Genomic DNA, 115343 nt, shown 5'->3' on the forward strand with positions numbered 1-115343 from the left:
TGATATCATTTGTCTAATACTTTGAAAATTTATATCTTGGCAAGCGTTAGTTTTTTAGTGGGAACTTCCCAATATATTGTTTCAGGAATTTTAGATACGATTGCAAATTCACTTGATATAACTTTGGCAACAGCAGGGCAATTAATGACAATTTTCTCACTGGTATATGCAATATTTACACCCATTCTTATAGGAATAACATCTAGTATTGACAGACGTAAATTAATGATTTTTTCCTTAAGTTTATTTGTAATAGGGAATATCTTGGCATTCATCCTACCTGGCTATCAATTATTTGTAGTAGCTCGAGTTGTTATGGCACTCGGGGCAGGGATGATTGTTGTTACAGCATTAACTATCGCTACAAAGATCGCACCGGAAGGTAAGCAGGGTAGCTCTATTGCTATAGTGATGATGGGACTTTCGTCTTCGTTAATCATAGGAGTCCCTATCGGAAGAATCATTTCTAGTTTATTAGGTTGGAGGGTTATTTTTGGTGTAATTGCATTACTGGGAATTCTTGCAATGATCCTCATTAGAGCGTCTATTCCACTTATTCAGGGTGATAAGCCTGTACCACTAGTGCAACAGTTAGCTCTTCTTAAAAAATGGAGGATTACGATTGGATTAGCAATTACTTTTTTCTGGCTTGGAGGGTATTCCATTGCTTACACTTACCTTTCACCTTACTTATTAAATGTATCAGGAATAGAAGAAAAGCATTTAAATGGAGTCTTGCTGATCTTTGGTATCGCAAGTTTATTGGGTTCTAAATTTGGTGGATTTAGTACGGATCGTTGGGGAGTTCAAAAAACACTGTTAGGAGGAATGGCATTACACATCGTGATGCTAATATTATTGTCTCTTGTCACAAATTCTTATATTCGTGTTTCAATCATATTAATACTATGGTCATTTGCTGCATGGTCATCGGGACCAACCCAACAATATAACTTGGCTACAATCGAGCCAGAGTCATCAGGTATATTATTAGGCTTAAATCAGTCAGTAATGCAATTGGCAATGGCGGCTGGTGCAGGAATTGGCGGTGTTTTTGTTGAGAAAGTATCACTCTCTTCAGTTACTTGGATAGGCGCACTGGGAGTTACAATAGCTATTGGAGTCGCTTTGACACTTTCTAGAGCACGATTAAGTAAGATGCCAGAAGAGTAAAAAATATCACTCCTTTTAGTTATTGGAAAAGCAGGTTTGAAACAATAAATTAGAATAGAAAGTAAAAAATTATTTATGAACTGGAATAATGTAGCGTCGTTGATTCGTAAAATAGAGACAAGTCCATCATCTTGTGCAAAATACACTTATCACTCTAGTTCTGTCAAACCATGTCATCGTTCGAATCTTCAATTGAACGTTTTTAATGACAAAAGCATACCATTGACTGAGAATTTATGGACAAACTGAATTCTAGCAGGTATTAAGTATATATTTCTTTTCCTGGTCATCTCGTTCCTATTTTTTGCTTTTATATCCGTGAACATGCAAACTTGAAACGATACTCTTTTTGGATTGAACATTCAATCCAAAAAGAGTATTTATTTAAAAATAGAAATCATCCCACATGTTTTTTATTCTAAACAAAGAAAGGAAGATTTTTACGTTAAAAGTTTTGTTTCTAACTGCCAGTTCCAGTGAAATGCACACTGATTGAACTGGGTCTTCCATGACTATCTTCCCTGTAAGTGAGCCTTACGAGCAAACTGTCGGTGCATTTGTAAAAGCAATTCACGATCATCGCGAACAGCAACCCGGAGATCTTCTAATAATTGCAAAGCTCATTACCGATTTAACCGATATGGATGAACCCCCGCTTCGTCTTCTTATGGGAAGTGACGCGGTCGCTTATGCCGAAGCTGCAAGCAAAGCTCTTTCAGATTCAGACACAAAATGGAAGCATTTAAGTGAATCCATTAATTTTGACTAAATTGGAGAAACCATTTCACTCGCAAGGAATAAATATAGCTAAGAGGAGGGAGAAAAGAGTCAGTTTATTTTCTTGTTATCGGTTGATAATTAACAGATTAAAAAGTACTGCCAAACTTTTCTGAAGTTAGTATGAATTAAATACGTTCTTTTAAAGGCCTTCAATGGCGGTATGAGATTGGATGTCTTTCTGGGTGTATCCCTGATTTTGTGTAAACTCCAAATAGCATAAAAAAGAGCAATATTTTTTAAGGGAGCAAAACAGTCAGATAGGCTGCTTGCCCCTTGGTTAGTATTATACGAAAACCAACCTGGCTGTCAAGCTAGTCCAGTCGGTCGGCAAAGAATATTTCTAATTGGGAATGGATTTGTCCCCAGTCTTTGCGTCGTCCCGTCCACTTCTTAGTAATATCAATCATGGCTAGGTACAGCATCTTTAACAAGCTGTCATCAGTGGGAAATACGGATTTTGCCTTAGTAACTTTGCGCAGCTGACGATTGAAATTCTCAATCGCGTTCGTTGTATAAATGAGCGTTCTCACTTCTTGCGGATACTTAAAATAAGTGGACAAATTGGCCCAATTAACCCGCCAGGAAAGAGCAATCTTCGGATATTTCCCGCTCCACTTTTCATCAAATGCATCCAGATGATCCAAGGCCGTTTGTTCATCAATCGCGGCATATACCAGTTTCAGATCGGCCATTAAGACTTTAATATCCTTGTAAGAAACATATTTCGTTGAGTTACGAATTTGGTGAATTATGCACTGCTGGATTTGCGTCTTAGGAAAAGCAGCTTCAATGGCATTGGTGAACCCGGTAAGGCCATCTACGCAAGCAATTAAGATATCTTCTATGCCACGATTTCTTAGGCCATTTAAAATTCCCAGCCAGAACTTAGCACTTTCATTTTCTCCCACCCACATGCCTAAAACATCCCGGACTCCATCCATTTGAACACCAATCGCGATGTAAACAGCCTTTTTAATAATTTGACCTTCGCTGCGGACATGAAAGTGGATGGCATCCATGAATACAACCGCATAGATGTTCTCCAAGGGCCGCACCTGCCATTCCTTCACAACAGGAAGGATTTTATCGGTAACACGGCTAATTGTGCTGTCGGATACCTCAATTCCGTAAATATCGCGGATATGACCTTCGATATCACTTGTGGTCATGCCCTTTGCATACATGGATAAGATCTTTTCTTCGATATCGCCGCTTAGGGTTGTCTGGTTTTTCTTTACGATCCGTGGCTGAAAATTACCTTTGCGGTCTCTTGGGACGGCAATTTCTATATCGCCCAGGCTAGTCTTTAGTGTTTTTTCGCTGTAGCCGTTACGGCTATTATCGGTTTCCTTATTACGATAGTCGTACTTGCTATAGCCTAATTCGTCGTCTAATTCACCTTCCAGGCCATTTTCTAAAACGGTACTTACCATTTCCTTGAACAATTCCTGGACTCCGGCAACATCGTTAATTCCGGCTCCTTGTAGCATTTCTAATAATTTCTTTCTTTGTTCTCGACGTTCCGGGGTGATTTTTCTCTTTACCATAATTAAAACCTCCAAGCTCGGTGCTTCTATTTTACACCATCTTGGAGGTTTACACAGTTTTCGGGATAGTCTCGTCTTTCTAAGATTATAATTAAGTGTTTTCGAAGTTAATAACCACCAAAGGGTGTTAGCTCTTAATTGACTGTTAATATTTTACATCTCTTCTTCAATCTCAATCCCAGATTTGAATTCAATAACGAGTTTATCTTCAAGCACCGCAACCTTTTCAATTAGCCGCCTTACTAATTGCTCATCATACTCCTCTAACTCGCAGGATTGCTCATTCAAGAAATCAGTCATTTCTGCAATTCGTTGCCTTTTTCCTTCTCGCTCTGCATTCTCTACTAGTGCATTTTGCTTTAATTCCCGAAGTCGATAAATTTCATCAGCCACATCTTCATAATCATTTTTTGATTTTGCTTGTATAAGGAGCTGTTGTTGTAACTCTTCCAATTTTCTATCAATATCATCGGTGGTATTATCATTTTCTTCATTAAGGACGGTAGCTATGTTTTTCTGTAACGTTGAGAGGAAGGGTTCTTTGTTAGCCAAAAGTTCGTTAATAGCCTTGACCACTGCTGTCTGTAATGTTTCCTTGTTTATGGTAGGTGCCGTACATTCAGAGCCTTTTTCCTCTAAACGACTAACACATCTCCAAACAATAGACTTGTAACCTCGGTTATTCCAATGTACTCGTCGGTAAATATCACCGCATTGCCCACAGTAAACAATACTTGATAAAGCATACTTACTACTATAGACTCTCTTTTTACCGCCTTTACCTCCTCGGAGATTCACTCTTCGAACCATCTCTTCTTGAACCTGCATAAAAAGCTCGCGTGGAATAATAGGCTCATGGCTGTTTTCTACATAATACTGGGGAACGATTCCGTTATTTTTAACTCGCTTTTTAGAAAGGAAATCAATTGTATATGTTTTTTGTAGAAGGGCATCTCCGATGTACTTTTCATTTTGCAATATTTTTTTCAGTGTTTCTGGTCTCCATTTTGATTTCCCTGCCGCTGTTAGAATTCCGTCCGCTTCTAGTCCTCTTGCTATCTGTAATAGGCTGGCTCCCTCAAGGTATTCTCTGAAAATCCGTTTAACAACCTCCGCACCCTCTGGGTCAATCACTAGTTGCTTGTTTTCATCCTTGGTGTAACCAAGGAAACGCTTGTGGTTGACCTGAACTTCACCTTGCTGGTATCGATACTGAATACCCAGCTTAACGTTCTGGCTTAAGGATTGGCTTTCTTGTTGGGCAAGGGATGCCATGATAGTTAGCAATACTTCACCCTTGGAATCCATGGTGTTGATATTCTCTTTTTCAAAGAATACAGCGATGTTTTTATCCTTTAATTGACGAATGTATTTAAGGCAGTCCAACGTGTTTCTCGCAAATCGGCTGATGGATTTTGTAATGATCATGTCAATATTTCCTGCCATGCACTCTTCGATCATGCGGTTGAATTCATCACGCTTTTTGGTATTTGTACCTGTGATGCCGTCATCCGCAAAAATACCTGCCAATTCCCATTCCTTGTTCTTCTTAATATAGTTTGTATAATGCTCTATCTGAATTTCATAACTTGAAGCCTGCTCCTCACTATCCGTTGAAACACGGCAGTAAGCAGCCACTCGTATTTTGGGTTTGCTTTCACTATTTTTATTATTTCCGACTCGCTTAATTGCCGGAATGACTGTTACATTCCTACTCACTGCCACTTGTTACACCTCGCTTTCTATCAAATTGTAGGCATATTCCGCCTGCTTGTATGGATCTTCATATTTTTGCACCAGAGGTTTTGCTTTGAACTTTACAGGGTAATCCCTTTCCGGTTCATCTTTAGGCTCCCATATCCTTCCGAGCTTTTCTGCTCGTTTTCGTTTTTCCACCCCAGCCTTTTTAAATGTCTCCTCATCAATAATTGGAGGGTAGAATTCATCGCCAAGGTATTGCTTGTTCTGCAACATCTTTCCTGCAGTGGCATGATAGCAGTCTATCCCAGCTTTTTTAGCAGCACCCTTCAAAGAAAGTCCTGCCAAGTATCCTGAAAATAATTCTTTTACTTGTTCTGCTGCTATATCATCTACAACAGCCTTTCCATCTTCAATTCTATATCCATAGGGTGTGTGACCCATCTAATTCACCAACCTTTCCCTCAATGTGATTCCACATTTTAATTCAAAACCGACTTCCTCCCGTGAAAAGACAATAATCCTCTCTACGTAATCTTCAAACAACTCATCCTCATAAGCTGTGAGCATTTTGGACTTAGTGGCAAACTTAAGCAGACGGTCAACCTCATCTACCTTTGCAATATTGCCATTGACGGAACGAGTAAGTTGATCCTTTTCGGCAAGAAACCTTTCTCTTTCTGCCTCCAGTGCATTCTTTTCTTTATTGAACAGAGCAGGTTCCAGATACCCTTTGGCCATTAAACCTGTCAGTACCTGGCTCTGCTCCATGTTGTTTACAATTTTAGTTTCCAACTCTTCAATTCTACGAAAACTCGCTGCATTGTTCTGGTTACGTAACCCCTGCAAAAGTGGTCTTAATATGAACTTCTGACCAAATATGAGTTTATTCATCATCGTAACAAATGCAGTTTTTATATCTTCATCTCGAATGAACTGCATAGAACATTCCGTTATATTGCTTATATGCTTACTGCAGCACCAAGCAATGTATTTTCTTGGACCGGATGAATGAATCCGTCTTTTAAAGGTACTGCCACATTCCGAGCAGATAATTTTGCCAGAGAAAGAATATCGGTTTAGATATTTACTGTTGCGCTTTTCGATGCCTTTTTCCTTTGCCCTTTGATTGAGAATGGCATCTACAGCTTCAAAATCTTCATGGCTGATAATTGCTTCATGGTGGTTTTCTACTAGATACATATTTTCCTCACCATAATTGGTGTGCCTGTTAAAATGGCTGTCAGTATAAGTCTTTTGCAAAATAGCATCCCCAGTATATTTCTCATTTTTTAATATCCCTCGAATTGTAGTAGCAGTCCAACGAGCACCTCTTTTAGGGGGGATGCCCTTTTGATTAAGATCATCTGCAATTTTCTGTGTACCTTTGCCCGATAATACTTCTGCGAAAATATACTTCACGATTTCTGCCTGCTCAGGGTTTACCACCATTTGACCATCAATGTTGTCATAACCATATGGTGGGTATGAAATCTTAAAAGTACCGTTTTGAAATCTCCTTTGTATTGCCCATTTGTTGTTTTCCGAAATGGAAATGGACTCGCTTTCTGCAAGTCCACTTAATATAGAAAGCATCAACTCACTTTCCACTGACTGGGTATTGATATTCTCTTTCTCGAAATAGATGTAAATACCCAGATCCAACAGCTTACGAACCATCTCTAAACAATCCGTTGTGTTTCTTGCAAACCTACTAATGGACTTTGTAATAATTAAGTCAATCTTCTTGTTTTCGCAATCTGATAGCATTCTAAGAAGTTCTGACCGGTTTTCTTTTTTGGTCCCACTGATCCCCTCATCATAATACAAGCCAACATATTCCCATTCTGGGTTTGCCTTTATGTAAGTCTCATAATGGGATTTTTGTGCTTCTAGGCTCACTAACTGTTCATCACTGTCCGTAGAAACACGACAATAAGCAGCTACTCGTAATTTTGGCTTGATAATTGATGTACCCTTATTCCCGTCTATTTTTGTTATCTTTTTCATCGACTCACCTCCTTTTTGGTAGGTCACATATTACCTCTGAACGCCCAGTATATCAAGGAATATCGGGCATTATCTGTGCTAACATAGGTGAGAAAGTTTCACGGTTTAATAGCATAATTTTGTTGAACTCTTCCTTTGAAATAAAACCCTTATCAAGCATTTGATGTAGCAACTTTTCTGCCCTATAATAATCAAATTCTCTTTGAAGAGCCTCAGCACTTAGATATTTCCTTTTTGGATTTAATAGTAGATCTTGTTTATCTGTAATTTTAGTAATCTGCATATAGGTAACCTCCATTTCTACAGGGAGACCCCTGCACCTATATGCAAAAATCCCTAATGATTCGAACCCCTAAAGAGCAAAAAAAATGACCCGAAGAGCTATTACACTCCTCAGGTCATAGGTAAAAGTGTTAATCATACTTTATAAACGCATCCGTAAAGCCAGCCTTTTTCGCTTTGGCAAGCTGGGCCTCTGCATTGGCTTTTACGGAATAAGCACCGATTTGAACGCGGTAGTATTTCTTTTTCTCTGTTTCTCCAGATTTAGCTCCTTCACTTAAGAGGCTTTTTACATCTGCACGAAATGTATCCATGCTCTTTCCATGCTTAGGAAACCAGTTTTTCGGATCACCATGATTACTTGCGATTCCTCTTTGATAGCCTTCATAATGGCCAATAATATCTTTTTCAGTTAGATTGTATAAATTGCAAAGATAAACACAAAGCTCTACCGCTTCTTTATAAACCGCATTAAAATACGAGGCATCGGTCAATCCATCCTCGCATATTTCAAAACCAATATGTGTATCATTTGCACTTCCTCCAGCATGCCAACCTCGATGGTCCCATGGTAGAGTTTGATAAGTAGCAATTGAACCATCCATAAGCTTTCCAATGAAAGCATGGACACAAACCTGTTTTCCATCGGGCCTATCCTGATTCCAGTGATTATTGTACTGATTTACACCTAATAAGCCATCATCCGGCCCAACATATCTACGAAGATAAGGATTGTTGGCACCGGTGCTATGAACCATGATACCTTTCGGTGTAATCTTTTTACCTGCCTTATAACAAGCATTTTCAGTCAGAATAAGTTTTCTTAGATTCATTATTCCTTACCTCCTTTATTATGCAACTGAACAAGGATATCTTTTAATTTTTCTGGTATTGGTAGTCCTAATCGACCAGCATTTTCTAGCATAGATACACCTTCATTGGAGCAATAGAAAAAGATGATAGCAGTCCGAAGCACGCTCCCATCTCCGATCAGATTTGTATCAATCAAATGTCCAACTCCAACTAGAATAAAAATAAGTACTTTTTTGAATATGCCTTTAAACCCTATTTCACTTGATAGTTTCTTTTCAACAATGGCACACATGACACCGGTGATATAATCAGCCACCATTAAAGCTACTAATGCATATAAAAATCCATCAAAACCTCCTAAAAACCATCCTAAGAGTCCACCAAGTACAGTAAATGCAGTTTGAATCCAACTCCAAATTTCCTTCATCATTTTTACCTCCTTCATGATTGGTGCATATATAAAAAGAGTGCCTGCATTAACGCAAACACTCTTGGTTCAGTGTATTAATTTATATTTGTTTAGGTAAGGCTTCCCATAACCTCATATCCTCCTGTCCTAGAGACCATATTGCAATCCCCCTAAGCTTCCATCGATACGCTGCCTCATTTGCCCAATAGACTAGGCTATCTACGTCTTGGTAGTAAAGAATTGAGAATCCATCTGCATCCCCGAGAAATAATCGTGAAATCCATACATTAATGTCCTTCGGCACAATCTTTACTGAATAGTCATTTCCACAAATCAATGATAAAAGCCTAGAGTGAAAGAAATCATAGTCCATGGAAATATCCTGACTTCGTGTTGAAGCTTCCTCTACATCACTGTTGACTGTAAAAACCTGAAACTCACTATCCCATGTAACACCAGTTCTATCTAGTCTCCCATACTCCGTTCTACTCCCATCTGGGTAGATTACATCAAATCTTTCATAAGGTTCATAAGTCCAGGCATCTCCTAATCTTATTAACTCGCATAGAATACGTCCATCAGATTGAACTCCGGCATAACCACCTGAATAACCATCAAGAGACGCTGTGAATCGCAAAACACTACTTGCTCCAGAATAAACCCTTACAGAATTATTACGTATCCTCATTTCAATGGTGTACATTCTTGGATTTGAGCGAAGATCTGATGATGGAGTTTTAGAAATTTCGGTTGCATAGCTTCCGATTAGAGTAGAACCATTATATAGTTCAATACGCTGTGAATTAATATTTAAACAGCAAAAGATTTCTCCACAAAAAATGCCAGCTTGACCACTTCCATCTGAAGGAAAAGCTAATCTCGCTCTTAAATGAACATCTGAGAAACCATTATATTTCCACGCCAACCTCCCATGTCCATCAAGCTGTGAATAAGGGCGAGTAGCTGGATCATTCTTGTTCTGCCATACCTCCCACTCTCCGCTTAATGTTGTCCAATAGCTAGATGGTAGTGGATTTTCATCTCGAAAGTCCTCATACCAAATTAGTGCTGAATCAGGCTTTCTACGAAGTACTTCCGTTGTCAATTTAAATCCTCGATCGGGCTGAACCATTAAACCGTTCACATCTTTAAACTGGCGAGGGGATAACATGAAGTCAGCATCTCCAGCAGAAGGTTCTTCACTAAAGCTTGAACATACCCGAAATCCATAGAACTGTACTCCTGTTACTGAGGAACTAACTGTGACAGTATGAGTTCCAGCTGAAAGATATACACTCGAAGCCAAAGAGCTCCAGCAAGTTGTTCTCCAGTATGGCCACCATAACCTACTCTCACTAAATACCTTATTTATTCCGTCAAGCGAAACATGGATAGTATTCTTATCCCAAAAAGGAAAAGAAAAGCGAATAGCTACATCATAAAAACCAGCAGATTCTATTTCAAATTCGTAGGTGGCTTCACCTTCATCTCCAAGTGTAATAAATTGAGATGAAACTGATACATTACCAAAATAATTATCAGGTGTTCCACCACTACGGTCTATAAAGATTGTGCCAAATTCAGTTTTTTGTTGCTTACTATAGGCGGTCAAATATCTGCGACGATTATAGGATTCCTCAAGTAATGGGTATGTTCTTGAAACAGCATCCCAGCCTTCCATGTAGTCATACACATGGGGTAACGCCCAAGGAACCTTGTCATAATCATCCCAATACGCAATGATTGGAATCATTGGTTGAGGTGGCCCGTCATCAGTAAAGTTATATCCTCCAGTCATCCAAAGCTTTGCTGCATAATAAGTGTTTGAAATACCACGATATGTTATTCCAAGGTTCTCTGGTGTATCATGTATCCTCCAGTTCCAACCATAGGCGGGCAATCCCAAAAATATTTTTTCAGGATTCATAACCCGAACAGCATAATCATAAATACCTTCCAACCAATCCCTCGGAGAAACCGGTCCCGGAGCAGAACCAGCCCATGCCATGCCATAACTCATAATTGCTGCCGTATCGCAGTACGGATTTAAGTCTTCATAGACACACCAATTTTCGCCACCAACCGATCCTTGTACTCCCGTCATTCCTGGTAAACAAAAATTAACGAGTTTAGAAGAATCATAAGCTTTGACAGTATTATATATGTCACGAAATAGGGCATTTGCAGCGTCTTTGTTCTCGTAGCCACCTCCGCGTTCCAAGTCTATATCAACACCAGAACACCACGGATACTTTTTCATAATCCGAATGATCTCAGTAAGAAATTTATCCTTCGCACCATTGGTGTTATTTCTAAGAGCAGTAAAAATGGAAGCTGTACCATGATTCATAATAGTCAGTAGCCATTTGATATGAGGCCAACGATTAATATAGGTAAGCATACTGGATATGCTTGTTCCTGTTTCTGATATTGTCCCGGTAATATCCACTTCAAAAGTAAAAATGCCCACCGTATCAATTCGATCCCCATAGTCTCGTAATGCTTGATACATGCGGTTATTTCCCATGAAACTCCAGACCATACATCGCTTACCTTTTAAATAGTCAATCAAAGGCGCTCACTTCCTTCCTGCATTTCTTGAAACTCAAATAATACCCGGGCCGATTTTCTGTCTTCTAGCTTTATCACATGTTTACTATCACCGGATGCTGTATATTGAAAAAATCCTTCCTTTTCAGTTGGGCTTCCGTTCTTTAAACACTGTCTAGTTGATGCTAATAGCGAAAAGGTATCACCTGGGCTAACTGCCTCTTTAAATTTCACCTTGTGTGCCCCTGCTCCTTGAGACAATTGGATACTACCTGCAGCCATATTCTGATTAGGATAAATATAACAGTCAAGACCAGTGGAAGTTGATCCTAGGTTAAATAGAATAATCGTCGCTCCGCTTCGAACTACTCCATTATAAAAGCGAACAGGAACAATTGTCTCATTCTCTCGATATTTTTGCAGCATGCTCTCTGTGTTAGTTGTATAGCCAGTAAGGTGATTCCCTTCTTGTGCTTGAATATCAGTAAAATATACCGTTCCTGTGCAATCATCAAGAAGTAGATTCACTGTTACGCTTACTACTCGTTTATCCTCTTTACAATGTATCGTCTCAGTAAATCTGGTAAATGTAACTGACATTTGCACCACCTACCCATCCAGCGTCCATTGTATTTCTGATACATGGCCAACCCAGCCCGTAGCAACAGAGCCCCCTTGTAAAAGCATATCCGTAAAGAATACCTCACCAGTACAATCAGTAATGAAAAGACGGATGGTAAGCGACTTTATCTTTCCAATACCTCTCGGTGTAATAGCATGAGCTATTTGTGAAAAATAAGCCATAGCGTTACCTCCTTCCTAATAGAGATCAATAAACCTAGTTTCTGTCGAACCGTCCTCATATTCAATGACAACTTCAATTCCAACTCTTCCGTTTGGCCCTTTCTGTAGATTTTCTGATGCAATCTGCGCTGAAAATGTGTAGCTCTTTCTACTAGCAGGATACACAGTCTGTGATAAACTTTTTGTCATTCCTAAAACTCCCTCAGCTTTAAAAGAAGCTGATCCTGATACGCCATTATTAGGGTCCACTGTAAAACCTGAACTTAACCAATAGGTTAACCCGTCATCAGCTCGTGAATTTCTTAGATGATTAAAAGGAACTAAGTCTTTTACTTCCTGACGGTCAAGAACATCAGCTGAAGATAAAATATCAGCAGCTTTATCCCAAACAGCAGATGAATCTCCCAGTTCTCTTAATGTTGTTGATAGCTCCAGTACTGTTTTCCACGGTTCTTGGAGATTATATTGTCTGCGTACCACACGAGTTTTAACAGATAAATTCAAATCTCTATCATCCACAGTTACTATATCACCTAGTTTCCATGCCTCATGCTCATATCCTGTCAACACTGATAAGTCCATTGCAGAGAGAACATATGAGATTCGTGGCTTTGCATACTGAGCTAAGCGCATATTAGCAAACTCAAGCAGCTGATAAGGGTTGCTAATTGATGAAGCATCCAGCGTTCCTACTCTAACTTCTGATGAATAGCTATAATCCTCAACATACTCTTTATTATCATTGATAGAAGCAAATGTAATACCATCTTTTCCATAAGCATAAAGGCGAGTGATTAGACTTCTAGTATCCACTACGCGCTGTATACTTTTCATGTTCTTTCTATAGCAAAATAATGCTCCACTATCAGTACCTCCAAATGTCAAGAGATGTACCAAACGATTGGCACTATCGAAAATCAAGTCACCACCATGAATATTCTGTATTGTTCGTAGGATAGCTAATGCATTCTTTTCTGTTGATTGCCATGTACGTTTAGTATTTACAGTTACATTTCCTAATGACCAGCCAGTATTAAGTAAGGCATAGCGCATAGGGACTTCTGGTGTCTCTGCAACAAATTCCATGGGTTCTTTTTCAGCACTAAAAGAAAGATCATAAAATGCAGCTTCCGCATATACCTGAGTTACAACTCTTCCATCGGAGCTTTTCTCATCTGTTATAGTTCGAATACGATAAACATCATTGACAATCTGCACCTGTTTTTCATTGTCTAATGTCACTCGCTTGGAATCATGAAATGGCAGTTTAAACTCCAGAATATCAGCGCCATTCACTTCACTTGTTACTACAATATCAAAGGCATTTTCTAACACTGCTTCCCAAGCCCCGTTAGTATCCAACACAACTGGTCTTGCAAATCCAAGTCTCTCATAAGGAGGTTTTGGTATATCATGTAGTTGTATTTCAAGAAGTTTAGGAGTTCTACTGGTGTCTTGAGTAGATAATGTAATTCGATAACGAATATATTCTCTGTTTGGAGATTGTAATTCACCACTTGTTCCAATAGCCTGCCATTCAGTCCAACTAGACAAATCATCTGATGTAGAAGTTTCTACTAAGCTTATCGATGTTATACCTGCAGTGTATTCACTAGTAACTGATACTCTACCCGTTCCAGAAAGCCCACATGCAGCTGCTATCGAATAGAGCTGTCCACTTTGTGCATAGACCCCGCTTGTTTCTTTTAGTATGACAGAACCAGGGTCCACAAGAGCATCAACATCAGCAGTACTGTCTCCGCCGTTTGCTAAAATTGAAGATTTAAAATAGAAAATTAGATCCTCCATGGTAAGCGAAGAATCTTTTTCATAGAACCAGTCATCAAATCCTCCTGCGTAGTAATAGGTATTTGCATGCATTCCCATCACTATATCCGCAACACAGGATTGATTTAAGTCTCCCGTAAATGTTCGAACTGGAGATTGCCAGACAGCCCCATCACTTCGATCGCAAAGCAAGTTCTGTACCCTTTTGCTGTTTACTTCAATGATTGATGCAATAAAATACCACCCATTGTTCTTTAGCGTAATAGTAGGTGTTTCTGTCTGGTCATATATCAGAGAACCAGAAGAATTATACAGCATTAATCGTAATCTTCCCTGAAATAAAGAAATATAGAAAATAGGTTGGCCTGGGCCTTGTCTAGTATTAAAAATTGGGATATACGTCTGTCCTACAGAATAAGTAGTCGGGTTTATCCATCCACCAACAACAATCTTTTCACCTAAATCACTAAAAAAGCTACCATCATTGGTAGCCACTAAATGCGTTTTTTCACTTGTTGGATTAACGATATTCTGCCTAAAATATCTTCCCAATCTACCTGATAATAAGTTGGCTGATGTGCCTGACCATCCGGATACAAAGAAATTTCTATTATGGCCGGAATCATCTGCAAGCATATTATTGCTATCAGGTGAAGCTTCATTAAATCGCCAGAGAGCAACTGTCTTCTCGCTTACAGGAAACTCACCTGTAAAATCTGTCTGCGATGTTAAGATTGATTTAATTGCCAAAAACTCACCTCCATCTGCTTCTTGCCATAATCTTCAGCTCGGAAAATGTTGCTCCCACCACTGATACTGTTATTTCATTTTCACCTTTGTGCAGTATAGGAAAGTTAAGTTCATCCAAACCTGCAAGTCCATTTCTAAGTGTATTTCCGTTTACATCGGTAATTTTTGCAGTTACTAATCCACTATCAATGACAAGCACTTCATCTGCTGCCAAAGCTCCAAATACTCGTAGTTCTTCGCCATTTGTCGTAATAGAGATGTAGGTGGATGATGAGCTGCTGATTATCCCCTTAAGTTGATAAATCGGTTCTGAATCCGCATTCCCAGTTAACCTTTTAATTTCATGAGCACCAACACTGGATATCGTAAAATGTTCATCTATCAGTGCATAGGCGTGTGGATCTGGACAAATAAATTTTAATTCAAAGGCTCCAGCAGTTCTAAGTAGCCTCTCACAATCTACTTGTTCAGTAAGCCGAGCATAAAAGTAACGATCGGGAATATCCTCTAATACAAGCTGCTTGAGACCATTCATTGGATTAAGCCATTCTGCAATAGAATCTAAAACGCTCACTAAATCTGCAAAACTCTTTTGAGGATATACATTACAGCTGATTGTAATGATCCGCTCTGAACTATCGCAACCAAAATCTGCAACTCCCGCCTTTCCTGGAACAACCTCATACGAATTTCGTAGAGCGGGCGATGCCTGCCACCTTGTAAGTTTTGCTTTTATCTTCATATTTTTTGAATTGATACCATTATAAATGAAGCCCATACATCGCCCTCCTTTATGCAGTTATAAATCTTCCTTGCGCTCGTGATCCTGTTTGCATTAAATTATATAGCTCCTGTGAAATCTTCCGAATATCGTCCTCACTTCGAACAATCATCTGCTGTATTGTAATTAATGAGCCTTTAAAAGTTCCATAGCTACTACTAATACCTGCTCCATTCATATTAAGATTAGGGTTGATGTCAAAATCAGTTGGGATAGCATTTTGCATATCTTCACTAACACTATTCATTGCTTTTTCAAAACCAACACCAATACCCTCTCCAAGGTTTTCGCCTATACCAGCAAATAATGTTGATGGAGAATGAATGCCAAAGAAATTTTTAATTTTATTAACAACACCACCAAAAAAGCCTGAGATTTTATCCCAAAGCCAAGCTCCAGCATCTGAGATTCCTTGCCATAATCCTTTTATCAGATTGGTTCCAACCTGGGCCATTTGCCAAATTGAACCTGTAAACCCTTTAACCAGCGCTGTAATAATTTGTGGCACAGCTTTTACAACCTCTACAATAATCGTTGGAAGGTTCTTAATCAGTGAAACTAACAACATAATCCCCGCCTGAATAATCTGAGGAATGTTACCAATAATAGCATTCACAAGAGAGGACACAATCTTTGGTATAGCAGTAATAACGGTCGAAATGATCTGTGGCAGATTTTGAATCAGTGCCACTAACAATTGCACTCCGGCATCAATTAACTGCGGTATTGAACCTAAAATCGCTGTTATTAACCCGTCTACAATTTGCGGAATCGCTTCTACAATTACTGTGATGATTTCTGGTAAAGCTGAAATTAAAGATGTTAGAAGTTGAATACCAGCTTCGATTATTTGAGGTATTGCACCAATAATGAAATCTACTATCCCAGTAATAATGACTGGCAATGCTGCAATTAACACTGGAAGAGCATCCAAAATTCCCTGAGTTAGTCCAAGCACAAGCTGAAATGCTGCCTCTAAGATCATTGGTAGGTTATCCAAAAGTGCCTGCACAATTTGTATCACTGCTGATACCGCAGCCGGAATTAACTGCGGTAGTGCTTCTGCAATTCCACTTACAATAGTTCCAATCATTTGTACTCCTGCCGCAATAAGTGCAGGTAAAGTTTCAATGATTCCATTGACTAGTGTCATCAGTAGCATGACAGCCGCCTCTGTTATTTTCGGTAATGCAGAGGTAAGTCCTTGAACTAAAGAGATAATTATTTGAGAAGCAATATCCACTACAATTGGCAATTGCTCAGAAATAAATTGAACAGCTTCTTCTAAGATTCCACCAAAAACGTCAATTAAGCCTTGGACACCGTCTTTCTCAAAAGCTTGAGATAATTCATCAATCCAACCATTAACCATCGGAAGAACAGTACCAGAAAGCATGGTTGTTAACCCTTCAGCAAGCTGACCCTTTAACGATGCAACCCCATCCTCAAGAGTTGCCATTTGCCCAGAAAAAGTTTTAGATTGTGCTTCCATTGAACCGTAGAAACGCCCACCTTCAGATGTTGCTGATGCAAATGCCTCCGCAACCATGTCTGCTGAAATTGCCCCTTTTGACATTTCCTCCTTAAGTTCACCGATGGATTTTCCCGTCTTGCGCGAAATTTCCTCTAATGGGTTAAAACCTGCATTAATCATTTGCATCAGGTCTTGCCCTGTTAACTTACCGGTTGAGGACATCTGTGCAAATGCTAAAGTTAAACTTTTGAATTTTTCAGCATCTCCTTGAGAAATATCACCCAACTGTTTCATCCTTATTTGAGCTTCTTCTGCAGACATTCCAAAGCTCATGAGAGTTTGGGCTGATTGAGCGAGATCTTGCATTCCAAATGGAGTAGCTGCTGCTTCTTTTTTCAAATCATTAACTAACTTTTGTGCTTTTGCCTCATCGCCTAGCATGGTAGTAAAAGATGCAGTATAACTTTCCATTTGAGCGTTGTATTCAACGCCATCCTTCATCGCCCCCACAAATGCTTTTCCTATTCCTACGATAGCCGAGCCTAATGCCTTTACTCCACCAATTATGGCATCTGATAGCAGATTTGCTTTGAGTACATCACCAAAAACAGAGGTTTTTTTAGTGGCATCATCCATTTCATCGCCAACATCATCAACATTATCAGCAAGTTCGTCAGCTGCATCAGCAGCATCTTCCATGTTGTCAGCACTTTCATCTGTAGCATCGGAATGTTCACGTAAACTCTTATTGTTATTTTCAAGTTCTCGTTCCATGCCATTGAGCTCAGCCAAAGCCTTATTTAATTGAATCTGCCAGTTTTGAGTTCTACGGTCATTTTCTCCGAAAGAAGTAGAGGCATTATCTAGTGCAGATCGCAATGTCTCTATCTTTTCTTTTTGTGCATCGATCGTTTTTTCTAATACTTCATTACGCGCTGTTAAAGCTTGGATGGATTTATCATTTTTATCAAACTGAGAGCTAATTAAAGCCATCTCACTACCTAAGACTTTAAATGCTTGGTTAATATCTCGAAGTGCATTTTTAAATTCCTTTTCGCCTTCCACTCCGATTTTTAAACCAAAATTATCTGCCAAGATTACCGCCTCCTTTCGTTGAAAAATCAAATCCCATAAGGAATAATGTCATCGATATAAAGTTCCCGCTTCGGTTTTGACATTCCTAGAAACTGTTTATGACACTCCCATAAGTCCATAAGCAAACCAATAGGTGTAAGCCACGTCTCCTCTTCTGTGCGATTTAAGTGAACAGTTCCGTAATATAAAAGCCGGGTAAAGAGTTCATCCTCGTTTACCCGGTTTGCACGTTTTTTGAGTCATCATCAGACTCAACATTCCTTTTTGTCCCTTTAAACATAGCTTCTGTTAGAGCACTCTTATATGTTGCTAGTTCCAAAGGAGAAGTAAGAAGTTCAACTTCTTCTTGAGTAAGAAGTGGCTTTTTGCTATCTGGATTTCGCAAGTTATGAATGAGCAGGCTTTGATTAGCCATTAAAGTTATTAACCAGACTATTTCATCCAGTGCCATTTCGAAGTTCTCAGACTTCATTAATTTTTCACCTAAATTTTCAAGGCCTCTATATCTGCTCGCGATTTCTTTCGTGGCTTTAGTAGTTAGAATAAGTTCATACTCCTGCCCGCCAATATTAATCTTTGCACTTCGTTCTTTATCCATTTCATTTCCTCCTTACTCCTCAGTTCCACTAGGAGCTGCGAATGTTGGTTCATATACTTCGTTGAACCAGCTATTAATAACCGTTGAAGTTACCCCTTCATCTCCCTCGTTAACTTCCGCTTTCCATGGATGCTTACCTTGACCATCCAGCTTATTTCTTCGAAGTACTGTCCCTTCAATAGTCGGAGTTGAAAAAGTGATACTATCGCCTTTTGTCGCTAAGTTTGTTGCAGGAATTCCAAACTTCACACGATACAGCCAAAAGTATCGGTATTTACCGTTTGCTTTTTGTGCTCTAAAGCCAATGGCAACTGGAGCTCCTCCATCCTCACTGGTTGAAATAAGCACATGATTGTCATCAATGGTAGCTCCTGTTAAATCTCCTGCAGCTGCTACCCCTATATCGTCAATGCCAAGTGTAAGGGTACCGCTTTTGAATTCTTTTACAATCTCAGCAGCACCATCATCTGCATAAAGAGTTGCCTCAGCAAGCTCAACAGAAAGTTCTGCACTGATTGCTTTCGCCAGCGGTTTAGGTGTTTCATAGGTTTCATCACCGTTTGTGTCTTCGGTGATTTTTGCATAATAAAGCCTATCAAGACCTATCGTAGCCATTTCTTATTCCTCCATTTCCAATTGAAATTCATATGATTTAGCCACATCTATGGCATAATGGTGATAATCGGTATCATCCTCATGTCCAATGTACCGACGGTCCGTTATAGTAAAATCCGCACCCAAAAGAGTGCGGACTAAGGTGTTTTTTATAGTTGTATAACTTCCTTTTACAAATAAGGAAAGTCTAGCTTCCTGTACTTCATATCCTGGTAAATTATCAGCATGAACTTCGAACAAATCAATAAGTGGTGTAATTACCATATAAGTGTCAGGAGGAACACCAGAAAACCGTCCTGTCTCTACAGGGATATCGCACATATCTGCTATGAGATTGAGTTCATTTAATATACTCATAAGTTTTCTACCTCCTGCTCAAACCGTTTCTTCATAGCCTCTATACATGCTTTTCTTGACGCACTTCTTGCAGGTTTTAAAAATGGTTTTGGTGGCTGACCTGATTTTCCATATTCAATAATATTGGCTATCTTGGCATTACTTTCGCCATTTCTTCGTGGCTCCTTGAAACCCACCTTCACGTTAAAGTTCCCATTCCTATCTACTTTCGCCGGAGACAACCCTAGGGAATCGACAAGCTCACCAGTAGACCGACTTTTCTCTTTTGTTCCAGTACCAACTACAGCTTTCAAATTGGATCTTACCTTTTCTAAAACAATTTCTCCGCCTGACTCAAGTACCTTTGGAATAATTTCATCCGTCTTTTCTCCCAGTCTTGATAGTTTTAGAAGGAACTCCTCAGGCATTTTAACTTGTACTTTAGCCACTTGACCCCACCACCTTTTTTGCCAAAACTTCAATATACATGCCTCTGCCTTTTACATCTTCAACATTAGTAATCTCATATCGACCATCACTACACACAATCACCATATTTGTAGACACCTCAATATCAGGTATCCTACGAAAACAAAATAGAGCAGTTGCTTCTGAAAAAACTGCTCGATTGGCCCACTTTTCATTTCCATGACGATCTTCTTTATAAGCACGAACAGAAGCGAGGATGATATCCTTATATTTACCAAAGCCTTCATTGTCTTTCGTTTTTTCAACGGATATGATATCAATAAAGGTGTTCATCTTCCCAAAACTCATATTTTACACCTTCCAATCTCGGTCAAGTCTAAGCAGTAAATTTACAGTGTTCCAAACTTGCTGACCTGCCTGAACGTTATCAGAAAAAAAGCCGCCAGTACTGCCATCTCGACTTTCATAGAAGTGAGATGATAACATGATGACGGCTTGCTCTGTAGTTGGTGGCATTTCATTTTCAGAATAATGTCCTTCTGGTAAATGCTGATAGCTCTCGGCATAAGCGATTGCGGTATTGATATACATTTGAAGAAGCTCATCATCGTGTTCATGCTCGAGAATTAAGTTAGCTTTTACTTTTTCAAATAGAGTCATAACCGTCATCATCCTTTCTTTATGGTGTATTCGCAGTCATGATACCTGCAGCTTTCAGCTTATTAAGTAAGGCATTAAAGTCCGTCACCAAATCTTCTACTGACGTTGCTGTGCTATCTGTTTGGTTTTCGACCACAGGAAATTCAGGCACTATCGGATATGTTGGTACATATAATTTTTCATCACTTCCAATTTTCACTGGTACTGTATATGTCTCAGTCGTTGCTTCTGCTTTAATACCACCAAGAGTAGTCTCAGTAGCTACCACAAGAGTGGAAGCAGGAAGGCCAGTAACTTTGGCCCCCTCCTTGATTTCTAACTCTCCACCTATAACTGTTTTTTCTCCACCTTGCTCAGTGTAATTCTTTGCGTTATAGCTCATCATTTACACCTCCCATTAAGCCTTCTGCTGAAGAACCTTGATAGCTTCAGGTAAGATAAGTTTTCCATCTACACGTTGGCTCGCAAGGAAACCAACCTGCCCTGTGGTTGCAAAAAGTTCATTTAAACGTTTGAAAGAACGTCCCTGTCTATCGGCAATCCAATAATATCCGAAATCACCGAAGGCAATAGTTTTAGCTCCAGCTTCAATAGTAGGAGCATAAGCTGAAGTATAAACCGGACGATTTAACAAAGTATCTGGAGCACCAGCTGTTAAAGAAGGCTGCCACAGATATTGACCTTGACCATCTTTCAGCTTACGGATCGCCTTTACTGTTGCATCATTCATCAGGAATACCGCGTTCTTTCTATATGGCGCTTTTAATGAGTAAACAAGATCGATAATCTCATCTGCAGTAATAGCGGTTGCAGACCCTGCTGTCACTCCAAGCTGTGCTCCACCTGTTACATTGAAAATACCAGTAGGTTTCCCATCTCCGTCTCCAACTAAAAATGCTTCTTCTTCCTTAGCACCGATTCTACGGGCAAATTCTGTGGAGATATAATTCTCTAAATCAAATACACTGTCATTGAGAAGTTCATCAGAAACTTTAATCATTGTACCCAGCTTATAAGCACCAATGGATGTCTGACCGAATACAGAATCACTCTCATCAAACTCCTCACCTTCGTCAAGCCAAGCAGCTGTGCCTTTGGTCACCACAACCGGGATTTTACGATCACCACTTGAAGTTTGAATTATCTTTGCAAGTTTACGGAATACATTCTCTTCCTCAAGAGTTTGAACCAAGGTGCGTTCAAATTCATCAGGAACAAGATATCCTCCCTCGGAATCAGTGCCAACAGACAGAGCATTTAGAACATCATGACTAGGATTTTTGCTACGCATAACATTCCAGAATGCTTTCCTATACTCATCACTTGCTCTTCCGATTTTTGTATTCATCCCCGGCACAGCTGGCTTTCCAGTAAGAGGCATATTCACAGGCTTATTAAGCTCTGCTTCAAGAGCCTCTTGGCGTTCCAATCTTGCAATTTCCTTACCGAGATTAATAATGTCTTCTTCCATTTTGTCATAGGTTGCAGCATCTTCTGCAGATACTAACCCATCACTTCCACGTTTTGAATCAAGAAATGCTTTTGCTGCTTCCCATGCTTTTGCACGTTTTTCACGCAGTTCAAGAATTTTGCTCATTTTTATTCCTCCTAATATTTCAATAAATTAAGCCGCTCATAAAGCGGCTCTACTGACTGTTTTACAACTGGTTTTTGAAGTTTGTTCATTAGTGAATTAGTCACTGCTCTTCTGCTAAATACAAAGCTGTCTTGTAATGCACTCTCCCCAGGTTTGAACATTATGTCATCTGCAAAACCAAGCTCAACTGCCTTATTAGCATTGAGCCAAGTTTCAGCATCCATCAGGTGAGACAACCTTGTTCTAGATAAGCCGGTTTTAAGCTCATATGCATTGATGATGCTCTCTTTCACTTCATCAAGCATCTGAATTGCTTTTTGCATCTCCTCACTATCGCCAATAGCTATCGTGAAAGGATTATGGATCATCATCAGTGATGTAGGAGACATTAAAACTTCTGTCCCTGCCATGGCGATGACCGAGGCAGCTGATGCAGCAATACCGTCAATCTTTACAGTGACATTCCCTTTATAATCCATTAACATGTTGTATATCTGAGATGCTGCAATACAATCACCACCAGGAGAGTTAATCCAAACTACTATGTCGCCTTCACCACTCATTAGCTCTTCTCTAAAAGCAGCTGGGGTAACATCATCCTCAAACCAACTCTCCTCGGCAATTGCACCATTTAAATAGAGGGTTCGTGTTTGTGAATCTGTGTCACGAACCCAATTCCAAAATTTCTTCATTCAGATTTTCCCTCCAATCCTTCTTTGTTTGCGAAAATACCCGCATCTTCAAGTTTGGTCATATTGCCATTGATTAGATATAAATCTCCTCCAAGCTCTGGTGGAATTCGATCAAGGTTCTCAAGTTCCCTAATATCATTAGCACTCATCCAGCCATTCTGTCTTGCAATTGCATAACCATTCATCCGAGAAACGTAATCACCTCGAAGCAATCCATCTACATTGAACTTAGCAAAATAGAGTTTCTTTTCATCTGGCCTTAAAAGTGCTCGGCTAATGGTCTGCTCCCAACGAATCACCCAAGGATCTAAAGTGTATTTCACAAACTCCAGTGACTGTTGCTCAATATTAGAAAAGCTCGATTTTTCCAAGTCTCCAACCATATGTGGAGGTACGCGGAAAATTCGAGCGATTTCATTAATCTGAAATTTTCTTGTTTCTAAGAACTGGGCTTGTTCTGGAGAGATACCAATAGGCTGATACTTCATTCCTTCTTCAAGCACCGCTACACGATGAGAATTACTGCTTCCCTGATAGGCTGCATTCCAACTATCCCGTACTTTTTGAGGGTCTTTAATGGTACCTGGATGCTCAAGCACCCCTCCTGGAGCAGCTCCGTTAGCAAAGAATTTAGCTCCATATTCCTCACAAGCAATTGCCATACCTATAGCATTCTTAGCCATTGCAATCGGCGAATAGCCCACTAGTCCATCAAAGCCTAAGCCAGGTATATGAAATACATCACTTGGTCTAAGTGTGACCGTCATACCTTTCGTCGTAGGTGCTTCATCGGAATATCTAGTATAAGTGTAATAAAGAGAACCACTGGAGTCGCGATCCACCGACATTCGATTAGGCATTAACGGATATAGTGCTATGACTTCGCCTTTACCATTTCGAATAATTTGTGCATAGGCATTACCCCATAATAAAAGATGAGTCATTAACGTTTCTCGGAAAACGAAAGAACTCATCTCTGGATTAGGCTCATCATGTAATAAAAAATACAGTGGATGAGAAAGTGCTTTCTCCTTACCACCGCTATCAGTGTATTTATATAAGTGAAGTGGAAGTCCTGCCACAGCCTCTGCCAGTATTCTTACACAAGAATAAACCGCTGTCATTTGCATTGCTGTATGCTCATTTACTGGTTTACCGCTTGTCGTCCCACCAAAAAAGAAGCTGTAATTGCTTCCTATGGTCCGGTTCTGAGGTTTATCACGTGCTTTGAAAATATTCGAAAATAATCCCATCTGCATCACTCTCCTTTGTTACAAAATAAGAAGCCCTCGACCGTCATAAACAGAATTTCCTGATCCACCTTTGCGGATTGCTCGGTCAAGAGCCATAATGGTAGCAACAGCTCCATCGATTCTTTCAGTTGATTTTTCTTTATCCGGCTTGATATTTCCAGCAGGATCAGTACGTATAAAGATGTTATCCATCATCCATCGCAAAACTGGATGTCCACCATGGGCCAGTTTCTCCTCTAAAGTAAGCTTCATTAATTCCTTTGTTGGTGGACTCATATCTTTAAAGCCCTGGCCAAAAGGAACTACCGTAAATCCTAAGTTTTCCAAGTTTTGAGTCATTTGCACAGCACCCCAACGGTCAAAGGCAATTTCTCGAATGTTATATTTCATCCCAAGTTCCTCAATAAAACTTTCAATGAAACCATAATGCACTACATTACCTTCTGTAGTGTGTAAAAAGCCTTGCTTCTCCCATACGTCATAAGGCACATGATCACGCTTTACCCTTTGGTCCAGATTATCTTCTGGAATCCAGAAAAAAGGGAGGATGATATATTTATCGCCCTCATACTCAGGAGGGAAGACAAGAACAAATGCTGTTATATCGGTTGTAGAAGATAAGTCCAAACCACCATAGCACACACGCCCTGCAAGACTTTCTGGGTTTACAGCAAATGCACATTTATCCCACTTTTCCATAGGCATCCAACGTACCGACTGTTTAACCCATTGATTTAAACGGAGTTGTCTAAACAAGTTCTCTTCTGCTGGATTTTGCTTTGCACTTTCACAAGCAATATGAATTTTTTCTATGTCAACGGTAATGCCCATTGAGGGGTTGGCTTTCGCCCACACCTTTGGATCGGTCCAGTCATCATTTTCATCTGCACCATAAATAACTGGATAAAATGTAGGGTCAACCTTTCGCCCTTCTAGGATGTCTTTAGCCTTTTGATGCACCTCGTAACAGATAGAATTCGTATCATTACCAGCAGTTGTAATTAAAAAATACAGCGGCTGCTTTCTTGCGTCACCAGAACCATGGGTCATAACATCGAAAAGTTGTCTATTGGGCTGAGCATGAAGTTCATCAAACACCACACCATGCACATTTAGCCCATGCTTGGTATATGCTTCTGCAGATAAAACTTGATAGAAACTTCCTAGAGGCTTATAAACAAGTCGTTTTTGCGACAGTACCGGTTTAATTCTTGCTTTAAGAGCCGGACATTGTTCCACCATATCCACTGCTACATCAAAAACAATGGAAGCTTGCTGTCTATCAGATGCACATCCGTATACTTCACCACCATGCTCAAAATCTCCACAAGTAAGTAGTAAAGCAACCGCTGCCGCAAGTTCAGATTTCCCTTGCTTTTTAGCGATTTCGATATATGCAGTATTAAATTGACGGCAGCCATTAGGCTTTATAATACCAAACACATCTCGAATAATTTGTTCCTGCCAATCTATCAGTTCAAATGGCTGTCCATACCACTCTCCCTTAGTATGCTTTAAGCAATTAATAAAAGACACCGCAGTGTCTGCAGCGTCCTTATCATATACCGAACCATCCGCCTTAAAGATGGTCGGCTTATATTTTTTTAGTTTACGTATAGCCGCCACCTCCTTATGGATTCGAAAAAGGAACCCATTAAGAGTCCCTTAATTTTCTATAAAGTTGATTAGGTTATCTTTTTATCTTTCCCTGTCAGAATAAAATGCCCATATGCCTCTTTATTCCTTTTTAGGTATTCTACTAGCTCAATATAGCCTTCTCTTAAAGCAATGCTAGTCACAATTGGGATATCAAACATATTTGATTCACCTGAATCTCGAATGGCAAGTATTTGTTGCATAATTATCTCATTCATTGGCTACCTCCTCCGATTCCACTGAATCGGTTGTCGCTTTGCGCAGGATTTCCACATCGAAGCCCGCACTCTTATAGCCTTCTAAAATTGTACTGTAATAATAACAACTCGGATGTCCAAGCGGCCTCCCATCATTCATGATGTAGACCATCGCCTTAACGGTTTTACCTCCCAACTTCACTTTTATTGTTTCCTTGCGATAAAGGAACGGCCATCCCTCGTAACGGTCAAGTGCCGCTTCATCGGCCGGTGTGATTTCCCACACTAAAACGGGTACGTTGCCACCCTTAAAAGGCTCGATAGTCGCCACAGCGCCCGCGTGTGCCCCTCTAAATAATAAGCGGTGGTCATTGATTTGACTTGCTCCTGCCACCTTCGCTGTGGGGCATCTGTTGGCCATTTGTTTCAGATTAAGGTTGGAGCCATAGGCAAGATATAATTTATTATTCATTGTAATCCTCCTTCTTAGCTTTGTGGGTTAGGTGCAGTTCAGGCCGCCCGAAACCGCCAAGCTGCAGAACCTGAAAGCGCTGCTGTTAAATGTTCTCTGCAGTTTTTGAACTCTTCTCCTATAAACCCAATACGGTTTAGATAGGTTCTCATGGCAAACTTTTCATTTTCTACTTGAGGCTTCTTTGCAGAGGCAAATTTTTGTGTCAAAGCTTGGTTGTTTAAAGCCAAGGCAAGAACAATGTAGCTTCTTATCTTGCCTGCGTGCAGCTCACTGTTAAAGCCTCTTAGCTCAACCGTATGATTTCCGGTAAAAAAGCTATGTAGATTAAGGAAATGGTATCTACTATTATGGTAATGTATACCTCTGCTTTCGCTATAGCCTTCGTACCAAATGTCCTCAATCTGTCTCATGGTCGTTGGCCTTTTGTGGTTCATCTTATCAACTAAAATGCTATCCATCTTCTTGCAGTAGCGCATTCGCTCTGGTGCAATCTGTAGTGCTTTATAAAAAAGATCGTTTTTACTTGCAATAATATTTACAAAGTTTCGGATGCTTCTTGGTGTATGGTTGGAGCCATCTAAATGAATATGAATTCCACACGCGGAATTTGTAAAGGCTCCAGCTTTGCGAAGTTTTCTTACTAGCTCCTGCAAAGTTTCAATGTCCTCCCGGTAGGTTAGAATTGGGCTAACCATTTCTACGCTATAATCTTTACCTGCAGCTACTTTTCTTCTGCCTTCTTTTCTTTGACACTTGATGCTCCCATCATACATAAACTTCCACACGCGCCCATCTAGCGCTTTTACCTTTTTGGTGTCGTAGTAAGTCCCACCATCACTGTAATTGCCTTGCAAAAACTCTGCAGCAACTCTGGCCGCTTTTTCTCTTGTAATTCCTGTAAACTCAATTTCGATTCCGAATTTTGCACTTAACATCGTACCTCACTCCTTTTAAAGTGTGTTTATCCTTTCGGCATGTACATATATCACTCTAAAAGGGTTAAATAGCAATACAATTATTCGATATAAGGAGCATAATTTACACAGTTTTTTTTTACTTTTTCAGGATAAAACGTGTGCTTTATTCTTCAATCCTTCTGCAGGAATCCTCGCCATATACAATACCTAATGAGCTTCCAGAGTCCCAATTCACATGGATGGTTCCAATATCATCTACACTAATGACAGTTCCTCTTGTCCCAGGTTCCAGTTTGGTATAGGGATCATTCATCTTTACTAAAACCACTCGTGTTCCAGGCCTATAGATACTTCTGAGTTGTTCTAAGACATTAGGGTTAATGGTTTTCAAATTCCATCTACCTCCTCCTGCTTAGCAACTACACTTTTAAATGCAGAACTTCCGTTCAGTTTGGAAAGGAGTATCTTTCTTGCGGCCTTGTATTCTTCACCGATAAATCCTAACCTTAACAGAAAACAACGAAAGGCATACTTTTCATTATCCACTTCCTTAGCTGTGGCAGTGATTCTCTTCTGTTTTTTTGCCATATCACAAAGGGCTGTAATGAAATGCGTGTAAGCTTTAACTTTCTCAGCATCTTCATCAAAGGAAAACCAAGGGAATCGTAGAGTTTCCTCTGTTTGCTCAATAGGTAATTCCTCTACTCCAAGGGCTTTTTTAATGAGATCTCCTTTGCTTTCCAGAATCTTTTCCAAGTTACCTAAGGCAATGTCGGTGAAGTTTTCCTTAGGTATTTCAATTACCAACAAATCTGTATTATCTGTAAGCCCCTGTCCCAGGCCTTCTGGTTTCACATAAGTAAATCCTCGACTATTAAGTTCATCAAGCAGTTTGACCGCTTTTTCGCCCACAACACCCTCATCAAAAATAAGAGCACCTTCCTTATCCACTTCAAATCTGCCTATTTGATAAATAAATGTTGGTGCGCCTTTGTATTCAGGCTTTTCACCTAGTACTTCTCCAATCGCAGTAACGAGGGCCTTTCTCTCACCACCAGTACGATTAAATTCAATTTTCATCCTACATACCACCTTTCTTATTTGGTAGTACCATATATCACTCTAACGCTACACAATAGCAAGTTATTTCTGTGCAAAAATGAATTTAAAACTTGCTCTATCAATCTAATTCATTAGAAGATGTGGCTGCCACGTTAAATGGAATCTTCTCTTTTTCACGAATAACATAGACATCTTTATCTGTTCCAACCTGCTCAATGTAACGCTTCACAATAACATCACAGTACTTTTCATCCAGCTCGATGGTATAGCAAATTCTATCGGTCTGCTCACAGGCAATCAGCGTAGAGCCAGAACCTCCAAAAGGATCAAGCACGATGCTATTGGTAAGGCTGGAGTTCATAATGGGGTAAGCAATTAGAGCAATGGGCTTCATAGTCGGATGATCTGCATTCTTTTTCGGCTTATCAAATTCCCAAATGGTTGATTGCTTACGGTCTGAATACCAGAGATGCTTTCCCTTCTTTTTCCAACCGAATAGCACCGGTTCATGCTGCCACTGATAAGGGGATCTTCCAAGAACCAATGACTGTTTCTTCCAAATACAAGTACCGGAAAGATAAAAGCCTGCGTCAACAAAGGCTTTTCTAAAATTAAGTCCTTCTGTATCAGCATGGAAAACATATATACTTCCATCTGATGCCAATACCGATTCGATATTCTTAAAGGCATCTAATAAAAATTGATAAAATGCGTCATTGGCCATATTATCATTTTTGATTTTCCCAGCGGTTCCTTCATAGTTGACATTGTATGGGGGATCAGTTACCACCAGATTGGCGACCTTTCCTTCCATTAAAATGTTATATGTTTCTTTTTTTGTGCTGTCTCCACATACCAGTCTGTGCTTACCAAGTATCCATACATCTCCTAAACGCGAAACAGCGGGCTTATTCAGCTCGCTGTCCACATCAAAATCATCTTCTTTTATTTTTTCTTTCATCGTATCCTTGAAAAGATCATCTAGTTCTTCGGGGTCAAAGCCTGTCAGCGATACATCAAAGTCTGCAGCATTTAAGTCTGTAATGAGAAGTGCTAGTTTCTCCCTATCCCAATCTCCATTTATTTTGTTCAATGCAATATTGAGGGCTTTTTCCTTTTCCTCATTCATCTCAACAACTACGCAATCCACTTCTTCCATCCCCATGTTCAGTAGGATTTTCAACCGCTGATGGCCACCAACTACTCTGCCTGTGGTTCTATTCCAAATAACTGGTTCAACATAGCCAAACTCCTCAAGTGAGCATTTTAACTTTTCGTACTCTGGATCACCCGGTTTTAAATCCTTTCTAGGATTATAATCAGCAGGGATCAGCAGTTTCGTTTTAATTTTCTCAATCTGCATATTTTTCCACCGCCTCTTTTAGTTCGCTATATTTATTAACATTCTCCCAAGGGAAGAGGCAACTGTTAAAGTGACCATAGACTGCTGTGTCAGAGTAATGAATGTTTCTAAGTCGCAACTTTTCTATAATTGCTGCAGGCCTCAAATTAAATACTTCTTGAGCAGCAATGGTTAGAACTTCATCAGAAACTTTTCCTGTTCCAAAAGTATTTATAGAAAAAGCTACAGGATTTGCCTTGCCAATGGCATAGGAAATAGCCACTTCACATTTCTCTGCCAAATCACACCACGCAATATGTTTAGCAATATACCTAGCCATGTAAGCTCCGCTTCGGTCAACTTTGGTCGGATCTTTCCCACAAAGTGCTCCGCCACCATGTGATGCAAGTCCACCATAAGTGTCCACCATAATCTTTCTTCCAGTTAAACCTGTATCTGCAGCAGGCCCCCCTAATACAAACTGTCCAGATGGATTAATAAGAATTTCTGTTTCATCATCAAAAGGGAAATCCTCAAAACACTGCCATAACACATTATTTAGAATATCTGATTTTAACTCTTCCTGAGTTTTATTCTTTTCATGCTGAACTGACACTACAATGGTCTTAACTCTCACTGGAACATCATCATTATACTCAATGGTCACCTGTGCTTTTCCATCGGGAAGGATACCTTTAATAAGTTTACCTATCCTTGCCTCATCTAGTCTCTTTACAATTCGATGAGATAAGACAAGGGGAAGGGGAAGCATTTCTCTGGTTTCTTTTGTGGCATAACCATACATAGTACCTTGATCACCAGCGCCGATGGAACCATATTGTTCGTTTATACCATTTCGTGCTTCTAGTGCAGTATTCACACCAGCTGCAATATCAGAACTCTGATTGTGTACATATACATAAATTAAAAATTTCAAAGGGTTATAACCTAGTTCTTTTAGCACATTCTTAACAATGCTTCTGATATCAATTTTCTCGCTGCAGGAGATCTCGCCCGCCACGATAATTTTCCCTTTAGTAGCCATAACCTCACACGCTACGCGTGACGCTTTATCTCTTCTAAGGCATTCATCCAAAATATTATCAGCAATAATATCGCACAGTTTATCAGGATGTCCTGCACATACACTTTCTGCTGTTAAATATCTCTTACTCATCTCACATCTCCTTATTATTTACCTCTACGGGCAGTCAACAGTCGTTCCATCACATCATCCTGTGGATTTGTACCGGAATACTCTGTCGCACAGTTTTCACGAACAATCTGATATATTTCCATCCAGAGTCTGTTGGTTTGACTCATAAAATTATGGCTCATGGAAACGTATGGACTTTGGATAGCGTTGCCAGTAGTTGGATGCTTAGCAAGAAAACCAAACTCACTTATTGCTTCCTCACACTGTATCCACCTAGCAGCACTCATGGCATATCTTTCTAATAGCTGTGGTAGAACTAGATGTGCACACCCTCGCTCCTCAAGCCATTTCCACGTAAGCTCATAAATTTCGCTAGCTACTAAGTTTTTACCATCCTTTTGTACTGATGAAAGCATAGCCCTTGGCTGTGGCATCTCCTGCCCTTGAAGTTCTGCGGTATTTTTAAATTCAATAACTTCCAATTTTCTTTTTCCGGGATTTCCCTCAGCAATTTTATCTATAAGTGCTTTCTTTTTCTGACCAGATCCAATACGGGCACCACCTCGATTTGTACCATCTTTGGCCATTAACTCACCTCATTTCTTATTAAGGGGGTATTACCCCGTTTGAAACTGCGACTTTTTGCACGAAGCCCCACGCCCGTTGACCGTTTAAAAAGCTGTAGAGATTTAAATCCCCCTACCGGGTTCCCCAACGGTCTCCATCTCTTGCTGTGATAGCAGAGTGACAAGGAGTACAAAGAGCCATTAGGTTGCTTTCATCGTGTGTCCCACCTCGTGCCAAGGGGAGGATATGATGCACTTCAGTTGCTGGTGTCAGCTTTCCTTGTCTTTTACACTCTTCACATAGTGGATGGACTGCAATGTAACGGTCACGTATTCTTTTCCATGCACGACCGTAACGCTTCCTCGTTTCAGGATCTCTCTGATATTTTTCATAACGAGAAGCTTCCTTTTTGGCATGCTCCGGACAAAAACGTCCATCTGTCAGTTCCGGACAACCAGGAGAAGAACATGGTCGTTTTGGTTTCTTTGGCATTTCGTACCTCCTTTGGACATGCAAAAAGCCCCCGCGGTATTTCCACGAAGGCTCTCTACAATTTTTCACAATACCATTGTATTATGGATTTCTAATAAAATCGTCCATGATATTACTCATTACTTTCCATAGAGTAGTAGCGCAAGATGCTGAAGCGCTCGATTCTTTTTGTTGTATGCAGAAGAACGTTCAATATTGAAGTGATCACAAATGTTATACACTGCATCAATCTGCTTTTGTTCATCATCCAAATAAAACTCCTTTAACACATACTGCTCATCTTCTGTTAAAGCATCCCATGCCGGTTGAAACCAGTCCATGTATTCCAGTGCTTGACGATAACGTTCTTTCAATACATCAATTTCATTGATGCAGGCAATGAGCCTTTTCTCTCCAGCTTTTGGATCATGGGTCGATGGCATGCCATTGATAACTGGAGAAGCTGGGGAACTCATTTCTTCGTTGAGGGTTGCAATGTCCTCATCGGTATGTTCTATGATGTACTTCATACTGCTGTAATCTTTTAGGGCGTTAATTGCCGCTGCTCTTTTATCTAAATATTGCCAGACAATGTTCATTTTATCAGACCTCCTTTAGTGTGGCTTTAACCGCATCTATCAGTGCGGATTGAGTATTGTTTTTATCATTTAGGGCTTTCATTACACGTTCATCAATGGTGCCTTTGGAAATCAAGTGATGAATCACTACCGTTTCTTTTTGTCCTTGCCGCCAAAGACGGGCGTTGGTTTGCTGATAAAGCTCTAGGCTCCAAGTTAGACCAAACCATACAAGAGTTGAACCTCCAGCTTGCAAGTTCAGTCCATGTCCTGCTGATGCTGGATGGATGGCTGCAATAGAGATTTCTCCATCATTCCACCTCTTAATAGAATCGCTAGTGGATAACACCTCAACCTCAAAGCGCTTTTGTATTCGTGACAAATCATGCTTAAACCAATAAGCAATTAGAACTGGCTTGCCATTAGCAGCTTCGATTAAGTCTTCCAGTGCATCCAGCTTACGGTCATGTATATGAAGTACTGTACCTTGATCATCATAGACTGCTCCGTTGGCAATTTGCAGTAGTTTTCCCGAAAGAGCTGCTGCATTGGCTGCAGTAATTTCCTCACCTTTAACCGTTGTAATTAAATCACGCTTCATAATGTCTAGGATTTTCATTTCTTTTTCAGAAAGCTTTACATCTACTTCGTTTATAACCAGCTCAGGCAGCTTCAGGTAATCTGCCCCTTTCATGCTAATAGTGATATCAGATATTAGCCTATAAATTGCTTCTTCCGCTCCCGGTTTTGGCTTGTAGGAAAAGATCACTTGTTGATTACGCTTATCTGGTACAAAATAATCCTCTCGATATCTGCCAATAAACCTACCTAATCGCTGTCCCATATCTAATAAGCGATACTGTGCCCACAAATCCATCAATCCATTGGAGGATGGGGTTCCAGTAAGTCCCACTATCCTATTAACCTTTGGCCTAACTTTCATTAAACTTTTAAATCTCTTGGCTTGATGCGATTTGAAAGAGGACAGCTCATCAATTACCACCATATCAAAATCAAATGGAATTCCACTTCTTGCAATTAACCATTCCACATTTTCTCGATTGATAATGTAAACTTGAGCTCTTTTCATAAGGGCTGTTTTTCTCTGAGCCTCCGACCCCACTGCTACGGTGTATTTAAGACCCTTTAAGTGATCCCACTTTTCAATCTCTGCAGGCCATGTATCTCTGGCAACTCGAAGTGGTGCAATAACCAGAACCTTACGAACAAGAAAACTATCTAATGTTAAATCAAATATAGCGGTTAATGTTATGACACTCTTACCTAATCCCATATCTAAGAGCACTGCTGCTATAGGATGATTGAGGATATACTCAGTGGCATAAACCTGATATTCATGAGGCTTGTATTTCACGAAGTATCCCTCCAATCTGTTCTAAGTTATCAAGGCAGAATACCAAAAACCCAAGTGCTTCTAACTGTCTTTTTCGCTTTTCCTGTAGAGGCCGTAAAGTTTTACCTGGTGCTTTTACCTCTACAAAAGCTATCTTTCTATTAGGTAACAGAATCAATCTGTCTGGTATTCCATCAAAACCTGGTGATACAATTTTTAGTGCAATGCCGCCTATATCTTTTACTGCTTTTATCAGTTTTTGTTCTATCAATTTCTCTCTCATAGTTCCTCCATGTTCCCTAAATCCAAAAAGTCTCTATACGCGCGTATATACGCGTCTGCAGGTAATTTCTTCTTTTTGTCTTTAGGATTATTTTTAATAATAATTATTGGAACAATGGAACGGAGGTTATAGAGTAGCCTACTTTACAAGGGGCTGCCGCCTGTTCCGATGGGATGTCCCAAAAGACTGTTTTTGTTTCACCGGAACAGGTGAAATCTGTTCCCGAGAAAAAATTGTTCCATGTGTTCCAAACTAAATTATTCTTTGGGAACATAAACCCATTGTGGTCCATAAAGCGGGATTCGTTCTTTTTTCACGAGACCTGTCCATCCTCCAATACTTGCCATAATCGCCGATATTTCATTACCATCCACCCTTCGCAGGTTGGCTCGATCCTTCCCAAAGCACTCACACCAAATTTCCATATTAGAAACCGATTTTCGTTTCCAAACACCAACTCTCTTGCTTTCACCAAACTCAGTTCCATTGATATATGCCCTACGTTCATATAAATCCATGGTGTCCCAATCTTCAGGTAATAGCATGTCAAGGTACTCTCGTACCAGACCTTCACGCTCATCGGATTCCATAGCTTCCCGCTGTTCTTCTTTTGCAAGCTTCTCAAGACTGGCATCAAGGTACAATTTTTCTCCGTCTTTCACATAAGTAAGAACTTCAGCCCATATCTGCAAAATTTCATCTTGCTCTAACTGCCATGACTTTTTTGTACCATTTCCCGGGGTTTTTACCGGCCAAAAACGACGGTTTCCTGTGGTATCCCGTAAATAGCCTTTTTCAGCATTAGTGGTGCCAAAAAAGACACATTGTCTTAAGTGAGGAGTAGCTCTCTTGCCAAAGCTAGCTCGATAAATATCATTCTGGCGAGATAAGAAGCTTCTAAGTGTTTCTACTTCTGCTTTTTTTAGTCCAGCCAGCTCTCCAATTTCTAAAATCCAGTAACCTTGTAACTTTTCTGCGGCGGTCTTATCCTTGGTATCTGACAAGCTCAAACTATCAGAAAACCAGTCTCCACCTAACTTGGCTATAAGAGTACTTTTTCCAACTCCCTGCGGGCCATTTAAAACCAGCATGGAATCAAACTTGATGCCTGGAGTCAGTACACGAGAAATCGCTGCACATAAAGTTTTTCTTGTCACAGCTCGAATATATGGATTATCTGATGCACCTAGATAATCGATTAGCAAGGTATCTACTCTAGCTACCTTATCCCACTCAGGAAGAGCCTCAATAAATTCCCGAATCGGATGATAAGATCTATCGTCAGCGACCTTCGCTACCGCTACATCATAGTTTCTTGCAGAAAAGGTTCCGTAGTGGGTGTCAATGTAGCTGATTAGCTGTGCATCATCTGCATCTCTCCAGAATTTCGATGGATGCGGCCAAGGAACATCACCTTTAATTTCGAGACTATCAGATAGCTGATTAAACACTATGCTTTTTAGGTTGGGATCATTTTCAAGTATCAAAATCAAATTTCTAAGAGTATTTTTAACCGTTCCTGTCTTATCAATCTCCAGCTGCTTTTCCCAATCTTCATCAATAAACTCTTTTTCAGCCTGAGCCTTTCGTTCTTCAGCAAACTGCTCTTTTACCCGTTCATCCTCTAATGCCAAATCTGTCATGGCTCTAAATGAAGGTAGTTTACTTGGCGGTGTATTTTCTGTCACCTTTTCATCTAGTTCCCGAAACTTATGCACTCGGACCAAATCAAATGCGTTTAGCAACATTCCACATGCTGGATCGGTAGCATGATGGCTATAAGCAAATTTACCATCATAGATTACCAAGCCTGCTGAAGAATCTGCTGGAATATAATCAAATCGTCCATTCATGGTACTAGGTTCATATACATCAGGTAGAAATTCTTCGATGGCTTCTTCAATGGTATAGGCTCTGCAAAATGCTCCTATAACCCCTACTTTAATTAATGGATCTGCTTGTTTAGTTATTTTCCTTTGTACAACCTCAGATTGTCGACTTGAGACTGGCCACATGGAAGTATCCCTCCAGTCTACATATTTTGATAGATAGATATCTGGGTCCAATAGTTCATCGTCTTTCTCTTTAAATACAAACTCTCCATCTGACGGTGTAGAAGGCCAATACATGAGTCTTGAAGGTTCATAAGTGGTGTCATCGAATAAATCAATCCCAATCTCCTTTGCAACCATCCGACCAAGGGCTGGGTATTCATCCTCTGTTACTTCTCTTTTAAGTGGAATAATAAGTCTTAATCGCGGTGCATCTGATGTATGTTTATGTGTAGAATAGATGCAGCATTTGAAATCATGTAACGCTTCAATTTGCTCCCAAACCCCTGGTTTGGCATAATCCATATCTAAAGTCAGAAGGGAACGGGAGAGGACATAACCATTTCTGCGTTTTCCTTCACGAAGGCCTCCTCCCACAAATCCTCCTACATCTTTTATTGAGTCCTGTTGAGCGCGACTCATTTTTCGGAACTCAGATACAGTTTCTGTTGTTCGTATGGTAGATTTAACTCGTGAGATAAAGTCCTCCCATGTGATATCTTTGTTCTTCCACTTTTTATCCATACGGCTGTTACCAACCGCTATCTTCATAGCTTCTGCACCTCCTCGCAGTTTTTAGAAAAATACCGGATAGGTATACGATGCTTCGATGCTTTATTTATCTCTGCTTGCATCCCTTTTGAGATATAGCGACCAAATACCCACAGCTCATCACACTTTCTAAGCCATACCATGCCAAAGTATAGTCCTAGTTTTCTTTGTTCAGGATCGCCATCATCTAGCACTTGAGGGTATAGCAGATGAGGAGCAAAAGGAATGGTTCCTTGCTTCACTGCAAACTTCAGGTATTCTCTAGCTTTATTCAGATTTTTTTCTATGTCTCCAGCAAAAGGAGAACAAATAAAAACGCAAGGTTTATAGTTTTTTGCTTTTTCTTCACGCATGATATTTTCCAAGGCTTCTGCTGCAGTTGGATCTGGATAGCCTTCAGCGTTATATCTATCCATAAGTTACATCTCCTCGAATTCGGACTCTTGTTCAATCAATGGTAAAATGCCATGATCCTTAAGAAGCTCATAAATGAACAAGCGTCCTTTCTGAGTCCAGTAAGTATGAACCTTTGAATGCATCGTCCCATCATTTTCAAGGTAAGTATGGGTTTTTGTCGTCGTATATCCATGTTGAGCGTACTTTTGATATAGAAGCCAAATCTTCCCTTGACGGAACTGAACGCCAAGATCATGTAGATATTCATTGAACCAGCGACCAGACTTTCCATAATCCTTGGCGATTGTTGTGATAGACACCGCATCCTTACAGTTAAGTACCACATCGTAATAACTTGCTTTAGGTTTCATTTCTGCAATTTGCTGTTCTTGAATGCTAATGGTAGTAGTTAACTCAGCATTTTTAGCTCTTTCCGCTTTAAGCTCCTGTAGTGCCTGAATCAAAAAGTCTGGATTAGCAAGTAACTCATCTGTAGCATAAAGGCCATGCCTTCTGATTGAAGGAAGCACCTCATGGGTTACCCAGCGCTTAAACTTTTTAGCTTCTGGCTTTCGAGAAACCAATATCACGCTATAAAGACCACTTTCATTGATAATAGATACTTCCTGTTTTCCTCCAGGGGTGTCGATAATATCGACTCCCTTTTCATCACTGTCCAAACGAGCCATAACATCACGACTGTTTCCAATGTCTAGTACCGAACACACATCTTTTAGAACCCACCAAGGATTTCCATCCTTCATTACTGTTCTTACTGTGTTGCCTTCATAGTTGAATAAAGTTATTTTGTTCATATTGAACCTCCTGCTTATTGTAGTAGAGCAATAAGACATGCCCTCAGCTATAAGCAAAAAAAGAGGAGGTTTCGAACCCCCTCAAATTAATCTTTTTTATAAAAATTGCATTCGTATCCATCTGCGCGAAGTAAAAGTCCTTGAGCCCAAGTTGGCGTCTGATTCATTAGAGTACATATATCAGTAACGGTTACTTCTAAAGGGACTTCTAAAACTACCTCATCATGGACATGCATTACAATATCAAAACCTTTTTCATCAAGCTTTCTCATGGCACAGCAAAGAATATCTCTTGAAATAGCTTGCACAATATTCTCGACAAACTTAGGACCATAACTTTCAATGCGCTCCCATTTCTTTGTGGCACCAACTCCTTCATAAGTCACTGCTTCACTGCCAAAGCTGTTAATACCTATTCTTGGTTTAACATAAGTAAGTTGTCTGCCAGAAGGAAGCCATATTAATAGCATCCCGCTACGATACTCAAAACGGGTGCGATGAGTTTCGGTTCTGCACCTTTCTGTTACAGCTTCTTTGACAGCACGATCAACATCCCACCAAAGTCGTACAATATTAGGATTTGCATTTCGCCATGCATAGACCAAAGGTTTTAACTCTTCTTCGGTAAGACCCATGTCAAGTGCACCCATTGCTTTTAATGCACCTACAGAACCACCATAACCTAAGGCCAGCTCCGCAATTTTTCCTTTTTGTCTGAGAGGACTACCTTTTGTGACTTCTTCTAAGGAGACTTTAAACATCTGGGAAGCAGATGCTTCATAAATCTTGCCATGAGTAGCAAACACTTCATTTCTCCATGTCTCGCCTGCAATCCAAGCAATAACTCTAGCCTCTATTGCACTAAAGTCAGCAACGATAAACTTATATCCTTTCTTTGGCACAAAAGCGGTTCGAATTAATTCAGACAAAACTCCCGGAATAGAGTCATACAATATTTCCAAGGCATCAAAATGCCCACCTCTAACCAAGCGACGTGCCTGTTCCAGATCCGACAAATGGTTCTGAGGGAGATTTTGAACTTGTATAAGCCTTCCTGCAAATCTACCGGTTCGATTAGCACCGTAGAATTGTAGTAGTCCCCGAGCTCTTCCGTCAGTGCATACAGCATTTTCCATAGCGGTGTATTTCTTTACACTGGACTTTGCTAGCAGTTGCCTTAGTTCCAGCACTTCACTCAGGTGATCTGGAGCTTCCTTTAATAGTGCCTTAACCGCCGCCTTATCAAGACTATCCGTTTCCAGACCATTTTCTGATAGCCAGGATTTCATTTGAACAACTGAATTAGGATTATCAAGATCAGTTAGGTCTTTTAGTCTGCTTGTTAGCTCTTCTCTCACTTTTTCATCACATTGAATCGCTTTTTTTACCAATTCCAAATCCAACTGAATACCTCGATCATTGATTTGCTGATCTAGAATATAGTTATTCCATTCCTCATCAGGCATAGGAAATTTCTGAAGCTTTTCCTGTATAGAAAGTTCAACTTCAACGTCTCGTAGATTATATGCTTTGAAACTCTCCCACTTTTCTAAAGCATGCTCCGGTAGATTGCGAGTTCGGCCTCCATTAGACTGAGTCGCTTTGCAGGGAACTGAGAAATATCTTATGAGTTCCTTACCCTCAGTCAGCTTTTTCTTATCAGCTCCTGTTACAAGAGCCGCTCCTTCTAGCGATAGAGGAAGTCCTAGGTAGGCAGACCACACCATCGTACAACGCCATGAAGCAGGCTCAAGCCAGACACCAAAATGACGAGACAAGCAGATTCGTTCAAATTGAGCATTAAATGCCCACTTTATAATCTGGCTATCTAGAACTGCATTCTGGATTTCTTGTGGGATCTTTTCGCCACATGCCAAATCAACTACCTGTACAGGACCACCATCCACACTGTAGCCCAAAAGTAGGATTTGAAAATCCGGTGCTTCAGCGTAACGATAGACCCCGCTTTTGGCGATGTCTACGCTACTATATGTTTCTATATCTATGCTGAGGGTTCTCATGATAAAAAGTCGTCATCCACGTCAGTGGCAAAGTCATCAGCTGCATTGGTTCTACCGCCTAAAGGCTCACCATCGCGGATTTTTTGAATGTTTCCAAGGCCACACGCTATACCCTTATTTCCATTGGAGTTAAAGGCGTAGAAGTTGATACTCACTCTTGCATAGACACCGGAGTACACTTCTGAACGATCAAGGATTGGATTGACGTTTCTGTCTACAATTTGTGGAGCAGTATTGCTGTTGGCATTGATAAAATAGCTGTTGGCATAAGCCTCATCATCCGGACGATCAATGTCGCCATCACGCAGAGGGAGCTTGAGAACTGCTTTATTGGGAATCTTCCCACCGAATTTACCTTTACCTTCCTCTATGGCGGCATTCACTGCTTCGTTGATAGCGCTTAAGGTTTTAGTATCACTCTTAGGGATAATCAGGCTCACACTGTATTTTTCAGTACCGCCATTGATAGATTTAGGTTCCCAGACATTGGCATAAGAGAGTCGTACAACTCCTGTGATTACTTTCGTTGGGTTCGTTCTTTTTACTGTTTTTGACATAGTATTATACCTCCATAAAATCATTTTTTGCTGATGATGTGTTCATTTCAGGACGCTTGTCTGAAACTGGTACTAGCGTCGGTTTGCCTGGTGGCTTCATAATTAGTCCACCAAGGACTTCATTAAATTTTGTCTTGCCCATCAATTTCTCCATTTCAGTAATAGTGATGAGACTTTGCTTGTATATGTCGCGATAACCTGCATTCTTTGCCGCTTCTGCGACCGCTTCTTCATCTTTGTATTTACGGTTGGAACGGCCTTCGACTACTTTAAAGCCGGGCCACTTCTTTCCATGATTAACTGCTGCATCTGTCGCATAGGCTATAATCTCATTTGTCCATCTGGTGAGATCACCGATAGAAGATAGAATCTCAGCAATTTCTTCATCTGATAAAAGTGGCGGTAGCGCAAACTCAAATGTAGCCAGTTTCATTTTCGCTTCTGCTCTTGCTCGACATTTCACTGCAGCCCGACAAAATTGACACCACTCTCCGGGGCAATAGTTTCCGTCACCAGCGAAGGCCAGTTCAGCTTTAGGTTTCAAAACTTCTTCAGCCCATCGATACAAGCTTTCTTTTGAGACTGTGGACGTGCTGATATTTTCACGACGAGGTTGATAAATTGTCATTGAAACCATCTCGATGTCATAAATACCATCAAAGAGACCTAGTGCACCAAGGGCATATAGTTTCATTTGAGGATTGTCCTCTGCGCTGACTAAGACACCCTGACCATACTTAAAATCAATAATGTGAAGAGTTCCGTCAGCGATAATTACACAATCCCCGGTCCCAAAGCCATCAGGAACATACTTTGAAAAATCAAGCCGCTGTTCTATCAAGATTAAGGGGTCACTACATGTCTGCTTGGCTTGCTCAATCACTTCAAGCACATACTCTACATATCCATCGGTGTAATTATCCATCTCATCTGAGTCATATGGAGAAACCGGCTTTTTTGATCTCATCTTAAGCGCCTTGCGGAGTTTATGTTCACTTAACGCATGGGCAGCTGTGCCTTCAGCTGCAGCTTCACCGCTGTTGTCATCAAACTCCAGCTCCAACCTTGCCGATGGTGTACAGTTCATCCAGCGATGAGCTCCAGATGCAGAGAGAATTGCATGTTTACTCATTTCAATCCCTCCGCATCTGCAAGCAGTGCAGCATACTTACTTGGATCAATCTGGCTGAGTTTTGATGCACCATACTTTTCTAGAAGTGCTCTTACTTCAGCTGTAAATCCGTCATGGCTTTTTTCCGCAAGTACTGCCCTTACTTCTTCTAAAGTGATCTGCTTTTCTTCAGGCTGTTTTTCAGGCTTTGGTTGCTCTGGCTTTGTACCCTCATTAGGACCATTACTTGCTATTGCATCAGCTACAGCCTGAACACTATCTGCCAACGATCTAAGATCTGACACCACATCGAGAAGAAGCTTAACCTTACTCATGGCCTACACCTCCTTCCTTGATTTCCTTAATTTCTACCGTCTCAACTGAGTCGCCGGGAGTAATTACTAGCAGACTAACTTTCTTTCCAAATAGGAAATCAAGCATTCTCGTTCGGATTGTCTTCCGACTGCTTTGAATTACTGAACTTCTTTCGCCACCGGGCCTTGCCACATTGATAGTAACTTTGTGTTTAAGGCTCATATTCCATCTCCTTTCCGGGGGCGATTCATCTGCCCCTCACCGATAAGCGAAAAAGAGAGTTCTTTCGAACCCCCTTTTGAGAAAAGATTTTTTATAACGGGTCCTTGCGAACCCTATTAGGATAGAATTTTTCTAAGTCGTTCTTGAAGCTTCTTAAGGCGACCGCGAATAGCCGCTTCTGTGACACCTTCTTCTGCTGCTATATCAGTGTTGGATCTTTTCTCAAGGTACACTTTTTTGAAGAGTTCTTTTTGCTGAGGTAAAAGACACTCCATTGCCTTGGTTAACTTGTCCAACATATTTTGATGCTGAGCTTCATCTTCTGCTTGGGTAATTAGATGTTCAGGATTCGTAGTATCATCTGCAAGATACTTATTGCGGTCATTTGCCGCTTCCTCTTCACCATCATGATAAGCATCCAGATGTGTTGTCACTCGATAATCGTACCGGCGCTGCTCGTCCACTTCGTCATCATCCATAGTATGTAAAAGCTCGATATCAGCTTCGGTGACTCCATCTTCACCTGGGGTAATCACAATCTTTGTTCCTTCAGCAGTGTAATAAATGTAGTTAGTTCTCTTCTTTTTACTTGTTTTGTACGCTCTTTTCATAATTTGACTCCTTTGGTTTTCAAAATTTGGCTTTGAAAAATCCGCAGGAGCCGGTTTTCTTTTATCCGCAGAGCAGAAAAAAAGACGGGCAGGAAGCACTTTCAAAGTGTTCATCCTGTCCGTCCAGCGGCTCTGCGGATTATTTCGGGTTAACTTAAGCTATCTTTATGACTTCATTATTTTTGACTTCATAGGTTCCATCATCTAGGAAGCGAATGACAGTACGTATACCTTTATGTACTATTTCAACAATTTTCTGACTTGAATCAATGCGGCAAACAAGCTTCCCAGAACTATTTTTTATACTCTGCATAATGTTGAACCTCCCTCCTTATCTACTGTTTGGAATTACTTAAAACAAACAAATGCTCCCATTTTTCATTGGGAAAAGCTTTCAAAAAACCACCAATTGCCTTTTTGCCTCCTTTTCGTGCACCTCTAAGCAGTCTGTTAGCTTCTGTTACAGAAACACCCATGTGCCTTGCTAAATCACTTCCAGACCAACCTAGTGACTGCATTATTCTTTTAATATACGGAATATTAGGAACAATACTATCAAAAGCATATGGGTACGAACTTTTTAGTTCGGTTTCAGGTAAAATAAAAAGCTGCCTTTTATCAGCCTCGGGAAAAGCTTTTGTTATACCAGATATTACTTTTCTACCGCCTTTACGTTCTCCATTTAAAACACGATTTGCCTCAGAAACTGAAACATTCATTCTTCTTCCTAATTCAGCTCCAGTAAGTCCCTCTTTCCTTGCTAATTCTCTTATATAGTCAGTGTTAATTTTCATTTTTACCTCCTTCTTGAACTTTTAGGTTCGGTTTAGGTTAAATAAAAAACCACTTCTATAAAATGGTTTTCTTTTATTTTAGATTATCAAGCATTGAACCTTTTGTCAATAAACTTATTGGTTCAAAAAATAAGTATTGCGTTTTGGTTCGGTTTGTGATATTCTTCTTCTAGGAGGTGAGTATTGTGGCTGAAACAGCAATTGGAAAATACCTTAAGGCAGCACGTGAAGCAGCTGGTATTAAAAAGTGGGCACTGGCTGAAAAATCAGGAATTAGTCATACAGAAATTCATAGAATTGAAAACGGTGATAGAGCTAACCCATCAATCAAGAATATTAAGGCCATATGTAAAGCATTAAATATTCCCGTGGAGGAAGCTTTAAAAGCAGGTGGATATATTAGTGCTGCCACTGATATGGATTCTTATCTTGAAGAACTATTTAATGAATCTAATCCTAAAACCATTGCAGAAAAAATAAGATCTTTAAGAAAATCCAAAGGACTCAGTATTTCAGAATTAGCAAATTTATCCAACCTATCACCTCATAAAATTGAATCCATGGAGTCTGGCGATAAACTTTGTGATTATAATGATTTTGCTTCCATTACTAGAGTTTTTGGCATCCCCGCTCTACGGGTATTAGCAGAAACAGAGTCTGCGGAAGATCTAGTAAATTCTACTAAGAGTAGTGGAGATGAATTGCTTGAAGGCTTATCTAAGTCTGAAGAATTAGTAAAAACACTATTTAGAGCAAAAGATGCTCCAAAAGAAACAATGGATAAAATGGCCGAATTCATTAATATCGTTTTAAAGCAAAGCGGAATATCTGATGACAACAAATAACAAAAGGAGGTGAACGTGTTGGCAGCTAAAAGCATTCCAAATAAGCCCAGATATGATTACGTAAAACGCACAGCACGTAAAATTTTATTGTCAAACAATATAAATTCACTTCCGACTGATATTGATTTGATTTTTAAAGCTAACAATATCATTTTATTTTCTGAATCTGAAGCTGAACAAATTGCTATGAGCGATTTGCCCTATGAATTTAAGAACAACAAAGATATTCAAGCTATTACACAAAAGAGAATTATTCAAGGAAAATCAATATATATATCTATTGTAAAAGATCGTAATAGGGTTCCGGGTAATGTTCGTTTTTCCAAAGCACATGAATTAGGACATATATTCTTGAAACACTTTGAGGAGTTCGATCTTCCGTCCTCGCTAAACATTAGTAATTCTCACGAATATTGGGTTCTAGAGCGTGAAGCTGAAATGTTTGCTGCAGAATTACTTGCCCCTACAGCAATTCTCCGCGCATGCAATTGCTTTGACAAAGAAAGTATAAAATCACTTTGTAATTTATCTGAAGAAGCATCAGAATATGTAATAAGTGACATTAGACGCGATTATCATCTCATGGAGCGTGAAAAAGCTGCACTTGAATGCCAATTTGATGACTTCATTAGAAATAAAAAATACTTACTTCTCACATCACCTGCATTTTGCGGCAATTGTGGAGCACCATTAAAACCTGCAGATCGATACTGCATAATGTGTGGATTTAAAACGACCAATAACGTAAACATAGATAAGGTATTTTTATACCCATCAACTATTCAGTTAAAAAGCACTGGACGTGTCTACTATTGCTTGAGATGTGGAGAAATTGACTTACCCTTATCTTCAAAAATATGTAATGTCTGTTCGGCTCCATTATACAATCTTTGTACAAGCTGTAACAGTAAACTATCTGGAAATGATAGATTCTGCGGTTCTTGTGGAGGGGTATCATCTTTTTTCCAAAGCCGCTTACTGGAGAGTTGGGCTGAAGTACAAAATAGTTTGAATAGCGTACACAAGAATCAAATACTCAACTATAGAAAAATTAATTTTTGGGATTATATCATAGAAAAACTATTAGACAAAAATAAACTTGATGTCCATAGGGCTTTATTTGGGTCATGTGGTTATGATGATTGTGGTAAATTGATTATTGCATTTGAATCAGAAAGTAATAATTTGATTGATAAGGATGTTATTCTTGCTGAAATTAATGCTATTTGTTTGCCATATTTTGATACTACATATGACGATATAGATATTATACATACTTAAACAACTCAATAATTAAAATTTCTGATAGAACAAGGTAGCTCCTTGTCTCTATCTCGTAGGAGGAGGGTTCTTATGATTTTTAATAGTATATTTTCTAAAAAGTATACTTCGTGGGTGGAGTTAGAGGCTGCAATTGAATCAATTGAAATTCCTAAAGAGAAAGGTACTGCTTTTGAACAGTTTGTCTTTGCCTATTTCACATATTTTAAGGATTTGTATCTTATCTCAGAGCTATATATGGAAAACTCAATCCCAATAGAATTGAGAAAAAAAGTAAAACTAGAGAACCGAGATAGTGGTGTAGACGGCTTAATAGTTAAAGAAGATGGAAAAACTGTAGCCTACCAGGCCAAATTCAGAAGCGGTCAATTATCCCCTTCTTATGATGAACTAACTTCATTTTGGGCTGAGTCTGAGCATGCTGATGAGCGATGCATTTTTGCAAACTGCTATGAGCTACCTCAACAAGCTTACAAAAAGAAAGATCAATTTTTTGTATTAAGAAATGAATTAAGTAGCCTAGAACCAGAATTCTTCGAGTGGTTGTACTCTTATGCGACAACGGGTGAAAGCGAAACACGTGTTCAAAGGTATACACCTAGGCCTCACCAAGTTAAAATGATATCCGATGTTCTTGAGGGATTTGCAACAGAAGAAAGAGGAAAAATGCTTGCCGCTTGTGGCACTGGTAAGACCCTTACTGCATTATGGATAAAGGAAGGTCTATCGGCAAAAAATGTACTATTTGTTGCTCCCAACCTTGCTCTTATAAAGCAAACTCTTGAAGCTTGGATGCCACAGGCAAAAGCTCCATTCACCTATCTTTGTGTATGTAGTGATGCGACAGTAGCCGAGAATGCAAAACATCTAGAAAATGATGATTTCCAGGCAGATGCTTCATATATCGGTGTTCCGGTTACTACCGATCCAGAGAAAATTCTTAATTTTATAAAATTCGAATCACCGAAAGACAAGGTTATATTCTCAACATACCAATCGTTAGATGCCATAGTTGGAGCATTAGAAAAAATTGATGGATTTACTTTTGATATTGCTTTCTTCGATGAGGCTCATAGGACCGCCGGTAATAAAGATACTCAAATGTTCATTATGGGTATGAATGATGCTTTTATCCCTTCCGAAAAACGGTTATTCATGACAGCTACAGAAAGATTTGTTAATCCTCGTATAGTCGGGAGAGCACGTGAATATAATTATGAAGTCTTTTCTATGGATAACTATGAACAGTATGGCCCGACATTTACCTCACTTCCTTTCAGATCTGCTATTGAACAAGGAATAATCAGCGATTACAAAATAGTTCTTTGTTGCATGAAAGAAGGGGAACTAAAAAGTATAATTGATAATAATCTTGTTCTAAATATTGGGGATAGGGAAGTGGATTCGCAGAATCTATTCAAACAAGTTCTTCTCGCAAAAACCATGAATGATATTGGGATTAATAAAGCAATCTCCTATCATCGCGATATTGAATCTGCAAAACGCTTTATTTCATCTGCAAATGGTACTAACTTAAACGAAGTAATATCTGGTATTTCTAGAGATACAGTCGTTTCAGATGTATATTGTGACCATATAAATGGAAGTATGTCTGCTGGAGCTAGAAAAGCAATTTTTGACGAATTTATAGCATCTCCATTTGGTGTAATTTCTAATGCTAGATGTCTCACAGAAGGTGTTGATGTACCGATAATTGATGCTGTATATTTTGCTGATCCCAAAAACTCAGTTATCGATATTATCCAAGCTGTGGGGCGATCATTACGAAAAGTAAAAGATAACCCTGACAAAATTTCGTATATAATAATTCCGGTTATTATCGCTGATGAGGTTTCTAGTTTTGAAGATATTGATCCCGAGAATTTCAGCACACTGCATACTGTTGTACAAGCCTTAAGAGACCAAGATCGAATTCTTGCAGACTATATTGACAAACTAAATCTAAAGCTAGCAACAGGCGAGAGGCCTAGGGGTGAAGACGATGGCGACTCCCCAATAATCATAGAGGCAACAGAGCAGCTAGGAATTGATGATATAGCTGGGAAAATTCTTTTACGAGTTGCTGAAGTAAATAGAGACCCAGCAAATATATCCCGGGAATTTATTTTTGAACCAAAGTCTCGTACATCAGGAGTAGAAAGAGGAGATTTTACTACTATCGGAGACTATAATCTTGAATCATATTGGAAATCTTGTGTAATAGCTACTTTGCAAAAATATGAATCTTTTGATGTAGGGCTTCCACGTACTGCTATAGCGATTGATCATAACAATGTTTCACATGCTGTTAAGATCGGTGCTATAATCGAAAAAGAACGTAAATTCTATGTAACTGATATTGGCCGTAAGTTATTTGCATGTTCTTCTTTTGAAGAAGCTGCACCAATATTTGAAGAACAATTATTAAAGTTTAACAAGTTAGCGGCAATTACTAGGTTTCCACATTTTCCGTACCGTTATGCTTTAAGGGTATTAGCACAAGTAGGTAAAATATCGAAATTTGAATTTGCCTATGCATTATTTATAGCTAAAGATATAGGAGAGCGCGGTGTTAGTGAAGCCTGTGAAAGGATATCATACCTTAGAGATACTTATCCTTGTATTGAAAGTTTAAGTGAAGCTAACAAAGAAATAGTTTTGGCTGCTCTTAACGAAAAGTTCGATACAACACTTAAGCTCATTGACATTTGGTCTTCTAGAACAACCCTTTACAACCAGTTTAATTACCTTAAGAAGCACCTTACAATATGGCAGGGAGTAACTGTCTCAGGAACTCCAGAAATAACGCTTGCCCCTAATGGAACGGATAGAATTAAAGAGCTTCTTGAAAAAACAAACGAGATAGAAACATGTCCTATGGATAAGCTTATAACGAATTTTATTACTTTCAAAAGTTGGCTTTGAAACAAATTGCCGCAGGTGAGAAAATCATCTGCGGCAGTTTGTTATTCTTTCACCAATTCTACTATACTCTCCCTTAATACATTTTTTAAATATGGAAAACGCTGCAACTGTTGAGCCGATGTTCGGCACTTTCTGCATTCTATGATACTTTCCACTCTAAATCCAACTTGCTCAGATAAATAAGCTAACAACAAATCCGTTGGAACTATAACGCCAACATAAGCAGATTGATCAATAACTATATATGTTTTTTTGCCTTTTTCAAGACAAAGACCGCACTGCTTAATTATTTCTTGCATGTCAGAAAAATACCCCTTAATCATATTAGGAACCTTTCTGGTTCTCGAGTCCCTTTTTCCAGTCTCTGCTTCTTTTTTAGGAATCGCCTTTTCAATTTCTTCTGCAATAATATTTATATATTTATCTGACTCTTTTTGCTCTTTTACACCAATGAATGACCTTACCGCTTGCTTTCTAAAATCGTTAATTTCTTGAATATTAGTAGCAAAATCGCCAAAAACAAGTTCTAATTTATATGATTCAAAATAATCAAATGAATTCGGGTATGGTGGTGAAAAAATAATTGTCCCGGCCTTTAAATTCTTTGATTCGTAATTCTGTTTATATATTTGATATAAGTTTTTAGCACTATCTGCAATACATTCTCCTTTGCCTTTTATATTACTTGATGTAGATTCTAAATCGTTCAGAATTTCAGTTGCTTTATTAATAAAAACATCTCTTACATCTGAGACCTTTGTGTTAACTGTTTTTAAACCATTACCATCTCTCCGACGGTTAGAAGAGCTCTCAATAATACAAAGGAATGCAGTTTTCAAAATCAATTGCACTCTCGTGTCATCTATATTGTCTATATAATCTTTCAAACTGCAAAGCGTCTCAAAATTTCTTTGAGTGAAATACTTTTTTATGTCATCATATTTATTTGTGCTAGATATTTTAAATTCCGGTAAATCTCTCACTAAACTTTTAATTAATTGCAACTCTTTTTGCGTGTATTGCTGCATTTTAACATTAGCTATAAACGCTGATAATGGATTTACGTCTATGCCAAATCCATAGTATCCATTAAGAACAGCAACCACAGGAGTTGTTCCAGATCCACTGAATGGATCTATTATTACTTCATCCTTAGCAGCACCAGAATCTCTAATTAATTCCTTTATTAAATTACCTGAAAACCCTTCTCGATAGCGAAACCATTGATGAAATGGTACGTCAGCGTTCTCGGAAAAGTTTACAGAATTACTATATTTATATGATAAGTCTTTAATTTCATATCGACACTCTAATTGTAAAATAAACTGCTGTAATTCCTTACTTTCATATATCTGCCTTTCATTAAGAAGTTCTTTCATAGCATTACTGCTCCTTTTTGACCCATTTTTCATTAATGTAATTAAGCTTTTTCTTCAACAAATTATCTACATAGTCATCGGAATATGTTTCAACTTTAAGCATTTCTTCCTCGTTGTCAATATGTTCTACAATATATGCCATAAGCACGCAGACAAGCTTAGAGAATATTTTTTGATACAGCTCAGTGGTAGAATACCTTTTGCGTTTCTTATATAGATGTTCAATCTGCATATCAATATTTTTCTCAATTACCTGCTGCAACGTGTATCCATTAAGAACTGAAATTGCAGGGTTCTTTCCTTTAACAAACGAATATATGAAATCACCATGGATATTTCCTGCGTATCTTAAATGCGCAGTATTTTTATAAGATTTAATAAAATCTTGGAAGATTACTCCATCATCCGGAAGATAAAAGCCAGCCCTTGCTACAGCCTTCATCATTGCAATCCATACCTTAATATTCTTATTGTTGAATGTAAAGACCATATAACCGCCGTCTTTCAAAACTCTATTACACTCTGCGTAGATTTTATATAGTAACTCCTCATAATCCGTTTCGGTTTTGGCCCCTGATACTTTTACCTTTCTATTGACAACTGCTTCTTCATCCTTAAAAATATAATCATTTAATCCACTAAAGGATTCGTACCATGCATTCCAAACAGCTGATAATTCAGCATATTGTACGTTACTCCCATAAGGCGGGTCTGTTATTACTACATCGATAGATTTATCGGGTATTGGAAGATCACTTGAACTTCTGTTTAATACTAGATAACCACCTTTTTTTCGTAATTCATCGAAAGAATGCGCCTCTTTGCACCCTTCAGGTAAATTCTGCTTTGAATATTTAACTCCGGCAAGTATACTTTTTGCTCTTTTGAAAATGATATCTACAACGTTGGTTTCTACATATTGGTTCGGAAGCCAAAATGCGTGTTTGTCCATTGAAGTAGGGTTGCCATTTTCCCAATTATCTGTAACCCTTGTCATGTTATTTGTATACCTCAATGCCGAGCTAAATAGAAAATATAGCATCTCATATATATCCTGTGGTAATTCTGATTTTTTAGAAATAATATCGTTAAAAATAGAACAGTTTATAGCATAATTTCTATCTGTAAAAAGATCCTTATATTCAGTAACACCTCGTTCTTTTAGTTTATCTTCATGTTGTCTATCCCAATCCATGGGTATCTCAAAATTAGGACTATATTTTAGTCTATTTGCTGTATCTAATAACTCGTCATAATTGCAAATTTGCGTTTTAGAATCTATTTCCCTTGTTTTGATTTCATTGGTTGCATTCGATCTATAGCGCACACGTATCGGAAGACTACCATTTGGTATACCTTCAATCCTTCTAACTCCACTGTGACCCTCGCAAGATTTATTCGAACACTGATAAATGCCATTCTTAATTTTATTATCTTCTGTTAGAACTATTTCTTGACCACAATGAGGACAAAGAACAATATACACCCATTCAGTCCATTCACAAATGCCATTATCATTACCAAAGTCAACAAAATACCATCTTTCATATTTCTCCCGAATCTGGCTACAGAAATCTTCGTAAACTTTCTTTAATAGATCAATATCCCCATTGAACATCTGCATCCTTGAAATAAAAGTTGCTAATGGATTTATATCTACACCTATTACTTTTCTCTCTAAAGAAGCCCCTTCAAAAACTGTTACTCCGCCACCACAAAAGCAATCCAATATAATATCATTCTTATTTGAATAATGTCTAATTAAATTATTAAAAACATTATAAGGTCTTCTGGCAAAGTATTTATGCATTCTATATTGAGGAGTATGTCCTTTAGCTTCAATTGATTTCTTTATTGGTTTTACCTTTTTCATGATGTTCTTCCTTTCCCTCGTCCATTTTCTTTGCCCGAATTTCTTCTAATAAATCTTCTCTTTCCAGTAAGTAATCATATATGTCGACTGGAATTTCCCTCCGCTCACTAGCAGCTAAGTCAAAAAACTCAACCTTTTCTTCTTCACTTAACTGCAGTGCTTCTGCCAACGCATATTGAGTTTTCTTATCTGGAGGATTCTTTTTCTTTTTTATAATTTCACCAAGATAAACAGCCGAAATATTAGCTAAAGAAGCAAGCTTACTGTTAGTAAGATTTATAGCATCTCGTTTACTTACTAAAAATGAACTGAATGATTTATATTTCACAAATTAACCCCCATTCTATAAGCATTGTGCTTTATGCTCTATGCTATTAGCTAATTGCTAATAGCATAGCATTTTTTCTGCAAAAACGCAATGAATTTCTTCGACTCCTGATATCTATCCTGTCTCCTCAACCCCTACAAAAATAAGCGTTATCTAATCTGTCAACTCAACCCTATCACTTTCATGGTAGTTGATATGTTTCCTCAAAGAATAAAAATAAGGGTTTTCTGACATTAATCTCTCGACAAAGTTGCCGAGAAAAAAATGCAATGTCAGGAAACCCTTTATTTATCAGTGTTTTAAATAGTCCTATTTATCCACCCTTGACATCAATACCACCGTCTCCACATGCCCTATATGCGGAAACATATCAATTGTAATTCTGCCAAAAAGTGCACACCCCTTAATTAAAAATCCATAGAGGTGTGCATGTCCAACATAAAAATCTATATATCTGAGTTTAAATCTTAAAATTTCTCACTCACTTTTTCTCAAAAAACAGCAAAAGCCCTTGAAATCAAGAGCTTTCTATATGTATCAAAATTATATTTCTTATTTGGTGGAGACGAGCCTCGTTGAACCCCTATCTGAAGAATATATTCTTTATCTCAACTACCCATTATTAGCCTACCCAGTATATGGATATTGGGGGGTTCGTTTTGTTTCCTATACATATTTTAACAAAATAACCAACTTTAAATTTATTTTATTATAGTTCATCTCTTAACATAAATCCTACTGTTGACCCCTGTTCAACCATAAAATTCAAAATGCACATGATTTTTTCTTTAGTAGCTTTTTCTCTCTTAATTTTACTTTGCCACCTATCAGTAATATCAACCATATATCTTTCAAGATAAAACATTGTATTTATCATAAGACTTTGCTTTTCTAACCATGGGTTATCTTTTACAATGCAAGAGATCCAATCAACTCCATAATCAAAAAAGCACGTTCCAATAGAATTTAGCAAATGAACAATTCCATGTAAGGTAGCCTTATGAAATCCTAAATCAGAACTAACTTTTTTATAAAAATTAGTTTGAGCACAGCTTAAAGAATGCCATTCCTTCGCTTTTTTTTCCCATATATAAGAGGCCAACATATACTCTGTCAAAATAGATTCACATTCACGCTCTCCACTATATGCATACCTACTATCCATTGCCTCTTGCGTTTGGTGCTCCTTCTCGGAATCAACTATTGTCACTATTTTATTGTATAGCTCATCCCAAATTTTCCAAAAAACATCTACGTTTTTATACGAATCTTCTTTAATAATGAGAAAATATAAAAACCGTTGAGTCCATTCATTCTTTTCTAAAATCGCACTAATTATGCTCATATAAAGAGGTATTTCATCACAAGTACGCTGTAAAAGAAACTCAGCAATCTTCTCCCAAATATTCCAGATAGCCTCAAAAGTATGTGCTTTTTCTTCTTGCCCTATTTGAATTTTTGCTTGAAACACACTAATTAGTTTCTCTATTATGTCAATCAATGAACCATCCTGTGTGTCGGATGGTATCATATTTAATGTGTTTGAAATCGTTTCAATAGTGCAATTACTAATAATAGCTTCTTCAATAAAGTATTCACTGCTAAATAAGGCATTAATTAATGATTCATTTTCTTCCCAAAAACTTCTATTTAGTTCATCAAAGTTCATTCCATATTTTCGCATTACTTTATTATTATACATATCAGCGAGGCAAAGATTTATTTTGATGAAGTACAGTATATTTTTAGATTTTAATTTTGAAATTATCTCTATAATCTTTTTTTGAAAATCCTTGCCTTTTACAATTAATAGATATGTAATGATAAACCGAATTTCATCACATTTTTCGTCCTCTAGCTGCAATATAACCATTAATCCTTCAAGTATTGCTTCAAATCCTAATCCATTCATAAAGACTTGGTTTGGATATTTGCATAATTCATATGCTGCATTTAGTAAGTTTACCTTACAAAAATCAATTTCTTGAGGCAACAGTTCAGACTGAAAATCTCGCAGCATAACACATGATATGCTATATATTAAACCTTCTACAAGAATAGCTTTATCACGGTGCTCTTGAATAAACTGTGGTATACCTACCATTTCATTATATGCTTTCTTTGGATTGGTTTCATAATCTATGTACTTCTCATAATTACTTTCATTTCTATCGAGTCTGAATTCAGACCAAAGTTTTAATTGCATCAGTCTGGTAATTGGTTCAATTTCTTCATCGTTTTTCTTTATCATTTTTTGAACAGATTCGCTTAACTCAGGTTCCATTGCCACATAAGACTGTTCATCTATGTCAACTTGTTTGGCCTGCATTCTTCTTAAATCCATCTGTGATAAATATAATTCCCATAGATTGTCAGAATCTTCTCTATTACTCTGTGCTTTGATGACTTGCAATTTCTCATCTATTTTTTCATATATATTTGCGATAAATTCTTTTCTATGTTTTTCATCAAGATGTTCTATTGGAGCTACTTGATAGTTTAGAATTATAAAATCTAAAGTTTTGTTTCGAAACTTCTCTTTTAGAGTTTCCTTTCTCTCATTGACATAGATTACATTCTCCCCTCTTGCACCCAAAGCACTAATTCTAATCAGCTGAGTTAATGATTTTTCTTTACTGAATCTTATTCTATCCTGTGTAAATATTTCTTTAGTATCCATAAGCATTAATGCTATATGGTATGCTTTATTGGGATTAGCTATAATCGCACTAACAACTACTGCCGTAACGGAAGCTGATTTAGATTGTGTTATCAAATACTTTAATAACTGCTCATATTCTTCAACAGTTTCTTTTTCAGCTTCTTCAATTAACCATTTTTCTAATGTAGCCATCAAACACTGTATAAGACCAGGTCCTGGTTGAGTAGCTCTATACATTTGCCATATTCTCGTACTACAATGCTGTAACACAAAATTATTATCGACTCTAATTTGAATTTTTGTATAATCATTTTCATATTGATGAAACATATTTGAAGTAACAAATTTTTCAATTGTGAAATTAACCATTTTCAAAATGAAATCCAATGATTCTTGTTTTTCTACTTTTAAAAGCCAATATATTGGTGTTTGATACGCACTATGATGATTATAGTCAAAACAATGTCTTGAATTTATTCCAAAACTTGTTTCCCAAGAATCTCTGTAATAGTACCTATCTTTTTTCGTATCCAGCCAGAAATACTTTGCAATATTCATGGTAAGTTTTGCATTACTTTGTGCAAGATACATTCCGTCAAGGCTAGTCAACGCATTCTCAAATAGTTTACTATACTTATCGCTACCATTAACAACTTTCTCAAAAAATGCTTCTATTTTATCGCCTACCTCTGCCGCTCCTTTTAAAATTATACTAATTAGTCTATCTTCAATAGAATAAAGTCTAGTTCTTGTCTCATATATCGAACATGCAATTTTAGCAGCCAGTTTTGTGATATCACCTGCATTATAATTTCTCACCCAATCAAGTAAAAACTCCAAAACTATATCCATTTGTTTTTCATCTATAGCGACATTTTCCAAGTTTTCACTAAGGAAAAGAATTGTTGCCTCCCAACCATAACCTTTGGGAATAGTGAACATTAAATTGCCATAACTCTTTTTTACTGCAGTTCTAAGTAGAAACACCATCCTGTAAAATAAAATGCTTTCACTTTCAATACACTTAGCTTGATACTCTTTGTAAAATTCATAACAATATTTAGACTCCAAGATAGCAATATAAGTTTCATCAAGCCAAACCCTATCAATTCCTCCATTTTCGATTATCTGATTCAAAAGACTCTTAACGTCTTGCCTATTGTCCTCAATATTCATAATAATCCATTGTCTATAAGCCCGCCTCATTGAAATTGAAGGAATCAGATTATTAAAAAACATTAAAAATTTATTACTATATTCATTAAAGCATTCTTCAACCATCTGTTCTAAAGACCACTCCTCATAAATATCATGAGTAAAGAAATATCCTTGCTTTTCATCATAATCCAAAATATCATCGCTAATTAATGCTGATAATGCTTCATAATCTTCTTGAGTTATTTTATCCTCTCTAATGTAAAAGGTTTGACTCTCAGACTTAAGCCTTGCCAATTGAAAAATCATTTTTTTCCTTCTTGTATGAATTCTATTCTTAACATTTGGATAACCAAGTATTTTTAATCTCCAGAGTTCTTCTTTAAATTCCTTAACTGTACTTCGTATTGCATTATTTTGATCAGCAACTTCTAAATACTGGTTGAGATAAAACGGTACTCCAATTAACTCCATAATTCTTTTGTTCTGCGGAACAGCCACCCCACAATCAACCAACAATTTCTTAATTTGTTCCTGCACTACAACTGAAATACATAGTTCCTTCATCTGAGCTTGTGAATGTATACGTCTTAATAAATATTTTAAATTTTCAGTAAAGGACGTTCTTACTGTAAAAATAAATTTCCATCCCTTGCGAATAGCTTCATAATAAAATTCCTCAAATGCATTATTTTGCTCTAACTCAAACAACGCTTCAGCTGAATCAATCAGAATATGTTTCTCCAGTTCATCATCGAAATAATCAAAGAAGTCATAGCATGTATAGTTGCCATATTCCATAAATATATTCTTGAGCTTATTAACTCCAAACTCAACTGCCTTCCAAGAAAACAAAATTGGATTCTCATCATTTACCCAGTGCTTAATAAATGATGTTTTGCCAACTCCGCCTTCACCCGAAATGATTACAACTTCTCCACCAAATAAATTATTTAATTTTACTTGTTTCTGATATAATTCATCATTAAAGTGCAAAGTATTTCCTTTATAATATATATTTTCTTCTATCCTCCGAAGCAAAGCTTCTGTACGATTCTTCATATTATTTATAAAAGAGCTAATGCCATTCATATTGTTAAAAATTGGCGTTGGTTCTTTAGAAAGTGAAATATCACATCCATATAGCTCCTTGATTTTATCTAGATACCATTCTATATGCCATATATAAAATATGTAATAAAATGCCTCTCCATCTTCATTTACTGGGATTTTTTTTGTAACACCAAGAAGATATATTTTATTACCAATTTCACAATATAGTGGACCACCTGACATGCCAGCAACTTCTTCTTCAAAATATCTTCTTGTTCCAAATTGATATTTTAACGTTAGCATAATACGTGGGCATTCATAGTTTTCAACCATAACATGAATAGGCAAATAAGGTAAGTCAATCCCCTCCTCATCTATTAATGATGGAAATCCTGCCAATTTCACATCATAATTCATTTCTAAAGAAAAGTTTTTTGGCAAAATCATATTATCTTTTTTAGAAAACCATTTTAGTTTTTCTATATAAATAACTGCAACATCTAAATCTTTATCATCACTTTTATCATACAGAACTTCAATTATCTTAAATTCTTCTTCATAAGCTTCTTTAAATTGACTCTCTATCTTAATATGTTCTATATTACCATCAAATTCATCAATCACATGATATACAGTTAAAATTGCATCTCTTTCTGTATCAGGCAAAGACACAATAATCCCAGTTCCCTGCTTAACTTTACGACCATTGTCATCAATTAATGTTATTTTTAAAATAGCTTTCTTTATATCATTGTTCATTTGTTCCTCCTACAATCTGTTACGTTCCACAACTTGATTTGAAAATAATAATTATAATATTAAATCTACCAAAGCTTATATATCTACATTATAGTACATATTTTGTTTTTCTACCCTTATTTTACCTATATAAATAATTCAAATAGATACTATTTACTCTTAATTACTCCATGAGAAAAAAAGATAATAACACTTTCTTGTAGAGTTGTTACTATCTTTTAAAGTTATTGTAAATGTGCTTTTTACTAACAATTGTTGTCAATATATTTATTTTGTATATTCCTATATAATCGTTCTTAGGTTAACTCCATACATATATTTCTAGAATTAAACTTTAAAAATTCTAAGACTTTTTACTAAACCTAAAAATATCACGCCTATCCAAACAGTGTTTCAGCTCACTTACCTCAACTATTCCACAGAAAGCAGCTTAAAATTATAATCCCCCTATTCTTATTGCAATGGTTTAATAAACTCATGAAATTTATCTCTTAGATAAATCCCCAGAGAGTAACTCTTTTTGTATTTTTATCGCAATATCATTTCCTGTTTCCGCCATATTATTGATAATAAAAATAAATTTTGTGCATAACTCAGATTTACTAAGAATTACTCCTTTATTTACAAGCCAAATATCTAAAAACATTTTAGATAAGTGGTGGACTTTGACACTGTCTTCAAATAATGATCTTTTATCCGATAAACTATTTATACATATATAAATGCATTCAATTTTATTCTCAAATGAAATATTTCTACCTAATTTGATTAGAAATAAAACCAAACCTAAAAAACATTCCTTTAAGCTACCAACCTTTTTACACCATAATAGAATAAATCTTATAAAATGATCCCCTCCTATCCAATTTCCTATCTCTATTTCTATTTCGTAATCGGAGTTATTAAATAATAATATATTTAATATTTCTAACATAATATTTCTCTTATTTGAATCTTGAAATGAATCTATATCAATGCTAAGTATAAATTCACCAATATAAATCCAGTTATTCAAAAATATATATTTAAATAATCCCTCATCTATAGTATTTATTGTTCTAAGAGTCATTTCTAAAATATTTTTTATCAACTGAACATGCAGATTAAAATTTTCTACTATACAATTAAACAACTGAGAATTTTTTAAATCTACGCATCCAATAAAGTAATTTCCAATAGCCAAATATAAATTTTTTTCCCAGTTGTTGCACTCAACCTCTTGTCTTGAAGAAATATGCAATGAATTACTTTTAGAATATACATTAAACGTATACAACAGCATTTGACATAAAAAATGTTCATACCAATCCTTATCCTTAATTAACTTTACATACTCAAATATTGGCAAACAAAAAACAACAGGGTATAAGTATTCAGGATTTAGTGGGTAAGTTGAAAATTTCATTTTATATACTTGTTGGGCTCTCTTTTTAGAAAATAAAATTTTATTTACTTTTTTTACAATACAATTGTGATCTTTAAAATTAATTATAGAGAATTTAATTGCTTGATTAATGCATTTCCATATTATTTCTTGATTGATTATCCAGAATATCTTTAAGTTAGAAAACAAAGCCTGTCTTATTTGAATTCTATAATGTCCAACCAAATTTAATAATTCATCTAACAACTCATTATCAGTTGGACACTTTGCTACTAGAATTGGTAATGAAAAAGTTACAACATACTCATATCCCGATTCCATTTCTAACTCGATGCTACCGTTTGTATCTGAAGTTATTATATCTTTATGCTTCTCTAGTCTGCCAGGTCTTTTTGCAGCATTCAGAATTTGCTGTCTACACCAATTTTGTAAACCATTATTCGTAACCCAGGTCCATCTCCAACTGATTAAGGCAGATGCAAATGTAGCTAATACATCTGCAACTAGAACAGGTCTACTCTCATCATCTGACCCTTTGGGTACATAATTAAGGTTATCTTCTTTCTCAAGTTGCTTTGAATATTGTATTGCAGAATCTAATGAATATTCTTCACTGATTTTATTTTTAAATAGAAATATATTTGACCAATGCCAAAATTTCTCTAACATAATCATTTCTGCTGTTTTACGGGGATATAGATCTTTATAATCACGTTTAATTGCATTTTTTATAAGTGAACATTCTAAAACTGTCTCCCTATAATTGTATATAAAATGCCTATCATCCTCAAAAAATATAGGTATATCACTATCGATTTTATTTACAAATTCTAGTAAATAATTATTACTCTTTTCAAATATAAACCATGATAAAAATTTGATAATCCCCCACATTGGGAAAGTATTATTAGTTAACTCCAACAAAATATTAAAATCTTCATCATCAGAAAGATCTTTAAAATAAAGTCCTTTGTCAAGTTCCACTATAAATTCATTCATTTCATTTATTCCAAAAATTTTTTTCACTCTTTTATAATCTAAGTATATAAATGCTACATTAGTTATAATAGGTAATATTGCCTCAGCAGCAATCTCATAATTTGTACATGCTGCTGAAACACAAACACTTATTACTGCCACTGATGTGTTTCTATCTAAAACCAAATGAAATAATCCCTTTGGATCTTGTCCACTTTGAAGTTGCTCATTCATCCATTTTTCTAATGCCATCAATGAACAAGTTAAAATCTTTGGAACTCCAAATTGGTACCTATGCCAACAATATACTTCTTCATCACCCCACACCTTTTTTTCCACATTATTTAGGTAAAAAATTTGTGGCAATGGGTTACCCTGATTAGTTCTTTTTACATGTTGTTTCATCCATATATTAGTTGCATGATTCACAATATTATTTATCAGGCTCACGCCATCTATTGGACTATTTCTTAATAACTCTATAAATAGCCCCTGTTGAAAGCTTGCTATCTTTATATTAAACTGTTTAATGCCATAATTGTTAATATCAAAATCGTTATCTTCAGTATTAGAAATAATAACTTTATTTAAAATACTTGATGCCTCTTTAGGTATATATTTTATTATTGGAACCCATGCACTATCAATAATTGTTTTTTCAATATAATCTTGTAATTGATTGCTCATTTTGCATTTAAATAGACTATCGATTCTTTCGGGAAATATATCTGCTGACCACAAAATGATTTCAAAGATATTTTCATATAGCTTATTAGATTCACTATCATTGAATTTATAATTAAACCTAAGAAAATAATCAAAGAAAAATTCTGATAAGTTATACCTAATTCCATCTTGACCAAGAGTATAAATAATCCACTCTTTTGCAAGAAATGAAAATTCATAAATATTTTCATCTGTTAATTTAAGTCTATTGTTTAAAATAGACTCTATTACCGGTATCCATTGATTATCAACAGGTCTTGTTATAACAGTTTTGTGGCTTTTATCCATTACATTATTAATTTGAGTTTCAGCACAAAATTTCCTTAAAGTTTTAATTAATAGGGTGATTAGATTGTTTTCTTGTAATTTAAATAAATCATTAAAAAATCTATTAATATCCGCAGAATTAAATAGTGATACTAATATTCCCTGTTTCCAAATAGGTAAAAGATTCGGTGTATTTTCGATTGCTTTTAAAATTAATAACCATTGATTAATATCTTTATGAATATCTAAAGCTTTACAACATAATAAACTTAAAGGCCTGACTAGAAATAATCTTTGATTACTATCATTAATTATTTCTGACAATAATTTTGGGTTTTTTTCAAAAAAAGTTACAATCGTCCATTCCTCATATACATCATGTGCAAATTTAAGCTCATTACCTTCTTTTATTAGTATTCTATCTGAAAGCAACCCTTTCATAGCTTCATTTTCTGAATCCATTTCCATTATAGATTCAATTCTTGCATCTTTCCGTATTATCTTAAATAATAATTGCTCTCTTTTGTCAGGTTTTCCCTTACCTTCATAAGTTTCTTCCGACAATCGAATTATTTTATCTCCAAACCATTGAATTAGCCCAATTTCATTGGAATAATCAGGATTATCATCTTCAATTCTAATATCTTTATAAGGTAATGTCATTATATCTAGTATAGCTGGTCTCCAAATTATTTTTTCTAAGTTCTTATGTATAGACAAATTATTTAGTATTGGAAACTTGCTAATAACTTCATTAATATCTTTTTTATCTAATGCATTAATTGATATACTGTCATACTTAACTTTGCATCTATTAAGCTCATCCTTAACATTAGAAAGAATATTATTGGATTGATATGTTCTGCAAGAAAAAATAAGCTTCCACTTTTGATTTTTTGATTCACTAGCAGCCCCATTTCCCTGATTTACTCTAATTACTATGGAAATTAGGTCATAGATAATCCTTACGCGATTTTCATCAATAGCATTTTCTAATCCATCTACAATAATGTAATTATCTGATTTTGTCTTTGAAAATGCCAAAATATCTTCAAATCTATTTTTAACATTTTTATTATGCAAAAATTCATCAATATCCTTACCATTAAATCTCTTAGCAGAAAACATAAATAATAGATTATCGGCTTTTAGTTTGTTAGCTAACAATTTTGTAACTACTGATTTACCAACCATAGGTTCGCCAAGAATAAAAAGCACATCATTGTAACGTAACTTTTTTTCTGAATCGTTTATTAAACCATCTCTAGGCAATTGGAGCTCTCCGCCTATTTTATCTTTAATTATGTCTGAAATAAATTTTGAATATCCATTAAGTTTATCAACGTCCTCCTTTAATTGGAGTACTGGTTCTTTAGATAAAGATATATCGCATTCATATAGTTCCTTAATTTTATCTAGATACCATTTTATATGCCATACATAAAAAATATAGTAAAATGCCTCTCCGTCTTTATTTACTGGAATTTTTTTTGTAAGGCCAAGAAGATATATTTTATCATTAATTTCACAATATAGTGGGCCACCTGACATACCAGCTACTTCTTCTTCAAAATATCCTCTTGTCGCGAATGGCTGTTTTAATGTTAGCATAATACGAGGACATTTATAGTTTTCAACTATAACATTAATAGGCAAGTAAGATAAATCAAGCCCTTCCTTATCTATTAATGATGGAAACCCTGCCAATTTCACATCATAATTCATGCTAGAAGAAAAGTCTTTCGGTAATATCATATTATCTTCTTTAGAAAACCATTTTAATTTTTCTATATAAATAACAGCAACATCTAAATCTTCAACATCACTTTTATCATACAGAACTTCAGTTATCGTGAAGTTTTTTTCACAAGCTTCTTTATATTCAGTATCAATCTTAATATGTTCTTTATTACCATCAAATTCATCAATCACATGGTATACAGTTAAGATTGCATCCCTTTCTGCATCAGGCAAAGATACAATAATACCAGTTCCCTGTACCGCTCTGTTGCTTTTCTTATCATTATATGTTATTTTAACAATTGCTTTCGTAATATCATTACTCATTTCTTTCTCCAATAAATTTATATTTTTCACATTTTAAACGATAAGAATCTTCCAGAGCATTTATAAAAATCTTATTAATAAGTTGTTCATAGTTAAAATAAAATTTTGCATTCTCATTATTGTCCCATATTCTAGCCAACGTCTTTTTATTTGGATGACTGTAACTTTTCCCATCTGTAGATATAAGATAGTTGTTGCAATCAATCAACTCAAGAAAGCTATTTTTTAATGTACCAATACTTCCATGATGTGATAATTTCACATGCTCAAGTTTTAATTTATTATTTTCTGTGTAACCTAAATCTCTTAATTCTTTTTCTACTATATCATAATCACAATCACCAAGCATTAAGACTCTTTCTTGAGTTGATTCCTCCTCTAATAAAAAAGCAATACTTGCACGATTATATGATGTTAGAGCTTCACAATCTGTCTTTTTTTTCAGCTCTTCAATCGTATCTTTATAATCATCCATGATTTTGCATTTACTAATATTCCCTTTTGCTTTATCTACTTTATTTTTTTCTGCTTTTCTAATATCAATTTCATATTGTTTATAATAGGCTTCTAACGTTTCTTTACTTGGAGATAAAAACTTTATATTAATTCCATGTTCACTTATATTCATTCTACTTTTGATTTCTTTATCATCCACAATAATTACTTCATCTGTTAACTTGTCCATATTGCAGAGTAATTGTTCCACGCTTTGTGCTGATGTAGCACTTATATTTCCATTACTTATTTTATATTCTATCTTTTGTGGTTTTACATACGCTTTTTTTAAATATAATGCTGTAGCATAGGGAGAATTGTATATAACCTTCATAATATTTAGTCTTAATTCTTTATACTTATTTTTTAGTAAATCCTTAAATAATCGTTGAACTCCTTTTATATGATCATCATCTATATGTGTCAAAACTATCAAGTTGATTTTATGTTCTCTTAAATATGACAAAATAAAATCCTTATTTTTTTCTATTCCATCATAACTATCACCAGTTCCCCCATCTACCAAGATGTTATATGGAAGTCCATCATTATTTTTTGTTTCAATCAAAAAACAGTCGCCATATCCAGCTTTCATCATCGTAATTTTCATAATTTACCTCTTTATATCATTATTGAATTTAAAATATCTTTGCATAATAGATATTAATTGTATAATCAAGATAAAAAATAGTATTATATTTTCTTTTCAAAGATAATAATTGTACTCTAAATTGACAATATTATCATATATATTTTTATTATACTACAAGTTTTGTCACCATATCTTGTTTTTTTTATAATATTTTTACTGTTTTTTACTATTTAAACTAAAATAGTTCAATATCAATTACTAGAATAACAAAAGATAGCAAAACCTTATATAAAAGTTTTACTATCTTTTTATAATTATCGCACCTCTGTTTTCTTACAAGTAGCTAACAGCACTCCATGTGCTCTGACTGACTGCAGTATCTTAACATATTAGAATTAATATATTTCATAGCTTGTTTATATTTGTACACCAATCCAATTAGTTACTTTGCTTAGTTAGAAAATAGCACGCCATGTGCATTTTCATCCATGGTTGCGGCGTGCGCGCTATAGGTGGTAAATTAAATAATGATTTTTTTAGTGCTGAGCTTTATACTCCTAATCTCAGTTGGTCCATCTTCGTAATGCTCAATGCTATCTGTTGTTTTATCTAAAAAACACTATTCAATCATCGATATCTGATCCCCAACCAATTTCTTATAACTCAATTTATCTAAATCAACTTCAGATTTTAATTTCTTAATAACCACAGTTTGAGTACCTGAGGCATTAACCTCAGTGTCTAAATAATACTTAACGTCAAATAGTGGTAATAAGTTGCTCGGCATACCGTATCCAAGGCAAAGAACTTGAAAATTATTTTCATCAAGAAGCTTTATTATAGGCTCCCATATATAAGAAGCGGCCATACCTGAAAAAGGAGCATCAAGCATAACAAATTTTCTACTTTCATCCCCTATATGAGGATTGTAAAGCTTTTTAATAAAAGAAATCAAACATATAAATATATTGTATGCCATACCGTTAGATTGACCAGTTGAACCTATTACTTCCGCCCAAGAAATAGACTTACTATTACTTTCAATAGCATCAACCTTATAAATCTTAACATCACAATTATTTATATTATCAACAAATTGAGAAAACAAATCTTTTAGTTTCAGATTATTAGCTAAATAGCTAAGCCTCTCTGATTCTTCTATATTTTGAAGTCCATTAACTAAATGGTTTATATATGATTTCATTCTAGCCTTTCTAATCACCTCATCAGCAGGTTTCACTATAACTTCAATCATTGAGGTCGCTTTACCATTTATATTTATTTTAGAAAGATGTGTAAGATTTAATAGCTCGCCATAAACTTGCTCACACTTTTGAAGAAGTTGATTAATGAAAACTTCCTCGTCTTCTTTAAGCTCATTAATAATAGTACTTATTCTCTTCTTTTCTTCATCTAAACTTTTTATATACCCATGCTCACCTTGAAGCCTATCTATAATAAGTGTACATTCATCTTTACTAACTGGTGTGCTTTGTCTTAAGTTTTCCAAGTCTTCCTTAAAATGAACCAACTCAGAATCCATAAGATTTTTTATAATCCTATCCAACGTGCTTTCATAATTTAGCTTAGTGTTCTCTAAAGAAGAAAGTGCTCTATTAACTTCACCTTCAATTGTTTTTATCCCGCTTAAACTTTGGTTATAATCTTCTACTTCAACACTGTGAAATTGAATACCATTTCTATCAGCTACTCTATTAAGTGTATTATCATATTCCATTAAGAATTTGTCCTTTTTTTCTAACGCATCTTTTGTATCATAAAATTCTTTTATAGATCCTTGTACTTTAGAAATTTCAACTTCTATTGAATTTAAAGCTATATCAATTTTATCTAATCTTTCCTTGATATTAGTTTCTGATAGATTCATTTTTTCATAGGTTAAGCCCGTATATTTACTTTTAAAATTATTACACATGGTATTTATAGTACCTTCTAAATTATCAATTTCTGTTTTAAATTTTCTTTCAATTTTGTTTAAATCTCTAAGTTCTATTTTGCTATCATTTATAGATTTTTCTAATTCCTCTAAATAACTGTTATAGTCTCCAGTAAATAGTTCAGCATTGTTAAAATAATTTATGTTATATTTAATACCAATCTTATTCTTATTTTTTCTTTCTATTTCCTTATCTTCCGTATCTATAGATTTGTTAAGCTCTTCAATAGCTTCTTGAAGCATTTGTAATCCACTAATACTGCCCTCTACATTTTTTTTGTATAGTTCAAATTTGCTCTTAATTTCAGATAAAGGTAAATCTTCTTCAAAAATAGTAATTTCAATTGTAGGTGAAAAAGAAAGCTCTTCCAATTCCTTGCCTGCTTCAATAGAATCTTTATTCAAACCATCTACTCTAATTGATATTTCAGGCATTTCTCTATCAATCTCTTCCTCCTCAATTTTCTTTTGCAAAAGTTCTATGTTACATTTCTCTAAACTATCCTTATTTATTGATACAGCAGCCTCTAGCTTTATCCTTTCTTTAGATAACTTCTCCAAAGTCTCATAATCCGAAAGTTCCTCTTCTAAACCTTTTATAATATGAGATAACTTAGACATAAACTGCTCTAGCTCTACTAATTTAGCTTCAGTTGTTTCTATTTCCTTTTCAAGTGTTTTGATATTCTCTTTAGCTTTAGCAACAGTATCAACAATATTATTTGTTTCCATTTCTAATTTCTTAGTTAATTGTTCTTTTTGCTTAACTTCTACTTCGCTGTACTTAATTTCAAAGTTAATGCAAATATTATAATCATTTTCTATACTGTTCAATTCATTATTAAGCCTTAATTGTTCTATATTAAGAGTTTCTACTTCCTTTTTTAGCTTAAGCAATTGCCGTTCACTAAACTCTGGATCAACAAAGCATTCCTTATCCCTAACAGTAAAAGCTAAATTTTCTAAATTTACTTCTCCTATCCCGTGAAGTACTTCAGAATTAATAATAGGAACTACTTCATCATTAAACTTACGTCTTAAAGATATATCACTTATTATTTTATTAAAATCATACTTATCAACTATTATGCCATAAGGAATCAATTCTGTAATTTCAAATAAAGCCTTTCTTTCTTCTAAAGTTTTGTTTTCTAAAAAGCTGCTTCCCAAAACAGCTGATTTGTAACTAGCTGAAATAATATCAAATTGATATCTTGCACAATCTGAGAGGGAAACTACAGTTTTATTTTCTAAATCTCTAATAGTAGTATTTAATCCACTAATTTTTTCACCAATTTTTCTTGTTTCCTCTTTGATAGTATTGCTTATACCCTTTAGATATTTAGAAATAGTTTGATCTTGGTAAGTATATTTTCCTCTAATTAAATTATAATTAAAGTATTCGCCATTGTACTTATCAATTTCGTTAAGAAGTTCCTTTAACCTTATATTCTTATTTTCTATATCTTGTTCCTGTATTTTAATTTCATTTTCATGATTTATAATTGCATCATTATTTTTTTCTAAATTCAATTTTAAATTTGTTAACTCTTCTTGTTTTTTATTTAGCAACTCATTATTACTATTTAATTCTTTTGTAATATCCTCTTTCAGCAAGTGAACTATTCCTTTTTTAATATCCCTGATTTCCTTATCTAACTTTAGGAGGTTTTCCGAATTATCTTTATCTAAAGTTTCAAGATGTCGTATATCTGCCTCTAATGTTGATATCTCTCTACCTACTTTGAATTTACTGTCATTTAATTTTTCAAGTTTACCTTTTTCAATATTGTATAGTCCACTTTTTCTATTAACTTCTTCGTTTAAAGCCTTTTTATAGTAACATCCCCAATAGTTATAGTCACTTATTATTAACTCTTTATCCTTAGTTAAAGCACTTATTGCTTCTTCCTTTACCTTCACCTTTTCTTTTAGGTCTAAATAAGTTCTATAGATTTTTTCACATTCATACCTAAGTCGTTTATCTTCAATTTCCTTTATGTTCTTTTCTTTATTTTTATAAGCATTTAGTGCTACAAGATGTTCTTTCTCAAAAATTTGAAATTTAAGTTTAACTTTCTTAATTTCGTAGGCATCTTTTTCTTTATTAAGTTCATCAACTTCATTATTCTTATTTGACAATAATTTTGTAGCATTTGTTATGTCTTTAGAAACTTTACTTGTATTTTCTTCATTTAAGGTTTTGTTATATGAAACAATCTTCTTATATTTACTTAAAGTATATATCACTTTATCTTTCTCACTATATGAATGAAACAGTCCTTCAATTTTAGGCACAATATTTACAAGTTCATTTTGAACATATTCATACTTACCCCTTAAAGCTTCCTTCTTTTGGAGTTCCCCTAAAGTTTTTCTTAAAGTAATCAAAGTGTTAGCTCTTGATTCACTACTTTCAAAATCATCTGAATTTCTTAGTTGATAGCTTTTTTCAATAATAGGTATTAAAGTTATTAATATGAAATCCTTCCCTTTTAGGAATGGTTTTAAGTAATTTGCAGAGTTTCCTTCATATTTATTTATTTCTATCATTTCTTCAAATTCGCTTTTATTAATATTAAGTTTCGCTAGTTCTTCGTGGTGCCTCCAATTCGTATTGTTAATAATTACTGCATAATCAATGGAACCTTTATTTTGTAGATCTCTTAAATTTCTTTCCAATGCATTTTTTGAAATGAATTTTTTATTACCATTTTCATCTACCCTAGATAGAGGAAAATTTTCTATATCAAATTCATTAGGCATATTATAAAGGCATATGTATCTAAACATGTCAAAGTTTTTATTTGATTTATTAGCCCCTTCTTCAAAAGGTTTGTTTTCATTTTCTTTAGCATAAGTACATATACCTACCATAGCATATTTATAAGCACTCCCTTGGTCTAGCTGAAACTCCATTATGCTATGAAATACTCTATTTTTATTTTGTTTGTTAAACAAAACATTAATACTTTTCTTTTCATCAAATTTTGAATTTGGTAATATAGGTTGATTAATACACTGCATATAGAAGGTCTTACCTACACCATTGATTAAATCAATATATGTATTTTTACCACCTAATTTTATTAAAAAATCATCGTAATAATTATTTCCATCATTATATTTAATATTACATATTCTTACCCTATTTAGGTCAGGCATAATTTTTCTCCTTTACATCTCACCTTTTGCAAACTCTACAAGAACGTTTTTAACATCCTTTCTATCAAAGAAATCTGCTATTAAAGCTCTAAATTTATCAGTAGGTGCAAAGCTTCTCTCTTGTTTATTTTGAATTAAAATATTCTCCCCCACAAGAAAAGCTAATGTTCTATTTACAAATGAGTATTTATAATTACTTTTTCGTGAACTATCCAAGTTATTCTCTGAAGAATTAACCGGAGTTTCATCCATATCAAGCCATCTCTCTCGTATTGCTTGCAGAGAACTTTCTTCATAGGTTACCTCCTCTGAATTCTTAACTGTAATGGCTCTAACCATCGTATTTACCCTTTCTACCACTTCTGTATTAGTTATATAATCTTTGTAAGTAGCATAAGCTGTCTCTTTGTAAAACATAGTAATAATCGTATATATAATGAAATAGCACAAATAAATCTCATTATTACTATCTACTTTAAGCAAGACCTTGAGTTCATCATTTTTATAGCCAAAATACGGGTTATTTACCCCTGGTGTAATAAACAGACCTCTATTATATTCAATCAAGTTTAGGCCATAAGACGATATTATTTTTTGCACAAGACTTTGCACAACAGTATCTATAATATAGTTACTGTATAAATACATTTCTTTATCCTCTAATAATTCATTATGTCTTAAAAGATAGCCAACTATCTCCTGGGCTTTATCAAAATCCGAATCTTGTATCATTATTAATTTCCCTTCTAAATTAACATATAATTAAAATTTGTTATTTCTATCCCATTAAAGCTTGCATATTCACCCTGTAAGGATTTGCATACCAACTTCCTGTTTATAAATATCTCTAGTTCACTATATTTATAAACTAAAGTTTTAAATATAGCCTCGTTATCTAAAACATCCCAAGAACCTTTTTCAATATCTTTAAGACTATATTCTTTATACCCTACTCCTGCACCTTTAACTCTGCTTAAGGTTAGTACAAAGGAAGTGAAGTCTCCATTATATAATATTTCTTCACCATACTTATAGAATAAAGCCTCCATAAAAAAATTTAAGTCTATGCTTTTATACTCAGTAACTAAGAATAAAAGCTCCTTTAAAAAAACAGATGTATTATTTAATATCCTATCTTCAATAATTTCATCTAGTTTAACATATCCAACTACCTCTCCTTTCTCTGATTCCACTTCTTCCTCAGCTTCTTTCGTAGGTTTACGCCACAGGAAGAGATCATTTATTTTTCTCAAGGGAAATGTCTTGTTTATTTTAGGATTGAATAAAACACTACAAGCCATAGATAGATTAATCACTGTATCTTCTTTTATTGATTTATCTAAGAGATTCATAAAATTTAAATTTTCTCTTAGAATATTTTGTCTCCTTTGAGCAAGTATTTCATCTGCCTTATTTCTTAAGTCCACTACAGAACCTAATAATTTTGAATGAAGATCTACTGACTTGTTTAATTCAATTTTCATATTAGTAACAAATTCTTTAAGTTTCATCTCCTTTTCAGAAATTTGTTCCTTGTCTATTTTTTGGAGATATTCTTTTTCCATACGATTTAAAGAACTAATTGTATCCTTAAAAAGTTGTTTCTCTTCTTCTAATCTGACTCTAACATTTTTTGTATATTGATCATATCCCTCAAATGAATAATAGGACAATTCCTCCAGTATCTCTGCTTTTCTTTTAATTTGTTTTCTTATTTCTATGTTTAGATTAGATAACGCATTTATGGCAGAATCAAAATCCCCGTTATCTACAAGCTTCCTAAGAATTAATAATGTAATAGTTATCTTGCTTTCTTCCCCAAATTCTTTTGTTTGAAGAAAGAAATCTACCCCCTCACTACTTATCTTATAGAGATTTTTTTCTATTAGCTTATTATAAGTTCTTCCAATGTACCTTATCTTCTTCTCAACCTCTTGACCTCTTACTACATCATAGTAATTATAAGGAAACGGACCACCACCGTTTTGTAGTTTATTTAACATATATCTAGTTAGTTCTTCTTGTTCATCTTCCTTAAGAATATCCCCATAATAGTCTTCTACCATATTATTTATAAAGTTTTGTATTTCAGAAAAAGTTAAGCCTTTATCCTTTAATAATCCTTCATAAAGAAGATATGATAGTATTCCCATGGTCAATACCCCCACATCATAGCTATTGTTGTACTTTTTCAACTTGCAGATTTCAAAGAACGGAAGATATTTAGCAATATTATTCAATCTAACTGGTAAATCTTCTTTTATGTTATGAAACATTTTTACATTATCCATAGTTGTTTGTTTCCTCTCAATACTTCTATATTAAGAGCTTCTTGAGGAATAAACAATTTTTCTTTAAGCACCTTATTAAAGATATTTTTCTTTTCATCATTAAGCTCTTGAATATCCGTCTGCAATACCCTATAATCCACAGTATTTTGATTTGGCATCTTTCTAAAGCCTTGCTTTATTCCAATGTCTATTAAAAATTCATAACATGGTAGGCAGAGATTAATATTTAATTGATTAAACTTTTCCTTGAAATTTAAATATATAAGCAGACCCTCTGAATCTAAATCTCCGAAATACAAAATTATGTCCTCTGCATTTATACCATAAAAGGAAAAGTCATAATCTTTATTAGTTATACCATAGCCTCCACCAAATATAATCATATCAATAGCAGGTATTAAACCTTCCGACATAATTACCTTATGGAAAGTCCAATATGTATCTAGATTTTCAATTATGAGTATTTTTCTTTCTTTTTTACTATAAAAACTAGGTGCTGGAAAACAAAGTAGCGGTGACGGATTTTGCATACACCTTAAATCTTCATAACTAAGCTTAGTTCTTCTCATAATTCCAGAGTCTTGAAGTAATTTCTCATCGTTAAAAACACTCTGACTTCTTTCCTTCACACTAAGCCATTCCTTAAAATCCTTTTCTCTCAGGAATTTGTCCAGTTTAATTAACATTTCCCTATCTTTTCTTAAAGCATCTACATTTCGCTGATATGAGTATTTGTATATACTACTATGGAGATTATGAACAAAAAGTTTCTCTTCTTCTGTTAGCTGCTCCTTATCATCTACTATTCTCTCATAACTCAAAGATAAGGGTTTAAAAGGATTTGTATTAACCTTCTTGTCCCTTGGAACCAATATTTTCTCCTTTTCTAAATATTTTACAATATCGTAAAAATCATCATAATTAACAGTTTTAAACTTTTTCATCTGAGCTGTATCCCCATTAGAAATAGCCTCATACAAGTCATCTAAGCTTAACCTTTTCTTTTTTAAGCTGTTTATTCTATTTTCATATTTTTTCATATTCCACCTTCTTTTAAAATAATTGCACCCATACTATATTACACTATTAGTCACTATTAATCGTGGAACTATTTAAGTCACATTTTCTTGTTTGTAACTTTATTATAAATAACATTCTCTAATTTAACAAGCAATATTTAAAAATTATATAAAAAATACACAGGATATTTCACCTGTGACACTCGTCTAAAACCTCTAAATAGTTTTCATCATTTTTTTTAGTTCTTCTTTTATTTCTTTTTTTAAATCTTCAGGTTCTAAAACAGTGACCGAAGTCCTCATAGATAAAATCCATCTTATGATATCTGTCTTTCCACTCATTTGCCCTTCAAAAATGATAGTTTCCTTATCAATCCATTGAATTTCTTGATTTTCTGCATATAATCCTTCACTTACTGATTGAGAGAAGGGCTTTTTGATTAATAGTTTTAAATTGTAATTTTCATCATGGAATAATCCTAAATGATTTTTCATAAATTCCTTAATACTAAAAGAAGTAGGTAAATTAAATTTCTCATTCAATACTTCTACTTGAGTTATTCTCATAAGCTTAAAAGTTAATTCCTTTTTTCTATTTTCACAGTAAGCAACAAGATATTTCAAATTGTTCCTTGTTATAAGCCCATAAGGATGAATAATTCTTTCCGTTTCACCAGAGGAAACTGAATTATATTTGATTATCAATTTTTTCTTGGAAATACTTGCTGATTGTATCACTAATTCAAATTTACTTTCTTTATCCAAATTTACCGATTTAGGTTTTATAACAATATTATCTGAATAATCTTCCAATTGATTACATCTTTCATTTATAATTTTTATTTTATCATTCAAACTTTTAAGCTGATATTTCAAATCAAAGTTGCTAGATTCCTTAAGATATGTAGTTGCTATTTGTAAAGAAATAGCTTCTTCAGAACTTAAATCAAGATTCAATAAATAATCATATCCTATTAATTCATATCCTCCAGTTGGACCTGGAATAGATTCTACATTTACGTTAGCTTCAGCTAAATCATCCATGTATTTTCTAATCATTCTTTCACTAACACCCAAATTGTCAGCAAGTTCTTTTGTTTTCATTCGCTTTTTACTTTTTAATAAGATAAGTAATCTAAGCAAATTTGAAAACTTACTCATTTGTTGTTCCTCCTCTTCATCCATAATAACACACTTTAAGTATAGCCCTTATATTAACAAAACAAATTGCGGCCATAATTTATCAACACTCCCTAAGAGATTTTTCTGAAGTGTTTAGAGTTGAGACTATAAACTTTATAACCTGTCAAATAACTTCCCATTATAGACAATATTAGCATACTCAAAGCAACAAAACATTAATTTTTTATTTTCTCTTAAAATAAAATTTGTAATCTTTATCCTTTTTCTAAACTTGTTTACCTCTATAGGGTTCCAACCTCATAAGTTATCCTACACTAGGAATTTACTAGCATAGGATAACGAATAAATTCTACCTTGATTAGAATTTAGTTCACTAAATATATCTGAAATATCAGATATGAGTTCATCAATACTTTTTCTAGCCGCAGGCTTGTATAGATTAGACTTTAGCCAGTTCCATATATTCTCTTGAGGATTCATATACGGGGAATACCTAGGGAGATATATTACGGAGATTTCTTCATCTTTAAATTGCAGAAACTCTCTAACGGCTTTACTAGTATGAAATTTAGCATTATCCCAAATAACATAGACCATTTTATCAGGATTTATGCTTATTAAATATTTTAGAAAGTATATTGTTTCAACAGAAGTTATAGTTTTTTCAGAATTATAAACATCAACAACGGCATGAGATCCTTTTAGAATTTCAGTAGCTCCAATAATATTTACACCATCGTGAGATGCATTTTTCTGTAACACATGGGGATGCCCTAACGGGCTCCAAGATAAACGATTATTGGATTCTACTGAAACAGAGGTTTCATCTAAAGCATAGACAACAACATCATCTGTGGACTCTAAAGTAGGGAGTGTTTCGGACATTTTTTTTAAAGCGTTCTTGTTCTTTTTCATCAACCTTGGTCGGCTTTTGCTGAGAACGCTTGTAGCTTATTTGATTCTTATGAAGAATACGTCTTATCCATTCGTTAGAATATTTAACTCCATAGTTTTGATAAATATATTCAACTAAGAGATCACAGGTCCAATTAAATGATACGAATCCACAGTCATGGGGAGTCTTATTGGTTACAGTATTTATAAGATCATCTTGCATTTCGGCAGTAAAAGTACCCTCAGAACCACCACGATGATCTTCTAAAGCTTTTAGTCCTTTTTTATTCCACATTTTAATATGCTTTGATACCGTAACTTTAGAAGTACCTACTGTCCTCATTATTTCAGGCGTAGAATGTTTGTTGTATCTCATTATTACTATAGTTAGAATTAGTGAAGCGTACTTGTTTTTAAAATTATTGCTTAAATTTATAACTTCATCGATAGTAAGACCATGTAATGTTGAAACCTCAATCATTTTTCTGCACATATATATTCTCCTTTCACCCGTACATTTAGTATTTGGTGAAAGAATTAGATATATGTGCCTAAGATAAAACTCGAGGTTGGAACCCTATATAGGGTTTCTAGTCCAAAAGTTAACTTATACGCCGGTATATGTTAACTTTCTAGTTAGTTTCCCTATATTACCCTACAAGTTTTATCATTATTTTACTACCTATTATATTTCGTTTACTTTTTTCTTGGATTTAAACTAGAACCCATCACTCTCAATTTTTGCCCTAACAAAAAGATAGTAAAACCTTATTAAAAAATTTTTACTATCTCTTTTAATTATCACATTTCTATGTTTTTCTTGTTAGTAGCTAACAACACTCCATATGTATGATATGCGGGATCATAATTTATTATAATTTTTTTCTTTCTTTTTTGGTTGTCCATGTATACAGCTCACTGTAGTTAATCCTGTATAAAATTAGAATATAATATGGTGTTACAGTTATCTACACTTACGACACTTTCTAAATGATGCCCATTAATCAACTACTCATTAGTCGAGTAAACCCAGGGAATTTCACCCTGAGCTTCTCACAGAACCGAACGTGAAAGTCTCCTTTCATTCGACTCTTGTTATCCAACCGACGGGCGTAGCCCCATCTGCCAGTGATAAAATAAATTTGGTTGCTCCTTACAAATGCGACCAAGCAATTTATGAGACTTCAAATGCTTTCTTCCTATCGATTTGTATTTGTGCCTGATACACTGGATTAGCGTGAGATTTACATAGTTGAGAACATTTCTTGCCTCACCTGCACTGTACTTGCAAAAGTAATTCATCCAACCTCTAAGAACAGGATTCATCCGCTCAGCCAACTCCTCGAGTGAAGCAATTTTGTGCTTTCTTCGTATCTCTCTGATACTGTCTCTCAGATGCTGGCTTGCGCCTTTGCTGACCGCCGGTGTAAAGCCATTGAAAAGGTTTCCATCTCTGCGCTTCACAATGCGCCTACGAAAAGTGTATCCAAGAAAATCAAAGGATTCGTGTTCATGGTGCTCTGGATATACATCACTTTTACAATATACAATTTTCGTTTTACCTGGATGTACTTCCAATTTACATTCTGTCATACGTTCATTAAGCTTAACCAACAAAGCTTTTGCTTCTTCCTCAGTCCGGCAATGAATTACAGCATCATCTGCATATCTTTCCCAAGGATTCTGAGGATGCTTTCGTTTCATCCACCAATCGAATGCATAAACAGATTTGCTAGTACTAGACTGATATTACCCCTCCTTGTGGCGTACCGGCATTCCGCTCTTGAATGGTTCCGACTGGCATAATAATTGGCGCTTTCAGAAACCTTTCAATATACAGAATTACCCATCTGATGTCAGTATGTTTGCGTACTGCTTTCATCATCAGTTCATGATCGATGTTGTCAAATAGTCCTTTGATGTCAAAATCAATGACCCACGGCATTTTCCAGCACCGCTCACGAGCTGCACCCACTGCATCCAATGCAGAGCGATTCGGCCTGTATCCATACGAATCATCGCAGAATATTGGCTCCACTTGTGGTTCAAAGTTCATTCTCACCACCATCTGAGCAACTCTGTCGCTAATGGTTGGAATTCCGAGTAATCTTTTCTTGCCATCCTTTTTCGGGATCTCCACTCCTCTGACTGCTGCTGGAAAATAGTATCCTGATGACATTCTCTTCAAAATTTTGTATAGGTTGTTTTTCAAATCTTTTTCAAACTTAGTAAAGTTTACTTCATCAGTGCCGGCTGCGCCATGATTCGCTTTTACGCATTTATACGCTTCCATTACTTGATATTTTGAAATCTCAAACGGCTTTCCTTCTTTCATCAAATCCTCCCATTTCTGGTTGTTTATTTTCCGAAGTATAGATAACAGAATCCCTTCGCTCCACTGCCATTACAGCAGTTTCATTACTACTACAAATTCTTCCGCAACTAAACCTTGCATCGCTACTTTCATCCTTGTCGTGTCAGCGCTTGGATTTTTCGCTTGTCATCAAGGTTTAGCTTTCTCCTGTTCCTCATAAGAGCCTATATCGTGCTCCTGCAGCCTTTACGCCGACAGCCATCCGGTCAATAAACAGGCACCCACCGGATCTGTCCCAGTTGTGGCTAAATCATCTGGTTTCGACTGCAATAAACCCATTAACGACGCTTCATAGGCTATTCACTTTCGTTCAGCTTCACGATGCACACCTGACTGCTACTGCAGCCTTTTCCATACGCGCTCAGCACCACAACTTTTGGTTGCATCACCTAATGGCGGTTTGAAACCTGCACCTGCATGCCGGCTCTGGAGGGCCCACCTCCATCTCTTATAAAGCACATCCGACTGTGACGCTATTCTTTCCTTTGCACAGTCATTCTTTCAGGACACACTTAGCCTAATAGGTATATTAATTAATAAGAAGCTCAATTCTATTTAAAATCCTCCATTATCTATGATACGATTTATAACGGCAAGCATGAATAATTTCACTTAATTCTTTGTATTATCCAAATATATATATCAACTTCTACTTCAAATGCTTTACCTGCATTTATTACACAACCCCTTATATCATAACCTTCTTCCATTTTAAATTTACTTTTTATTTCTTCATCTATTTTATCTTTTAACAGTTTTTGTGCATCTCCATATTTTTTTATACCTCTATAATACTTTACAGCTTCTTTATATTTCTCTTCTGGCAACTTTTGGGGATGAGTTGCTATTATTATGGCATATTGATTTATACTTTCTCCTGTCAGCTTATCATTCTTTTTAAAGTCATTATTTACGAGTTAATATATCCATCTAATCCTTTTTTGGTTTCAACATCATATGTATATATTGATTTTAGCTCAATTATATCTTTTATTGAATTATTTTCTAATATAACTATATCTATCCGCTTATACTCTCTAGCAATTATATATTTGGATTTATCTAATTCTAAATTTAACCTATACGCTATTTTGTCTCTTATTATTGATTCATTTTTACTTGTTAATGAAAGATATGCTAGTTCGTTCTCACAAAATAAACCACCAATATTACCTACTATTTTTATTAATCTATCTATATCCACATTCTCCACCCCACTTAGTTCATTATACTTTTTATTTTAACATGAAAATCTCGTGGAATATTAATTCAATACTTATTTCTTTAATAAAAATAGCTTCAATAGTTCTAAAATTACTAACACATTGTTATGTTAAATAGAAGCTAAGGGTAAAAAAGAAAGAAATACTGAACGCAACATTAAAGCTACAAGGTTTGAAGGGATAAAGACTTTAGATGGATTTGACTTTACTTTTCCAGATAAAATTAATAAGGATAAAATACGAGATTTAGAAACACTCTCTTCTATAAATAATAAGGAAAATGTAATTCTTCTAGGCCAGGCAGGGGTTGGAAAAAGCCATATAGCTATCACATTAGGTGTATTGGCATGCCAAAGTGGTTTTAAAGTTTTATTTACCACAACTCAAGAACTTATGGACACACTATATAATAGTTATCTACAAGGAACTCTGGAAAGCAAATTTAAAGCTTTTAATAAAATTAACTTATTGATCATTGATGAACTTGGCATTTTCAAATGGATAAAGAAAAAGAGAGTATCTTCTTTCAAATCATACGCCAACGATATGAAAAGCACTCTCTAATAATAACTACTAATATACAGTTAGGTAATTGGGATAAGGTATTTACAAGTAAATTAGCTGCAACAGCCATACTTGATAGACTAATGCATCACTGTCGCTTAATTAGTATAACAGGCTATAGCTATAGAGTAAAGGGAAAAAATAAGGGGAAATCTTAACAATGAACTCTGAACATAAAGATTTGGACTTTAATAAATTTATACGTATTTTTAATACTGAGGGTAAAAAAGCAGCAAAGGAATTTGTATCTACTATTGCAGATATCAATTATGACTATTTTGGTAGGCTATTAAAGAAATATACAGGGTATGTATACAATAGAAGTTTTAAAAGATATGAGATTCCCTCTAATGATGAGCATACATTTATTAGTATGAATGATTTATTGAATAAAGATAAGGGCGATGCTACAAAAGTTGTAGCATCTATCCCTGAAAAAATCTACTATAAAGATCCTGTTGATACACTAAATATAGATATTCTTCAGGATAGGCTTATAGAGTTATCAAAATATATTAAAATAAGTCAAAGTACTAAAAATATTGAAATTAATTTAGCTCGCTTACGCGAAAATGATTATAATGTTGACGTCATAAATTAATCATTTGATGGATCAGTTTTGCTCGTTAATGTGAGTCAAAAGTAGTTGACAATCTACACCTAATACGAAAAATCTTGTTTTCATACTAAACGAATCAATTTATACTATATTTTACCCCTCTTTTCTTTATATATCTATAAAAATAGTAGGAAAAAAGAAGGAAGATTATCACCAATAGGCAATCCTCCTTTCTCCATGTATATATTATATCTTTATTCACCTGTCTCTTTATTATATCTATCTTTCTAATCTCCCCTGATCTTATATCACTTACTTAACAGGTGTAGGAGTTACTTCCTCTGTTCTTTAGTAAGAGATACTTGTAATAACCTAATTAAACTTTAACTCTACTAAATTATTAACAATACACAAATATTTCTACTACCCATTATGTTTTAGTATCTTTAATACTTTTGTTTTCTTCATCTCAACTGCCGATTATTAGCCTAATGGTTCGAGTAAAACATCATGTTTGCTATGTATATCTAATATTAGCTTGTCACATTAGTAAGAGTCTGTAAAACCATTAGTTTTATAACCCATTCGATCATTAGTATTTTTCAGCTAATATTATCAGATGTACATTTACAGGCCTCATAAATTCTCTATTAAAATCTTTATTGTATTTCCATGAAATGTTTTATTAAGTTCCCTCATTTGAAAACATCCTCCTAACAATCTCCTGGCTTTTTTCTCTCAAGAATTCATTTAAAGGCTTTAATTTAAATGGTTCTCTAACTAGCTCATAAACAAATGCTATAGGAATTTCGGATTTTTGAACTATCCTAACAAATTCCTCATGGATTTCTCGATAATATGGAGTAGAAACATCATCTAATAGATTCTTATATATACTCTTCAATTTATCAAAATATAAATTTCTTATTTCTTCATCTTGAATTGATAGTATCCATACAAAGCATTCATATATTAATGATGCATTTATAGGGTATAAATATTTGCATTTTACAAGATTTAATGTCAGGTCAATTAATTCTTCAAAAGTTAGTAATCCTTCTGAAATTAACACTCCGATTATATTTGTTGTACCTTCTATTCCAGTAACTCCATGATGTAGCCTTCTAATAAATAAATCGTCACATACCAGAACTCTATTAGATTTCTTACTAACTTCAATAGATGAAATATCCTCATCTAGAAGAATTTTAGCTAGTTTGTCGTAGATATCATTTTCATCAATATCAACTTTAATGCACTTTATTTTAGAAATAGTTTGTAATATTTTAGTCCAATATATCTTTCTTTTCTTCTTGTCATCTTCAGTGTAAGAGTAATAGCTCAACTGTCCATCTTCATTGACCATTGCAACGCCTGAAGATATTTTAGCATGTTTCTGTGATTCCTTTATTCCTTCTATAATGCTATTTTCAACTTCTTTAGTTATCACACACTTATCTGAAATATGTTCTAATTTATCTAACATATTAAATGTAGCTAAAATAATAATTGAGCTCAGGGAAATAACATATTCTGCGCCCTCATAAACTGAAACCTCTCCAACATATAAATGTTGGTTCTTATGATTGAGAAGCGAGATAATCATTTCTGAATAATTGTTAGTATTTTTTCCTGATAAATATGAGATTGGCAAACCATATTCTACTCCAAAATTATACATGTCAAGTTGTATATGTTTATCTTCGTTAGTCGACTCCATTGTTTTCTTCATTTCTTCAATAACTCCTTCTGAAGATGGAGATGAATATGTAATAAAAAAATTATGTTTAGGATAATCTGTTTCTAATTTAGATAAACAGTATCTGTTATAGTATGTAAATAAATCAACAATATCTAATATTTCATATTCTTCATTGTCAAGTACTACAATTTCGCCCTTTCTACCTAATGTTGTTAATATCAGGCTCGTACGGTCATCAGAATGATAATTCTCACAGCCAAATTTCACCTCACCAGGCTCAGTAATAATGTTTTTTTCACTATGAATAGCAATATTTCTTAATTTATCTTTCGACTTTATTGTGACAACAGAGTTATTAACTACTTCTTCTAATTCTTTTTTATTTTGCTCTTTATCAATATTTGAGAAGCACATTGAGATATAATTAAACAAAATTTCTTTTCCTAAATTATCATACGAATAATATAGAGCACTTAATGCGATTCTTTGGGCTTCATCCCAAGCTCCTTGCTTGGCTTTTAATACTGCTACAATTTGATGAAAAGATGCATTATTTGTGCTTAACAAGAACTCAACTTCTTTATCAAGTCCGTCATACTCATTTTTATTCATTTTAGAGGCTATATAATAATATGCATAATAATCATCAATTCCATAGATATCTCTATATTCCTCAAGCGTTTGTATAGATTTTCGTGGTATTTCTAAAATCAACTCAACATTAGCTTTAAATCTTAATAACGATTTATACCTACAACCGTTATTATAGAGGATCTTAACTTTTTCGTACGCAATTTTCAAAGTGTCAGATGCCTCATCAAGTCTACCAAATGTCTTAATATAAACATTTAGTAACACCTCGCTATTTTCAATCCTTGATTCTACTAAATTTCTAGAATCTTCGAATTTAGAAAATTCATTTAAAGTACGCCCTATAAGATTTAATTCAGCATCATTCATTGTATCTTTTTTCGAATTCAAGATAGCTAGTATTAATGTAAAAGTCTCTTCATCTTTATTCTCTAACACAATATTAATTACACCATTAATAAACATTATCTCAGAAGAATGTATTTCTAATAATCTTCTAATATCATTACGAATACTTTCATAACCTTCAATTTCACACCTTGCTTTATTATATATTGTCAAGATTATAGGATTTTCCGTAAATACAGTTTCTAATAGTTGTTGATATTTAGATAATATTGCGTTCCAATTGCCTTCTTTGGCATAAATAAAAAAAAGATTATTAGTATATAAAGGATCATATTTCCAAATATCTTCGAAAAGTCTTTTCGCTTCATTGTCCATAGAATTCATAAAGTAGACTTCTGCTTTAATACCTTTTATTAACTTACATCCCTCTAAGCTTTTATCAATCTCATCAATTTCATCTAAAGCTCTTTTAGGATCAACTATTAATTCAAGTCCTATTAAGTACCTCCAGTAATAAGAAACTTCTTCATCTGACAAACACTCTACTATATATTTAATCTCCCTGAATTCAATTATTATATTTCTTACCTCATCTAAATATTCTTTTGAACTAGCACTTCTTCTTTCAATATCGTTATATAAAATGAAAAACCTTGAAATTAATGAGTTATATTTATAAATAATATTATTGCCAAGTTGAAAAGCCTTATTGAATTCAATATATGCCTGCTTGAAGTCACTTGATCTTATTAAGGAAATGCCATAATAGAAGTGTACTTCTGCATGTTCTTGTAGTTCCTCATTTATCTTAGATTTTGATGCAATTAATTCTAACACCTTATCTATATTATCTAACGATAATTCGAAATTAGCTCTTTTTAATACGATCTGCTCTAGAGAGTATTTGTGGTTTTCAAATTTTTTAATAGTCTCTCCAAACAGTTTTCTATCTTGTTTATGACAAGCGATATAATAATTAATTTCAGTAATATATTTAGAATCTGGATTAATCCTTCTTATTTTCTCTAAAATATTATCGAGTTCACTATATAATCTAGTATTTATAAGTATCCTTGCTCTTTGGTAGTAAACTAGCTCCCTTTGAGAATTACTTAATAATTGCTGTGATTCAAGTACCTCAGAGATTTGTTTTATAGCCTCAGAAAATCTATAAAGATTGACCAATTCTTTAATCTTGTTAATTTTATCTTCAGCAAATATATTATCCTCTTTCATCTGAGCAAACTGAGTCTTTATTTCTGATTTAATATCTTGCTTGGCCATATCTATTTGTTCTGCTAAAATCGATGTCTGAACTGAAGATCCAAATGCTAACAGATCGTTCCTAATATTAATCAAAGAATCAATTAAATCAAAAAAATATTCATAAAAAACATCTTCATTCTTTATATGTCTCGAATATTGCTCATAATATTTATTTACTTCATCAACTGCATATTTTCCCATGTGTATCTTAAAATCAATTATTGGCTCTATGTCAACTTTATAAGATTTAAAGATTCTAGTATAAATTTCATCTACAATATCAGAGGATCTTAGAAATTTTTCGAAAGCATTTGTATCCACCTCGGTATTATCGTATTTTCTGTTGAATTCGCCAATATGTAATCGTATTTGCTCAATAGCCTTCTTATTATCACGCTGGATTATTTTATCCCATGCTAAGCTTGATGCTAAATTAATGCTTAAACCTGATACTATTTCTCCAAGAATTGCTGACAAAAAATCACCCTTTCCCCTTATACCTAAAGATATACCGCACACTTCCCATTATATGAATAATAGGAAGTTAAGCAATTGAAATTTAAAAATCTTAATAGCATCATGGATGCCATATGAATTCAATAATACTATTTTCATAAGTTCAACCTACACTTTAAAATTTTCTAAAAGAGTTTATGCATTAAAAAATTCATGCAAATCAACTTTGGATTCAATAATAAATTATATCATTCTAAGATATTTTCAAAGAATTTCATACACTTATACTAAATAACGATGAAATTAATCTGGTTTTATGTATTTAGACATTTCTATTTTATAAGATTCAATTTTACTATTTACTGTATTTTTTAGTTTTTCATATTCCCTATCAAAATCAAATTTATGTTTAGGACCAAACTCTATTTCTACTTTTACTCTTTCCCACTCTGTTTTAAGATATATTTGGGTCAATAAAATTAATGTACCAATAGTAGCTTCCCTAATATCATCATTGTCATCTCCTGACAATTTTCCGATCCAACATTGTTCCACATTTTTAATTGCAGCAATTAATTCATTATCAGCCTTTCCCTTGAAATTCAGATGTAACTCTATTCGGCAAGATAATGTAGTTAATTTATTAATATAGTCCCCCTCAACATTAGGAGGGCATTCATCAATTAAATATCGCACTAAGGATACATATTCGGAAATATAAGCCTTTAAACTCTGCATCCATTCTATTCGATTTTTTGATATAAATTCACCAACACGGTTATTGCTTGTATTTTTATTAGAATAATAAACAGTAATAATGCCTAACAACAATGTCATTATTGAAATAATGTATTCTGGTTTAATAATTTTTAAAAATTCTCGCAATATTTTCATCTCCTGTATATAATTTTAAACTATGCATTATTAGCCCCATAAGTATGTGGCTAATGAAACGTTAATTAAAGATTGCTATTTAATGTTTTCTAAATACGCTTTTAAAGATAAGTTGGTTCTAGATAAATAAGAACAATTTATTCCAATGCCTGTGCTAGATTGCATAACACCAATATATGGACAACCATTATTGTATGGTATTTGGTGAGAATTCGTTATTACATTGAATTGAGAACGCTTTACATATTGTTCACCTGCATCAGTAAGTTGAATTAAGGCAATACCATGTTTTGAAGCGTATTCGATTGCACCAGATTGAAAATTTGAAGATGAAATCAATATACCTTTATTTGTACCACAAGCACGAATTTTATCATAAAGGATCTGAACTTTCTCTCTTGGAATACTTGACTTATAGTGTTTGCATTCTACAATGGTTTTGTATGTTACACCCATAAGTTTAAACTCAATATATCCATCAATTTGGTAATTGCCGTCATCAACTTCTATTATTTTATTATGTTGAACTTTGCAGTCACTCAAATGTTTTACTTGCTGTAATAATATTTGCAAAGAATACTTTTCAAAGTCTGTAGGACTCATATCAAGTACAGATTCATGTGTTGGTATAAACATAATTTCCCCCCTCCCCATAAACAAAATAATAAATTTTATATTATCTTTTTACAATTATAGTCACTGCTGATTATTAGCCTAATGGATAACTTTTTAATACAAAACATGTTTATGCCATTGCAATTTTTTCAATAATTTTTAGTGAGGTATTAATTATGCAACCAAATAAAACTTGTCCATTAGTTGCTGTTTATTATTTGCCATCATATACTTCCCAATAAGTTATCATTCTCTTATAACTAAGTCGTCATCAACAATCATCCATCCATATGAGTGCTCATAAGCATATCCTATTTTTTCAAATGGATCATTTCGGTTTATAAAGTCACAATATAAATGTGGATACATATAATACTCATCACCATCATAATCATAATCAATAATGTTATCAAATGGTAAATAGCCTATTTCTAATACCCTAATTATTCCAACTTCAAATTTATCATTATCTACTTCATCATATTGCCTTACTTTTATATCTTTAACTCCGATAATTACCTGTAGTCCATTATGATAAAAATTATAAACTTCCGCTTTAAAATACCCAGTAAAATCTTTTTCAAGTAAAGTATTATCTGGATAATCAGAATCATCAATAGACCGAATTAATACTTCCGATTTATTAAATTTTTTCATTGGACTATGCAATCTTTCATCTAATTCAATTCTATCTTTACATCCAGCTGATTTTAGAAAGTCATTGTGCATTCTCTTTTTAAAAACTATATTTCTCCTCATACTGTTAATTTTTCTATTTCTCTTCTCTGTTAAATTAACTCCAAAATATGCAAAAAGTAAATCTTGATATTCTGCATACAACTTACATTCAATTATAGAATTTGTCCATATACTAATAGTTGTAAATCCATTATTTTTTGCATAGTTTTCAAAGTCATCAATTTGCTTTTTAGACAAAGGGCATGATATAACCAGAGTATACACATCTGGTATCTCTGTATTTTTGTCTAAAAAATCATCCACAATTTTATGTAATTGTGCTTTAGTGATTTTACAATACCTTTTGCACTGGAAATAGTAGGTTTTATTTTTACCATTTTCTAGCTCTTCCACAGCTCGTATATCAATCCCATCATCAGAACCCTTTTTACCAAGATGATCTAATTGCAACCATCTCCTCATACGATAAACCATTGATAATATCAACTCTTCAAATCGAATAGGATCTAAATCTTCAAAATGTAGTTGATTAATAGTTCTTGTAACCATAAATCCCCCTTATCATAACTCAATACTAATTTATACATTTGATTTTAGCCTACAATTTTTTTGCATAAACTATATATTGCAGTTATATCTATATTTCTTTCTGTATATGGCAATACATCTTTTTCTTATAAACGCTAAACTTTCAATAGATTAGACACAGTTCACTATGTTATCAATCTACTGACAATTATTAGTCTAACAAGTATCTTTTTATGTAACATATATATATTCTAAAATATATCACTAATCCTTTATCTCATTGCTATACATGCATTCAGGCAATTCATCCCAAAAGCTGGTTAAAATATCACAGAAATTATAAAAATCTTCTTCCTTTATATTTAAGACTTCTTCTAAAAGTGTAGTATTGTACATGGATAACAAATCGTATTCTTCAAGCCCTTCTCTAGTAAAAAAGTCAGGTCTTATTTTTTTCAATTCTTGTGCCGAACCTCCATCTCCATGTTTTAAAGTATTACAAATTAGTCTTAATTCCTTAATACTATGCCAGCACTGAAGTTTTTCAATGTTAGTATTATGATAATTAAACTCCTCTTTAATATCATTTATTCCAGAAGAACAAAATCTTTTAAAATCAATACTAAAATAGTTACGTTCCTCATCATACAAAAATTTCCTTACCTGCTGTTCCCAAAATTGATATAACATCGAAATCCACATTGCTAATGTGTTATATCTCATTAATGAATATTTTTCGTAATAATCAATACCTATTTCGGTAGCATGCTCTGCAATATCATAAGGATCAATGATATCATATTCACTACAAGTTCTATTCATGAAATCATTATATATATCATTACTAAGCTTTTCTGCTTCTTGCTCAACATTCTTAAAAACTGGAAAAACCCTTTCCTTAAATGTATTTTTAAATAGTAGAATCTCTTCTTTTTTTAATTGCCTTAATTTATCCCATAAATACAACTGACTCTTCATAATTCTCCCCCATACAAAATACTAGTATTTTATATAACTACTAAATCTTCAAATCTTTACTCAATTTATTCCTAAGTGGAAATTTATATTTAACTGATCCCTATCATTTGCTTATTGTCCTATTTATATCTAATGTAAACACCTCATCTTCGTAGATTCTAGAGTATTTTATCATTATAGGTTTGCATGCTTTTTTACCTTCATAATCAATCGCATATTCACACTCAGTACATTTTTTCTTCTGAACAAATATACCAATATGGTCTTTATTCAATACAAGGTCTTCAACATTTATTATCTCAAGCTCTTGTTCTTCACTACAATTTAAAATTGCGATAGCTTTAACTATCATAATTTTATCTACTAGTAATTTCTCTATATGCTTATTTTCAACCCCTATTTTCTTAACAAGTTCTTTTAGATCATCAACTACTCTTACAAGATTTTCATACGGATGTCTTGGAATGATATTTTCTATATTAGGAAAAGGCAATCCATCCTCACTAAAATCATGGAATATATTCATAGATGTTGGATCTACACTATGGGTAAACGTGTTTCTTAAATAGTTTCTAACAAACTGATGTTTATCAGAGTTTAAATAATCTCCCAGTTCATTAATCTTATCTTCTTCCCAAATATGTTTATTTTTAAGTTCATTCTTCAATTTAAAGATACTGTAGTTTTCATCTCTGCTAAATCTTACATCATAAAATTCATTAACAAGTTGTTTGTACATATCCCAAAGTACCATCAATCTATAAACTGAATCTTCAAGATAATAAGTATACATATCTTTTATTTCATTCTCATCCATTGGGCTTTCTAGTTCAATGGCAAACTTTAGACTCTTCAAAATACTATAATTTATGTATTTCAGTATCTTATTTATTCTTATTATCCACTCCACTGAATTCCTGATTTTAAATACATTTTCAGAAAGCTGAATTTGTTCTTCCCTGTAGAGCCTGTTTTCAGGAAAATAACCTATATTCCTTGTTTCATTCTTAATATAATTAATAATTTGTGTATCAAATTCAAATCTATCCAAATTATATCCTCCTACCTATTTATAAAAATTGCTGATCACATATTATATTGACTTACAAATTTAAAAAAATATTCAATTTTCAACTTCCCATTATAGACACAATTAGCATATATAATAAATAATTTGAATTAAAATAAAATTTATATAACTGTTCTGCTTTCCAAGCCTCTGCATAAGTTAAGTGACTAATTTGAGTGAATCAATATCATAACCGGAAAGCTTTTGTTATCTACAAATTATAATTTTGTTACTTCATTTACAAAATTCTTCTATTCTATAAATGCATTTTTAAATAAGTTTGAGAGACTCTCTGCTATCTTGTACTTTCCCATCATAAGAATATCTTCAGTATCCTCTCCATAATTATGATCCATTCTATAAACCGGAGGGTTGTACCCTTCATCAATTGAAATAAAAAATGGATCTCCAGAGCTATGTGAACAACTTGCAATACAAATATATCCCTTATCAAATACTGCACATCCTGGGACTGCATCAATGCATTCTTCTTTTATAGTATCTGGTTCTGCCCATGTTAGATAAGATATTCCATCAAACCCTTCCTCTGGCTCAAATTCCTGAAATCCAAATTCTAAATTAATTAATGGAATAGTAGAAATTAGCTCAATATACCAAGCTGGAACCCGATTATCTAAATCTTTCTGCAAGCTTTTTATTTCATCTAGTGTAGCAACTCTCCCTATATTTTTTGTATCTAACATACTTACTCTCATTATAAGATTTTGAGCTTGTTCTAATACTTCTTTATTCATGTTTCCTCCTATCAAGTATTTATAAATAATACTTACACACCAAATAAAACTAATTGTCGATAACATTCAATTCCCAAATTTCGTTTTTTATTACATTTCACAGTTGTTTTCAAAGGTTATTTCGGTAATATCTAAATTTATAGCAATTTGAAATATACCCGAATAGTCTATCAAAAGTTTCTTTCCTTCAGTTCTGAGTTTTCTATTATAGACGTTATCCAGCTTAATCAGTAAACTTATTAATATGAAAAACCTTACTTTTCCATATCTAATCATAACATAATATTACATTTTAATCCATATAAGTACCTAAAATGATAAAATTCCAATGTTTACTTAAAATTAAGGAACACATTACTCCGCTACACTCCGTAATGCGGGCTTTCACACTAAGTTCAGGCTTCTCTGTCGCTCATCTTCATTAAGTGTTCAATGCCCAAATCCTCTGTATCTCCGGTAACCACCTAAACCTCACCGTTCCTAATTCTCCATTCCTGTTCTTCGCCACAATACATTCAATAATCCCCTTCTCCTCACAATCCTTGTCATAATAATCATCCCTATATAAAAGCATAACTACGTCCGCGTCCTGCTCTATACTCCCCGACTCTCTTAAATCAGAAAGCCTAGGCCTGTGGTCCTCACTCCTAGCCTCTGGTGCTCTGGAAAGCTGTGAAAGCAAAAGCACAGTTACATCAAGTTCCTTTGCCATAAGCTTCAGTTCTCTTGTGATCTTGGAAACCTCAACATTTCTATTTTCCGCACCTTTTACACCTTCAATAAGCTGGAGATGGTCTATCACAACTATATCCAGTCCTTCTTTTATCTTAAGCTTTCTGCACTCACTTTTTATAAGGTTTATCTTATAAATCCTATTATAGATTTTCATATTAGAGCCCGCAAAAATTGCTGCAGACTTGGTTACTGCACACCACTGCTTATCCGTTAAATCTGCCTTTTTTATTTTATCCATAGGAATTGCCGTATGTATTGACAGCACTCTATCTATGATTTGTATTGGACCCATCTCTAAATTAAAGAATGCTACTTTTGCTTTTTCTTTAAAAACAGAATTTAAAATTATATTAAGTGCCGTAGAAGTCTTTCCCATAGAAGGTCTAGCTGCTAGTATTACTAAGTCTTCTTTTTGCAGTCCTCCAAGCGTTTTATCTAGAGATTTATATCCTGTTTTTACTCCCTGAACAGCTTCACCCTTTTCATATCTAGCCTGCAAGGTGTCCATATACTTATCCATAATAGGCAGCATTTCTCCAGTATCCTTTACTTCCGAAGAGTCTAGTTTCATAAGGGAATTTTGAGCGTAATCTATTACCTCATCCGTTGAATCTTCAGCTTTTTTAAGCTTTTCCATAGAGTTTTCAAAAATTTTCATAAGCTCTCTGTAGTTTGATTTTTCCTTTACGATCTGTCCGTATCTCTTTATATTTGTGGCTGTAATACTGCTATTTATAATCTCAGTTATGTAGCTTACTCCACCTATTTCCTTTAGAGTTTCCCCCATCCTATCACAAAAAGTCACGATATCAATAGGTATCCTTTTGTCCTGCATTTCCACTAAATTTTTATATATTATTTTATTGTTTGAGCTATAAAAATCCTCTGCTTTTATCAGGTCTATCACTTCACATATGCTGTCATTATTCATAAATATAGAGGACAGCACATTTTTCTCCGCGTCAAGGTTGTACATTTTTTCTATATTCAAAATGCCACCTCCTAATCCACGTACCTATAGGCATCAAAGTTAACCCTAGGCTTAGTTCTATCAAATTTTTTCATCAGCTCTTTCATCGTGGTAATGCCCTCTGCTGCCCAACTTTTAATAATGCTTTCAATGTATCCAATATGCTTTGCTTTATACTTAACCGCTTGTTCAATAGCTTTTATTATAACCTCTTCTTCAAAATCCTTTCTCCATTGAATAAATTTTTCTATTTCAGCTTTAGAGGCTTTCTTAATATTTTTACTAAACTCTAATAGAACTCTACTTATACTTTTATTCATTACTTTTTGTTTATTATAAGATTTATTTATATATATTTCTTCTTCCCCTAGGGGCTTATAAGGGGCTTCAAAGGAGTCTAAAAGTCCCTTGTTATCTTCTTTTGTGCTATTTTCCAATCTGCTAGAAGCACTTCTACTTTTTATATCTTCACTATCAGTTTTTAGAGGAATAACCTTTGCTTCCCCTTCATTATTTATAGGATCTAAATCAATATCTTTAAAAATAAATTCTATATCATATTTTCTTTCTAAACATATTTTGTATATGGTTCTTATAAATTCTTTATTTTTAACCTCTTTAAGTTCTTTGTTTATACATAACTTTGTGTTCTTGCTGTCTATAAAATTGTATTTAACCCAATTTATTATCATAATCTCATTAGTTCTTTCACAGTAAGAAATTTTGCCGTAATCCATAAATCTCTTTAGAAGCTTGTCTACTGTTTTTCTATCAAAACCAAGTTCTACCTCAATAAGCTTTTTTACTATTTTAAATATACCGCACTGAGTAGTTCTCGGATTTGTCATAACATATATGTAAAAATATCTTTCTTCCGGTGTAAGCTCCAGTATAAAATCGTCCTGCCAAAAATTTGTTTGAACCTGTCTATATACTGCCATTAAAATTCATCCCCTCTAAACATTTTTTAAGCTTCATAAGTGCCTTTTTCTTTCTATCTCCAGCTGCCTTATAACATATCCCCTTTAAATTTGCATAGTCCCCTAAACGTCTGTTTTCAAAGTAAAACCAGTAAATAATCTCTTTTTCCTGTTCATTAAGTTTCCTTAAAGCGTTAGCAAGCATAGCTTTTTCTTCTTTTTTAATCATATCTTCTTCAATATCTTCTTCCCCTGCTAAAGCTTCTATAAGCTCAAAGCCTTCATTGTTCAAGCTCTGTAAACTGCAACATTTTGCATCTTTTACACTACTCCTTATAAGTAAATATAAAGTTCTTCTTACTGTATTGAACACATAGGTGGTAAAAGCATTTTCTCTTTCAGTATCATACATGTTTACAGCCTTAATTATTGAAGCTTTGCCTATCTGAATGAGATCTTCTGTCTCTTGGCCTTTTACATATATGCTTCTGGCAGTTCTAATAACAAAAGGCGTATACTTTTTTATTATCTCCTCCATAGCAGTCTTATCCCCTTCTTTTGCCTTTAGAATGAGCTCAATTATTTTGTTACCATTAATTTTAAAAACCCCCTCATTATTAAATTAAGGTAAAACATAATCATCATAAGCACTGTTAATATGTAAGGACTCTATTACCTTCTTAACCTTTTCCTTAGCTCTTGCTAAAGCTCTAATAACACTTTCATATTTAACTCCTCTACGCTCAGCAAAAGCTTTTAAATCTCCGCCACAAATAAATTCTTTCAATAGTTCCAGTTCATATTCGGATATTTTTCCGTATAAATATCTATCATAATTACTTTCCAGAGTCATTGTGCTCAATAGCTGCTCTTCAAAATCTATAAGGAAAAGATACCTTTCATAGGCTGAGTTATCCTCAAAATCTCCTAGAATATCTTTTTTGCAAAATTTTTTATGCTTCTTACTTATTGTAATTACTCTTTTACTTACTGTTTCTTCTATGTAGTTAACCAACTGCCCAAAGGTGCTTCCTTTAAATTTTTTTGCACAATTTAGAATAATCAAGTGACATTCTGATCTAAAATCATCAAGTAATAACCTATATTTATACCTTATATATTTTCTGTATAGATTTCTTATAAATTCATTAAAAGCTATACATAAGTTATTTAAGTTAGAAAACTTTCTCTTTTTAATACAATTCAGTATTTCATTCTTTTCTTTTTCAGTTAACACTTTAATCTTCATATTTTTACTCCTTTGCATTTAAATTTTGTCTATGTTTCCTTCTTTATATATTTTTTAAGAAGGAAATATTTTATAGCTATTGTTTTTTTAAAATCCCTTTACTTATACAGAGCGCATTTTTCAATGAAATTCGGACACGATTTAGAAAAGCAAATTCTTTTATGATTATACATTTTGCGATATTAGTTTTCAATTTTATACCATTTCATTAAAAAGCACTTATTTAAACCTACAAATTAGCCTATAATTGCAATTAAAACTATTTTTTTCTTTAATTTTTTCACAGGTATAATTTCTCTTTTGTCATACGATTTTTGCAGGGAATTTAAACAAAAAAGCAGATACAAGAATCTTTTAATTCTTGTATCTGCTTTTTTTATAGCAAAAAAATAAAAAGTTAACTTCTCCTTATAAGACTAAAATAGTCTATAGAAAAGTTAACTTATAATTTGTTTTTAAACAACTTCTATTACTACATCTACATTTCCTCTAATTGCTTTTGAATATGGACAGTTTTTGTGAGCTATATTTGCATATTTTATTGCTTTTTCTTTTTCAACTCCGTCAATTGATACTTGCAGTTTTACAGCTATTTTTAATCCCTTATCCTCTGGATCTTCTACTAAGGATACACTTGCTGTAACAGTAGTTCTTTCAAACTCTACCCTAGATTTTTGCAAAACAACTTCCAATGCACCATTAAAACAAGTACTATAAGTAGCTGCAAAAAGTTGCTCAGGATTTGTTAATGTTGTTTCCTCTCCTCCTAGTTCTTTTGGCATAGCTACATCTAAATTAAAAGACATATCAGGCGAATAAACTCGTCCTTTTCTAGCTCCTACATTAATCATAGTTGCCTCATATAAAGTTTTCATAATTTTACCTCCCTTTTATAAGTTTTTTAAATAAAATCAATCTCGCATTCAATATTATTTATTAATTAATAATATTTATTATACATCTAATATATCATAATTATTCCATTAAATCAACATGATTTAATTATTTTAAAATTATTCCAATTTAATTATATTAAGATTCCATAGTAGGCTTTTCTCTCATTGAGTCAAACCTCACATCGGTTTTGAGAATTGGTATTATTCCCATTTAAAAAATCTAAAAGCTACACCAGTACATATGACTCCAAGAGCAATCATTATAATGATAGGCATCATCACTCCATCTATCGTCAAACCAAGGGAAGTCGCCTTTAAAAGCTTTATTCCTTGTGTTAAGGGTAATATATCGGAATATTTTTGAAGCAATGTCGGCATAATCTCATATGGCAGGGTTGCTCCTGAAAAAATCAACATAGGAAAATATAATATGCTTGCTACAATACTTGCTGTCTTTAGATTTGGAGCAATACCTCCTACCATGATACCTATGCTAAACATGGATGCCATCACCAGTAAATAGGAACCCAAAAACTGAAGCCACGAACCGCTGAATCGAAAACCAAAGAAAATTGCTGCTGTGGCATAAACAAGTATGAGCGAACTAATAGAATAGAATGCATAAATTACTAACTGTACCGCTAAAATTATAACAGGACTTATAGGTGTTACCTTAAACCTCTTCAGAATTTTTTTATGCCGATAGTCGGACACCACTAGTGGTAATCCCATCACGCCTCCTGCACATATTGCAATTGTAGTAATAGCTCCAAATGATTGTTCTAAAAATGTATATCCTGCACTATCAAAGGCTGATTTGTTTCCATAGATAATACCAAGAATGATTGTTACAGCTATCGGCATACAAATTGCAAAAATGAACATATCCATCCCACGCAAGGACAATTTCATCTCTGTTTTTAAGATTGTTCTAAATGCTCTCATTATCAACTTCCTCCTCATCTGTATACCATAAATAAGCTTCTTCAAACTTTTCATATGGACTTCCTGCAATTGCTTCTTGCACAGTTCCATAGAAAATATTTTCTCCTTTTTTAAGAATGCAAATCCTATCACATAATATTTCTACTTCATCCATAAAATGTGAAGTTAAAAAGATAGTAAGTCCTTTCTTCTTTAAATTCAAAAGTCCTTTCCATACTTCTCTCCTCGCTCTAGCATCAAGCCCTGTTGTCAGTTCATCTAAAAATACAACTTCCGGATTAGGAATTAAAGCAAGTATAATAAATAAGCGCTGCTTTTGTCCTCCTGAAAGCTCACTCACTTGGCTTTTACATTTATCCAAAAGACCAAATTGTTTTAACAACTCTGCATAATCTGACGGCTGTTTGTAAAGGGATTGTGTAACTTCACAAAGTTCTGCTACTGTTAGTTTATCTTGATAATTTGATTCTTGAAATTGGACTCCAACTCGCTCAAATAATTCCCTTCTCTCTGTTTGTGGGTTCATTCCTAAAATCGAAATTGACCCGCTATCAAATTTCTTTGTACCTAAAACACATTCAATAGTCGTGCTTTTCCCCGCTCCATTAGCACCAAGCAATCCGAAAACTTCGCCAGGTTTAACTGATATACTAACATTATTTACAGCTTGTGTATTTCCGTATGATTTGCATAAGCCATGAATTTTAATTGTTTCCATGTTTATAAACCTCCTATTTCTTAATACATAAAAGAGAATAACACCAAAACAAAGTCTGGTGTTAAACTGTAGGGTTCATATTAAATTTTTCTTGCATGGCTTTTAGCTGCCTTAAAATGCAATTTGCATTTAACTCTGCGCTACTTAGTGAAGTGAGTAGTTTATCACAGACTGCTACAATATTCTCATCAGATTTGGGTGTATTAATGACTTCTCGTATATTGATTTCTGAGTTATTTGATATTGCACTTATCATGCGTAAAATTGCCGAAAGGGAATAATTAGCACAACGTAAAGTACGTATTATCTTTAATAATTGAATATCATTTTTAGTGTATACCCGATATCCATTCTGTTTTCTTTTTATAGAAAGTAATCCATTCATTTCCCAATTTCTCAACGTATCTATTGTGACTTCCAGATAATCTGCAGTTTGTTTTCTTGTTAAAGATACATTATTTTCTTTCTCCTGTATACCAGAAAGCAATTTTTTTGTAATTTCAATAGCTTCTTCTGCATTTTTTTGCTCTATTTTAACCTGATTTATATAGTTATTAGTACATACGATTGCCTTTTGAAATTCACCTTTGGCAGATAATTTAATAATATTAATCATATTTTTTCTAAGACCACTTTGCAGTACTTCAACTTTAAGTGCTATCCTCGCCAGCTTAAATTGTGCAATATGAAAATCTGAAAAAACTCGATATCCATTGGATAATCTTTGAGGTTTAGATATCAATCCTAGTTTCTCATACAATCGTACTGTATTAGGATGTATCCCTATTAATTTTGCTACCTGTGCTGTCTTATATTTATTTTCCATTGCATTCTCACCTCAATTTAATTCTATCATAACGCAGGTTTTAAGTCTGGTGTTATAGTGTATAAGGTATGGAGTGTATGAATCTGTTATAAGATTTATGTTTATATCCTCAACAATAATCATAATATCGATTATTGGTTTTGCACTCATCTCTCTAATTGCAGTAGAGGCAAAGTGCTGTATGTCAATTATTGAATCACCAAAGACATCCAAAAGAATATTCTTGAAGAACCCACATCATCAGAGGATTCTCCTTCCTTTGGTAAGGATTTTACTTTTCCATGCTCCCTTAAATAGCTTACGTCTATCATCATTACAAGCTCCTCAAAATAAAAATACTCCTACCCATATTGCTAAGGTAAGAGTTTTCAATATTAAAATATACATTTACAAATTTTATCATTTCAAAGTTGATATAACCCCTATAAAATTAAAAATCATTTTTTCTTAAATTCCTTATTATCTAAAATAATAACCCCTGACTTATCTTCCTTTGCTGCTTTCTTTGTGTTATTTACAAGTTTTATAACGTCCTTGTATGATTGTTTTGCTCCCTTTACAAGCAAGGGCACTCCTATAAAATCTATTTTTAACCATCTAGAAAATAATCCACCAAAGGTCATTGGTAATGGAACAGTTGGCGACGTATTGGAAAATATAATTTTCTCATTTAATATATTTTGTTTATGAAGCATAGAAGCTAAATTGTATAATCCTGGAATCAAAACCTTTGAACGTCCCCTGCCTACAACATAGACTTTATTTCCATCTTCATCACTTCCATAGTAAAAAAGTTCTCCACGATTTCCATATACTAACTTATTAAAGTTAGGTAAGTTCAATATTTCATCCTTAGTTGGTTCTCGAGTTTCATCCAGCATTTTTAAGTGATAAGCAATTGCTAGAATAGATGAGTGAGTTCCTCCATAACAATTATATATGTATATCATTTTAATCACCTAATTTCTTTTTTTGCTTTATTTTAATTATTGTAGTATATGCATTAAAAATTAATATTAAACATCCTATGAACACCTTTTCTCCAAGGTCTTCAATGTTTCTACAATCCTTTCTACATAAAATAAATATAATATGTTAAACCTGATCTCTTAATAATTTCATTAACTTATGTGCACCTCCATCAGCATTAACAATATCATCATCTGTAAGGCCTGCCTCAACTGCAATATTATATGCTTTACCAAAATCCCCTACATCCTCAGATTTGTGTGCATCACTTCCCAATGAAAATTTAACACCCATATTCTTTAACTTTTTTATTGTTTCAATATCCATATTCCTATGACTTCTATTAACTTCCAAGGCAGTATTTCTTAGAGCAGCAACCTTCCCAATTTCAATAATATCTGGATTAACGTATTCTAATGGATGATTTAATATTGCAATTTCATATTTTTTAATAGCATTAATTGCAGCTTCTGTATAATTCCTTAATAAAAATGGACTTTGTAACGCTCCAGGATGATAACCCACACAAATTATGTCCAAGTAATCAATTATTTCATCTTTAATATCTATATCCCCTTTTTTAGTAACGATATTACACTCTACACCGAGAAGAATCTTAAAGTCATTCTCCTTCAATAATGAACTCTTATTAAAATCATCAATTACTTCACGTAAATTTTTATATTGATTTAGCTTCATCCCGAAGGCAATATGTTTATAACCATGATCTGTTATGGCAATTTCTTTTAATCCTTTTTTTATTCCAGCTTTAACATTTGATTCAATACTCCCTTTTGCATGCTCTCCCAAAATAATATTAAATAAGGGAATATGACCCTTCGCAATATTAGTATGAGTATGATAGTCTGCAATAATCTTAAAACTCATTTTATCCCCTCCACAGTTTTATTTTGCCCATATTACTGGATAATTCTCACCATATTATATTCTAAAGCTATTAGGAAATTTTAACAAAAAAGTGGATACAAGAATCAAATGATTCTTGTATCCACTTTTTTTAAGCTGCATTAGATTTATTTAACTGCTAATTCAGTGCTGTTTTTATCATCAACCTGTGCTGAGTCCTTAGCTTTTAAGTCCCCACCAGTAGTTGCAAATATGTTTTTAGCGAGTATTACATCCATAGCAGCCTTTACTTCTGCTTCAGTAACATCTTCCTTTACATTGTTAACCCTTATGGCAGTCTTTTTACCGGACTCATTTAAAAAGTTCATAACTAATGTTTTACTCATATACATATCCCCCTTTTTTTAATTGACAATTGACAGTTGACAGAGGACAATGATGGTTGATTTTTCTCCTTACGTTGAAAAATCTAAAAAATATAATTTATAAGCTTTTTATGTCCTCAGGATAAAAAGCATCCTTAATTGTCCATTGTCAATTGTCCTCTGTCCTCTGATTAAGCGTTCATTATTCCGCTTTGATCTTCTCTTATAACTTCATCTAAAGTTTTTCCAAGAAGCTTACCAACCTCTACAGACACATCATATATGTCCTGCTCTGTTGCTGTGGTTTTCACCTTTGAAAACCTCTGTGATTTTATTATCTCTTTTCCCTTGGCATCTACACCATCCTTATATTTAATTACTAGTGTAGTCTGCAGTTTTGTTGCTGTTGCAGCCATACTTATCAACCCCTTTCACTTAATATATATACAGCTTGAGGAAATGTAGGTAGTTGCAAGCTTAAATTATTTAATATATTTTTTAATTAGTTTACTTTATGCTAAGTTTACATAATTATATAATTGTTAACATCTTTTAAATCCATATTTATTTACAATACAAGAAGATTGCGGCATAATCATATATTTTAAATATATTTAGAATTAGTTAAGTTGAAGGGTATCACAAATAAGTGAGGTTTCTAGCCTTAGACATTAACTTTAATTGCCTAAGGCTATTTTTTATTGTATATATTGTTGTAAAACATAGTCTTTTTATTTTGTAACTTTAACACTGATTTTTGTTATAAAATCAATACTATCTTGTGTAGCTAATACATTTATTAAATATTCCTCATATGCATCTGAACAAATAGTAAGACCCTGTTTCTTAACCTTATCAATAAATTCCTTATAAAAGTCTGGTATTAGTTCATAACAACCCTTATAGTAAGTTATTGCATATAATCCAGATTCCTTTATTGTAGTAGATGGATTAGCTGTATTAAAAAATAATCTATCAATTTTATCAAATCTACCTGAAATCAAATCATTTTTAGCAATAATAGAGCCAATATATGCGGGTCCCTTTAAATCTGTTTTCTTAAGAAACTCATCATAGTGATCTGACCATTCTTCAGTACTTATGTCACTTTCTAAAAGATCTTTATCACTTTCTAAAATAAATTCTTCTTCAAGCTTTTCTAATACAATTTCATTTAATGGTGCATTTAATGCTTCCTCTGATTTAGTAATAATCGTATTAAGAAGATGGCGAATTTGTATTAATTTTTCAATTTCTTCATCAACTTTATTAAGTTGATTTTTTGATAAATCAATTAACTTATTGGGTGATGGTGATTCAAGGTAATATTCTAATGATTTTAAGGGAAAGTTAAGTTCTCTTAAAGATTGAATTATCCAGAAAATATCAAGTTGTGGTATTGTATAATATCGGTACCCATTATCATTTACACCTGCAGGTTTAAATAGACCTATTTTATCATAATAAAATAGCGTATCTTTTTTTACTCCAAATCTCTTGGCAAATTCACCTGTTGTAAATGTTTTTAAATTTTTTCTAATAAAAATCCCTCCTTCTTGACTATTGACCAACTCCATACTTTATAATGCATCTTAACTAAATAAATTGCAATAATAGAAATATAAAGGAGATGTTAATATGGAAAAATATAGAACAGTTGGAGAATTTGAAAAACAAGAGTCTGTAATGATTATATGGCCTAGAAGTGCTTATGCAACTAAAACTCTAAATAATGATGTTGTAAGCACTCAAGTAGTTCAAGCCATAATAGATGAAGTAAAAGTAATTATTTGTTGCTTTGACAATGATGTACAAAAACGCGCTAAGAGTGTGTTAGATAGTGAAGGTGTTGATACCAGCTTAATCGAGTTTTTAATATTCCCCTCACGTATAGTATATCCTCGCGATTTTGGAGCAGAGGTAATGATAAGCGACAAAGGAAATCGTGCTAGAGTTGATTTTCGTTTTGATATGTATGGATATTATAAAGAAGATGATGAACTTTCTAAACTTCTATATGGTTTTAGTAAATTCCACGCTGAAAGTGTTGGAATAGAAAATACAAGATATTGTGACTTAATTAGTGAAGGTGGAGATCATGAATTTAATGGTAAGGGTATTATGATGGCTATAAGAGAAACTGAGGTAGATAAGCGTAACTCTAATAAATCTCTTGCTCAGGTAGAAAAAGATTTAAAAGAAGCATTTAACTTGGACCAAATAATTTGGCTTCCTCAATGTTCTTATGATGATGATTACTCATATAATGGACCAATACCATCCGCTGATGGCTTAATTAGCTCTTATCGTGCCGCATCTGCTAACGGTCATATTGATGAAATTTGTAGGTTTGTTAGTGAAGATACAATTTTAATAGCATATATTTCTGATGAGGAAGCTCGTGATAGTAAGCTTCATTCATTAAATAAAGAAAGATTAGATAAAGCCTATAAAGCTGTTAAGTCAGCTAAAAACTTTGATGGTCAACCTTTTAAAATACTTAAAATGCCTGTTCCTGAGCCAATATATATTAATATAAATCCAGATGATGATGCTTATGGGCATTGGCATGAAGCAAAAGAAGAAATGAATGGATTATTTTTAGATGGAACATCGTTCCCAGAAGATGTTATAAATGTATTGCCTGCAATAAGTTATTGTAACTTCTTAATCGTAAATAATGTAGTTGTTGCTCAAAAATACTATGAAGAAGGAATGTTAAAGTTAATTAAAGAAAAAGATGAAGAAGCTTTAGCAATTTTGAAGTCTGCTTTTCCAAATCATAAAATTGTTCAAGTTAATCCATTGGCTCTTAATTTATACGGTGGAGGAATTCACTGTCATACAAGAAATGTTCCTTCAGCAATATAAAATGGTATATAAGAATAAATAAAACAGGGCTTACTTTTGTAAGGTAAGTCCTCAAACTAAGCCTTAGATAACTTAAAAACACTAAGTGTTATTTTAAAGACCACTTAATTTCTTAAGTGGTCTAATTATTTGCAAAGGAATACAAATTAATTATTCTTGCCCTCTAAAAATTCTATTCTTTCTTTAAATTGAGGCAAATATTCTTTGTGTGCAACTAACATTTCATCTAAAATTGTTTGTGCGATTTTCCCGCTTGGAACAAGTGGGTTAATTGTAAATGCTTGTAACGCAGTACTATAATCTCCTGTTACCGCAGCTTTAATGGTGGTTAACTCCATGTCTTTCATATGCTGTAACAATCCTCTACTTGAGGAGTCAAAGGATCCCCATGAAAGTGGAACTGGACCATTAGAAGTAATAAGAGAACTTACCTCAACAACTACGTCATCTGGCAGGTCTGAAATAGCACCGTTATTTTTCGTACTTACTACCATATGGCTGCGCTTATCATTATATATGGAAGTAATTAACTCACATGCTGCATCAGAATAGTAAGCTCCTCCACGTTTTGCAAGTTGTGGTGGCTTTATGCTTAAGTTAGGATCTTTGTAAAGTTCGAATAATTCTGCTTCTGTACGTTTTACTACCTCTGCTCTAGTTTCACCTTTCTCAAAGGCTTCTAGCTCTTCTTTTAACATATCATCTGTAATATAGTAATACCTATGATACATGCATGGTATAATTCCTAAATTGCGAACTTGTTCTGGTAAAAATCCAATATTAGGGATATTTTGAACTCCAGCTTTTTGCTCACCATCTTCATCAGGATTATTGTTTGGATTTATTGGACTCTTAACTCCTTCTAAAGCCTTCACCAATCCCTCAGGTGATGTATATGCAGCTTCAATTACATCTTTTGTTTTTTCTACTCCTGTTTTATCCCATACACGATGCCAATGAAAATGGTTTAATCCTCCGAAACGGAAGAATAAATCTTCCTCTTTTTCTTTTAAAGCTCCTGCTGCAATTTTACTACACATAATAGGTATATTACATAAGCCTACTACTTTATCCCAATGACCATAACGAATAACTGCTTCTGTTACCATTCCAGATGGATTGGTGAAATTAACTAACCATGCATCTGGACAAAGTTCCTTCATATCTTCCACAATATCTAATATTACAGGAATTGTACGAAATGCTTTAAACATTCCTCCTGCACCATTGGTTTCTTGTCCAATTATTCCATGGGATAAAGGAATTCTCTCATCCTTAATACGAGCATCTAATAAACCTACTCGAAGTTGAGTAGAAACAAAATTTGCATCCTTTAGTGCTTTACGACGATCTAATGTTAAGTGAATCTCCCAAGCTAGTCCTGCTGCTTTAACCATTCTCTTTGCTAGATCACCAACAATCTCTAGTTTTTCTCTTCCAGCTTCAATATCTACTAACCATAATTCTTTGATTGGTAATTCATCTTTTCTTTTTATAAAACCTTCTATTAATTCTGGTGTATAACTTGATCCACCGCCAATAGTTACTATTTTCAAATTCTTTTTCATATTCATCACTACCTTTCCATGACCATATTATAATTCAAACTATTAATCCTTAGAATATTTATAGCGCTTATAGTCACAAAGAGGACTGTTTAGTTACATGTTCCACCTAAAAAACAAAGTGTTTTTTGGACAACAAAAGCCCCCCTTAATTTTTTAAGGAGGGTTTTTAACACTCTGAAGGTGTTTTCATACTTTGCTTTTTTAATATGGTTAACTTAGCTAAAGCTTCAATTATATACACTGCTGGAATTTGTGAAGTTATATCTACTTTCCCCCATGAATTCTCATAGGCTAACTCCCTTTGTATATAATATGAAATATTATAATCTGACATTTTTGCTAAGGTGCTATTCTTGCTGTTAGTTATAGACACTACAGTTGCCTTACTTCTTTTCAATATCTCAGAATTTTGAACCAGAACCTCAACCTCACCCTCAACAGATAAGGTAATTATTATAGTTTCATTTGGTACTTCTAGATTTATTGGAAACATTGGATAGTTGACTCCTGTAGAAAAAATTCCAACATTACAGAAATATCGGCTAGCATAATCAGCGATTATTCCTGAATTACCTACACCTAAAAAAATAACATGTTTCTTTGACGCTATAACATTTGCGATTTTATCAAGCTGATTTTGAAAGTCTTCAGTATTTGCTCTTTGTAAAAAATCCTGGACTATTGAAGAATCATGCTTTTTGGGGCGATTACTACTCTTGTCTAATTCCAGCTTATATCTCACTTTGAATTCAGAAAATCCATCACAATTCAATTTCCTGCAAAATCTAGTGATAGTAGTAGTTGAAACATGAGCTTCATTAGCTACTTCTCTAATAGTCATATAGGCAATTTTTTCACTATTTTTTAATATAAAATTATAAACCTCATAATCTAAATCACTAAATTGACTTAAAACTTGGTTAGAAAATAAACCCACAGAGTATCACCACCTTCCCAACATTATAAAATATAAAATGTTAAAAAACAAGTTTCTATCATTTGAAAATGCTTATTCAGAGCTTAATGAACAAGTAAAAATATTATGTATTTGCATTACTAAATATTTAGTAATGCATTTGTAATTTCCTCAAATCTTTCATCAGTTATACCAAGTTTTTTCTTAAATGGTTCATCGTCCATTCTTGCAACAATTATCTTGCCTGGAGATATTTCCTTAATAATATTTTTTATCTTCTGAACTGATTCTTCATCATCGTTATATCCCTTAATGATAGTAATTTCAAATATGAATTTCCCTTTGTATTGTTTATTAAAGGAAACCATGTTTGAAATATATTCTGCTAACGTATACCCTTTAATTGGTCTTTGGATTTTTTGAAAATCTTCTTCTGTTATTGCTTTTATTTCTCCAATAACCTCATCACATTTATTAGCAATTTTTATATATTCATCTCTACCTAGTAAATATCCATTAGAAAGCAGCCTTACAGGTAAACCTTTGTCTTTAATTAAATCAATAATATCACCAATTTTATCATTTACTAAGGCTTCTCCTTTTGAGTTAATAAAGATTAATTCTGCTTTTGTATTTTCTATCATGCTTTCTAGTTCAATCAATGAACTATCTATTTTATCAAATGACTTTTGGGTATCTACCTTATTTTGCGACCTTCCAATAGGACAAAATATGCAGTCAAAGTTACAATGCTTTTCTGGAAGTATGTTAACTTCCAGTACCCTTCTTCCATCTTCAATATAAATATCTTTATAACTGAAACCACCCATCACCTTTTTCTCCTTTCAATCGAAACACTGGGCAACCTAATCTTGCTCGCTCCCGCTCGCAGGTTGCCCGTTAAAGGTCATTTAGACCTTTAACCTCCTCAAATTACTTTATTAATACTTCTTTATTGTTAATATCAAGAATTGAAAACTTACATGTTCCACCTAAGTTATCCTGTACTGTTTTTGCTAAATCTTTTAAAGCATTCTCAAACTCTTTTAATCTTCTTTCATCAATTAATTCAATACACAAAAAAGCATTCCTTGTATTTTCAGTGAGCATTGTTCTTACTGATTCGCGCCAATTAAAGGACCTGCAAATTGCTCCTTCATTATCTTTATATACTATTTCGCCTTCATATGGTGGTGCATTTTCATCCGTTCCTAATGTAACAAAATTTTCATTTCCAACTGCTTTAGTCAATCTTATATCCCCTACAAATGTATCGATATCCTCTCCACCGCAGGGCAATCCATATCTTAATGAAATAGAGTTGTAAATATCAACTAGAGGATTAATAGTTCCTAAATGGTTTCCATTATGCACTCGCTTTAGTAATGCTTCAATTGATGACCTTGCACCTTTCTTTATTTTAAATTTTTGAAACGCCTCTCTCCATACTTTTATAACTTCGTTACTACTGAATTCTGCATTATGCAGATGGTTTAAAGCTTCTTTTTCTGCTTTTGAAATCATTTCCTTATATTGTTCTTCATCTTTTATAGAGTTATTTATGCCGTTACAAATAACAACTCCAATCCTTGCATTGGGAAATAGGCTCCAAAAGTCATCTTCAGTAACAAATTTTTTCATTTAAATATACCTCCTCAACAATAAAAAAAGCCATAGAAATATTATTAAATATCTCCCAGGCTTTTATCCTTCCGTGTACACAGTCAACTGTGAGTTTTCTCTCGGACCAGCCAGTTACAAACTGCGGAACCCTAGAAAACTTAAATATATAATTAAATTATGATTTATAAGTTCAAAATTATGGACTAATTTTAGCATAATACTAAGGTTTAGTCAACTATACGCTTTGCAGCTCCCCGGTAGTTATAAACAGAATTCTTGGCTTCAGATGGAGTTTGTCTGCGACCACTAGGCAATTCTGCCCGTTAAATGCCATTTAGGCATTTAACCTCCATCTGAAGCTNNATCTTTGATTTGATGCGAATCACTTTCACAGAGTGCGATGGGAGTATTAGAGCGGGTAAGTCATCGGATAAACATGTTCTTACCCAAGCGTAACACCTATGTGAGTTAAAGAACATTTTTTAAACCTAAAACATATAATAGTGTTGTAAGTATGTTAAAGGATGTATAATATGTATCGATGTCCATATTTCTTTAGTACACCAATGTTTAACTTAGACAATATGTATAGAGATTATCCTTGTCCTTACTATTTTAACGAGCCAATGGATAACCCAGATTTTTTTGAACAGTTTAGCGATGACTCTGTTCCTTTTACTGATGAAGTAGAGTATGCTTCCAGATGTGATTCTTCAAATTCAGATAGGATAGCTGATCCAGTTGAATTGAAGGATTATGGCCCAGAACCCTTTGTAGTTAACATTAATCAGGTTACTAAGCAGAACGATACCTTTCGTACAGCTCTCTGGACAGGAAAAAATTTGCAAGTTACCTTGATGAGCATTAGTCCCGGAGAAAATATAGGATTAGAAATGCATCCAAAGGTTGATCAATTCTTACGTGTTGAGGAAGGCCAAGGAATTGTTAAAATGGGCAATAGAAAAGATAGACTAAACTTTCAAAGGAAAGTCTCTGATGACTTTGCAATCATGATACCTGCTGGCACATGGCACAATATAATCAATACAGGTCGTAAACCACTTAAACTCTATTCTATTTATGCACCACCTCAGCATCCAAGTGGTACAGTTCATAAAACTAAAGCAGATGCGGAAGCTGCTGAAAAGGAACACAGTCGCTAATATTAAAAGGAACTAGAAAATGAGAATTCTCCAATTTAGAAGTTTACTCTAATGCCGCCAGGTGGGCCTCAAAGGTTCACCTGGTTAAAGGAGCTTTTGTAAATTCTCCTCTTCATGTATACAACTTTATGAAATATAGACAGTGTAGTTATTCAGCGCTTAAATCCACTATTCTCGCAAAATCACATTTCTCAATCCCAATGCACTTCTCATTAGTTTACATAAAAGTAGACATGCCTCGATTTATTTCAATTTTTTCCGTACTCCTAACTTTGAAATCATGAGAAAAAACAAGCAATTGCATGCAGTATAGAGACTATATGCAGCTAAAAGGTAAAATCAATCAATAGAGATAAATATATGTATTTAATTAACTTGATATATAGTATGAAATAACTTATTATATATTCATAGCAATAACTTAACGCATTACTTTTCATACATTGTGAGTTTTGCAAAAGCAAATAAATTAATAATTTAAATTAGGAGAGATATATATGTGGACTAGAAAAGAATTAAAAGACAAAGCTAAAGCGATTTTAAGAAAAACCTATTGGACCGCATTTTGGGTTAGTATAGTTATTGCCTTGGCAGGAGGTACTAATGGTTGGGGCGGCGGAGGTGGTTCTCACTCTAGAAACTCAAGAGACTCTGTTTATTCAGATACCTATAATAATGTCTTTGCAAACTGGAAATTTACATCAATTGTATTAATTATATTAATTGCACTTATAGTAATATTAATTCTTCGTATTTTTATTGGATATTGCTTAGAAGTAGGTGGAAGAAAATATTTCGTCCAGTCCGCTCAATATAGAGATAATAAAAAGTGCTTTAGTTTTGGATTTAATAAACAAAACTATATGGGAATAGTGAAGACAATGTTATTAACAAATGTTTTTATTTTCCTTTGGACTCTACTATTAATCATACCTGGTATAATTAAGTCCTATGCCTATAGAATGGTACCTTATATTCTTGCAGACAATCCAAACATTGGAGCTCAAGAAGCCATTGCTCTAAGTAATGAGATGACTAAAGGACATAAATTTGATATGTTCGTATTAGATTTATCATTTATTGGTTGGTACCTATTAGGTGCAATAGCTCTATTGGTAGGCGTATTGTTTGTAATGCCTTATGAGAATGCTACAAACGCTGAACTATATTTAGTATTAAGAAAAGATGCTTTAGAAAATAACTTGTGTAGCTATAAAGATCTATTGTTAACACAGCAAACCTCAGACGATGATAATGGTATGTACTAATGATAGTTAAATTCTAATAATTGCAAAACAAAATAAATGTTCTAAAAATAGGGATGTTTCAAAACTAAATAGTTAGTTTTGAAACACCCCTATTATATTGTTCTTTACAAGCTATGACTCCTAAAAAATAGATATATTTAAAACTCTAAGCAAATATAACTTAATGTTCCATAATCATAACTGCGATGTAATAATTTAGGACTCACCTTATTCTGTCCACTACCCATGTTAATAAATAGAGGAACTAAATGCTCATTTCTAGGTATAGCCAATTTAGCATATGGAGCTAAGTTTTCAAAAGCCATTAAAGAATCTAAGTCCTTTTTTTCCACTTTATCAATAAGCCAGCTATCAAATTCCATAGCCCATGCTTTAGTATCATTGGCCTCCCAATCGATTGTTGCAAGATTGTGTACAGTTGCTCCGCTTCCAATTACCAATATATCTTCCTTGCCTAGCTCCTGAATTGATTGCCCTATTTTATACTGCTCTTCAATTGAAAGCTTTAGATTAACAGAAACCTGAACCACAGGTATATTAGCTTCAGGATACATGAGATGTAACACCACCCATGCACCGTGATCTAATCCTCTACTTTCATCTTTTTTTGTTGTAATGCCGTGACTTTCAAGTTTTGTTTGGAGGCTTGAAGCAATTTCAATCGATCCTTTAGCTGGATATTTAAAAGAATAAAGTTCCTTTTGAAAACCTCCAAAATCATAAATCATTTCATAGGTATCATCTCTAAAGGATATAGCTAAAGTATCACTTTCCCAATGGGCAGTAAATATTACTATGCCTTTAGGTGTATATCGTCTACCTAATTCTTTTAGGAATTTTGTATAATCATTCTTTTCAAATACCAAGTTTGGTCCACCATGACAAATAAATATTGATGGTATCATTGTCTCACATCCTTTTATAATAAATTAGTGAACAATCTTATTGAATACTATTTAAACTTTGAAGTAAGTCTTCTAAATTAATTCCGTGAACTGCAGCTGCTTGTTCTATGCTCTCGTTTTGAGATGCAGGGCATCCAATACATCCCATGCCAAAGCTCATTAATATTTCTACTGCCTTAGGTCCTATTTTCACGATATCTTTTATTAATGTTTTTCCGTTAACTATCATTATTCATACACTCCTCTATAAAATATAATTTTTATTTATGTCAAAACAATTTTTCTTAAGGTGCATGTATTTGTGAACATTGTAGATTTTTTAGTATTTATTTCACTAACTTACAAATACTAACTTCATTCAATTAATTTATTTTATTAATAATCTTTATTTCGATTAATTACTTAACCAACTTACATTTAGTAAGTAACTTTAAATTAATTATTACACATTCACTTCAATTAGTCAAGAGTTTTTTCTAGCTTGCGTCAAAGCCAATGCAAGTAAAAAATATAAATCTTCTTTTCTACTGGTTAGTAAATAATTATCCCAGTATTCTTTTAGTACTATTGCTATTAAAATCCAAGAAAAAAACAGCCCTGTTAGGCTGTTGGACCTTACTCTTTAATTAATTTTTACATAATACTTTTGTGGATCTCATTAATTGCCCATTCTACAGCTTCTCTGCTACTGCCAAATTCCTCATTTGTACTGCTTACATAGGAATATCCCTCTTTGTCATCTACAGTTTGAATAAACAACTCTTTTGCCCCATTGTAGATACTTAGTTCACCATCTTCTTCAAGGACATCTACTAATTCCTCAGGTTTTATTAGGCTTCCTTCCATGTAGTAAACCACCTTTCTATTCTATTTATAGAATTATGATTCAACAAATTATATTATTTTATAACTTATTTTCAAAAATATCTTTTACAAATAGTATATATTGTAGGTTACAGTTGGAAAATCCACTAACCTGATACCTACACCAAAAAATTAAAAGAAAGTTATCATAAAAATTTACGATAACTTTCTTTTTAATAATAAAACTTATTCCCGCTTATTCTTCTCTAATATGTTTTTCGCCATGATCCTAATCTGGCTACCATTTCATCTGTATTTATTCTTTATTCTTTAGCAGATTCAAATGCTGCTATGTCAGCTACAGCATTACTATCTTTGATATTTATATAAAAGAAAAACAAGAGCATTACGCTCTTGTTAGTTTTTACCTTTTTTATTCAACTATCTTTAGTTCTCTTTTTTGCATTTTATCATTATAAATTTAAATGGAGGTTTATTCTCCGAGTTCTTATGTGGCTCAACAATTTCCTTAAATTCTATCAGTCCATATTTTCCGAATTCTTGCTTTATTGAGTCAGAATCGTAAAAAAACATTTTTACTCCTTCCATTATCTCGAAATAGTCTCTACCCAGTTGTTTACCCTTTCCAAACATTGGGGCTTCTTTTGAAATAGTAGTAAAAATCATATATCCGTTTGGCTTTAACTGATTATAGCAATCTTTAATAAACTTATCTCTCTCACGATTATTCAATAAGTGAATTAGTGCATAACAAAATATGCCGTCATAAAGTTTGTTATCAAAAGGCATATCGGCTACTGAACCATGAAAAATATTAATATTAAGCCCATTTTGTATTGCCAAGTCAATAGCTGTCTTTGAAATCTCAATACCTGTTACATTTATTCCGTTGTCAATAAAAACCTTTGCGTTTCTACCATATCCAATACCAGGTATCAATATATCCCTAACACTCTTTTCAAGAAAAAAGTCCTTTGTAAGAATTGCTGAGTCAGAGGGTTCAAATCCCCACATCGTTTGTTTTTCTATAAAACTTGATTCCCAGAATTCTGTCATATCTATCTCTCCTCTATGTTTTATTTTAATTGAGGTGTTATCTTGCTTGACGCTAATGTTAAATTCAAGTAATGTTTATCCGACTACCCTTCAATAAATTAGATTCTCCAATCCAGTTCTTCTATATTATATTTGTATAGTATTTTTATAAACATATAGAATCTACTTAAAACTCAGTTGTTGCGAGGAGGCGCATCTCTTTATACAACAAGATAGCAGTAATCACGAATGCAATAAAGTCTGCAATTGGACCAGCCATCCAGATGCCCTCTAACCCAAAGAAATTTGGTAAGATTAGTAGCATTGGGATCAGTATGATAACTTGCCTAAGCATACTTAAAATCAATGAGATTTTTGCTTTGCCGATTGCCTGAAAGTAATTTGAAGACACTATTTGAAAACCGATAATTGGTGTCATCAATAGAAATATGCGTATGCCGTGACTGGCAATTTGAATCAACTGGGGATCATTATTAAATATTTTAATAATGATTCCAGGGGAAATTTGTGTCACCATAAATGTAATCATACACAGTGTTGTTGCGGCGATTATTGCAATTTTTAATGTCTCCTTAACCCTATTAAATTGTTTCGCTCCATAGTTGAAGCCAATGATTGGTTGCGCACCTTGAGTAATACCCATTAGGGGCATGAATAAAAGGATTATTATTGAGTTGATTACCGTCATTGCACTTATTGATATATCCCCTCCATATGTTCTTAGTGCATTGTTTGAAATGATGGCCTCAATGGTTGCAGCAATCTGCGCGAAAAACGGTGTCATTCCAATACTGATAATACCCTTAATAATGGGCAAATTGAGCTTTAAATTTTCACCTTGAAGTTTTAAATTACTTTTTCCACCTATAAAGTGGCTGATGACCCAAATGGATGAAACAAATTGTGAAATAACTGTTGCTAGAGCAGAGCCACTAACCCCCATATGCAATATAAAAACGAAAATAGGATTGAGGATGATATTGATAATTGCTCCGATTAACATTGTAAACATGGCTTTCCGCGGATTACCTTCAGCATTGATGATACTATTGAGGCCTAATCCGATGCCTTGGAAAACTGTTCCCAGCAAAATAATTGTTATATACTCTGATGCGTAACCAATTGTGGCGTCACTTGCCCCAAACAAATAAAGCAAATGTGTTTTAAAGCTAAGGCCAATGATGGAAACAAGGAACATAATTATTGTGAGCAAGGTAAATGCATTGCCTAAAGTTTTCTCGGCATCATTTTTTCGATTTTCACCCAGTCGTATGGAAATGGTAGCTGCTGCACCCACTCCAACAAGTGAACTAAAAGCCATTATAAGTGACATAAACGGGAAATTGATACCGATTCCGGTCATAGCTAGTGCGCCCAGCTTTCCAATAAAGAAACGATCCACCACGTTGTAGAGTCCGTTTACCACCATGCCAACAATTGCTGGCACTGAAAATTTAAGAAGAAGTTTACCAATAGGTTCTATACTCATGGAATTGTTATTTGCCATCATAAATACCTCCTTGAATAATGTGTTTGTAATTTGTAGATTTGCAATATATATATTGCAGGTATTTTATATCTGTAATTAAGATATAAAAGTCCCCGTGATTAAGTGGATTTGTTGAGCAATTACTTCCTTTAAGTCTTCTTAATAACATACCTTTTTAAGTTCTTCAATGTTTTTGTATGCTTAAACATATCTATTATAGGTATTTTATATCTATGATTTAAGTATAAAAAGCCATGTTTATGGCTGAATAGAATATAGGGTTATTCTTTACTTATGTGATTATTATGTTGTGTACATTGGACTACTTCATAGATCTTTTTATTCTGTAAAAACGTCTCTATCACATTTTCTGCTTCTTCCATTACTTTAAGAATACGGCAATTGTCGTCCTCATGTAATTCGCATTCAAATAATGCCCCAGTGCCTTCAGTTGCCTTAATCACATCCATGAAGGAAATGTCTTCTATCTTTTTTTTCAAAACATAACCACCATTCACGCCTGAAGTTGACTGAACCAAACCTGCCTTTACTAACTGTGTTAAAATCTTTGAAAGATAGGTAGCAGATATATTAAAGTGGTTTGCTAGTGTTTGTAAATTTAAATTATCAGTTTTACCATGTTTAATCATATACGCAACAGTATGCAGTGCGTAGTTTGTGGCTTTTGTATATTTCAAAATAAGACCTCCTTTAAAGGTATTAAAGACTATATTTATCTATAATTATATAGATTATTATTGCTTTTGTCAATACTTATTTATATTAAATTATATAGTAGACGTGTCCTTTCATTTTTGATAAACTAACCTACATTTCAGATATAATAAAAAGCTGAAGAATATCTAACATATATTCTTCAGCTTTTGATTTAGTCTGTTGTAAATGGTAATAATGCTATGTTTCTTGCTCTCTTTATAGCATCTGTAAGTGATCTTTGATGCTTAGCGCAAGTACCGGAAATTCTTCTTGGAAGAATCTTTCCTTTTTCAGTAACATATTTTCTTAACTTATTTATATCTTTGTAATCTATGAATTCAGCTTTATCCATACAAAAAGAACAAACTTTTCTTTTCGCTCTTCTCATCTTACCTGAATATCTTCTTCCGCCTTCTCTTTCTGCCATGCTTCTCCCTCCTTACCTTTTGAAATAGAATATCTCCATCATCTACTGGAGTTATATCTTTTCGTATTTTTCTTGATTAAAACTTTCAGTTTTTTTCAAATGCTTCAGACATATCATCGTTAACTTTATTTTTCATTGTTAACTATTATGTGTCTTATAACACTGTCATTAATTCTGAATACTCTATCTAACTCTTTTGGTAATTCAGGATCAGCGCTAAAGTTTATTAGAGTGTAGTGACCTTCGCCGATTTTGTTTATTTCGTAAGCAAGCTTTCTCTTACCCCACGCATCAACGTTATCTACTACTCCTCCACCATTTTCTATTACACCCTTAAATTTTTCAACGTTAGCTTTAACAGCTTCTTCGTCTAATGATGGATGTAATATAAATATAGTTTCATACTTTCTCATTAAATTTCACCTCCTCCCCCTGGACTAACGGCTGTGTTTTTCACAGCAGGGACTCCAAGTTCATATTTTACCACTAATTTGATTATAAAACAACATATTTTTTTAAAAATATGTTGTTTTACCGTTTTTCTACATCTTTTTCAAGTTTTATTCATGGTGCTTAAGACCACTGGTCCATATTTCACTATTGCAATTAAACCACATTGATTTCGTCAAGAGTTTGACCTTTAGTTTCAACACCTGCTAAAGCAACTACTATTGCCACCAATGCAAATACTACAGTTAGCATAAGAAAGACATAAGTGAAACCACCCTGTTTGCCCTTAGTCTGATATACCAGCCCAACGATGTAAGGGGCGGCAATTGCACCAATACGTCCAACAGCAGCTGCCCAACCTGCTCCACTGCCTCTAACCCTTGTAGGATAAACTTCTGGCGTATAAGCATATACTGCACCCCAAGCTCCAAGGCTGAAAAAATAAAGTAGGCAGCCAAAAATAAGAACAGTAGTTACAGATGCCGCTTGACCATATAGATACGCTGATAGGGCGGTACCTGCTAAGTAAACTACTAAAACGAATTTACGACCAATTTTTTCTATTAGATAAGCTGCACTGTAATATCCAGGTAATTGAGCAATGCTCATAATTAATGTAAATTCAAAACCCTTTACTAAACTGAAGCCTTTACCTACAAGGAGAGTCGGAGTCCATAAAACAAACCCGTAATAGCCAAAATTAATACCTAACCATAGAATCCATAACACAAAGGTACGCCTAGCATAAGCTGGAGACCACAGATCAAAAATGGTGGTACTACTACTCTTCTTCTCTTCAGGCTCATTGACTACGGCTATATTTTTATAGCTTACCCCCGCCTGTTGTTCCATCTTAGCTACAATCTCATTTGCTTCTTCGAAACGCCCTTTTTGTTCCAAGTATCGAGGAGACTCTGGAATATTTCTTCTCAGATAAGCTGCATATAGTGCCGGTATTCCTCCTAAGAAAAATCCAATACGCCAACCATAAACCGGAATTAAAAGGTAAGCGATTAAAGCAGCAACTATCCATCCCCAGGCCCAGAAGCTCTCTAACAGAACAACCATTCTGCCACGGGCTTTAGCAGGTGAGAATTCACTAACCAAAG

The 115343-nt window shown here is 34.5% G+C and carries 108 protein-coding genes, 2 pseudogenes and 1 riboswitch (1 of these 111 cut by a window edge); of the genes and pseudogenes, 10 read left to right on the forward strand and 100 right to left on the reverse strand.

The genetic code is table 11. The features are described from left to right. Window positions 1-9: 9 nt before the first annotated feature. Both I6U51_RS11695 and I6U51_RS11700 read left to right on the forward strand, forming a co-directional pair. Window positions 10-1173 carry an MFS transporter gene (locus I6U51_RS11695; RefSeq protein WP_211142802.1) on the forward strand — a complete coding sequence of 388 codons (1164 nt, stop codon included), beginning with the start codon at window positions 10-12 and terminating at the stop codon, window positions 1171-1173. Between the two features lie 508 nt (window positions 1174-1681). After that, window positions 1682-1942, forward strand: a complete 261-nt coding sequence (locus tag I6U51_RS11700) for a Rossmann-fold NAD(P)-binding domain-containing protein (protein ID WP_211142803.1) — start codon at window positions 1682-1684, stop codon at window positions 1940-1942. A 322-nt stretch (window positions 1943-2264) separates the two neighbouring features. On the opposite strand, the gene I6U51_RS11705 is transcribed toward I6U51_RS11700, so the two are convergent. The 47 genes and pseudogenes from I6U51_RS11705 to I6U51_RS24755 form a co-directional block, all read right to left on the reverse strand. Beyond that, complete coding sequence (locus I6U51_RS11705; protein WP_246517313.1) at window positions 2265-3443, reverse strand: IS256 family transposase; 1179 nt, start codon at window positions 3441-3443, stop codon at window positions 2265-2267. A 210-nt stretch (window positions 3444-3653) separates the two neighbouring features. Further along, window positions 3654-5225, reverse strand: coding sequence for a recombinase family protein (locus I6U51_RS11710; protein WP_211142805.1), 1572 nt, complete (start codon window positions 5223-5225; stop codon window positions 3654-3656). Between the two features lie 3 nt (window positions 5226-5228). Further along, complete coding sequence (locus I6U51_RS11715; protein WP_067424350.1) at window positions 5229-5642, reverse strand: serine integrase family protein; 414 nt, start codon at window positions 5640-5642, stop codon at window positions 5229-5231. Next, complete coding sequence (locus tag I6U51_RS11720; protein ID WP_058258317.1) at window positions 5643-7208, reverse strand: recombinase family protein; 1566 nt, start codon at window positions 7206-7208, stop codon at window positions 5643-5645. It abuts the gene before it with no gap. Window positions 7209-7260: 52 nt separating this feature from the next. Further along, window positions 7261-7491, reverse strand: a complete 231-nt coding sequence (locus tag I6U51_RS11725; protein ID WP_058258318.1) for an SHOCT domain-containing protein — start codon at window positions 7489-7491, stop codon at window positions 7261-7263. Window positions 7492-7621: 130 nt separating this feature from the next. After that, the gene (locus I6U51_RS11730) at window positions 7622-8323 is read right to left on the reverse strand and encodes an N-acetylmuramoyl-L-alanine amidase (RefSeq protein WP_211142806.1); all 702 of its coding nucleotides are present in this window, start codon (window positions 8321-8323) and stop codon (window positions 7622-7624) included. Next, window positions 8323-8730, reverse strand: a complete 408-nt coding sequence (locus I6U51_RS11735) for a phage holin family protein (RefSeq protein WP_211142807.1) — start codon at window positions 8728-8730, stop codon at window positions 8323-8325. Before I6U51_RS11735 ends, I6U51_RS11730 begins: the two co-directional genes overlap by 1 nt. An 82-nt stretch (window positions 8731-8812) precedes the next feature. Then, window positions 8813-11284, reverse strand: coding sequence for a glycosyl hydrolase family 18 protein (locus I6U51_RS11740; protein ID WP_211142808.1), 2472 nt, complete (start codon window positions 11282-11284; stop codon window positions 8813-8815). Next, entirely contained in the window at window positions 11281-11862 is a 582-nt protein-coding gene (locus tag I6U51_RS11745) for a hypothetical protein (protein ID WP_211142928.1), read from the reverse strand. The genes I6U51_RS11740 and I6U51_RS11745 overlap by 4 nt, the downstream gene beginning before the upstream one ends. Window positions 11863-11871: 9 nt before the next feature. After that, window positions 11872-12066 carry a hypothetical protein gene (locus I6U51_RS11750; RefSeq protein ID WP_074441024.1) on the reverse strand — a complete coding sequence of 65 codons (195 nt, stop codon included), beginning with the start codon at window positions 12064-12066 and terminating at the stop codon, window positions 11872-11874. Between the two features lie 15 nt (window positions 12067-12081). Further along, on the reverse strand, window positions 12082-14604 hold the full coding sequence (locus tag I6U51_RS11755; protein WP_211142809.1) for a phage tail spike protein: 2523 nt from the start codon (window positions 14602-14604) through the stop codon (window positions 12082-12084). A gap of 4 nt (window positions 14605-14608) precedes the next feature. Continuing rightward, window positions 14609-15382 (reverse strand): distal tail protein Dit, encoded by a 774-nt coding sequence (locus tag I6U51_RS11760; protein ID WP_211142810.1) that lies wholly within the window; start codon window positions 15380-15382, stop codon window positions 14609-14611. 13 nt (window positions 15383-15395) lie between these two features. After that, the gene (locus tag I6U51_RS11765) at window positions 15396-17954 is read right to left on the reverse strand and encodes a phage tail protein (protein ID WP_211142811.1); all 2559 of its coding nucleotides are present in this window, start codon (window positions 17952-17954) and stop codon (window positions 15396-15398) included. Between the two features lie 26 nt (window positions 17955-17980). Then, a pseudogene (locus I6U51_RS25325) lies at window positions 17981-18172 on the reverse strand (hypothetical protein); the annotation flags it as partial. Beyond that, window positions 18169-18552, reverse strand: coding sequence for a hypothetical protein (locus I6U51_RS11770; RefSeq protein WP_211142812.1), 384 nt, complete (start codon window positions 18550-18552; stop codon window positions 18169-18171). The pseudogene I6U51_RS25325 and the gene I6U51_RS11770, both read right to left, overlap by 4 nt. A gap of 12 nt (window positions 18553-18564) precedes the next feature. After that, a complete protein-coding gene (locus I6U51_RS11775) occupies window positions 18565-19167 on the reverse strand; it encodes a major tail protein (RefSeq protein WP_074441019.1) in 603 nt (200 codons plus the stop codon). A gap of 3 nt (window positions 19168-19170) precedes the next feature. Beyond that, the gene (locus I6U51_RS11780) at window positions 19171-19524 is read right to left on the reverse strand and encodes a hypothetical protein (RefSeq protein WP_211142813.1); all 354 of its coding nucleotides are present in this window, start codon (window positions 19522-19524) and stop codon (window positions 19171-19173) included. After that, a complete protein-coding gene (locus I6U51_RS11785; RefSeq protein ID WP_195923666.1) occupies window positions 19521-19952 on the reverse strand; it encodes an HK97-gp10 family putative phage morphogenesis protein in 432 nt (143 codons plus the stop codon). The genes I6U51_RS11780 and I6U51_RS11785 overlap by 4 nt, the downstream gene beginning before the upstream one ends. Continuing rightward, complete coding sequence (locus I6U51_RS11790; protein ID WP_074441016.1) at window positions 19945-20280, reverse strand: head-tail adaptor protein; 336 nt, start codon at window positions 20278-20280, stop codon at window positions 19945-19947. Before I6U51_RS11790 ends, I6U51_RS11785 begins: the two co-directional genes overlap by 8 nt. Before the next feature lie 3 nt (window positions 20281-20283). Beyond that, window positions 20284-20592 (reverse strand): head-tail connector protein, encoded by a 309-nt coding sequence (locus tag I6U51_RS11795; RefSeq protein WP_074441015.1) that lies wholly within the window; start codon window positions 20590-20592, stop codon window positions 20284-20286. A 19-nt stretch (window positions 20593-20611) separates the two neighbouring features. Further along, window positions 20612-20974 carry a hypothetical protein gene (locus I6U51_RS25330; RefSeq protein WP_211142814.1) on the reverse strand — a complete coding sequence of 121 codons (363 nt, stop codon included), beginning with the start codon at window positions 20972-20974 and terminating at the stop codon, window positions 20612-20614. A 15-nt stretch (window positions 20975-20989) separates the two neighbouring features. Further along, complete coding sequence (locus I6U51_RS11805) at window positions 20990-22189, reverse strand: phage major capsid protein (protein WP_211142815.1); 1200 nt, start codon at window positions 22187-22189, stop codon at window positions 20990-20992. Between the two features lie 11 nt (window positions 22190-22200). Continuing rightward, entirely contained in the window at window positions 22201-22881 is a 681-nt protein-coding gene (locus I6U51_RS11810; protein WP_211142816.1) for a head maturation protease, ClpP-related, read from the reverse strand. Then, window positions 22878-24134, reverse strand: a complete 1257-nt coding sequence (locus I6U51_RS11815) for a phage portal protein (protein ID WP_211142817.1) — start codon at window positions 24132-24134, stop codon at window positions 22878-22880. Before I6U51_RS11815 ends, I6U51_RS11810 begins: the two co-directional genes overlap by 4 nt. Before the next feature lie 18 nt (window positions 24135-24152). Beyond that, window positions 24153-25751 carry a terminase TerL endonuclease subunit gene (locus I6U51_RS11820; protein WP_211142929.1) on the reverse strand — a complete coding sequence of 533 codons (1599 nt, stop codon included), beginning with the start codon at window positions 25749-25751 and terminating at the stop codon, window positions 24153-24155. A gap of 68 nt (window positions 25752-25819) precedes the next feature. After that, window positions 25820-26008 (reverse strand): DUF5049 domain-containing protein, encoded by a 189-nt coding sequence (locus I6U51_RS11825; protein WP_211142818.1) that lies wholly within the window; start codon window positions 26006-26008, stop codon window positions 25820-25822. Beyond that, on the reverse strand, window positions 26001-26459 hold the full coding sequence (locus I6U51_RS11830) for a gamma-glutamylcyclotransferase family protein (protein WP_211142819.1): 459 nt from the start codon (window positions 26457-26459) through the stop codon (window positions 26001-26003). The genes I6U51_RS11825 and I6U51_RS11830 overlap by 8 nt, the downstream gene beginning before the upstream one ends. Before the next feature lie 38 nt (window positions 26460-26497). Then, the gene (locus I6U51_RS11835; protein WP_211142820.1) at window positions 26498-27397 is read right to left on the reverse strand and encodes an amidoligase family protein; all 900 of its coding nucleotides are present in this window, start codon (window positions 27395-27397) and stop codon (window positions 26498-26500) included. 145 nt (window positions 27398-27542) lie between these two features. Then, window positions 27543-27770 (reverse strand): DUF4314 domain-containing protein, encoded by a 228-nt coding sequence (locus I6U51_RS11840; RefSeq protein ID WP_039652078.1) that lies wholly within the window; start codon window positions 27768-27770, stop codon window positions 27543-27545. Beyond that, window positions 27767-28459, reverse strand: a complete 693-nt coding sequence (locus tag I6U51_RS11845; RefSeq protein WP_211142821.1) for a virulence protein — start codon at window positions 28457-28459, stop codon at window positions 27767-27769. The genes I6U51_RS11840 and I6U51_RS11845 overlap by 4 nt, the downstream gene beginning before the upstream one ends. A gap of 100 nt (window positions 28460-28559) precedes the next feature. Continuing rightward, entirely contained in the window at window positions 28560-29804 is a 1245-nt protein-coding gene (locus tag I6U51_RS11850; RefSeq protein WP_211142822.1) for a site-specific DNA-methyltransferase, read from the reverse strand. Next, window positions 29794-30960 (reverse strand): methionine adenosyltransferase, encoded by a 1167-nt coding sequence (gene metK / locus I6U51_RS11855; RefSeq protein ID WP_211142823.1) that lies wholly within the window; start codon window positions 30958-30960, stop codon window positions 29794-29796. The genes I6U51_RS11850 and metK overlap by 11 nt, the downstream gene beginning before the upstream one ends. A 14-nt stretch (window positions 30961-30974) precedes the next feature. Continuing rightward, window positions 30975-31526: a P27 family phage terminase small subunit gene (locus I6U51_RS11860; protein ID WP_211142824.1), complete on the reverse strand. Its 552-nt coding sequence runs from the start codon at window positions 31524-31526 to the stop codon at window positions 30975-30977. Window positions 31527-31638: 112 nt separating this feature from the next. Then, window positions 31639-31998: an HNH endonuclease gene (locus I6U51_RS11865; RefSeq protein WP_211142825.1), complete on the reverse strand. Its 360-nt coding sequence runs from the start codon at window positions 31996-31998 to the stop codon at window positions 31639-31641. 119 nt (window positions 31999-32117) lie between these two features. Next, on the reverse strand, window positions 32118-32576 hold the full coding sequence (locus I6U51_RS11870) for an ArpU family phage packaging/lysis transcriptional regulator (RefSeq protein WP_009052901.1): 459 nt from the start codon (window positions 32574-32576) through the stop codon (window positions 32118-32120). 4 nt (window positions 32577-32580) lie between these two features. Next, complete coding sequence (locus I6U51_RS11875; RefSeq protein ID WP_211142826.1) at window positions 32581-33930, reverse strand: SNF2-related protein; 1350 nt, start codon at window positions 33928-33930, stop codon at window positions 32581-32583. Then, on the reverse strand, window positions 33911-34192 hold the full coding sequence (locus I6U51_RS11880) for a VRR-NUC domain-containing protein (protein WP_211142827.1): 282 nt from the start codon (window positions 34190-34192) through the stop codon (window positions 33911-33913). Before I6U51_RS11880 ends, I6U51_RS11875 begins: the two co-directional genes overlap by 20 nt. A 257-nt stretch (window positions 34193-34449) precedes the next feature. After that, on the reverse strand, window positions 34450-36795 hold the full coding sequence (locus I6U51_RS11885) for a virulence-associated E family protein (RefSeq protein WP_211142828.1): 2346 nt from the start codon (window positions 36793-36795) through the stop codon (window positions 34450-34452). Continuing rightward, the gene (locus I6U51_RS11890; RefSeq protein ID WP_211142829.1) at window positions 36792-37211 is read right to left on the reverse strand and encodes a DUF7768 domain-containing protein; all 420 of its coding nucleotides are present in this window, start codon (window positions 37209-37211) and stop codon (window positions 36792-36794) included. Before I6U51_RS11890 ends, I6U51_RS11885 begins: the two co-directional genes overlap by 4 nt. 3 nt (window positions 37212-37214) lie before the next feature. Continuing rightward, a complete protein-coding gene (locus I6U51_RS11895) occupies window positions 37215-38006 on the reverse strand; it encodes a phage antirepressor (RefSeq protein WP_211142830.1) in 792 nt (263 codons plus the stop codon). 86 nt (window positions 38007-38092) lie between these two features. Then, window positions 38093-40027, reverse strand: a complete 1935-nt coding sequence (locus I6U51_RS11900; protein WP_211142831.1) for a DNA polymerase — start codon at window positions 40025-40027, stop codon at window positions 38093-38095. Next, the gene (locus I6U51_RS11905) at window positions 40024-40584 is read right to left on the reverse strand and encodes a DUF2815 family protein (protein ID WP_042679885.1); all 561 of its coding nucleotides are present in this window, start codon (window positions 40582-40584) and stop codon (window positions 40024-40026) included. The genes I6U51_RS11900 and I6U51_RS11905 overlap by 4 nt, the downstream gene beginning before the upstream one ends. A gap of 4 nt (window positions 40585-40588) precedes the next feature. Continuing rightward, window positions 40589-41716: a DUF2800 domain-containing protein gene (locus I6U51_RS11910; protein WP_211142832.1), complete on the reverse strand. Its 1128-nt coding sequence runs from the start codon at window positions 41714-41716 to the stop codon at window positions 40589-40591. Continuing rightward, window positions 41713-42030 (reverse strand): rRNA biogenesis protein rrp5, encoded by a 318-nt coding sequence (locus I6U51_RS11915; RefSeq protein ID WP_042679889.1) that lies wholly within the window; start codon window positions 42028-42030, stop codon window positions 41713-41715. The genes I6U51_RS11910 and I6U51_RS11915 overlap by 4 nt, the downstream gene beginning before the upstream one ends. Before the next feature lie 318 nt (window positions 42031-42348). Next, window positions 42349-42942 carry an RNA polymerase sigma factor gene (locus I6U51_RS11920; RefSeq protein WP_343069643.1) on the reverse strand — a complete coding sequence of 198 codons (594 nt, stop codon included), beginning with the start codon at window positions 42940-42942 and terminating at the stop codon, window positions 42349-42351. 55 nt (window positions 42943-42997) lie between these two features. Continuing rightward, window positions 42998-43156 (reverse strand): hypothetical protein, encoded by a 159-nt coding sequence (locus tag I6U51_RS11925; RefSeq protein ID WP_200888058.1) that lies wholly within the window; start codon window positions 43154-43156, stop codon window positions 42998-43000. 22 nt (window positions 43157-43178) lie between these two features. Continuing rightward, window positions 43179-43637, reverse strand: a complete 459-nt coding sequence (locus I6U51_RS24755; RefSeq protein ID WP_246517301.1) for a hypothetical protein — start codon at window positions 43635-43637, stop codon at window positions 43179-43181. 185 nt (window positions 43638-43822) lie between these two features. Between I6U51_RS24755 and I6U51_RS11935 the strand changes: the two genes are divergently transcribed. The 3 genes from I6U51_RS11935 (at window position 43823) to I6U51_RS11945 (ending at window position 48688) form a co-directional block, all read left to right on the forward strand. Further along, a complete protein-coding gene (locus I6U51_RS11935) occupies window positions 43823-44482 on the forward strand; it encodes a helix-turn-helix domain-containing protein (protein ID WP_211142833.1) in 660 nt (219 codons plus the stop codon). Window positions 44483-44500: 18 nt separating this feature from the next. Next, complete coding sequence (locus I6U51_RS11940) at window positions 44501-45763, forward strand: double zinc ribbon domain-containing protein (protein WP_211142834.1); 1263 nt, start codon at window positions 44501-44503, stop codon at window positions 45761-45763. A gap of 72 nt (window positions 45764-45835) precedes the next feature. Further along, window positions 45836-48688 carry a DEAD/DEAH box helicase family protein gene (locus I6U51_RS11945; RefSeq protein ID WP_211142835.1) on the forward strand — a complete coding sequence of 951 codons (2853 nt, stop codon included), beginning with the start codon at window positions 45836-45838 and terminating at the stop codon, window positions 48686-48688. Window positions 48689-48729: 41 nt separating this feature from the next. On the opposite strand, the gene I6U51_RS11950 is transcribed toward I6U51_RS11945, so the two are convergent. The 17 genes from I6U51_RS11950 to I6U51_RS12025 all read right to left on the reverse strand — a co-directional run bounded on the left by I6U51_RS11950 (window position 48730) and on the right by I6U51_RS12025 (window position 78453). Continuing rightward, complete coding sequence (locus I6U51_RS11950) at window positions 48730-50067, reverse strand: DNA methyltransferase (protein WP_211142836.1); 1338 nt, start codon at window positions 50065-50067, stop codon at window positions 48730-48732. Between the two features lie 4 nt (window positions 50068-50071). After that, a complete protein-coding gene (locus I6U51_RS11955) occupies window positions 50072-51940 on the reverse strand; it encodes a DNA methyltransferase (protein WP_211142837.1) in 1869 nt (622 codons plus the stop codon). After that, entirely contained in the window at window positions 51906-52268 is a 363-nt protein-coding gene (locus I6U51_RS11960) for a helix-turn-helix domain-containing protein (protein ID WP_024400923.1), read from the reverse strand. Before I6U51_RS11960 ends, I6U51_RS11955 begins: the two co-directional genes overlap by 35 nt. Before the next feature lie 709 nt (window positions 52269-52977). Beyond that, a complete protein-coding gene (locus tag I6U51_RS11965) occupies window positions 52978-57897 on the reverse strand; it encodes a trypsin-like peptidase domain-containing protein (protein ID WP_211142838.1) in 4920 nt (1639 codons plus the stop codon). Between the two features lie 484 nt (window positions 57898-58381). Beyond that, window positions 58382-63319: a hypothetical protein gene (locus tag I6U51_RS11970; RefSeq protein ID WP_211142839.1), complete on the reverse strand. Its 4938-nt coding sequence runs from the start codon at window positions 63317-63319 to the stop codon at window positions 58382-58384. Next, window positions 63312-64424, reverse strand: a complete 1113-nt coding sequence (locus tag I6U51_RS11975) for a ComEC/Rec2 family competence protein (protein WP_211142840.1) — start codon at window positions 64422-64424, stop codon at window positions 63312-63314. Before I6U51_RS11975 ends, I6U51_RS11970 begins: the two co-directional genes overlap by 8 nt. A 601-nt stretch (window positions 64425-65025) precedes the next feature. Beyond that, on the reverse strand, window positions 65026-69528 hold the full coding sequence (locus tag I6U51_RS11980; protein ID WP_211142841.1) for a coiled-coil domain-containing protein: 4503 nt from the start codon (window positions 69526-69528) through the stop codon (window positions 65026-65028). A gap of 12 nt (window positions 69529-69540) precedes the next feature. Beyond that, window positions 69541-70260 (reverse strand): DUF6063 family protein, encoded by a 720-nt coding sequence (locus I6U51_RS11985; RefSeq protein ID WP_211142842.1) that lies wholly within the window; start codon window positions 70258-70260, stop codon window positions 69541-69543. Between the two features lie 14 nt (window positions 70261-70274). Next, window positions 70275-71819 (reverse strand): hypothetical protein, encoded by a 1545-nt coding sequence (locus I6U51_RS11990; protein WP_211142843.1) that lies wholly within the window; start codon window positions 71817-71819, stop codon window positions 70275-70277. Next, on the reverse strand, window positions 71807-72859 hold the full coding sequence (locus I6U51_RS11995) for a Wadjet anti-phage system protein JetD domain-containing protein (RefSeq protein WP_211142844.1): 1053 nt from the start codon (window positions 72857-72859) through the stop codon (window positions 71807-71809). Before I6U51_RS11995 ends, I6U51_RS11990 begins: the two co-directional genes overlap by 13 nt. A 195-nt stretch (window positions 72860-73054) precedes the next feature. Continuing rightward, on the reverse strand, window positions 73055-73999 hold the full coding sequence (locus I6U51_RS12000) for a helix-turn-helix transcriptional regulator (protein WP_211142845.1): 945 nt from the start codon (window positions 73997-73999) through the stop codon (window positions 73055-73057). A 291-nt stretch (window positions 74000-74290) separates the two neighbouring features. Continuing rightward, entirely contained in the window at window positions 74291-74866 is a 576-nt protein-coding gene (locus I6U51_RS12005; RefSeq protein ID WP_246517303.1) for an IS630 family transposase, read from the reverse strand. Next, a complete protein-coding gene (locus I6U51_RS12010) occupies window positions 74829-75368 on the reverse strand; it encodes a helix-turn-helix domain-containing protein (protein WP_211142847.1) in 540 nt (179 codons plus the stop codon). Before I6U51_RS12010 ends, I6U51_RS12005 begins: the two co-directional genes overlap by 38 nt. 602 nt (window positions 75369-75970) lie before the next feature. Continuing rightward, window positions 75971-76579, reverse strand: coding sequence for a group II intron maturase-specific domain-containing protein (locus tag I6U51_RS25105; RefSeq protein WP_281395964.1), 609 nt, complete (start codon window positions 76577-76579; stop codon window positions 75971-75973). Between the two features lie 34 nt (window positions 76580-76613). Then, window positions 76614-77210, reverse strand: coding sequence for a reverse transcriptase domain-containing protein (locus I6U51_RS24765; protein ID WP_281395965.1), 597 nt, complete (start codon window positions 77208-77210; stop codon window positions 76614-76616). Between the two features lie 647 nt (window positions 77211-77857). Beyond that, a complete protein-coding gene (locus tag I6U51_RS12020; protein WP_211142848.1) occupies window positions 77858-78076 on the reverse strand; it encodes a hypothetical protein in 219 nt (72 codons plus the stop codon). An 83-nt stretch (window positions 78077-78159) separates the two neighbouring features. After that, on the reverse strand, window positions 78160-78453 hold the full coding sequence (locus I6U51_RS12025) for a hypothetical protein (RefSeq protein WP_211142849.1): 294 nt from the start codon (window positions 78451-78453) through the stop codon (window positions 78160-78162). A gap of 199 nt (window positions 78454-78652) precedes the next feature. Between I6U51_RS12025 and istB the strand changes: the two are divergent. Then, a pseudogene (gene istB / locus I6U51_RS24770) lies at window positions 78653-79194 on the forward strand (IS21-like element helper ATPase IstB). Window positions 79195-79196: 2 nt separating this feature from the next. Beyond that, window positions 79197-79637: a hypothetical protein gene (locus I6U51_RS12040; protein WP_211142851.1), complete on the forward strand. Its 441-nt coding sequence runs from the start codon at window positions 79197-79199 to the stop codon at window positions 79635-79637. Between the two features lie 643 nt (window positions 79638-80280). Here the strand turns inward: I6U51_RS12040 and I6U51_RS12045 are convergent. The 23 genes from I6U51_RS12045 to I6U51_RS12150 all read right to left on the reverse strand — a co-directional run bounded on the left by I6U51_RS12045 (window position 80281) and on the right by I6U51_RS12150 (window position 100533). Next, a complete protein-coding gene (locus I6U51_RS12045) occupies window positions 80281-83979 on the reverse strand; it encodes a PIN domain-containing protein (RefSeq protein WP_211142852.1) in 3699 nt (1232 codons plus the stop codon). Window positions 83980-84261: 282 nt separating this feature from the next. Then, entirely contained in the window at window positions 84262-84843 is a 582-nt protein-coding gene (locus I6U51_RS12050) for a hypothetical protein (RefSeq protein ID WP_211142853.1), read from the reverse strand. Between the two features lie 84 nt (window positions 84844-84927). After that, window positions 84928-85488: a restriction endonuclease gene (locus tag I6U51_RS12055; RefSeq protein ID WP_211142854.1), complete on the reverse strand. Its 561-nt coding sequence runs from the start codon at window positions 85486-85488 to the stop codon at window positions 84928-84930. 225 nt (window positions 85489-85713) lie between these two features. Further along, window positions 85714-86715: a PDDEXK family nuclease gene (locus I6U51_RS12060; protein ID WP_211142855.1), complete on the reverse strand. Its 1002-nt coding sequence runs from the start codon at window positions 86713-86715 to the stop codon at window positions 85714-85716. A gap of 243 nt (window positions 86716-86958) precedes the next feature. Further along, on the reverse strand, window positions 86959-87672 hold the full coding sequence (locus tag I6U51_RS12065; RefSeq protein ID WP_211142856.1) for a hypothetical protein: 714 nt from the start codon (window positions 87670-87672) through the stop codon (window positions 86959-86961). Window positions 87673-87775: 103 nt separating this feature from the next. Continuing rightward, window positions 87776-88723: a Cthe_2314 family HEPN domain-containing protein gene (locus I6U51_RS12070; protein WP_211142857.1), complete on the reverse strand. Its 948-nt coding sequence runs from the start codon at window positions 88721-88723 to the stop codon at window positions 87776-87778. A 269-nt stretch (window positions 88724-88992) separates the two neighbouring features. Then, window positions 88993-89496, reverse strand: a complete 504-nt coding sequence (locus I6U51_RS12075) for an SMI1/KNR4 family protein (protein WP_211142858.1) — start codon at window positions 89494-89496, stop codon at window positions 88993-88995. A 90-nt stretch (window positions 89497-89586) separates the two neighbouring features. Beyond that, complete coding sequence (locus tag I6U51_RS12080; protein WP_211142859.1) at window positions 89587-89772, reverse strand: hypothetical protein; 186 nt, start codon at window positions 89770-89772, stop codon at window positions 89587-89589. 145 nt (window positions 89773-89917) lie between these two features. Continuing rightward, the gene (dnaB, locus tag I6U51_RS12085; RefSeq protein WP_211142860.1) at window positions 89918-91222 is read right to left on the reverse strand and encodes a replicative DNA helicase; all 1305 of its coding nucleotides are present in this window, start codon (window positions 91220-91222) and stop codon (window positions 89918-89920) included. Between the two features lie 11 nt (window positions 91223-91233). Then, complete coding sequence (locus I6U51_RS12090; RefSeq protein ID WP_211142861.1) at window positions 91234-92142, reverse strand: DnaD domain-containing protein; 909 nt, start codon at window positions 92140-92142, stop codon at window positions 91234-91236. Continuing rightward, window positions 92129-92719 (reverse strand): sigma-70 family RNA polymerase sigma factor, encoded by a 591-nt coding sequence (locus tag I6U51_RS12095; protein WP_343069644.1) that lies wholly within the window; start codon window positions 92717-92719, stop codon window positions 92129-92131. The genes I6U51_RS12090 and I6U51_RS12095 overlap by 14 nt, the downstream gene beginning before the upstream one ends. A 24-nt stretch (window positions 92720-92743) precedes the next feature. Next, window positions 92744-93370, reverse strand: a complete 627-nt coding sequence (locus I6U51_RS12100; protein WP_211142863.1) for a hypothetical protein — start codon at window positions 93368-93370, stop codon at window positions 92744-92746. 455 nt (window positions 93371-93825) lie between these two features. Continuing rightward, window positions 93826-94245, reverse strand: coding sequence for an organic hydroperoxide resistance protein (locus tag I6U51_RS12105; protein ID WP_211142864.1), 420 nt, complete (start codon window positions 94243-94245; stop codon window positions 93826-93828). 222 nt (window positions 94246-94467) lie between these two features. After that, entirely contained in the window at window positions 94468-95211 is a 744-nt protein-coding gene (locus I6U51_RS12110) for an ABC transporter permease (protein WP_211142865.1), read from the reverse strand. Then, window positions 95198-95929 carry an ABC transporter ATP-binding protein gene (locus I6U51_RS12115; RefSeq protein WP_211142866.1) on the reverse strand — a complete coding sequence of 244 codons (732 nt, stop codon included), beginning with the start codon at window positions 95927-95929 and terminating at the stop codon, window positions 95198-95200. The genes I6U51_RS12110 and I6U51_RS12115 overlap by 14 nt, the downstream gene beginning before the upstream one ends. A 61-nt stretch (window positions 95930-95990) precedes the next feature. Then, window positions 95991-96755, reverse strand: a complete 765-nt coding sequence (locus I6U51_RS12120) for a MerR family transcriptional regulator (RefSeq protein ID WP_211142867.1) — start codon at window positions 96753-96755, stop codon at window positions 95991-95993. 12 nt (window positions 96756-96767) lie between these two features. Continuing rightward, complete coding sequence (locus I6U51_RS12125; RefSeq protein WP_246517305.1) at window positions 96768-96968, reverse strand: GrpB family protein; 201 nt, start codon at window positions 96966-96968, stop codon at window positions 96768-96770. Next, entirely contained in the window at window positions 96944-97069 is a 126-nt protein-coding gene (locus I6U51_RS25110) for a hypothetical protein (protein WP_281395966.1), read from the reverse strand. The genes I6U51_RS12125 and I6U51_RS25110 overlap by 25 nt, the downstream gene beginning before the upstream one ends. A gap of 123 nt (window positions 97070-97192) precedes the next feature. After that, complete coding sequence (locus I6U51_RS12130; protein WP_211142868.1) at window positions 97193-97705, reverse strand: DUF3189 family protein; 513 nt, start codon at window positions 97703-97705, stop codon at window positions 97193-97195. Window positions 97706-97850: 145 nt separating this feature from the next. Further along, the gene (locus tag I6U51_RS12135; protein ID WP_211142869.1) at window positions 97851-98612 is read right to left on the reverse strand and encodes a PHP domain-containing protein; all 762 of its coding nucleotides are present in this window, start codon (window positions 98610-98612) and stop codon (window positions 97851-97853) included. Window positions 98613-98758: 146 nt separating this feature from the next. Further along, a complete protein-coding gene (locus tag I6U51_RS12140) occupies window positions 98759-98977 on the reverse strand; it encodes a DUF2922 domain-containing protein (RefSeq protein WP_211142870.1) in 219 nt (72 codons plus the stop codon). Between the two features lie 170 nt (window positions 98978-99147). Then, complete coding sequence (locus I6U51_RS12145) at window positions 99148-99372, reverse strand: DUF1659 domain-containing protein (protein WP_178910605.1); 225 nt, start codon at window positions 99370-99372, stop codon at window positions 99148-99150. Between the two features lie 315 nt (window positions 99373-99687). Then, complete coding sequence (locus I6U51_RS12150) at window positions 99688-100533, reverse strand: MerR family transcriptional regulator (protein WP_211142871.1); 846 nt, start codon at window positions 100531-100533, stop codon at window positions 99688-99690. A gap of 61 nt (window positions 100534-100594) precedes the next feature. Between I6U51_RS12150 and I6U51_RS12155 the strand changes: the two genes are divergently transcribed. After that, window positions 100595-101827 (forward strand): agmatine deiminase family protein, encoded by a 1233-nt coding sequence (locus I6U51_RS12155; RefSeq protein ID WP_211142872.1) that lies wholly within the window; start codon window positions 100595-100597, stop codon window positions 101825-101827. 146 nt (window positions 101828-101973) lie between these two features. Here I6U51_RS12155 and I6U51_RS12160 read toward each other — a convergent pair whose 3' ends face one another. The 4 genes from I6U51_RS12160 to I6U51_RS12175 form a co-directional block, all read right to left on the reverse strand. Further along, window positions 101974-103395, reverse strand: coding sequence for a 6-phospho-beta-glucosidase (locus I6U51_RS12160; protein WP_211142873.1), 1422 nt, complete (start codon window positions 103393-103395; stop codon window positions 101974-101976). A gap of 166 nt (window positions 103396-103561) precedes the next feature. Next, window positions 103562-104332, reverse strand: coding sequence for an SIS domain-containing protein (locus tag I6U51_RS12165; protein ID WP_211142874.1), 771 nt, complete (start codon window positions 104330-104332; stop codon window positions 103562-103564). 119 nt (window positions 104333-104451) lie between these two features. Further along, window positions 104452-105141, reverse strand: a complete 690-nt coding sequence (locus I6U51_RS12170) for a radical SAM protein (protein ID WP_211142875.1) — start codon at window positions 105139-105141, stop codon at window positions 104452-104454. Window positions 105142-105244: 103 nt separating this feature from the next. Further along, a complete protein-coding gene (locus tag I6U51_RS12175) occupies window positions 105245-105952 on the reverse strand; it encodes a B3/B4 domain-containing protein (RefSeq protein WP_211142876.1) in 708 nt (235 codons plus the stop codon). A gap of 50 nt (window positions 105953-106002) precedes the next feature. After that, a riboswitch (guanidine-I (ykkC/yxkD leader) is annotated at window positions 106003-106098 on the reverse strand. A 360-nt stretch (window positions 106099-106458) separates the two neighbouring features. Here I6U51_RS12175 and I6U51_RS12180 point away from each other — a divergent pair. Beyond that, on the forward strand, window positions 106459-107097 hold the full coding sequence (locus I6U51_RS12180) for a cupin domain-containing protein (protein WP_211142877.1): 639 nt from the start codon (window positions 106459-106461) through the stop codon (window positions 107095-107097). Between the two features lie 497 nt (window positions 107098-107594). Next, window positions 107595-108365, forward strand: a complete 771-nt coding sequence (locus tag I6U51_RS12185) for a DUF975 family protein (RefSeq protein WP_211142878.1) — start codon at window positions 107595-107597, stop codon at window positions 108363-108365. 137 nt (window positions 108366-108502) lie between these two features. On the opposite strand, the gene I6U51_RS12190 is transcribed toward I6U51_RS12185, so the two are convergent. From I6U51_RS12190 to I6U51_RS12230, 9 genes are all read right to left on the reverse strand, one after another. After that, window positions 108503-109270, reverse strand: coding sequence for a DODA-type extradiol aromatic ring-opening family dioxygenase (locus tag I6U51_RS12190; RefSeq protein ID WP_211142879.1), 768 nt, complete (start codon window positions 109268-109270; stop codon window positions 108503-108505). Window positions 109271-109307: 37 nt separating this feature from the next. Then, window positions 109308-109499 (reverse strand): DUF1858 domain-containing protein, encoded by a 192-nt coding sequence (locus tag I6U51_RS12195; protein ID WP_211142880.1) that lies wholly within the window; start codon window positions 109497-109499, stop codon window positions 109308-109310. 404 nt (window positions 109500-109903) lie between these two features. Further along, window positions 109904-110116 (reverse strand): hypothetical protein, encoded by a 213-nt coding sequence (locus I6U51_RS12200; RefSeq protein ID WP_211142881.1) that lies wholly within the window; start codon window positions 110114-110116, stop codon window positions 109904-109906. 405 nt (window positions 110117-110521) lie between these two features. Next, window positions 110522-111151 (reverse strand): class I SAM-dependent methyltransferase, encoded by a 630-nt coding sequence (locus I6U51_RS12205; protein WP_211142882.1) that lies wholly within the window; start codon window positions 111149-111151, stop codon window positions 110522-110524. A 166-nt stretch (window positions 111152-111317) separates the two neighbouring features. After that, window positions 111318-112658 (reverse strand): MATE family efflux transporter, encoded by a 1341-nt coding sequence (locus I6U51_RS12210; protein WP_211142883.1) that lies wholly within the window; start codon window positions 112656-112658, stop codon window positions 111318-111320. 263 nt (window positions 112659-112921) lie between these two features. Continuing rightward, the gene (locus I6U51_RS12215; RefSeq protein WP_211142884.1) at window positions 112922-113338 is read right to left on the reverse strand and encodes an RrF2 family transcriptional regulator; all 417 of its coding nucleotides are present in this window, start codon (window positions 113336-113338) and stop codon (window positions 112922-112924) included. Window positions 113339-113529: 191 nt separating this feature from the next. Beyond that, window positions 113530-113784 (reverse strand): 30S ribosomal protein S18, encoded by a 255-nt coding sequence (gene rpsR, locus I6U51_RS12220; RefSeq protein ID WP_178910584.1) that lies wholly within the window; start codon window positions 113782-113784, stop codon window positions 113530-113532. Window positions 113785-113909: 125 nt separating this feature from the next. Beyond that, window positions 113910-114197, reverse strand: coding sequence for a 30S ribosomal protein S6 (gene rpsF / locus I6U51_RS12225; RefSeq protein ID WP_178910583.1), 288 nt, complete (start codon window positions 114195-114197; stop codon window positions 113910-113912). A 193-nt stretch (window positions 114198-114390) separates the two neighbouring features. Then, window positions 114391-115343 carry the 3' portion of an MFS transporter gene (locus tag I6U51_RS12230; protein ID WP_211142885.1) on the reverse strand. The gene runs 388 nt beyond the window's last position, so 953 of the gene's 1341 nt are visible here — the last part of the coding sequence; the start codon falls outside the window, past its right edge; it ends in the stop codon at window positions 114391-114393.

The sequence above is a fragment of the Clostridium aciditolerans genome (assembly GCF_016316925.1).
Lineage (GTDB): Bacteria > Bacillota > Clostridia > Clostridiales > Clostridiaceae > Clostridium_AM > Clostridium_AM aciditolerans.

Bases quoted from the DNA above. Each gene is read 5' to 3' on its own strand.
- I6U51_RS11860 (WP_211142824.1), bottom strand. From the start codon at position 31,526: ATGGCCAAAGATGGTACAAATCGAGGTGGTGCCCGTATTGGATCTGGT.
- I6U51_RS25110 (WP_281395966.1), bottom strand. From the start codon at position 97,069: ATGATGATAGACGTAAGCTATTTAAGGGAGCATGGAAAAGTAAAATCC.
- I6U51_RS12205 (WP_211142882.1), bottom strand. From the start codon at position 111,151: ATGACAGAATTCTGGGAATCAAGTTTTATAGAAAAACAAACGATGTGG.
- I6U51_RS12175 (WP_211142876.1), bottom strand. From the start codon at position 105,952: ATGAAAAAATTTGTTACTGAAGATGACTTTTGGAGCCTATTTCCCAAT.
- I6U51_RS11985 (WP_211142842.1), bottom strand. From the start codon at position 70,260: ATGATACAAGATTCGGATTTTGATAAAGCCCAGGAGATAGTTGGCTAT.
- I6U51_RS11915 (WP_042679889.1), bottom strand. From the start codon at position 42,030: ATGAGTAAGGTTAAGCTTCTTCTCGATGTGGTGTCAGATCTTAGATCG.
- I6U51_RS11770 (WP_211142812.1), bottom strand. From the start codon at position 18,552: ATGGATAAAGAACGAAGTGCAAAGATTAATATTGGCGGGCAGGAGTAT.
- I6U51_RS12010 (WP_211142847.1), bottom strand. From the start codon at position 75,368: ATGTGCAGAAAAATGATTGAGGTTTCAACATTACATGGTCTTACTATC.
- I6U51_RS11950 (WP_211142836.1), bottom strand. From the start codon at position 50,067: ATGAAAGAACTTCTTAATGAAAGGCAGATATATGAAAGTAAGGAATTA.
- I6U51_RS12185 (WP_211142878.1), top strand. From the start codon at position 107,595: ATGTGGACTAGAAAAGAATTAAAAGACAAAGCTAAAGCGATTTTAAGA.
- I6U51_RS12000 (WP_211142845.1), bottom strand. From the start codon at position 73,999: ATGAGTAAGTTTTCAAATTTGCTTAGATTACTTATCTTATTAAAAAGT.
- I6U51_RS12150 (WP_211142871.1), bottom strand. From the start codon at position 100,533: ATGGAGTTGGTCAATAGTCAAGAAGGAGGGATTTTTATTAGAAAAAAT.
- I6U51_RS11880 (WP_211142827.1), bottom strand. From the start codon at position 34,192: ATGAGAGAGAAATTGATAGAACAAAAACTGATAAAAGCAGTAAAAGAT.
- I6U51_RS11955 (WP_211142837.1), bottom strand. From the start codon at position 51,940: ATGAAAAAGGTAAAACCAATAAAGAAATCAATTGAAGCTAAAGGACAT.
- I6U51_RS11715 (WP_067424350.1), bottom strand. From the start codon at position 5,642: ATGGGTCACACACCCTATGGATATAGAATTGAAGATGGAAAGGCTGTT.
- I6U51_RS11825 (WP_211142818.1), bottom strand. From the start codon at position 26,008: ATGAATGAGATAATTATGCAACAAATACTTGCCATTCGAGATTCAGGT.
- I6U51_RS11845 (WP_211142821.1), bottom strand. From the start codon at position 28,459: ATGAAAATTGAATTTAATCGTACTGGTGGTGAGAGAAAGGCCCTCGTT.
- I6U51_RS12180 (WP_211142877.1), top strand. From the start codon at position 106,459: ATGTATAATATGTATCGATGTCCATATTTCTTTAGTACACCAATGTTT.
- I6U51_RS12140 (WP_211142870.1), bottom strand. From the start codon at position 98,977: ATGAGTAAAACATTAGTTATGAACTTTTTAAATGAGTCCGGTAAAAAG.
- I6U51_RS12060 (WP_211142855.1), bottom strand. From the start codon at position 86,715: ATGGTTACAAGAACTATTAATCAACTACATTTTGAAGATTTAGATCCT.
- I6U51_RS11995 (WP_211142844.1), bottom strand. From the start codon at position 72,859: ATGAAAAAATATGAAAATAGAATAAACAGCTTAAAAAAGAAAAGGTTA.
- I6U51_RS11745 (WP_211142928.1), bottom strand. From the start codon at position 11,862: ATGTCAGTTACATTTACCAGATTTACTGAGACGATACATTGTAAAGAG.
- I6U51_RS25330 (WP_211142814.1), bottom strand. From the start codon at position 20,974: ATGAGCTATAACGCAAAGAATTACACTGAGCAAGGTGGAGAAAAAACA.
- I6U51_RS11720 (WP_058258317.1), bottom strand. From the start codon at position 7,208: ATGAAAAAGATAACAAAAATAGACGGGAATAAGGGTACATCAATTATC.
- I6U51_RS12040 (WP_211142851.1), top strand. From the start codon at position 79,197: ATGAACTCTGAACATAAAGATTTGGACTTTAATAAATTTATACGTATT.
- I6U51_RS11910 (WP_211142832.1), bottom strand. From the start codon at position 41,716: ATGAGTAAACATGCAATTCTCTCTGCATCTGGAGCTCATCGCTGGATG.
- I6U51_RS11750 (WP_074441024.1), bottom strand. From the start codon at position 12,066: ATGGCTTATTTTTCACAAATAGCTCATGCTATTACACCGAGAGGTATT.
- I6U51_RS12065 (WP_211142856.1), bottom strand. From the start codon at position 87,672: ATGAAGAGTCAGTTGTATTTATGGGATAAATTAAGGCAATTAAAAAAA.
- I6U51_RS12155 (WP_211142872.1), top strand. From the start codon at position 100,595: ATGGAAAAATATAGAACAGTTGGAGAATTTGAAAAACAAGAGTCTGTA.
- I6U51_RS11965 (WP_211142838.1), bottom strand. From the start codon at position 57,897: ATGAACAATGATATAAAGAAAGCTATTTTAAAAATAACATTAATTGAT.
- I6U51_RS12090 (WP_211142861.1), bottom strand. From the start codon at position 92,142: ATGGCAGTATATAGACAGGTTCAAACAAATTTTTGGCAGGACGATTTT.
- I6U51_RS11815 (WP_211142817.1), bottom strand. From the start codon at position 24,134: ATGGGATTATTTTCGAATATTTTCAAAGCACGTGATAAACCTCAGAAC.
- rpsF (WP_178910583.1), bottom strand. From the start codon at position 114,197: ATGAGAAAGTATGAAACTATATTTATATTACATCCATCATTAGACGAA.
- I6U51_RS11705 (WP_246517313.1), bottom strand. From the start codon at position 3,443: ATGCTACAAGGAGCCGGAATTAACGATGTTGCCGGAGTCCAGGAATTG.
- I6U51_RS11885 (WP_211142828.1), bottom strand. From the start codon at position 36,795: ATGAAGATAGCGGTTGGTAACAGCCGTATGGATAAAAAGTGGAAGAAC.
- I6U51_RS11725 (WP_058258318.1), bottom strand. From the start codon at position 7,491: ATGCAGATTACTAAAATTACAGATAAACAAGATCTACTATTAAATCCA.
- I6U51_RS24765 (WP_281395965.1), bottom strand. From the start codon at position 77,210: ATGAAAGAAGGAAAGCCGTTTGAGATTTCAAAATATCAAGTAATGGAA.
- I6U51_RS12145 (WP_178910605.1), bottom strand. From the start codon at position 99,372: ATGGCTGCAACAGCAACAAAACTGCAGACTACACTAGTAATTAAATAT.
- I6U51_RS12200 (WP_211142881.1), bottom strand. From the start codon at position 110,116: ATGGAAGGAAGCCTAATAAAACCTGAGGAATTAGTAGATGTCCTTGAA.
- I6U51_RS12195 (WP_211142880.1), bottom strand. From the start codon at position 109,499: ATGATAGTTAACGGAAAAACATTAATAAAAGATATCGTGAAAATAGGA.
- I6U51_RS12130 (WP_211142868.1), bottom strand. From the start codon at position 97,705: ATGATATACATATATAATTGTTATGGAGGAACTCACTCATCTATTCTA.
- I6U51_RS11970 (WP_211142839.1), bottom strand. From the start codon at position 63,319: ATGAGTAATGATATTACGAAAGCAATTGTTAAAATAACATATAATGAT.
- I6U51_RS12115 (WP_211142866.1), bottom strand. From the start codon at position 95,929: ATGGAAACAATTAAAATTCATGGCTTATGCAAATCATACGGAAATACA.
- I6U51_RS24755 (WP_246517301.1), bottom strand. From the start codon at position 43,637: ATGAAAATTAACACTGACTATATAAGAGAATTAGCAAGGAAAGAGGGA.
- I6U51_RS11925 (WP_200888058.1), bottom strand. From the start codon at position 43,156: ATGCAGAGTATAAAAAATAGTTCTGGGAAGCTTGTTTGCCGCATTGAT.
- I6U51_RS12110 (WP_211142865.1), bottom strand. From the start codon at position 95,211: ATGAGAGCATTTAGAACAATCTTAAAAACAGAGATGAAATTGTCCTTG.
- I6U51_RS11830 (WP_211142819.1), bottom strand. From the start codon at position 26,459: ATGAATAATAAATTATATCTTGCCTATGGCTCCAACCTTAATCTGAAA.
- I6U51_RS11980 (WP_211142841.1), bottom strand. From the start codon at position 69,528: ATGCCTGACCTAAATAGGGTAAGAATATGTAATATTAAATATAATGAT.
- I6U51_RS12055 (WP_211142854.1), bottom strand. From the start codon at position 85,488: ATGTTTATACCAACACATGAATCTGTACTTGATATGAGTCCTACAGAC.
- metK (WP_211142823.1), bottom strand. From the start codon at position 30,960: ATGAGTAAGAGATATTTAACAGCAGAAAGTGTATGTGCAGGACATCCT.
- I6U51_RS11760 (WP_211142810.1), bottom strand. From the start codon at position 15,382: ATGGGCTTCATTTATAATGGTATCAATTCAAAAAATATGAAGATAAAA.
- I6U51_RS11810 (WP_211142816.1), bottom strand. From the start codon at position 22,881: ATGAAGAAATTTTGGAATTGGGTTCGTGACACAGATTCACAAACACGA.
- I6U51_RS11990 (WP_211142843.1), bottom strand. From the start codon at position 71,819: ATGGATAATGTAAAAATGTTTCATAACATAAAAGAAGATTTACCAGTT.
- I6U51_RS11700 (WP_211142803.1), top strand. From the start codon at position 1,682: ATGACTATCTTCCCTGTAAGTGAGCCTTACGAGCAAACTGTCGGTGCA.
- I6U51_RS11805 (WP_211142815.1), bottom strand. From the start codon at position 22,189: ATGAGCAAAATTCTTGAACTGCGTGAAAAACGTGCAAAAGCATGGGAA.
- I6U51_RS12105 (WP_211142864.1), bottom strand. From the start codon at position 94,245: ATGAAAACTTTATATGAGGCAACTATGATTAATGTAGGAGCTAGAAAA.
- I6U51_RS11835 (WP_211142820.1), bottom strand. From the start codon at position 27,397: ATGTTAAGTGCAAAATTCGGAATCGAAATTGAGTTTACAGGAATTACA.
- I6U51_RS12170 (WP_211142875.1), bottom strand. From the start codon at position 105,141: ATGGGTGGTTTCAGTTATAAAGATATTTATATTGAAGATGGAAGAAGG.
- I6U51_RS12120 (WP_211142867.1), bottom strand. From the start codon at position 96,755: ATGGAAAATAAATATAAGACAGCACAGGTAGCAAAATTAATAGGGATA.
- I6U51_RS11775 (WP_074441019.1), bottom strand. From the start codon at position 19,167: ATGGCTACGATAGGTCTTGATAGGCTTTATTATGCAAAAATCACCGAA.
- I6U51_RS12080 (WP_211142859.1), bottom strand. From the start codon at position 89,772: ATGATTAGATATGGAAAAGTAAGGTTTTTCATATTAATAAGTTTACTG.
- I6U51_RS25105 (WP_281395964.1), bottom strand. From the start codon at position 76,579: ATGAAACGAAAGCATCCTCAGAATCCTTGGGAAAGATATGCAGATGAT.
- I6U51_RS11945 (WP_211142835.1), top strand. From the start codon at position 45,836: ATGATTTTTAATAGTATATTTTCTAAAAAGTATACTTCGTGGGTGGAG.
- I6U51_RS11790 (WP_074441016.1), bottom strand. From the start codon at position 20,280: ATGAGTTTTGGGAAGATGAACACCTTTATTGATATCATATCCGTTGAA.
- I6U51_RS11870 (WP_009052901.1), bottom strand. From the start codon at position 32,576: ATGAACATTGTCTGGCAATATTTAGATAAAAGAGCAGCGGCAATTAAC.
- I6U51_RS11795 (WP_074441015.1), bottom strand. From the start codon at position 20,592: ATGACTCTATTTGAAAAAGTAAAAGCTAACTTAATTCTCGAGCATGAA.
- I6U51_RS11895 (WP_211142830.1), bottom strand. From the start codon at position 38,006: ATGAACAAAATAACTTTATTCAACTATGAAGGCAACACAGTAAGAACA.
- I6U51_RS12075 (WP_211142858.1), bottom strand. From the start codon at position 89,496: ATGAATAAAGAAGTATTAGAACAAGCTCAAAATCTTATAATGAGAGTA.
- rpsR (WP_178910584.1), bottom strand. From the start codon at position 113,784: ATGGCAGAAAGAGAAGGCGGAAGAAGATATTCAGGTAAGATGAGAAGA.
- I6U51_RS12135 (WP_211142869.1), bottom strand. From the start codon at position 98,612: ATGAGTTTTAAGATTATTGCAGACTATCATACTCATACTAATATTGCG.
- I6U51_RS11865 (WP_211142825.1), bottom strand. From the start codon at position 31,998: ATGCCAAAGAAACCAAAACGACCATGTTCTTCTCCTGGTTGTCCGGAA.
- I6U51_RS12210 (WP_211142883.1), bottom strand. From the start codon at position 112,658: ATGGCAAATAACAATTCCATGAGTATAGAACCTATTGGTAAACTTCTT.
- I6U51_RS12160 (WP_211142873.1), bottom strand. From the start codon at position 103,395: ATGAAAAAGAATTTGAAAATAGTAACTATTGGCGGTGGATCAAGTTAT.
- I6U51_RS12005 (WP_246517303.1), bottom strand. From the start codon at position 74,866: ATGTCCGAAACACTCCCTACTTTAGAGTCCACAGATGATGTTGTTGTC.
- I6U51_RS12190 (WP_211142879.1), bottom strand. From the start codon at position 109,270: ATGATACCATCAATATTTATTTGTCATGGTGGACCAAACTTGGTATTT.
- I6U51_RS11730 (WP_211142806.1), bottom strand. From the start codon at position 8,323: ATGAATCTAAGAAAACTTATTCTGACTGAAAATGCTTGTTATAAGGCA.
- I6U51_RS11850 (WP_211142822.1), bottom strand. From the start codon at position 29,804: ATGCAGATTGAGAAAATTAAAACGAAACTGCTGATCCCTGCTGATTAT.
- I6U51_RS11890 (WP_211142829.1), bottom strand. From the start codon at position 37,211: ATGGATAGATATAACGCTGAAGGCTATCCAGATCCAACTGCAGCAGAA.
- I6U51_RS11975 (WP_211142840.1), bottom strand. From the start codon at position 64,424: ATGAAAATTACGATGATGAAAGCTGGATATGGCGACTGTTTTTTGATT.
- I6U51_RS11735 (WP_211142807.1), bottom strand. From the start codon at position 8,730: ATGAAGGAAATTTGGAGTTGGATTCAAACTGCATTTACTGTACTTGGT.
- I6U51_RS11780 (WP_211142813.1), bottom strand. From the start codon at position 19,524: ATGAGTATATTAAATGAACTCAATCTCATAGCAGATATGTGCGATATC.
- I6U51_RS11905 (WP_042679885.1), bottom strand. From the start codon at position 40,584: ATGTCAAAAACAGTAAAAAGAACGAACCCAACGAAAGTAATCACAGGA.
- I6U51_RS12100 (WP_211142863.1), bottom strand. From the start codon at position 93,370: ATGAAGATTAAAGTGTTAACTGAAAAAGAAAAGAATGAAATACTGAAT.
- I6U51_RS11900 (WP_211142831.1), bottom strand. From the start codon at position 40,027: ATGAGAACCCTCAGCATAGATATAGAAACATATAGTAGCGTAGACATC.